At 63.2% G+C, this 93,632-nt stretch carries 84 protein-coding genes; 38 read left to right on the top strand and 46 right to left on the bottom strand.

The annotated features are described in order from the left end of the window. Both KVT37_RS26590 and KVT37_RS26595 read right to left on the bottom strand, forming a co-directional pair. A partial coding sequence (locus KVT37_RS26590) for a sigma factor (RefSeq protein ID WP_306797022.1) occupies positions 1-174 on the bottom strand: 174 nt, incomplete at its 3' end. 59 nt (positions 175-233) lie between these two features. After that, positions 234-722: a carboxymuconolactone decarboxylase family protein gene (locus tag KVT37_RS26595; RefSeq protein WP_217577985.1), complete on the bottom strand. Its 489-nt coding sequence runs from the start codon at positions 720-722 to the stop codon at positions 234-236. A gap of 208 nt (positions 723-930) precedes the next feature. On the opposite strand from KVT37_RS26595, the gene hutH reads away from it, so the two are divergent. Next, positions 931-2,427: a histidine ammonia-lyase gene (gene hutH / locus KVT37_RS26600; RefSeq protein WP_217577986.1), complete on the top strand. Its 1,497-nt coding sequence runs from the start codon at positions 931-933 to the stop codon at positions 2,425-2,427. Between the two features lie 27 nt (positions 2,428-2,454). Here hutH and KVT37_RS26605 read toward each other — a convergent pair whose 3' ends face one another. The 14 genes from KVT37_RS26605 to KVT37_RS26670 form a co-directional block, all read right to left on the bottom strand. Continuing rightward, on the bottom strand, positions 2,455-3,222 hold the full coding sequence (locus KVT37_RS26605; protein ID WP_217577987.1) for an SDR family NAD(P)-dependent oxidoreductase: 768 nt from the start codon (positions 3,220-3,222) through the stop codon (positions 2,455-2,457). Continuing rightward, positions 3,219-4,184: a carbohydrate kinase family protein gene (locus tag KVT37_RS26610; protein WP_217577988.1), complete on the bottom strand. Its 966-nt coding sequence runs from the start codon at positions 4,182-4,184 to the stop codon at positions 3,219-3,221. Before KVT37_RS26610 ends, KVT37_RS26605 begins: the two co-directional genes overlap by 4 nt. A 20-nt stretch (positions 4,185-4,204) precedes the next feature. After that, positions 4,205-5,188, bottom strand: a complete 984-nt coding sequence (locus tag KVT37_RS26615) for an ABC transporter permease (protein ID WP_217577989.1) — start codon at positions 5,186-5,188, stop codon at positions 4,205-4,207. Then, positions 5,185-6,216, bottom strand: a complete 1,032-nt coding sequence (locus KVT37_RS26620) for an ABC transporter permease (protein ID WP_217577990.1) — start codon at positions 6,214-6,216, stop codon at positions 5,185-5,187. Before KVT37_RS26620 ends, KVT37_RS26615 begins: the two co-directional genes overlap by 4 nt. After that, complete coding sequence (locus tag KVT37_RS26625) at positions 6,213-7,739, bottom strand: sugar ABC transporter ATP-binding protein (RefSeq protein WP_254634274.1); 1,527 nt, start codon at positions 7,737-7,739, stop codon at positions 6,213-6,215. Before KVT37_RS26625 ends, KVT37_RS26620 begins: the two co-directional genes overlap by 4 nt. Before the next feature lie 68 nt (positions 7,740-7,807). Then, the gene (locus KVT37_RS26630; protein ID WP_217577992.1) at positions 7,808-8,809 is read right to left on the bottom strand and encodes a sugar ABC transporter substrate-binding protein; all 1,002 of its coding nucleotides are present in this window, start codon (positions 8,807-8,809) and stop codon (positions 7,808-7,810) included. Positions 8,810-8,914: 105 nt separating this feature from the next. Next, positions 8,915-9,574: an L-fuculose-phosphate aldolase gene (locus KVT37_RS26635; protein WP_217577993.1), complete on the bottom strand. Its 660-nt coding sequence runs from the start codon at positions 9,572-9,574 to the stop codon at positions 8,915-8,917. A 27-nt stretch (positions 9,575-9,601) separates the two neighbouring features. Further along, positions 9,602-10,378, bottom strand: coding sequence for an SDR family NAD(P)-dependent oxidoreductase (locus KVT37_RS26640; protein ID WP_217577994.1), 777 nt, complete (start codon positions 10,376-10,378; stop codon positions 9,602-9,604). 200 nt (positions 10,379-10,578) lie between these two features. Next, the gene (locus KVT37_RS26645) at positions 10,579-11,436 is read right to left on the bottom strand and encodes a GntR family transcriptional regulator (RefSeq protein ID WP_254634275.1); all 858 of its coding nucleotides are present in this window, start codon (positions 11,434-11,436) and stop codon (positions 10,579-10,581) included. A 68-nt stretch (positions 11,437-11,504) separates the two neighbouring features. Next, positions 11,505-12,749, bottom strand: a complete 1,245-nt coding sequence (locus KVT37_RS26650) for a nitrate/nitrite transporter (RefSeq protein WP_217577995.1) — start codon at positions 12,747-12,749, stop codon at positions 11,505-11,507. Next, positions 12,746-13,198 carry a MaoC family dehydratase gene (locus KVT37_RS26655; RefSeq protein ID WP_217577996.1) on the bottom strand — a complete coding sequence of 151 codons (453 nt, stop codon included), beginning with the start codon at positions 13,196-13,198 and terminating at the stop codon, positions 12,746-12,748. The genes KVT37_RS26650 and KVT37_RS26655 overlap by 4 nt, the downstream gene beginning before the upstream one ends. 17 nt (positions 13,199-13,215) lie before the next feature. Continuing rightward, positions 13,216-13,635, bottom strand: coding sequence for a Zn-ribbon domain-containing OB-fold protein (locus tag KVT37_RS26660; protein WP_217577997.1), 420 nt, complete (start codon positions 13,633-13,635; stop codon positions 13,216-13,218). Further along, positions 13,635-14,786, bottom strand: a complete 1,152-nt coding sequence (locus KVT37_RS26665) for a thiolase family protein (RefSeq protein ID WP_217577998.1) — start codon at positions 14,784-14,786, stop codon at positions 13,635-13,637. Before KVT37_RS26665 ends, KVT37_RS26660 begins: the two co-directional genes overlap by 1 nt. Continuing rightward, on the bottom strand, positions 14,783-16,729 hold the full coding sequence (locus KVT37_RS26670) for an acetoacetate--CoA ligase (RefSeq protein WP_217577999.1): 1,947 nt from the start codon (positions 16,727-16,729) through the stop codon (positions 14,783-14,785). The genes KVT37_RS26665 and KVT37_RS26670 overlap by 4 nt, the downstream gene beginning before the upstream one ends. 131 nt (positions 16,730-16,860) lie before the next feature. On the opposite strand from KVT37_RS26670, the gene KVT37_RS26675 reads away from it, so the two are divergent. Further along, positions 16,861-18,036, top strand: coding sequence for an acetyl-CoA C-acetyltransferase (locus KVT37_RS26675; protein ID WP_217578000.1), 1,176 nt, complete (start codon positions 16,861-16,863; stop codon positions 18,034-18,036). 15 nt (positions 18,037-18,051) lie between these two features. On the opposite strand, the gene KVT37_RS26680 is transcribed toward KVT37_RS26675, so the two are convergent. Next, complete coding sequence (locus KVT37_RS26680) at positions 18,052-18,747, bottom strand: WbqC family protein (protein WP_217578001.1); 696 nt, start codon at positions 18,745-18,747, stop codon at positions 18,052-18,054. A gap of 49 nt (positions 18,748-18,796) precedes the next feature. Further along, entirely contained in the window at positions 18,797-19,945 is a 1,149-nt protein-coding gene (gene rffA / locus KVT37_RS26685) for a dTDP-4-amino-4,6-dideoxygalactose transaminase (protein ID WP_306797020.1), read from the bottom strand. Between the two features lie 272 nt (positions 19,946-20,217). Between rffA and KVT37_RS26690 the strand changes: the two genes are divergently transcribed. After that, the gene (locus KVT37_RS26690; protein ID WP_217578002.1) at positions 20,218-21,201 is read left to right on the top strand and encodes a glycosyltransferase family 2 protein; all 984 of its coding nucleotides are present in this window, start codon (positions 20,218-20,220) and stop codon (positions 21,199-21,201) included. Here KVT37_RS26690 and KVT37_RS26695 read toward each other — a convergent pair. Further along, positions 21,198-22,184 carry a methyltransferase domain-containing protein gene (locus KVT37_RS26695; RefSeq protein WP_217578003.1) on the bottom strand — a complete coding sequence of 329 codons (987 nt, stop codon included), beginning with the start codon at positions 22,182-22,184 and terminating at the stop codon, positions 21,198-21,200. The two genes, KVT37_RS26690 and KVT37_RS26695, sit on opposite strands and share 4 nt — an antisense overlap. Positions 22,185-22,257: 73 nt before the next feature. On the opposite strand from KVT37_RS26695, the gene KVT37_RS26700 reads away from it, so the two are divergent. The 5 genes from KVT37_RS26700 to KVT37_RS26720 all read left to right on the top strand — a co-directional run bounded on the left by KVT37_RS26700 (position 22,258) and on the right by KVT37_RS26720 (position 26,338). Then, on the top strand, positions 22,258-22,911 hold the full coding sequence (locus KVT37_RS26700; protein WP_217578004.1) for a trans-aconitate 2-methyltransferase: 654 nt from the start codon (positions 22,258-22,260) through the stop codon (positions 22,909-22,911). Continuing rightward, positions 22,908-23,573, top strand: a complete 666-nt coding sequence (locus KVT37_RS26705; RefSeq protein ID WP_217578005.1) for an acetyltransferase — start codon at positions 22,908-22,910, stop codon at positions 23,571-23,573. Before KVT37_RS26700 ends, KVT37_RS26705 begins: the two co-directional genes overlap by 4 nt. Further along, on the top strand, positions 23,570-24,496 hold the full coding sequence (locus KVT37_RS26710) for a hypothetical protein (protein WP_217578006.1): 927 nt from the start codon (positions 23,570-23,572) through the stop codon (positions 24,494-24,496). The genes KVT37_RS26705 and KVT37_RS26710 overlap by 4 nt, the downstream gene beginning before the upstream one ends. 60 nt (positions 24,497-24,556) lie before the next feature. Beyond that, on the top strand, positions 24,557-25,459 hold the full coding sequence (locus KVT37_RS26715) for a hypothetical protein (RefSeq protein WP_308642771.1): 903 nt from the start codon (positions 24,557-24,559) through the stop codon (positions 25,457-25,459). Positions 25,460-25,582: 123 nt separating this feature from the next. Continuing rightward, on the top strand, positions 25,583-26,338 hold the full coding sequence (locus tag KVT37_RS26720) for a trans-aconitate 2-methyltransferase (protein ID WP_254634276.1): 756 nt from the start codon (positions 25,583-25,585) through the stop codon (positions 26,336-26,338). 27 nt (positions 26,339-26,365) lie between these two features. On the opposite strand, the gene KVT37_RS33840 is transcribed toward KVT37_RS26720, so the two are convergent. Then, positions 26,366-27,010, bottom strand: coding sequence for an EamA family transporter (locus KVT37_RS33840; RefSeq protein WP_217578008.1), 645 nt, complete (start codon positions 27,008-27,010; stop codon positions 26,366-26,368). Positions 27,011-27,012: 2 nt separating this feature from the next. Here KVT37_RS33840 and KVT37_RS26730 point away from each other — a divergent pair, with 2 nt between their 5' ends. The 3 genes from KVT37_RS26730 (at position 27,013) to KVT37_RS26740 (ending at position 31,367) form a co-directional block, all read left to right on the top strand. Then, entirely contained in the window at positions 27,013-28,062 is a 1,050-nt protein-coding gene (locus KVT37_RS26730; protein ID WP_217578009.1) for a fatty acid desaturase, read from the top strand. Between the two features lie 5 nt (positions 28,063-28,067). Then, the gene (locus KVT37_RS26735) at positions 28,068-29,021 is read left to right on the top strand and encodes a bifunctional 2-polyprenyl-6-hydroxyphenol methylase/3-demethylubiquinol 3-O-methyltransferase UbiG (protein ID WP_217578010.1); all 954 of its coding nucleotides are present in this window, start codon (positions 28,068-28,070) and stop codon (positions 29,019-29,021) included. A 258-nt stretch (positions 29,022-29,279) separates the two neighbouring features. After that, the gene (locus tag KVT37_RS26740) at positions 29,280-31,367 is read left to right on the top strand and encodes a hypothetical protein (RefSeq protein ID WP_217578011.1); all 2,088 of its coding nucleotides are present in this window, start codon (positions 29,280-29,282) and stop codon (positions 31,365-31,367) included. Between the two features lie 164 nt (positions 31,368-31,531). On the opposite strand, the gene KVT37_RS26745 is transcribed toward KVT37_RS26740, so the two are convergent. Continuing rightward, a complete protein-coding gene (locus KVT37_RS26745) occupies positions 31,532-32,347 on the bottom strand; it encodes a phytanoyl-CoA dioxygenase family protein (RefSeq protein WP_308642772.1) in 816 nt (271 codons plus the stop codon). After that, positions 32,344-33,489, bottom strand: coding sequence for a class I SAM-dependent methyltransferase (locus KVT37_RS33540; protein WP_308642773.1), 1,146 nt, complete (start codon positions 33,487-33,489; stop codon positions 32,344-32,346). The genes KVT37_RS26745 and KVT37_RS33540 overlap by 4 nt, the downstream gene beginning before the upstream one ends. A 248-nt stretch (positions 33,490-33,737) precedes the next feature. On the opposite strand from KVT37_RS33540, the gene KVT37_RS26750 reads away from it, so the two are divergent. Both KVT37_RS26750 and KVT37_RS26755 read left to right on the top strand, forming a co-directional pair. Next, positions 33,738-33,980, top strand: a complete 243-nt coding sequence (locus KVT37_RS26750; protein WP_217578013.1) for a type II toxin-antitoxin system Phd/YefM family antitoxin — start codon at positions 33,738-33,740, stop codon at positions 33,978-33,980. A gap of 4 nt (positions 33,981-33,984) precedes the next feature. Continuing rightward, positions 33,985-34,410: a type II toxin-antitoxin system VapC family toxin gene (locus tag KVT37_RS26755; protein WP_217578014.1), complete on the top strand. Its 426-nt coding sequence runs from the start codon at positions 33,985-33,987 to the stop codon at positions 34,408-34,410. A gap of 205 nt (positions 34,411-34,615) precedes the next feature. Here KVT37_RS26755 and KVT37_RS26760 read toward each other — a convergent pair whose 3' ends face one another. The 3 genes from KVT37_RS26760 to KVT37_RS26770 all read right to left on the bottom strand — a co-directional run bounded on the left by KVT37_RS26760 (position 34,616) and on the right by KVT37_RS26770 (position 39,592). After that, positions 34,616-36,589 (bottom strand): DNA/RNA non-specific endonuclease, encoded by a 1,974-nt coding sequence (locus tag KVT37_RS26760; protein ID WP_217578015.1) that lies wholly within the window; start codon positions 36,587-36,589, stop codon positions 34,616-34,618. After that, positions 36,586-38,280 (bottom strand): serine protease, encoded by a 1,695-nt coding sequence (locus KVT37_RS26765; RefSeq protein WP_217578016.1) that lies wholly within the window; start codon positions 38,278-38,280, stop codon positions 36,586-36,588. Before KVT37_RS26765 ends, KVT37_RS26760 begins: the two co-directional genes overlap by 4 nt. A gap of 529 nt (positions 38,281-38,809) precedes the next feature. Beyond that, a complete protein-coding gene (locus tag KVT37_RS26770) occupies positions 38,810-39,592 on the bottom strand; it encodes a TIR domain-containing protein (protein ID WP_217578017.1) in 783 nt (260 codons plus the stop codon). 518 nt (positions 39,593-40,110) lie between these two features. Between KVT37_RS26770 and KVT37_RS26775 the strand changes: the two genes are divergently transcribed. Then, positions 40,111-41,133 (top strand): LacI family DNA-binding transcriptional regulator, encoded by a 1,023-nt coding sequence (locus KVT37_RS26775; RefSeq protein ID WP_217578018.1) that lies wholly within the window; start codon positions 40,111-40,113, stop codon positions 41,131-41,133. Between the two features lie 12 nt (positions 41,134-41,145). On the opposite strand, the gene KVT37_RS26780 is transcribed toward KVT37_RS26775, so the two are convergent. After that, entirely contained in the window at positions 41,146-42,093 is a 948-nt protein-coding gene (locus KVT37_RS26780) for an alpha/beta hydrolase (RefSeq protein WP_217578019.1), read from the bottom strand. Positions 42,094-42,102: 9 nt separating this feature from the next. Continuing rightward, positions 42,103-43,251, bottom strand: coding sequence for a Gfo/Idh/MocA family protein (locus tag KVT37_RS26785; RefSeq protein WP_217578020.1), 1,149 nt, complete (start codon positions 43,249-43,251; stop codon positions 42,103-42,105). On the opposite strand from KVT37_RS26785, the gene KVT37_RS26790 reads away from it, so the two are divergent. The 7 genes from KVT37_RS26790 to KVT37_RS26820 are packed head-to-tail and all read left to right on the top strand — an operon-like array spanning position 43,250 to position 48,765. Then, a complete protein-coding gene (locus tag KVT37_RS26790) occupies positions 43,250-43,483 on the top strand; it encodes a hypothetical protein (RefSeq protein ID WP_217578021.1) in 234 nt (77 codons plus the stop codon). The two genes, KVT37_RS26785 and KVT37_RS26790, sit on opposite strands and share 2 nt — an antisense overlap. Further along, positions 43,480-44,301 carry a sugar phosphate isomerase/epimerase gene (locus KVT37_RS26795; protein ID WP_217578022.1) on the top strand — a complete coding sequence of 274 codons (822 nt, stop codon included), beginning with the start codon at positions 43,480-43,482 and terminating at the stop codon, positions 44,299-44,301. The genes KVT37_RS26790 and KVT37_RS26795 overlap by 4 nt, the downstream gene beginning before the upstream one ends. Positions 44,302-44,305: 4 nt before the next feature. Continuing rightward, entirely contained in the window at positions 44,306-45,382 is a 1,077-nt protein-coding gene (locus KVT37_RS26800) for a Gfo/Idh/MocA family protein (RefSeq protein WP_217578023.1), read from the top strand. After that, the gene (locus KVT37_RS26805) at positions 45,382-46,200 is read left to right on the top strand and encodes a sugar phosphate isomerase/epimerase (RefSeq protein ID WP_217578024.1); all 819 of its coding nucleotides are present in this window, start codon (positions 45,382-45,384) and stop codon (positions 46,198-46,200) included. Before KVT37_RS26800 ends, KVT37_RS26805 begins: the two co-directional genes overlap by 1 nt. Then, on the top strand, positions 46,200-47,018 hold the full coding sequence (locus tag KVT37_RS26810) for an alpha/beta fold hydrolase (protein WP_217578025.1): 819 nt from the start codon (positions 46,200-46,202) through the stop codon (positions 47,016-47,018). Before KVT37_RS26805 ends, KVT37_RS26810 begins: the two co-directional genes overlap by 1 nt. Beyond that, complete coding sequence (locus KVT37_RS26815; protein ID WP_217578026.1) at positions 47,015-47,737, top strand: ribulose-phosphate 3-epimerase; 723 nt, start codon at positions 47,015-47,017, stop codon at positions 47,735-47,737. Before KVT37_RS26810 ends, KVT37_RS26815 begins: the two co-directional genes overlap by 4 nt. Beyond that, positions 47,737-48,765: an ROK family protein gene (locus KVT37_RS26820; protein WP_217578027.1), complete on the top strand. Its 1,029-nt coding sequence runs from the start codon at positions 47,737-47,739 to the stop codon at positions 48,763-48,765. The genes KVT37_RS26815 and KVT37_RS26820 overlap by 1 nt, the downstream gene beginning before the upstream one ends. Positions 48,766-48,831: 66 nt before the next feature. On the opposite strand, the gene KVT37_RS26825 is transcribed toward KVT37_RS26820, so the two are convergent. Next, positions 48,832-50,361 carry an MDR family MFS transporter gene (locus tag KVT37_RS26825; RefSeq protein WP_217578028.1) on the bottom strand — a complete coding sequence of 510 codons (1,530 nt, stop codon included), beginning with the start codon at positions 50,359-50,361 and terminating at the stop codon, positions 48,832-48,834. A gap of 117 nt (positions 50,362-50,478) precedes the next feature. Here KVT37_RS26825 and KVT37_RS26830 point away from each other — a divergent pair, with 117 nt between their 5' ends. The 5 genes from KVT37_RS26830 to KVT37_RS26850 all read left to right on the top strand — a co-directional run bounded on the left by KVT37_RS26830 (position 50,479) and on the right by KVT37_RS26850 (position 55,431). Then, positions 50,479-51,126 carry a MarR family winged helix-turn-helix transcriptional regulator gene (locus KVT37_RS26830; RefSeq protein ID WP_217578029.1) on the top strand — a complete coding sequence of 216 codons (648 nt, stop codon included), beginning with the start codon at positions 50,479-50,481 and terminating at the stop codon, positions 51,124-51,126. A gap of 384 nt (positions 51,127-51,510) precedes the next feature. Continuing rightward, positions 51,511-52,491 carry a substrate-binding domain-containing protein gene (locus KVT37_RS26835; protein ID WP_217578062.1) on the top strand — a complete coding sequence of 327 codons (981 nt, stop codon included), beginning with the start codon at positions 51,511-51,513 and terminating at the stop codon, positions 52,489-52,491. Next, on the top strand, positions 52,488-53,492 hold the full coding sequence (locus KVT37_RS26840) for an ABC transporter permease (RefSeq protein ID WP_217578030.1): 1,005 nt from the start codon (positions 52,488-52,490) through the stop codon (positions 53,490-53,492). The genes KVT37_RS26835 and KVT37_RS26840 overlap by 4 nt, the downstream gene beginning before the upstream one ends. After that, positions 53,489-54,253: an ATP-binding cassette domain-containing protein gene (locus KVT37_RS26845; protein ID WP_217578031.1), complete on the top strand. Its 765-nt coding sequence runs from the start codon at positions 53,489-53,491 to the stop codon at positions 54,251-54,253. The genes KVT37_RS26840 and KVT37_RS26845 overlap by 4 nt, the downstream gene beginning before the upstream one ends. A gap of 68 nt (positions 54,254-54,321) precedes the next feature. Further along, entirely contained in the window at positions 54,322-55,431 is a 1,110-nt protein-coding gene (locus KVT37_RS26850) for a Gfo/Idh/MocA family protein (protein ID WP_217578032.1), read from the top strand. Between the two features lie 44 nt (positions 55,432-55,475). Here the strand turns inward: KVT37_RS26850 and KVT37_RS26855 are convergent, their stop codons facing one another. Beyond that, complete coding sequence (locus KVT37_RS26855) at positions 55,476-56,237, bottom strand: DeoR/GlpR family DNA-binding transcription regulator (protein WP_217578033.1); 762 nt, start codon at positions 56,235-56,237, stop codon at positions 55,476-55,478. A gap of 163 nt (positions 56,238-56,400) precedes the next feature. Between KVT37_RS26855 and KVT37_RS26860 the strand changes: the two genes are divergently transcribed. The 6 genes from KVT37_RS26860 (at position 56,401) to KVT37_RS26885 (ending at position 62,629) form a co-directional block, all read left to right on the top strand. After that, entirely contained in the window at positions 56,401-57,201 is an 801-nt protein-coding gene (locus KVT37_RS26860; RefSeq protein WP_010914679.1) for a class I fructose-bisphosphate aldolase, read from the top strand. Positions 57,202-57,204: 3 nt separating this feature from the next. Further along, positions 57,205-58,155: a PfkB family carbohydrate kinase gene (locus KVT37_RS26865; protein WP_217578034.1), complete on the top strand. Its 951-nt coding sequence runs from the start codon at positions 57,205-57,207 to the stop codon at positions 58,153-58,155. An 87-nt stretch (positions 58,156-58,242) separates the two neighbouring features. Next, positions 58,243-59,388, top strand: coding sequence for an ABC transporter ATP-binding protein (locus tag KVT37_RS26870; RefSeq protein WP_217578035.1), 1,146 nt, complete (start codon positions 58,243-58,245; stop codon positions 59,386-59,388). Positions 59,389-59,500: 112 nt separating this feature from the next. Continuing rightward, positions 59,501-60,748 (top strand): sugar ABC transporter substrate-binding protein, encoded by a 1,248-nt coding sequence (locus tag KVT37_RS26875; protein WP_217578036.1) that lies wholly within the window; start codon positions 59,501-59,503, stop codon positions 60,746-60,748. A 136-nt stretch (positions 60,749-60,884) separates the two neighbouring features. Next, a complete protein-coding gene (locus KVT37_RS26880; RefSeq protein WP_217578037.1) occupies positions 60,885-61,781 on the top strand; it encodes a carbohydrate ABC transporter permease in 897 nt (298 codons plus the stop codon). 5 nt (positions 61,782-61,786) lie between these two features. Further along, on the top strand, positions 61,787-62,629 hold the full coding sequence (locus tag KVT37_RS26885; protein ID WP_217578038.1) for a carbohydrate ABC transporter permease: 843 nt from the start codon (positions 61,787-61,789) through the stop codon (positions 62,627-62,629). 34 nt (positions 62,630-62,663) lie between these two features. Here the strand turns inward: KVT37_RS26885 and KVT37_RS26890 are convergent, their stop codons facing one another. From KVT37_RS26890 to KVT37_RS26905, 4 genes are all read right to left on the bottom strand, one after another. After that, positions 62,664-65,870 (bottom strand): DUF4062 domain-containing protein, encoded by a 3,207-nt coding sequence (locus KVT37_RS26890; RefSeq protein ID WP_217578039.1) that lies wholly within the window; start codon positions 65,868-65,870, stop codon positions 62,664-62,666. Between the two features lie 320 nt (positions 65,871-66,190). Next, complete coding sequence (locus KVT37_RS26895; RefSeq protein ID WP_217578040.1) at positions 66,191-67,531, bottom strand: HlyD family type I secretion periplasmic adaptor subunit; 1,341 nt, start codon at positions 67,529-67,531, stop codon at positions 66,191-66,193. Continuing rightward, positions 67,528-69,222 carry a type I secretion system permease/ATPase gene (locus tag KVT37_RS26900; RefSeq protein ID WP_217578041.1) on the bottom strand — a complete coding sequence of 565 codons (1,695 nt, stop codon included), beginning with the start codon at positions 69,220-69,222 and terminating at the stop codon, positions 67,528-67,530. Before KVT37_RS26900 ends, KVT37_RS26895 begins: the two co-directional genes overlap by 4 nt. Before the next feature lie 75 nt (positions 69,223-69,297). Further along, the gene (locus KVT37_RS26905) at positions 69,298-72,684 is read right to left on the bottom strand and encodes a VCBS domain-containing protein (RefSeq protein WP_217578042.1); all 3,387 of its coding nucleotides are present in this window, start codon (positions 72,682-72,684) and stop codon (positions 69,298-69,300) included. Between the two features lie 641 nt (positions 72,685-73,325). Here KVT37_RS26905 and KVT37_RS26910 point away from each other — a divergent pair. Both KVT37_RS26910 and KVT37_RS26915 read left to right on the top strand, forming a co-directional pair. Then, a complete protein-coding gene (locus KVT37_RS26910) occupies positions 73,326-73,799 on the top strand; it encodes a hypothetical protein (protein WP_217578043.1) in 474 nt (157 codons plus the stop codon). 75 nt (positions 73,800-73,874) lie between these two features. Continuing rightward, complete coding sequence (locus KVT37_RS26915) at positions 73,875-75,950, top strand: sigma-54-dependent Fis family transcriptional regulator (protein WP_217578044.1); 2,076 nt, start codon at positions 73,875-73,877, stop codon at positions 75,948-75,950. 146 nt (positions 75,951-76,096) lie between these two features. On the opposite strand, the gene KVT37_RS26920 is transcribed toward KVT37_RS26915, so the two are convergent. The 9 genes from KVT37_RS26920 to KVT37_RS26960 all read right to left on the bottom strand — a co-directional run bounded on the left by KVT37_RS26920 (position 76,097) and on the right by KVT37_RS26960 (position 85,874). Then, positions 76,097-76,786 carry an aquaporin gene (locus tag KVT37_RS26920; protein ID WP_217578045.1) on the bottom strand — a complete coding sequence of 230 codons (690 nt, stop codon included), beginning with the start codon at positions 76,784-76,786 and terminating at the stop codon, positions 76,097-76,099. Positions 76,787-76,858: 72 nt separating this feature from the next. Beyond that, on the bottom strand, positions 76,859-77,902 hold the full coding sequence (locus KVT37_RS26925; RefSeq protein WP_217578046.1) for an NAD(P)-dependent alcohol dehydrogenase: 1,044 nt from the start codon (positions 77,900-77,902) through the stop codon (positions 76,859-76,861). A 30-nt stretch (positions 77,903-77,932) separates the two neighbouring features. Then, complete coding sequence (locus KVT37_RS26930) at positions 77,933-79,564, bottom strand: molecular chaperone GroEL (RefSeq protein ID WP_217578047.1); 1,632 nt, start codon at positions 79,562-79,564, stop codon at positions 77,933-77,935. 75 nt (positions 79,565-79,639) lie between these two features. Further along, positions 79,640-80,437 (bottom strand): iron-sulfur cluster assembly protein, encoded by a 798-nt coding sequence (locus KVT37_RS26935; protein ID WP_217578048.1) that lies wholly within the window; start codon positions 80,435-80,437, stop codon positions 79,640-79,642. A gap of 5 nt (positions 80,438-80,442) precedes the next feature. Beyond that, positions 80,443-81,465: an amidohydrolase family protein gene (locus KVT37_RS26940; RefSeq protein ID WP_217578049.1), complete on the bottom strand. Its 1,023-nt coding sequence runs from the start codon at positions 81,463-81,465 to the stop codon at positions 80,443-80,445. Between the two features lie 74 nt (positions 81,466-81,539). After that, complete coding sequence (locus tag KVT37_RS26945; RefSeq protein ID WP_217578050.1) at positions 81,540-81,908, bottom strand: MmoB/DmpM family protein; 369 nt, start codon at positions 81,906-81,908, stop codon at positions 81,540-81,542. Between the two features lie 16 nt (positions 81,909-81,924). Beyond that, complete coding sequence (locus KVT37_RS26950; RefSeq protein WP_217578051.1) at positions 81,925-82,983, bottom strand: aromatic/alkene monooxygenase hydroxylase subunit beta; 1,059 nt, start codon at positions 82,981-82,983, stop codon at positions 81,925-81,927. Positions 82,984-83,036: 53 nt separating this feature from the next. Continuing rightward, positions 83,037-84,095 (bottom strand): NADH:ubiquinone reductase (Na(+)-transporting) subunit F, encoded by a 1,059-nt coding sequence (locus KVT37_RS26955; protein WP_217578052.1) that lies wholly within the window; start codon positions 84,093-84,095, stop codon positions 83,037-83,039. 105 nt (positions 84,096-84,200) lie between these two features. After that, positions 84,201-85,874 (bottom strand): aromatic/alkene/methane monooxygenase hydroxylase/oxygenase subunit alpha, encoded by a 1,674-nt coding sequence (locus KVT37_RS26960; RefSeq protein ID WP_208648384.1) that lies wholly within the window; start codon positions 85,872-85,874, stop codon positions 84,201-84,203. Between the two features lie 552 nt (positions 85,875-86,426). Here KVT37_RS26960 and KVT37_RS26965 point away from each other — a divergent pair. The 4 genes from KVT37_RS26965 to KVT37_RS26980 are packed head-to-tail and all read left to right on the top strand — an operon-like array spanning position 86,427 to position 88,558. Continuing rightward, the gene (locus KVT37_RS26965; RefSeq protein WP_217578053.1) at positions 86,427-86,885 is read left to right on the top strand and encodes a hypothetical protein; all 459 of its coding nucleotides are present in this window, start codon (positions 86,427-86,429) and stop codon (positions 86,883-86,885) included. Then, on the top strand, positions 86,882-87,229 hold the full coding sequence (locus KVT37_RS26970) for a hypothetical protein (protein ID WP_217578054.1): 348 nt from the start codon (positions 86,882-86,884) through the stop codon (positions 87,227-87,229). Before KVT37_RS26965 ends, KVT37_RS26970 begins: the two co-directional genes overlap by 4 nt. Beyond that, positions 87,226-88,353 carry a WD40 repeat domain-containing protein gene (locus KVT37_RS33950; protein ID WP_217578055.1) on the top strand — a complete coding sequence of 376 codons (1,128 nt, stop codon included), beginning with the start codon at positions 87,226-87,228 and terminating at the stop codon, positions 88,351-88,353. The genes KVT37_RS26970 and KVT37_RS33950 overlap by 4 nt, the downstream gene beginning before the upstream one ends. 31 nt (positions 88,354-88,384) lie before the next feature. Continuing rightward, positions 88,385-88,558 carry a hypothetical protein gene (locus tag KVT37_RS26980; protein ID WP_217578056.1) on the top strand — a complete coding sequence of 58 codons (174 nt, stop codon included), beginning with the start codon at positions 88,385-88,387 and terminating at the stop codon, positions 88,556-88,558. Between the two features lie 56 nt (positions 88,559-88,614). On the opposite strand, the gene KVT37_RS26985 is transcribed toward KVT37_RS26980, so the two are convergent. The 4 genes from KVT37_RS26985 to KVT37_RS27000 all read right to left on the bottom strand — a co-directional run. Then, positions 88,615-89,322 carry a 4'-phosphopantetheinyl transferase superfamily protein gene (locus KVT37_RS26985; RefSeq protein ID WP_217578057.1) on the bottom strand — a complete coding sequence of 236 codons (708 nt, stop codon included), beginning with the start codon at positions 89,320-89,322 and terminating at the stop codon, positions 88,615-88,617. Positions 89,323-89,386: 64 nt separating this feature from the next. Further along, positions 89,387-90,412 (bottom strand): LLM class flavin-dependent oxidoreductase, encoded by a 1,026-nt coding sequence (locus KVT37_RS26990; RefSeq protein WP_217578058.1) that lies wholly within the window; start codon positions 90,410-90,412, stop codon positions 89,387-89,389. Between the two features lie 92 nt (positions 90,413-90,504). After that, positions 90,505-92,370, bottom strand: a complete 1,866-nt coding sequence (locus tag KVT37_RS26995) for an ABC transporter ATP-binding protein (RefSeq protein WP_254634278.1) — start codon at positions 92,368-92,370, stop codon at positions 90,505-90,507. 40 nt (positions 92,371-92,410) lie between these two features. Beyond that, positions 92,411-93,632, bottom strand: a 1,222-nt coding sequence (locus KVT37_RS27000) for an alpha/beta fold hydrolase (protein WP_254634279.1), incomplete at its 5' end; no start/stop codon positions are given.

Here is a 93,632-nt window from a genome sequence, read left to right on the forward strand (position 1 = left end):
CTGGTGCCGGGCGGACACCAGCTGGACGAGGCACCAGCGAATGTCCGTGCGGCGCCAGGACGCCACAGGCTGGCGCACCGCGGCGTGTTCGGTCCGCATCCAGCGGATGAAGGCTTCCTGCACCACGTCCTCGGCATCGGCGACCGAGCCGAGCATGCGGTAGGCAACCCGCATCAGTTTTGGGCGCAGCGGCTCGAATTCCGCCGCCGCGCCCGTCAGTGCCGGCTCCGTCGTCAAGCCGCGACCGCCTTGTTAGCTGCCGCCTTGTTGGAAGCCTTGATGGCCGCCGGATCGACAAAGCCGCCGAAGCCGACGGCGATGCGGTTCCAGCCATTGATTATGTTGATCATCAATGTGAGCTTCACGCGCTCCTCCTCGGAGAAATGCGGCTTCAGCGCCTCATAGGCCGCCTCATGCGTATGGCCTTCGCAAATCCTGGTCAGGGCTTCGGTCCAGCCGAGCGCGGCGCGCTCGCGGTCGGTATAGCACGGCGCCTCGCGCCAGGCCGACAACAGATAGATGCGCTGCTCGGTCTCGCCGCGCTCGCGGGCATAGGTCGAATGCATGTTGATGCAGTTGGCGCAGCCATTGATCTGGGACGAACGGATCTCGATGAGCTCGGCAAGCGCCGGATCGAGGCTTCCGGCGATCGCGAGCGAAGCGCGGTGCCACTCCTTCATCAGCGAAGGGGCGGCGGCAAGGGGGTCAAGTCTGACAGTCATGGTCGGTTCCTTTCGTTGCTTCCGACCACAAGACGAGCGAGGCGCGGCCAGTTGTGACATCGGCGGAGAATTTTTTCCCGCCGTGCCTCTACCTGAGGAAAATAACGGCAATTGCGACGGCGGATTTTCGACAATGGCCGGCGCCTGGGGCGGCTATTCTCCGCTCCTTCGATCCTGGCCAATCCGGGATGCAAAGGAATAGCGCCAGATGACAGTGAGAGTGATCGTCCTCGATGCCAAGCCGCTCGGCACCGCCGATGTCGCCGAGATCGCTCGGCGCAATGCACGGCTGGTGCTCGGCGAGGAAGCCATGCGCCGAATCCGCGCCAGCCGGGCGATGATCGAGCATCTCACGCAGCTCGGCAAGCCGCTCTATGGCGTCACCACCGGGCTCGGCGCCTGTGTCGACACGCCGCTCGCCGAAGCCGATCTGATCGCCTTCCAGCACAGCGTGCCGCTCAGCCACTCGATGGGCGCCGGCCCGTCGCTGCCGACCGAGGCCGTGCGGGCGCTGATGGTGGCGCGCATCTGCGGCATGGCGGCGGGCGGCACCGGCACATCGGAAGGCGTGGTGATGGGCCTGATCGTCGCGCTCAACGCCGGCGTCCATCCGGTGATCCCGTCCTGGGGATCGGTCGGCGCCGCGGACCTCGCGCCGCTCGGCCATCTGGCGCGGGCGCTGCGCGGCGACGGCGAGAGCGAATATCAGGGCAGGATCATGCCTTCGGCCGAGGCGCTCAAGCTCGCCGGGCTAGAACCGCTCGACCTGCGCGAGAAGGACGGCCACGCCATCATCGTCGCCAACAGCCTTTCGACCGGAACGGCGTGCCTGGCGCTTGAGGAAGTGGCCTGCCTGATAGACTGGTCGCTGGCGGCGGTCGCGCTGAACTACGAAGCATTCCGCGCCTCGCTGAAGGCGATCGACGAGGACGCGCTGGCGGCGCGGCCGGCCTTCGGCCAGCAAGAGATCGGCGCGCGGCTGCGGGCTGAGCTTTCGGGCAGCGGGCTGTGGCAGGAGAACGCCGCGCGGCGTCTGCAGGATCCGCTGAGTTTTCGGTGCGTGCCGCAAGTGTGGGGCGGGCTGCTGCATGCCTATGAACAGACCAAGCTGGCGACCGAGATCGAGCTTGGTCATTCCGGCGACAATCCGGTCATCCTGCCTGAGGCCGAGCGGGTCGTTTCCAACGGCAATTTCGACCTCACGGCCTTCACCCTGACCTGGGAAAATCTTGGACAGGCGCTGGCGCATTGCGCGGTCGGCACCGCCAACCGCTCGATGAAGCTGATGTCGCCGACGGTGGCGGAGCTGCCGCGCTTCCTGTCGGCCCGGGGCGGCAGCCGCCAGGGCTACGCCGAACTGCAGAAGCCGGTTGCCGCGCTGGAGGCCGAAATCCGGCACCTCGCCAATCCGATGTCGCTCAGCCCTTTGGCCATCTCCGACGGCGTCGAGGACCAGTCGTCGATGGCGCCGCGCGTGGTGGCCAAGACGGCAGGGATCATCGAGCGACTGCGCTATCTGGTGGCGATGGAGCTGATCTTCGCCGCGACCGGCGTGGAGCTGCGCGGTGTGCTGGACTCGATGGGCGAAGGACCGCGGCGAAGCTACGAAGCCGTGCGGGCGCTCGTCGCCCCGCTCGACGACGACCGCGAAATGAGCGCCGACATGGCGCGCGTCGCACGCATGGTGGCGGGGCCACGGTTCTAGAGCGGACCCAGAGGCCCGCCGCAATCGTCAGTGGTAGTAGATGCCGCCGTCTACGTTCAGCGCCTGCCCGGTGACGAAGGCCGACAGGTCTGAGGCGAAGAACAGCACCGGCCCGACGACATCCTCAGGCGCGCCGAGGCGCTTCAGCGCGGCGACATCTTCCCAATGGCGGATCGCGGCTTCGCTGCCGAGATTGTTCTTGCCCATCTCGGTCAGGATGATGCCGGGGCAAATCGCATTGACGGTGACGCCATCCATGCCGACTTCCTGCGCCAGCACGCGGGTCAACGTGATCACCACCGCCTTGGTCGCGGCGTAATGACCCTGCGTCGGCACGCCCTGCCGGCCGGCGATCGAGGCGATGTTGATCACCCTGCCTGATTTCCTGGCGCGCATGTGCGGCAGTACGGCCTGGCACATCATGAGCACGCCCTTGGCATTGACGTCGAAATGCGCGTCCCAATTGGCCTCGTCGAGATCCTGGAGCAGGCTGGGCTTGAGGATGCCGGCATTGTTGACCAGCACGTCGATGCTGCCGGCAGCCTTGAGCAACGCCTGCGCGGTGGCCTCGATGTCCTTTTTCTTGCTGACATCCATCGTGTAGACATAGGCCTTGCGGCCGGCCGCCTCGATCTCGCCTTTGGTCACGTCGAGCTCGGCCGCCTGCGACGGCAGATCTGTGATGGCGACATCGAAGCCTGCTTCGGCGAGCCCCTTGGCGAGCGCGCGGCCGATACCGCGGCTGGCGCCGGTGACGAGAGCCGTCTTGCCCTTGGCTTCAGGGAGAATGGTCATGCTGCTTCTACCTTTGATGTCTTGACCCGGAGCGAGTTCATCGCCGCGATCGTGTCGTCGAATGAAACAAGTTTGCCGTCGGAACCGAGCCCCATCGCCACCTTGGCGGCGACGGCGCTGGCAAAGCGCGCGGACTGTTTCAGGTCCCACCCCTTGACGATGCCGACGATGATGCCGGCGGTGAAGGAATCGCCGCAGCCGGTGGTGTCGAAGACTTCGACCTCGAAGGCCGGCAGATGGAAATCCTCGCCATGCTCAGGCGAGACATGGACGCCGTCAGCGCCGAGCGTGATGATGCAGTTCTTCACGCCCCTTGCCTTGAAGAAGGCGGCAACGCGGGCCGGGTCGCGGTCATGCGCCATCTCCCCGGCCTCATCGATGCTCGGCACGAAATAGTCGATGTAAGGCAGGCACGGCTCGACCAGCTTCCACGTCTGCGGCGTCGCCTGGATGAGATCGAAAGTGGTGATGCGGCCAAGCTCCTTGGCGCGCTTCAGGAGGCGCACTGTCGGCTCGCCGTCAAAGCGCTTCAACAGGCCGGTGCCGCCGACATGGACGACGGTGGCGTCCAGCGCGGCGTCGAGATCGGCATCGGCGACTTCGAACAAAGTCGCGGTGCCGGGGACATGGAGCGCGGGACGCTCGCCGTTCGGCCGCACGGGCAGGATGGTGGAGGAGGTCTGGACGCTGCCGTCGCGGCGCACGAGGCTCGTCTCCAACCCGTATTTCTGGAGCTTGGCCAAAAACCAGTCGCCCATGTCGTCGAGCCCAAGCGTCGTGACGGCGCGCGTCTTCAAACCGAGGATGGCGCAGCCCATGCCGGTGGCGCCCGCCGTGCCGGCGACGGTCATGCGGATCTCCTCGATATAGTCGGCGCGGCCGCCTTCGGGGATGCGCGAGACCGGCCGTCCGAGGATATCGAGGACATAGAACCCGATCGAGCTGACGTCGAATTTGGGCATGGTTGGCGGACCTTTCGAACTCAATGGGCGGCGCGGCGCAGGCCGAAGCTCGCGGCCAGCACCAGGAAGACGAGCACGCCGATGCCGACCTGCTGCCAGTAGAAATTCCAGCCGACGAGCAGCAGCCCGTTCTTGACGACGGCTAGCAGCAACACGCCGAGCAGCGTGCCGATGACCGAAGGCTTGCGCTCGCGGCTGAGCGTCGTGCCGATGAAGGTGGCGCCGATGGCGTCGAGCAGGAAGGCGTTGCCGGAGAGCGGCACGTAGGACTTCACCGTCGCCGACAGAAGGATACCGGTGACGCCGGCAAGCAGCGCGCACAGCACATGCACCATCGACAATTCGCGCGGCACGCGGATGCCGGAATACCAGGCCACGCCCGGCTGCGCGCCCATCGCCTGGACGTAGCGGCCGAAGACCGAGCGATGCAGCAGGAGATGGACGGCGACGGCCAGGACGATCAGCACGATGACCGGCGTCGGCACGCCGAACAGCGCGGTGCGGGCAATCGCGTTGAACTGGTCTGCTGCGTAACCGCTGGTGAGATAGATCGGCTGGCCGCCGCTGGTCGCGAGCTGCTGCGTGCTCTGGCCGATGAAGAGCACGCCGAGCGTCGCCAGGAACGGGCTGATGTTGAGCCTGGTGATGAGGATCGCGTTGAGGATGCCGACAATCAGCGCGGCGCCAAGTCCGCCGGCGACGCCGACCACGCCGCTATAGCCGGCGGCCAGAAGCATGACGAAGATCATGCTTGCCATATCGACCGAGACGCCGACCGAAAGATCGATGCCGCCGGACGAAATGACGATCGTGAGGCCGAGCGCCACGATCGCCAGCATGACGACGTTGTTGACCAGCACGTTGAAGAGGTTGGCCGGCGTGAGAAAGGTCGGGCTTGCCACCGCGAAGAAGATGACGATGGCGGCGAAGGCGATGAGCACGCTGTATTTGGCAAGGAAGGCGCGCAGGCTGACCTTCGGGTTTTCGTTGGCCGAGACGCTCATCGCGAACCCTCCGAACCGCGAGCAAAGGACGTGATCGCCACCACCAGCAGGATCAGCGCGCCCTGCACGCCGTTGACCCAGTAGCTGGAGACGTTGAGCAGCTGGAAGCCGTTGGCCAGAAGGCCGATGAACAGCACGCTGAGCAGCGTGCCCCCCATGGTCGGTACGAAACGGCGTGAAAACACGGTGCCGAGCAGAGCCGCCGCCAGCACCGACAGAAGCAGTTCGCCGGAGCCGGGCGTGCTGGCCGACAGGCGCGATACGGTGAGGATGCTCGCCACCGCCGCGCAGAAGCCGCTCAGCACGTAGGTGAAGGACACGTAGAAGGGAACGCTGAGGCCGGCCGCGCGGGCTGCTTCCGGATGGCCGCCGACCGCGTAGAGCCTGAGGCCGAACGCGGTGCCGTGAATGACCGCGATCGTGATCGCGGAGAAGACGATCAGCGCCCAGGCGAGCGCGGAGATGCCGAGGAAGCTGCCCGACACCAGCAGGCCGAGCAGCGGGGAGGATGCGCCGACGACCGTGTTCTGGGTGAGCGTGAGTTCCATGCCGGCGGCAACGTTGAGCACGGCAAGCGTTGCCAAGAGCGGCAGGATGCCGAGGCCGACCACGGCGATGGCGTTCAGCGCGCCGACCGCCATGCCGACTGCGATGGCGGCGAGCACCGAGAGGAAGTCGCCATAGCCCATCGACAGCAGCGTGGCGTAGACGGCGGCGCAAAGCCCCATATTGGCGGCGATCGAAAGGTCGATGCCGCCTTCGGTGACGTCGGAGCCGCCGCCGATGATGACGGCCGTCATGCCATAGGCGAGCACACCCAGGATCGCCGACTGCTCGACGACGTTGATCAGGTTGAAGGTCGAGGTGAAGCCCGGCGCGAAGATGACGAAATAAGCCATGATCGCGGCGAAGGCGGCGATCGCGCCAAGCCGCACGACCAGCGCGCCAAAGCGACGGCCGGCGCTCTTGGCGGCGGCCTGCTTCTCGTGGGAAACGCCGACCTCGGTGTGAAGAACAGTCGCGCTCATGCGGCCACTCCATCGGCGTTCGAGCGGGCGCCGGACGAAGCCGCGAGCAGCGCGTCGCTGTTCATCGACGGACCGGAGAAGCTACCGGCCAACCGGCCGCGATAGACGACCAGCACACGGTCGCAGACGCCGACCAGTTCGAGCAGGTCGGAAGACAGAAGCAGGATCGCCGCGCCCTCGCCCGCCAGGCGGTTCAGCAGATTGTAAATCTCGACCTTGGCGCCGACATCGACGGCCACAGTCGGCTCATCCAGCACATAGACACGCGACTGGCAGCTCAGCCATTTGGCTAAAGCCACTTTCTGCTGGTTGCCGCCGGAGAGCTCGCGCACCAGCGCGTCGCGATGCGGCGTCTTGATCGACAATTCCTTGATCAGGCCGTCCACCGCCTGGTTCTCGCTGCCGCGGCTGACCATGCCGCCGCGCGAATAGCGGTGCAGGCTGGCTAAAGAGATGTTCTCGCGCACCGACAGGCCGAGCGCCACGCCATGCGCGCGGCGGTCTTCCGGCAGCATGGCGATGCCGTCGCGTACCGCCTTGACCGGCGTCGACAGTGCAAGCTGCTTGCCCTCGACCTTGACCTGGCCGCCCTCGGCGGTCTTGAGGCCGAACAGACATTGCACGATCTCCTTGGCGCCCGAGCCGAGAAGGCCGGTGAGGCCGACGATCTCGCCGGCGCGCACATTGAAGCCGATATTCTCGAAGCTGCCGCCGAGGCGAAGATTGGTGACTTCCAGCACAGGCGCGCCCAGTGTGACCGCGCGCTTCGGAAACATCTCGCCGACATCGCGGGCAATCATCATCGCGATGATCTCGTCGATCGGCGTCTGGCGCGGATCGACCGTGCCGACATCGGTGCCGTTGCGCATCACGGTGACGCGGTCGCAGAGCTTTTCGATCTCCTGCATGTAATGCGAAATGAAGACCACCGCGATGCCGTCGTCGCGCAGTCGGCGCAGCACGTCGAACAGGCTGTCCACCTCGCGCTTGACCAGCGCCGCGGTCGGCTCGTCGAGCACCAGCACCGACGCCTTCTGCGCCAGCGCGCGGGTGATCTGCACCACCTTCTGCTGCGCGGTGGTCAGGTCCTTCACCAGCGTGCCCGGCGGCAGTTCCATGCCGAAGAAGCGTTGCAGCAGATCGGCGGCCTTGCGCTCCATGGCGCGGCGGCTGACGAACGGGCCGAGGCCGATCTCGTGGCCGAGGAACACGGCTTCGCCGACCGTCGCGGTCGGCACCAGCAGCCTGTCCTGATGGATGAAATGCACGCCGAGCCTTTCGACCGAGGCCGGCGTCAGCGAGGCGACGGTCTCGCCATTGATGACGATCGAGCCGCCGTCCGGCTTGATGATGCCGGCCAGCACCTTGATGATGGTCGACTTGCCGGCGCCGTTCTGGCCGACAAGACCGAGGATCGAGCCACGCGCGATCTCGAGGTTCGCGTTTTCCAAGGCGCGCACCGGACCGAACCGCTTCGATATGCCCGTCATCGATACAGCAATGTCACGCTTTGCTGTCTGCATGGCCGTCATTCCTGGTTGGATATGACGGGCAGCCACATAGGCATGGCTGCCCGTCGTTTCGTTCCGTCTTATTTAACGCCGGCCTTCTCGGCGGCGTCGAGGAACGGCTTTCCTTTTTCGGCGGCATTTTCCTTGTTGATCAGCACCGAAGGCACGAAAGTGAACGGCGGCACTTTCTGGCCGGCCAGATATTTCGCGGCGTTGTCGACCGAGGTCTTGCCGATCTCATAGGGCTGCTGCGCCGCGACCGCGCCGGCCGACGACTTCGGATCCATCACCATCTTGATGACTTCCGGGCTGCCGTCGATGCCGTAGGTCTTGACCTCGTTGCGGCCGGCGGCTTCGACCGCCTGCGTGGCGCCGATCTGCGGCACGTCCCAGCAGGCCCACACCGCGCCCACCGAACCCTTCTCGGGCGACTTGGTCAGCATGTCGGTGACGTTGGAATAGGCGCTCTGCACCGTGTTCGGGATCACGTCGCGCAGTTCCGGCTCGACGATCTTCACATCCGGGAACGAGGTCAGCACATATTTCAGCTGGTCGTAGCGGATCTTGCAGACCGGCACGCTGTAGAAGCCGTTGAAGACCAGCACATTGCCCTTGCCGCCCATGTCGGCGACCATCTGCAAAGCGATCTCGGCGCCGATATTGTAGTTGTTCGACGTGGTGTTGTTGATGGCGTGCGGCGTGGCGGTGTCGACGGTGAACAGCGGGATGCCGGCATCGCGGATCTTCTGCAGCCACGGATTCAGCACTTCGAGATTGCCGAGCTGCTCGATGATGGCGTCCGGCTTCTGCGCGATCAGCGTCTGCAACTGCGCGATCTGCTGCTGGTCCTTGCGGCCGGCATCGAGCGCAATGACCTCGCCGCCGAGCTCCTTGACGCGATCCTGGATGCCCCGGAACGCCATCAGGTCCCAATAGTGATCTGTGCCGATAGCGGAGACGCCGATGCGCTTGCCCTTGAGCGAGAGCTCCTCGGCGCTCGCGCCGGAGATGGCGGCCAGGCTGCAAGCCGCCGCCAGCCCCAGAGCGAGCGCCTTGACCAGACCTTTCACTGTATTTGTCATTTCATTTCCTCCCTTGTTGATCGCTCCGGGCCTTCCCGGAGGATATGCGAAACTCTCAACCTCCGCTCGGTCCCTAGCGTGGTCGCTTCGGGCAGAGCCCTCCGCTCAGGCTGCGGCGTCTTCGTCGCGCAGGCCGTAGCTGGCCATGCGCTTGATGACGTTTTCGATCTCCTCGTCGGACAGAACCGGCGGCTCGCCGATCTGCAGGGCGCCGTGATACTGGCGCGCCAAGGTCTCGACCTCGACGGCAAGCCACATCGCCTGGGCGAGGTTCGACCCGACGGCGATCATGCCGTGCTGGGCAAGCAGGCAGGCCTTGCGGTCGCGCAGCGCCTCCACCGCATGCGCCGAAAGCTCCGCCGTGCCGAAGGTGGCGTAGGGCGCGCAGCGAATGTCGCTGCCGCCGGCGACCGCGACCATGTAATGGATCGCCGGGATTTTCCTGCCCATGATGGCGATGGTCGTGCAGTAGGTCGGATGCGCATGGACGACCGCGTTGACCTCGGGCCGCGCCTTCATGATGTCGAGATGGAAGCGCCATTCGCTGGACGGCGGCAGGCGCCCGTCGACCTCGCCGTCCCAGCCCATGAAGACGATGTCCTCCGGCTCCAGCGTGTCGTAAGGCGTGCTGGTCGGCGAGATCAGCATGCCGTCGCCATGGCGACGGCTGATGTTGCCGGATGTGCCCTGGTTGATGCCCAGCGCGTTCATCTGGATACAGGCATCGATGATGGCCTGGCGCGCCTCTAGGTCCGAAAGGGTCATGCGATATTCCAATCCTGTTCCGGTCCGTTACCAGGCCGTGTAGCCGCCATCGATCGACAGGATCGCGCCAGTGACGTAGCTCGACGCCGGCGACGCCAGGAACAGGATCGCCGAGGCAATCTCCCGCGGCGTGCCCAGCCGGCCCATCGGCGTCATGTCGATCCAGGTGTTGAAGAGTTCGGGACGCTCACGCATCTTCAGCGTCATTTCGGTGCCGACGTAACCCGGCGCCAGTGCGTTGACACGCACGCCGGACTTTGCCCACTCGACCGCAAGCGCCTTGGTCATCATGTGCAGGGCGCCCTTGCTCACCATGTAGGAGGGCGCGGTCTGCGGACGGTTGATGATCAGGCCCGACATGGAACCCAGATTGACGATCGAGCCCTTCTTGCGGGCGACCATCGATCGGCCGAAGGCGCGCGAGGCCCAGTAGACGCCGTTGACGTTGACATCCATCACCAGGCGCCATTCCTCGTCCGGCGTGTCGAGTGCGGTGTTGAGGCGGGCGATGCCGGCGCTGTTGACCAGAATATCGACCTTGCCGAAGTCGGCGACGATCCCGGCGGCCATCGCCTCGACGGCTTGCGGGTCGGTGACGTCGAGCAAGCGGCCATCGACATTTGCGACACCTGCGACCCGCAGTTCATCCGCAGCAGCCTTCAGGCCATCAGCATTCATGTCGAGCAGGACGATGCGCGCGCCGCACGTGCCGAGCGCCCTGGCGGCCTCCAAGCCGATCCCGCTGGCGCCGCCGGTGACGACGGCAACCTCGCCTGCCAGATCGAATTGCGACCGGTAATCCATGCACGTCCTCCATCAGGACGGAGCCTATAGCGCGGGCAAAACTTCGCTCTCGCCGCCGAAGCAGCGCCGCAAGCTCACAGGTCCTGATAATGCCTCCGGGCCAGGCTCCTCCCGACCCCATGACAGGGACGTTACAGAAGCTTTTTTGACCCGTCAATCTGGTTATAACCAGAAAACGAATCTTTTTGGATGAGCGCGCCTCAGGTGCGATCGACGCCGTTCACGGTAGCCGAAGGCTGCTCGACCGCCATGTGGATGCGGGCGACTGAGGAGTTGTAGAAGGCCTCGTAATATTCGAGCGCCGCACCGTCGGCGTCATAGGCGATCGACTCGATCTCGATCAGCGGCGTGTTGGCGGCGACGCCCATCTCATCGGCCTCTTCCTTGGTCGGAAGTGCGGCGCGCAGCCAGCGGTCGGCGCGCTTCACCGTCAGGCCGAAGACGGCGCGGATGGTGCCGAAGATCGACTGGTTTTCCGACAGGATGTTCTCCAGCCCCGGCACACGATGCCCCGGCAGGCTGATGCGCGTCATGGTGATCGGCGTGCCGTCAGTCATGTAGACGCGGCTGATGCGGACGACGCTACCATTGGCGGGAATGCCGAAGACCTTCGATTCCTTCTCGCTCGGCGGGCAGCGGTAGATCTCCAGCGTGCGGGTCGAGACCTTGTGGCCCTTGGCGGTCAGGTCGTCGAAGACGCCGAGATTGGCGGTCATGAAGTCGACGTGTTCGCGCGGTGCCGCGACGAACATGCCCTTGCGCGGCATCTTGATGATGCGGCCTTCGTTGGACAGCGAGCCTATCGCCGCGCGCACGACAGGCCGCGACACTCCGAAGAAATCGCAAAGCGCCTGCTCGGAGGGAATGCGCGAATTGGCCGCCAGAAGTCCGGTGTTGATCGCTTCCTCGACCTGGTTGCGCAACTGCACCCAAAGCGGCGCCGCCTCGTCGCGGTTGAGCTGGACTTTCGAGCCGATCGAGCGGAAAGCCTCTGCCGCCTCGGCATCTTCCTGGTCGTAACGAGGACGCCCGCGCGTTCTGGTTGCTTGTTCCATCATCGGTCTTCAGGCTGCGGGCAAACCGCCCGGATCATCATTTGCCGCGACTCAAGTAGCGGCAGCGGCTCCTAACGGAGCCCGCCAGCCATTTTCTCGCTCTCCGGCAAGTTTCGCAACCATAGCATGGCGACCGCCCCCAGAACTGGTCCGGGCACCAGCAGCAGGAAGGTCCAGCGCCAGCCGCCGATGAATTCGGCGAAGCGCGGCGTCAGCCAGATGGCGAGCACGGTCAGCGCGAAACCGGCGCCCAACTGCACCGACAGGGCGGTGCCGACGAAACGGCGGTCGGCAAGCTCGGTGACGGCGGCGGAGAACTGCGCCGAATCGCCGACCACCGAAATGCCCCAGACGATGGCGACCAGCATGAACAGCCACGCGGGGCCGGTGAAGAGAAAGCCCATCAGCAGCGCGCAGCTTCCCGACACGATCATCATGCCGGAGGTGGTCGCGGTGCGGCCGATACGGTCCGACAGAAAGCCGCCGAGCAGGCACCCAAAAATGCCGGAGGCGACGACGAAGAAGGTCGAGAGCGAGGCGGTCGCGGCCGTGCCGACCGCCTGCGCCTCAAAGGCGGCGCGGGTGTAGGCGAGCAGCCAGGCCCACATGGCATAAAGCTCCCACATGTGACCAAGATAGCCTAGATTGGCGAGCAGCAGCGGCTTTTCGCGAAACACCTGGCCGATGCGCGAGGGCTCGAACACCGCCTTGCCGAAGGGATAAGGGCCTTCCTTTGCGAAGAGCAGGAAAAGCAGCGCGCCTGCCGCCGTCGCGACGCTGGCGGCGGCGACCACGGGCCGCCAGTCGAGCGCTGTCGAGACGGCACGGAAGAGATGTGGCAGCGCCGAGCCTATGGTGAGCGCGCCGATGACCGCGCCGAGCGCCAGGCCTCGGTCGCGCGTGAACCAGGTGGCGACCAGCTTCAGCGCCGGCGGATAGACGCCGGCCAGCGCGGCGCCGGTGACGATGCGCGCGGCGATCACGCCGGCCGGCCCGGGATGGAGCAGCAGCGTTGCGTTGGCCAAAGCGGCGATAAGGGCCGCAGCTGCCATTAGGCGGCTGAGCCGCACCAGGTCGGGAAGATTGACCAGGCTCGCCGCCAGCGCGCCGATGACGAAGCCGACCTGCACGCCATTGGTCAGCCAGGCTTCGGCGCTCGCGCCGAGCGCAAGCTCCTGCTTCAGTTCGGGCAGGATCGCGGTCGCGGAAAACCACGTCGTCAGCGACAGGACGACCGCCAGGCAAAGCAGCGACAGCACGCGCCAGCGTTCGGCGTCGGCCGCCATGCCGAGCCGGCCGTCACCCAGTGTGCTCATGCGCCTTGCAGCGGAACGGTGAACACCGTGGCCGTGCCGGTGAGGCAAAGCTCGCCCTGGCCGTTGCGCACGCTGGTTTCGATCTTGCAGATCGGCTTGTCGGGCCGCACTTCCTTGACCTCCACGCGTCCGGTGATCTCCTCATCTACGCCGACCGCCTTGATGAACTTCCAGGCCACTTCGAGGAATACGGTTCCGGGCCCGGGCAGATCTTCCGCGACCAGCGCATTCAGAATACCAGACGTGACGCCGCCCTGGACGATCAGTTTGCCGAACACCGATTTCTCGGCCAGCGCGCGGTCGTAATGCAGCGGATTGCGATCGCCGGTGATGTCGGTGAAGGCCTCGATGTCGCTGACGCGTGTGCGACGCGTGCGTTCGGCAAAGGCGCCGACGTGCGGACGGCCCTTGACCACACCTGCCCAACCATCTTTCGTCTCGGTGCTCATTGCGGCTTCTCCTCTGTTCAAGGTTCGACTGGTTTGAAGGCCGGCAGGATGCGGCCGCCGATGGCGGTTGGCGAAAGCAGCAGCATGGCCCCAATATGTAGCGACTGTGTGCCGGGCAGGATGAAGCTCAGCATCGTCGGGCCTTCGGCCAGTTCGACCAGGCCGACTACGTAAGGTGCCGCGGGCAGCCAGCCGGGATGGCCGGGCTTATGCACCTCTGAAAAGGATTTGAGCCGCCCCCTGCCCGATGCGTCCTTCCAGACCAGGCGCCTGCCCCAGCAATGCGGGCAGATCGGGCGCGGATAGAAGACGGCCTTGCCGCAATCCTCGCAGCGCTGGATCGTCAGTCGCCCTTCGGCGGCGGCGTCCCAGAACGGCGCGGTGAGCGCGGTGATGGTCGGGCCGGGGGTTTTCAGTGTATTGAGATCGACGGACATCAGGCGGCTCCCAGTACGAGCGCGGTGGCTTCGCTCATCGTCGCGCCATTGCCGGTGACCAGCGCCAGCCCGGCCTTGCCGATCTGGCGTTCGCCCGCCTCGCCGCGCAGTTGGCGCACCGCCTCGACGACATGGGTCATGCCGCCCGCAAGATCCGGCTGGCCGAAGCCGAGCTGGCCGCCATGCGTGTTGAGCGGCTTGTCGCCTTTGTGGGACAGGTCGTGGTCGTTGAGCCAGGCGCCGAACTGCCCCGGCGCGCAGAGGCCGGCATCCTTGATCGTCGTCGCGACCATGATCGTGTAGCAATCGTACAGCGACAGCAGGTCCATCTCGTCGGCATGTGTGCCGGACTGCCGGAAGGCTCGCGCCATGGCGCTCTTCAGCGGACCGGAGGTGAGGCTGGGCGCCTGGCTGACGGCGCGGTGCGTGACCTTCTCGCCGGCGCCGAGCAGATGCACGGGAGGCTTGCGCAATGAGCGTGCGCGCCCGGCCGAAGTGACGACGACCGCTTCGCCGCCAGCGACCGGCATGACGATTTCGAGAAGGTGCAGCGGCGAGGCGATCATCGGCGACGCCAGCACCGCCTCCACATCGGCCGGCTTGCCGAAGAAGATGGCGTCGGGATTGAGCTGCGCATTCGCACGCGCCGCCGCGGCGATCATGGCGAAATCCCGCGCGGTCGAGCCGTACTCAGCCATATGCGCCTGCATCAGCAGCGCATAGGAGATGTTGGCGCCCGAGGCGCCGAAGGGCACGTCGAACTCGCGGATCGGATTGCGGTTGGGTGAGCGGGGCGCCGCTTCCTCGCGGTTGTTGGCGAGCACGCACAGCACCGTCTCGCACATGCCGGCCTCGATCGCGGCCGCAGCGCGCCAGACCATGCCGGCGCCCGACGCGCCGCCGAGGTCGACGACATTGGCCATGGTCGGTGCCAAGCCCAGATATTCTGCGATCGTCGCCGGCACATGCTGCGGTGTCTCGCCGACCTGCGGTCCGACCAGCAGCCCGTCGATCGCCGCCGGCTCCAGTCCGGCATCGAGCACCGCCAGGCGCGAGACCTCGGCGATCATCTCCAGCGTCGTCACCCCTTGCGTCAGACGTTGCGGCTTCAGTTCGCCGATGCCGGCGATCGCTCCCTTCGACCGGCTCATGCCGCCTTGCTCCGGTCGAGCGCGCGGTATTCGTCGAGGCATGCCGGATTGGCGAGCGAGGCCATGTTCTTGACCGGCTTGCCTTCGAGCGTGGTGCGGGCGGCGCCCTCCACCCGCTTGCCGTTCAGCGTGTAGGGCACGGCCTGCACGGCATGGATGCGGTGCGGAACATGGCGTGGCGAAGCGCCTTCGCGGATTGCCATGCGGATTTGCGTGGCAAGCTCGGGAGTGAGCGCAAAGCCGTCATTGAGCTTGATGCAGAGCACGATCTCCTCGTCGCCCTCGACCGGTGCGCCGAAGACCAGGCAATCCTCGATCTCGGCGAAATTCTCGCAGGCCGCATAGATCTCCGCCGTGCCGATGCGCACGCCGCCGGGCTTCAGCGTGGTGTCCGAACGGCCGTGAATGATCCCCGAGCCGTAAGCGGTCATCTCGGCGACATCGCCATGCGTCCAGATCTCGTGGCGGGAAGCGAAATAGGTGGCGTGATAACGCTTGTCGCCGTCCTCGCCCCAAAAGGTCAGCGGCATGGACGGGAAGGGTTCGGTGCAGACGAGGTCGCCCTGGCGGCCGATGATCGGCGCGTTGCGCTCGTCCATGACGGCCACGGCAAGGCCCAGCCCTTTCACGGTCAGCTCGCCACGCCGCACGGGGTGGATCGGCGATCCCAGCAGGAAACAGCCGATGATCTCGGTGCCGCCGGAGATGGAAGCGAAGATCATGTCACGCTTCACATGCTCGTAGACCCAGTCGAATTGTCCCGGCGAAACCGGCGCGCCGGCCGAGAGCAGCGAACGCAGCGGCGAGAGGTCGTGCAGGCGTCCCGGCGCGTAGTTTTCAGCGGCAAGCGTCGCCAGATATTTCGGGCTGGTGCCGAAATGCGTGACACGAGCACGCTCGGCCATCGTCCAGAGTGGGCTGGGGTCAAGGCCATCGGCCGATTTCAAGATCGGCGCGCCGTCGTAAAGGACGACCGTGGCGCCGCAGGCGAGGCCGGAGATCAGCCAGTGATACATCATCCAGGCGGTGTTGGTGTACCAGCTGATGACGTCGCCCGAGCGAACGTCACCATGCAGCAGATGCTCCTTCAGATGCTGGAGCAGCACGCCGCCGGCGCGGTGGACGATTGCTTTCGGCGCGCCTGTCGTGCCCGAGGTGTAGAGCACATAGGCCGGATGGTCGAAGGGCACGCAGTCGAAGCGGAGCGGAGCGTCGCCGCCGAAATCGTCAAACGGAATACATGCCGCCGCGCAGTCCGGCTCGGCGCCCGGCTCGCCGGTCAGCACCAGTGTCGTCACCGACGGCATTGCCGCGACGATCTCGGCCAGCCTGTCGGAGATGTCGTGCTCCTTGCCCGCATAGCGGTAGCGCGGCGCGGCAAACAGCACCTTGACGCCGATCTGGCCGAGGCGGTCGACGATGGCGGCGGCGCCGAAATCCGGCGAGCAGGACGACCAGACGGCGCCTATCGATAGCGCCGCAAGCAGCGCCACCAGACCCTCGACGCGATTAGGCAGGACGCCGCCGACGCAATCGCCTTTGCCGACGCCGGCCGCGCGCAAGCCATGTGCTGTCCGGGCGACGAGCCGGCGCAATTCGCCGAGCGTTATGGTGCGGAAATGACCGCTCTCGTCGGCCTCGATGATCGCGGCTTTTGCCTCATCGCCGCGCAGCAGGTTTTCCGCGAGATTGAGCTTCGCTTCCGGCAAGAAGCGGCTTTTGGTCATCGGCGCATCGTCGTCGCGCAGGAAGGAGATGGCGCCTGGATCGCCGATGACCTCGGCAAAATCCCACACCGCGCGCCAGAACGCGCCGGGCTCGCCGATCGACCATCGATGCAGCGTCTCGTAGTCGTACGGGCCGAAGCCGTAGGTCTGCGCAAAGCGCGCAAGATTCGACGATTGGAACGCGGCCGGCGCCGGCGTCCAAAGCACGGATGACATGGATTTCCTCCCGCAATGCAGGTCGGGCTCGATGCCGCGACCTTGCTTGCCGATGCGATTCAGATTATTGGTTATAACCAGAATGTCAAGCGACGATCGCAGGTCGGCAATCGGCATTTGGGAGGACTGGAATGGACGCCATTTATATTGTTGCCGCCAAGCGCACGCCTATCGGCAAGCTGAACGGCGCGTTTGCCAGCCTGTCGGCGGCGGAGCTTGGCGGGCAGCTTATCCAGGCGATGCTTGCCGATATCCAACTCGCGCCCGATGCCGTCAGCGAAGTCATCATGGGCCAGGTGCTTACCGGCGGCGCCGGGCAGAACCCGGCAAGGCAGGCCGCGCTCAAGGCCGGCCTGCCGGTCAGCGTGCCCGCCATGACCGTCAACAAAGTGTGCGGCGCCGGTCAGAAGTCGATCCACCTTGCAGCGCAGGCCATTCGCTGCGGCGACGCCGATTGCGTGATCGCCGGCGGGCAGGACTCGATGACCTCGGCGCCGCATGTCATCTCCGGTGTCCGCGGCGGCATCCGCATGGGTGACCGTACCGTCAAGGATTCCATGATCACCGACGGGCTATGGGATGCCTTCCACCAGGTGCATATGGGTGTGACGGCGGAGTCGCTGGCGCAGCGCTACCAGATCACCCGCGAGGAACAGGACAGGTTCGCGTTGCGCTCGCAGGAGAAGGCGGACGCCGCCATTCGGGCCGGCAGGTTCGACGATGAGATCGCGCCTGTCTTGATCAAGACCAGGCAAGACGATGTCGTCATCGAGCGCGACGAACACCCCAATCCCTCGACCACGATCGAGGCCCTCGGCCGGCTGAGGCCGGTCTTCGATGCGGCGGGAACGATCACGGCCGGCAACTCGTCGGGCCTCAATGACGGCGCGGCGGCGGTGCTGGTGATGTCGGAGGCACGGATGAAGGAACTCGGCCTGACTCCCCTCGCCCGCGTCGCTTCCTATGCCTCCGCCGGCGTCGAGCCGATGGACATGGGCCTCGGCCCTGTCGCGGCCTCACGCCGCGCGCTCGACAAGGCCGGATGGCACCATGCCGATCTCGACGTGATGGAGGTCAACGAGGCCTTCGCCGCCCAGGCCATCGCGGTCAACCGCGAGATGGGCTGGAACGAGGACATCATCAACATGAGCGGCGGCGCCATCGCGCTTGGCCATCCGCTCGCCGGCTCCGGCTGCCGCATCGTGGTGACGCTGCTGCACGAGATGGTCCGCAGCGGGGCGAAGAAGGGGCTGGCCTCGCTCTGCATCGGCGGCGGCCAGGGCGTGGCGATCTGCCTGGAGCGGTGAGCCTGGGCACCGCGCTCACTTGGTAACGAACCTCATGAACTGCGCTGACTGCCTGCCGCAATTGAAGAGCAGGTCGACGATCGACACCTCGTGCACGAATCCGGTCCACAGCTGCGGATAGGTCGGATAGCCCGCATAGTCGAACCACTCGAGCTTAATGCCGGCGGTTTCGAAGACATCCTCGACAATGTAGTTTTTCGCCGACGGTCCGGAAACATAGACGGTCCCTCCCGCCTGGGCGCAAATGCTTGCCAGGCGCTCGGTCTTCTCGCCGTGAAGCTCGTAGGCGCTGGATGCGTTTATGGTCGTGCCGATGCCCAGATACCCGCAGATTGCCGTGAGAAAGCTGCGATTGAGCTCCGAAATATGCGTGTAGCGGCGGCTGTAGAGCGGCTCCAGCCATTCAGCGATTTCGGCAAAGCAGCCTGCCCGACGGTAGTTCGCCTGAAGCTGGCGCCAATGCGATTGCGCCCAGTCGGCGCCGTCGATCTCGGTCTCGCAAATCTTCTGGAAATACCGCCCCTTGGTCACCACCGGAACGGTCAGCCATTGCGGGCCGGTCGGGGTCTTGATCTTGTTGCGGTTGCGCCAGTCACGGCGGGGGCATTGCCTGTCGTCATAGAGAATGAACTCGTCGACCGATGCGATGAGATCGAAATAGCCCTTCCAGGGGAGGTAGTTGGACTGCAGGATCGCTACACGCTTCGTCATTGCAGCTTCAGCCTGGTTCCCGGTGCGGCCAATCGCGCGGCTCGCCTGGTCAGTGCGACCCAGCGCCAAGCACTGCGACGACACGCTCCTGGGCCGCCGCGGTGAGGCCGTGCCACAGAGGCAGCCTGATCAGGCGCTCGGCCGTCCGGGTGGTGACCCGCATGTCGCCATGGATCCGGCAGAAGCGTTGGCCCGCGGGTGATTCATGCAGCGGAACATAATGAAAAATGGCGTTGACGCCGTTATCGCGAAAACGCGCCAGCATGCCGGGACGATCCGCTGCCTTGGGGAGCAGCACATAGTAGAGATGGGCATTGTGCTCGCACGCGGCCGGAACGACCGGCCGACGAAGCCGGCCTGCCTGTTCGAGCGGCTCGAGCATGTCGTGATAGCGGTTCCAGATCCGCAGCCGTTCGGCGGTGATCGATTGGGCATCCTCGAGCTGGGCCAGCAGGAATGCCGCCAGCAGATCGCTGGGCAGGTAGGAGGAGCCGACATCCTGCCAGGTGTATTTGTCGACCTCGCCGCGGAAGAACCGGCTGCGGTCCGTGCCCTTTTCGCGGATGATCTCCGCGCGCTGGCCGAGGCCAGGGTCGTTGATCAGCAGCGCCCCGCCCTCGCCGGAAATCAAGTTCTTGGTCTCGTGGAAGCTCAGCGTGCCCAAATCGCCGATACTGCCGAGCGGCCTTCCCTTGTAGCGCGCCGTCGCGCCCTGGGCGGCATCCTCGACGACCTTCAGGCCGTGCCGGCGCGCGATATCGAGTATCGCGTCCATCTCGCAGCCGACGCCGGCATAGTGAACCACCACGATGGCGCGCGTCCTCGGAGTGATCGCGGCCTCGACCAGACGCTCGTCGAGATTGAGCGTATCCTCGCGAATATCGACGAATACCGGAACGCCGCCCCGCAGCACGAACGCATTTGCCGTCGAGGTGAAGGTGTAGGACGGCATGATGATTTCATCGCCGGGCGCGATATCCAGCAGGATGGCGGACATCTCCAGCGCCGCGGTGCATGAATGGGTGAGCAGCGCCTTGGCGCAGCCCACATTCTCCTCGAGCCAGGCATGGCAGCGTTTGGTGAAAGCCCCGTCACCGGAGAGATGCTGGGCGACCCGCGCTTCGGCGATGTAGCGCATCTCGCGGCCGGTCAAGTGAAGGCGGTTGAATGCGATCGACTGCGACTCCGCAGCCGCCAAAGGCCTGTTCAAGGAATTGGACAACCGTCACCCCCGTCAATCGGCGCTCTCGTATCGCCGAAAGAAAGTATCTCCTAAACCTCGTTGCGCACAGTTCCATCAATCGGCGGCTCAGGCAAGCCAATGTCGAAAACAAGGCGCGGGAATATCCGATTTGGCGTGGAAAGCGTCGAACGAAGCAAGTCCGGTTGACGACGTTGCTTTTACTGAGGCAACGATAGCCGGTATCGTCGGGCGCAAGCGCCTCGCGCAGCAACGGATCCGCCGCCTTCATGAAGCTTTCGATCGTCAGCACGCTCTACAGGTCCGAGTCCTATATCGATCAGTTCTGCGACCGGGCCGCTGCCGCCGCGCGCCGGCTGGTGGGCGACGATTTCGAGATCATCCTGGTGAATGACGGCTCTCCGGACCGCAGCCTCGAGCTTGCGGTCCAGCGCAGCGCGGCCGACCGGCATGTGACCGTCATCGACCTGTCGCGGAACTTCGGTCACCACAAGGCCATCATGACCGGGCTGGCCCATGCCACGGGCGATCGGGTCTTCCTCATCGACAGCGATCTCGAGGAAGAGCCGGAGTGGCTGCACTCCTTTGCCAGCCAGATGTCGGAGCGCAGGCTCGACGTGGTCTATGGGGTGCAGGAATCCCGGCGCGGCGGAGCCTTCGAGAGGTGGACCGGCGCGCTGTTCTTTTCGATCAACGATGCGCTGAGCGACTTCCGTCTGCCGCGGAATCTGGTGATTGCGCGGCTGATGACTCGCGCCTATGTCGCGGCCCTCGTCAGCCACCAGGATCACGAGTTCATCATCGCGCATCTGTTTCAGCTGACCGGCTTCCGGCAGGAGCAACAGGTGGTCGTCAAGCACTCGCTGTCGCCAACGACCTATTCGATCAGTCGCCGCATCCAGATGGCGGTTCGTTATTTGATGACGACGTCGACGAGAATCCTGTATCTGGTGCTGTATTTCGGACTTTCAGTTTCGATCGTGTCGGTCCTGGCGATTTTTTTCTATGTGCTCAGATATGTCTTCTATGGGATCGGCGTCAGCGGCTTCACCTCTATAATCGTCTCGATCTGGTTTTTCGGCGGCATGACCATGCTCGTGCTGGGCGTGCTCAGCGTCTACATCGCCAACATCCTGTCCGAAACCAAACGCCGCCCCTACACGATCATCCGGGATATTCATCGCGGCGGTCAGAGCATAGTCGGTACACCCCAAGACCGGTCATCCTCTCGGACGGAAGGCGTCAGCGACTAATCGTCAACGCCATCCTCATTCCGCGTCGCTCTGCCAAGCGTCTTTTCCAACCAGGCGGTCACGGACAGGCCTTCTGCCGCGGCCGCGTCCAGCACGCGGCCGCGCAACTCGGGCGAAACGCCTTCCAATTTGCCGAAATAGCGGGTCCGGTGCGACCCGCCCCGGCGTCCGGGGAATTCCACGTCGAGGTCGAGCGGCGGCTCTCCCTCACCCTTGATGAAGCTGATCAAATAGAATGATCCGCTGAGGATCCACCGGCAGGCAACCCGCCGCGCCGCGACCGGAAGACAATCCAGCGGCGGGCGATGGCGAAACAGCGGATTGGAATTTTCGAGGATCTTGGCGAATTGGCTGTTCGCCAGCCAAGGGGCGATGCCTTCGTCGCCGACAACCACCCGGCCGTTCGGCTTCACGACGCGGGTGACTTCTTCCAGAGCCTTCTTGTGATCTGGGAATAGATTAAGGCCGCCAAAATGATAGACGGCATCGAAGAACCCGTCCGCGAAGGGCAAATGCATAACGTCGGCGCAGAACAATTGCAGGCGCGAGGTGTCCTTGCCTGCGCGGCGCAGGCGATCCCGGCCTGTCAGCAGCATCTCGAGCGACAGGTCGCCGGCAAACAGATCGATGGGCATATCGAGCAGATGGATGGTGTCGCGGCAGGTCCCACAACCGATTTCAAGCACCCTGCTGTCCTGCCGAAGGCCGAGCTCGGCAAACATATCCCGGCGGGTTTGTTCCTCGTTGGCAAGGAGCATGGCAAACACTGCCTCGATGCCTCGATCGTACTCGCTTGCGCGGTCGCGATAGTAGGCCTGGCTCTCGGCGGAAGCCAGCGCTTGACCGGAGTGGATAAGCAGCTGCGGTATGCCCTCGATCAAGGGATAGCGTTCACCTGACCCGCCCAGCAAGGCTGAGCCGTCCGGCGCCTTCGCCAGCGGCTGTCCCGTGGAAGGGGAAACAAAGCTTGATTCCGGTATCATTCGCACAATCGTCCATTTAGTATCGGCTACGATACACGATTCCGCCCGTGACACCTCACCGATGGTTGTACCCATGACGTCTATCGGCGCCCCGGCAACGGACAAAAGCGGCGCGATCCTGCACGAGGTCGCCCGCTACTATGCCGACAAGGTGCAGGCGCATGGCGCCAGTCCGAAGGGCGTGGACTGGAATTCGGAAGAAGGTCAGATCCTTCGCTTCCGGCAATTGGCAAACCTGATCGACCTGCCTGGCGATTTCACGGTCAACGATCTCGGATGCGGCTATGGCGCCCTGCTGCCTTTCCTCGCCGACCGCTTTCCCGGCATTCGCTACCATGGCTGCGATGTGGCTGAAGAGATGATCGACGCAGCGGTGAGGCTTTTTGGCGATCGGCGCGACGCGCGGTTTACCGTCGGAGCGACACCTGCGCAGGTGGCCGACTTCGGCTTCGCGAGCGGCATCTTCAACGTCCGACAGACGCGTCCGGACGACCAATGGGCGGCCTATCTGGAAGCGACACTGGATGTGCTTGACGCCACCAGCCGGCGCGGCTTCGCCTTCAATTGCCTGACCTCCTACTCGGATATCGACAAGCGAAGAGCCGATCTGTTCTATGCTGACCCGAGGCACCTTTTCGACGTCTGCAAGAGAAAATATTCGCAGCGCGTGGCACTGCTGCACGATTACGGCCTCTATGAATTCACCATGCTGGTCAGGAAGACATGAAGCGGCCCATCGTCATATTCGGAGCAGGCGATATCGCCGAGCTTGCCCACTATTATTTCACCCGCGATTCCTCGTATGACGTCGCGGCGTTTACCGTTGACGGCGCCTTCCTGACCCAGGACAGGCTGGCGGGCCTTCCCGTCGTGCCATTCGAGACGCTGGCCGAGCAATTTCCCCCGGACGCCCATGCGGCATTCGTGGCGCTCAGCTACAGCAAGCTCAACGAGCTTCGCCGCCAGAAATATCTGGCGCTCAAGGCGCTGGGCTACGATCTCGTCAGCTATCTCAGTTCGAAGGCCACCCTGCTCAATGACGGCAGGATCGGTGAGAACTGCTTCATCCTCGAGCACAATGTCGTTCAGCCCTTTGCGTCCATCGGCAACAATGTGACGCTGTGGAGCGGCAATCATATCGGCCATCATTCCCGCATCGCCGATCACTGCTTTCTCGCCTCGCATATCGTGGTCTCGGGCGGCGTCGATATCGGCGAGGCCTGCTTCATCGGCGTCAACGCGACATTGCGCGATCATATCCGCATCGGCGAGAGATGCGTGATCGGCGCGGGAGCGCTGCTGCTGGCCGATGCGGCGCCCGAGGGCGTCTATCTCGGCGGCGAAACGGAGCGTTCGAAGGTGCCGAGTTCACGGCTGAGACGTATATGACGCGGTTGAGTTTCAAACGCACCGGATTGGTATGTCGTCCAGGCGGCTCGGCCTGGGAACGGTCGCATTGCCAGAACCCCTTTGCCCAAAGCCTGGGCAACGAAACATACCGCATCCATTTTGCCAGCCGCGACGAGAGCAATCGCTCGCGCGGCGGCTGGGTCGATGTCGCGGCCGCTGGCGGCGGCCTCACCCAGACCGCGCGTTCGGATGGTCCGTCCCTGGACCTGGGACGTCCAGGAACATTCGATGATTGCGGCGCCATGCCCGGTTGCCTCGTCGATCACGACGGCCGCCTGCTGCTCTACTACACCGGCTGGTCACTGACCCGCCCGGTGCCCTTCACCTTCGCCATCGGGCTCGCGGAATCGCGCGACGGGGGCCGCCATTTCGAGCGCGTATCGGAAGCGCCCGTGCTCGGCCGCAACCACTACGATCCCTTGCTCGCCGGCGCGCCCTGGGTGCTCGTCGAAGCTGGCATTTTCCGCATGTGGTACGTGTCGGGCTTACGGTGGGAGCTCGACCCGGAAGGCAAGGAGGCGCCGATCCACTACTACACGGTCAAGCATGCGACGAGCAGCGACGGCATGACGTGGAAGACCGACGAACACATCTGCCTTCCTTTTCTCGAGGGCGAACACGCCATCGCCCGACCGGTCGTCCGACGGACCGAGGCCGGCTACGAAATGCTCTATTGCGCCAGGCGCCTGGGTGAGACCTACCGTGTCTATCAGGCCACATCCGCCGACGGGATTCATTGGCGGCGCGACAGGGCGCCGCTGCTCGACACCAGCGCGAGTGGATGGGACTCGGAAATGGTCTGCTACGCCAGTCTGCTGCACACTGCCGAAGGCAACTTTCTGCTCTACAACGGAAATGGTTACGGGAAGGACGGGGTCGGCGCCGCGCTCCTGCAATCGTGACCATGCCGAAATCGGGAAATACCGCGAAAGAGGCTTTTGCCTTCGGAAGGATATAGTCCGGTGCGATGGGAAAAACTCGGCCGCCTGTTCTGCCCGACCGGCGACGTAGAGTGGATGCGCTCGCACGCGACCATGCCGATTGCCGAGCACGTCTCCGGCGATCTGTTCAGGATCTATTTCGGCTCCCGCGACGCATCGCAACGCTCCTACACCGGCTATGTCGTCATTGAGCTTTCGTCGCCGGAGCGCGTCCTCGACATAGCCCGCACGCCTGTCCTGGTGCCGGGCAGTCTCGGCGAATTCGATGACAGCGGCGCCCTGGCGAGCTGGCTGACAACAGAGGGGCCGAAGCGATATCTCTACTATGTCGGCTGGAACCTTGGCGTGACCGTCCCTTTCCGCAACGCCATCGGCCTCGCCACAGCTTCGCTCGACGGATCGTTTTCACGTTTCGCCGCGGGCCCGCTGATCGATCGCTCGATGACAGAACCGCATTTTGCCGGCAGTTGCTGCGTACTGAACGAGGCCGGGCTCTGGCACATGTGGTATACGTCCTGCGTCGGCTGGACCGCATCTGCGCAAGAGCCGATCCATCGCTACCACATCAAATATGCGAGCTCGGACGACGGCATCCATTGGCGCCGTGATGGGCATGTGGCCATCGATTTCGCGAACGAAGAGGAATATGCGATATCCCGCCCTGCGGTTAAGAGGGACGGCGAGCTGTGGCGCATGTGGTATTCCTATCGTGGCGACCGCTACCGGATCGGCTATGCCGAGTCGGCCGACGGCCTGAACTGGGTCCGCCTGGACCACGCCGCGGGCATCGCGCCCGCTCAGTCAGGCTGGGACAGCGAGATGATCGAGTATCCGTTCGTGTTCGATCATGAGGGGCGGCGCTATATGCTCTACAACGGCAATGGTTACGGGAAGACCGGCTTCGGCCTGGCCGTGCTGGTGTAGCAGGGCCGCCTAATGATCGTTTGCCCACGCTGCAATCTGGAACACGCGTCCGCGGATGCCGCTTGCCCGAACTGCGGCTTCGTACCCGGCAGCCTGAACGGCTTTCCCGTCTGGGCGCCCGAGATGGCGAATGAAGGCGGCGGGTTCCACGAGAGCTTCTTTGCCGAGTTGGCGCAGCGCGAGGTCGGCAATTTCTGGTTCGAGGCCCGCAACACCATCATCACGCGCACGCTGAGGCGGTTCTTTCCGCAACTCCGGTCGTTCCTCGAGATCGGCTGCGGCACAGGCTTTGTCCTGAGCGGCATCGCCCGCGCCTTTCCGAGCGCCCGGCTGGTGGGGACCGAAATCTTCATTGCCGGCTTGCCCTTCGCCGCCGCCCGCTTGCCGTCGGCAAGCTTTGCCCAGATGGACGCAAGACGATTGCCCTACGCCGCGGAATTCGATGTCGTGGGGGCTTTCGACGTGATCGAGCACATCAAGGAAGATGTCGAAGCGCTGGAGAACCTGAAGCGCGCCGTGAAGCCCGGGGGCGGCGTGATCGTTTCAGTGCCGCAGCACAGATGGCTCTGGAGCGAGCTCGACAATCAGTCGTTTCACTTCCGGCGCTACGAAAAGCGGGAACTGCATGAAAAGATCGAAAGCGTGGGACTGGAGGTCATCTACAGCACCTCGTTCGTGTCGCTTCTGTTGCCGTTGATGTTCCTGTCGCGGCGACGCAACAGCGAAAGCGGCGAATTCGATGCCAGTAGGGAATTCCGCATCGGGCCGGCCGTAAATGCCTCGTTGCGGACCATGATGGCGATCGAAGGCCTGATCCTCGGGACGGGCCTCACCCTTCCCGTCGGCGGCTCCCGACTGGTGGTGGCGAAACGTCCGTGACTTGCAGCGCTCCTCAAAGGACAGCCGTCAAGGCAATCGGGTCGCCGCCAGCATTACGCCGAGGACGATCAAGCAATTGCCGGCAAGGGACTGCCAGCTGAATCGTTCGTGCAGGAACAGGACCGAACCGGCGAAAATCAGAGGGTAAGACAGTGCGGCGAACGGGAAGGCCAGCGACAGCGGAATTCTCGATATCGCGGCATACCAAAGGACGCTGCAGATCACGAGTCCGAGGCCGCCTATCCAGACCTGCCAATCGGCAAGCAGGCCAAGCAGATAGGGCCAGCCCCCTTCGAGGCTGAACGGCACGGTTCCATGTTCGCTCAAGCGAGACTTGATGACGATCTGGGTCACGGTGAGCAGGAATACGGCGGCCAAAATGAGCGCGATGCCGATGCCACGGTTATCCAGATTGCTTCTCCATTCCTGCGAATCAGTCAGCGCCGCAACATTGGACCGTGCGGCGCCACCTGTCCATTTGGGCCGACGGCAACCAAGGCGGGCGGAAAAGAAGGCGACCGCGGAACCTGAGCGTGGCGACGCGCGCAAGGCCACCAAGGACCGGTGACACCCGCGATGAAAACCCGCATGCTGCTCCAGGCAGCCGGCGATAGATTCCGGATGCTCACGCCGCAGCGACGTGGCGAAGAGGGAACGATATGAGGCAGCCACGCATGACGGACCAGGATGCTGGCACGGAAGCCCTGCTGCGGGAACTGTCGGCCGTCTCGCATGACGACTATTCCAACAGCTTTGCAAAGCTGCGCGGGAGGCTGACCGATAGCCGAGGCATCCGGCTGCCGGACTTCGTGCGCGACCTGCAGCCGGCTTATCGCCGGGTGTATTTCGATATTGCCGTCGGTTACGCAGCGCTGGCGGCTGTCGTCGCGCTGGTATCGATCGGACAATGGGCGGGCATATGGCCGGTCGCGCTGGGTCTGCTCGGCGCGATCCTGATCGGCTACTGGGCACTCTATCTCACCTCGTTCATCCACGAGGGGGCGCACTGGAATCTTGCACCCGACAGAACCATCAATGACTGGCTGAGCAACCTCCTGCTGTCGTGGATCATCGCGTTGGAGATCGGCTTCTATCGCAAGGTGCATTTCGAGCATCACCGCTCGCTCGGTACCATCCATGACACCGAAATCTCCTATTTCTCGCCGCTCAACGCCAGGTTCCTCGTGCGCTCCCTGCTCGGCATCCGCGCGATCGAGACCTTGCTGTCCTATCACCGGAACGCGGCGGCTGGCCACAAGCCGATGGCGCGCGCGTCCGCCGGGACGGGTGGAACCGGCACCAAGCCATTCTTGTTGTTTGCAATTGCGATCACGGTGCATGGATCGATTGTGCTGGCCCTGTCGTGGTCCGGGCTTTGGCCTGCCGCGATCGCGTGGGTGCTCGGATTCGGCGCGGTGCTGCCTTTCTTCGGCAGCATTCGGCAGTTGCTGGAGCATCGAACCGAGGATGCGCGGCCCGATCAGGATTACACCGCGATCGACCAGGGCGCCTGCGCGCGAATCTTTGGACCCGGGTATTTCGCCAGCACTTTCGGGTCGGCCGGCTTCAACCGGCACCTGCTGCACCATTGGGAACCGCAGGTGTCCTACACGCGGCTTGCCGACCTCGAACGCTTCCTTGCCGATACCCCCATGCGGGTGGTGATGGACAGGCGCCGGGTCAGCTATGCCGAGACGTTTCGCCGCCATTTCTCGCTTTATTGAAACAGATGGCGAATTGCCCATTCTGCGGCGAGTCCGCGAATTTCCACGCGGCGGCGACCGATATTGAATATTTCACGACGCCAGAGCGCTTTGAATTCTGGCACTGCAAGGCCTGTGACATCCTGTTCATCTCGCCGATGCTGGCGGATCGGCTGGATGTCATCTACCCGTCGAACTATTACGCCTTCCAGGAGGTGGGCAGGAAGAGCTTTCCACTGCGCGTCAAGGAATGGATCGACCGCCGAACGCTTCGGCGCGTGCTCCGGGGTATCCAGGGCAGCACCTTGCGTGTGCTCGACGTCGGCGGTGGAACTGGATGGCTCGCGGGCATTGCCCGGGCCGCCGATTTGCGTGTCACCGAGACCTGGATCGTCGACCTCGACGACAAGGCGAAGAGCAGCGCGGAAGCCCATGGCCATTGTTTTTTTCACGGACGGATCGAAGATTTCGACGATCACGGAAAATTCGACCTCATTTTGATGCTCAATCTGGTGGAGCATCTGCCGCGGCCCGATCTGATACTGGCGCGGGCGGCGCAAATGCTAAGCCCGAACGGGCGCATCGTGATCAAGACGCCGAATTTCCGCTCGCTCGATGCCCTTGTCTTCCGGCACAGATCGTGGGGTGGCTATCACTGCCCTCGCCATTTCGTGCTGTTCAGCCGTGAGAGCCTGACCCGAACGCTGCGTGACGCAGGGCTTGCCGTCGATGGCTTCTCCTATACCCAGGGAGCACCGTTCTGGTGCGTCTCGATCATGAATCAGATGCGGCTGGCGGGATGGATATCGATCAGTGCGGCACGATCCTATGCCGACCATCCCCTGCTGCCGTTTCTCCAGATCGCTGCCGCCGGATTCGACTTTGCGCGACGCCCGTTTTCGCGACTGTCACAGATGGTGGTGATTGCGCGCCGCGACGACAGTGCAGCCGACGGTGATCGGCGCCACACCACGGTTTGACCTGGAGCAATTCCGGCAAAAAGCGTGAGCGGTTTTCCGTCCGGAATTGCGCCAAAACAACGACATAGAGCGGCTCGCCGTTTCCATGAAAGGGTGAACCGCTCTAGAGAACCTCCGGCAGTCGTTCTGTCATTGCCCCGTTCAATGGCCCGCGCAGGTTGACAAAGGCCAAGCCTGACGATCCATCTAGGCCAATTGCCGCGCCCGGCTGCACGTTTCGGGCGGCATGCGCGGCCAAGGGGGGAGTCCCATCGAACCATGGCAATCCAGGCGCCGCCCCTGAGAACCCCGCTTGCACGGGATGTGACAGCCAATCGATTGTCCAAGGCCAATCCCTACTGGTTTGTCGCGGCTGTATTCATCCTGGCGGTCAACGTTTGCTTCCTCGTGTTCTACGTTTTCGTGGAATACAGACATCTGTTTCATTCCGATAGCGCCGTTAAGGTATTGATCGCGAGAGAAATCGTGGTCAGCCATGATTTCTTTCCGCCGGACTGGTACTATGGAAACAACGACCTGATGGTTTTATTCGGCCATCTCTTTGCTCTCCCGGCGATGATTTTTCTTCCGGCCGGCTTTACGGTTCATGCGATCTCGGGCGTGGTTACGTCCATTCTCGTGCTGCACAGCATCTGGCTGGCCACCGGTCTGTCGCCGATCGGCAGAACACAGCGCACGCTGATAACCGCGTCGATGGCGGCGGGAATCTCCGGTCTGCTGGCGGAAAATCTCTACGGCCAGGCGTCATACGGGACAATTCTATACATATCTCTTTATTCGATATACTTCCTCATCAAATTGATGAGGGCGCGCTCGACGACGAAAGTCGTTTTGTGGACTGTGCTCCTTGGCGCGCTGATTGCGGCTTCCTTCTGGACCAATCCCCAGCGAGGGATCGTTACCATAGGCATGCCGCTCATCGCCGCGGCGCTGTGGTCTCTATACAGAACCGGAATCCATCAGGGAGGCGTGACAAGAGCATCCTGGTTGGGCGTGGTCATTTCGATCTGCACGGGGATGGGTGGCGGAACCCTATTGTACGGAGCGACCATCGCGCATGTAAACAATGTCTCGCGCGATACTTCCGCTGTTCAATGGTTGCCATACGACAAGATCGTCAGCAACCTCGCCGTCCTGGGCAAGGAGGCGCTGATAATCTTCGGAGGGCTGCCGCCGGGCGGCAGCGGACTGCTGTCGCTAGCTGGCCTCTACGGTGCGCTTCGGCTGATTGTTGCAGTCATGCTTTTGTCGTTGATCGTCCGGTCGGTGGCAACATCGGGGGGAAAGCCGGGCGATGAATTCAGACCGCTGGCCGTCTATGGGTCGGTGGCGCTTCTATCGGTCTGCCTTCTGCAACTGGCTACGACCATTCCGAACCTGACCGATCCGACCAACAGTTCGCGTTACCTGGTGCCGTCGTTTGTCATGATGGCCATTGTGGCGCTGGCCACACCTCTCGACACGCGACAGCGGCCCATCGGATCCATCGCGGTAGCGGTGATCTTTGCCGGATTGCTGACAAGTGCCTATCCGGCCTTTGTCAGATCAGATGTGCAATCGCGCGTGCACTGGGACCAGCAGGTTTCCCGCGCCACCGATTGGCCGAGCTTAGCGGCCTACCTGCAGGACAACGGCCTGCATTATGGTTACGCCACCTATTGGAACGCCGGCCTGCTGAGCGTGCTGTCCGACGAACATGTCCTGGTGCGGCAGGTTACCCTTGACGGCGAATTGCCGATGCCCATGCATTTCCTGTCATCAAACCGTTGGTACCGCCCCGATGCCTGGACAGGAGAGACCTTTCTTCTGCTGACCCAGGACGAGGCGAATGGGGTCGACTGGGGGCGGCTGACGGAACTCGGTTCCCCGGTCACGCGAAAACTTCAGTTCGGCAACCTTGGAATCTTTGTGTTCGGGGAAAACATTGCGGCCAAAGTGCCGGGTTGGGATCCTCAATTCAACCAGGCGGTAACATTTCATGCCAACGCGCACGCGCTTACCCAGGTCGGCTCGCTACAGGAGCGCGGCGACGGGAAAGCGCTTGTCGCGCCACCGCAATCGCAGGGTGCGCTGTACTATGGTCCTTATGTAAATGTCGCCCCTGGGGCATATCGCCTTACCTTCGACCTGGAAGCCAACGGCAAACCGGCCACGGTTGTCCGGATTGACGCGGCCTCGTCGCCGGGAGGGACGGTCCTGGCGGAGAAGGAACTGACGGAAAGCCACGGGCCGCAACAACTGCTCTTCTCGATCGACCGCACATCGACCATGGAATTTCGTGTCTGGGCCCTGGGGAATGGCGAGGTGGCGTTCAAATCGGTCACCATCCAGCGAGCAGAGCCGTAGTGGTGGGCACTAAAGCAATTCCAGGAAAAGTGTGATCGGTTTTCCGTCCGGAATTGCTTTAAATCAAAGAGATAGAGCGGTTCGCCGTTTCCGTGAAACGGTGAAACGCTCTAATGCTGGCGAAGCCTCGGCGCCAGGACCGATCTGCGGCACCTGCTGAGTTTCTACTTCTTCGCCCGCGCGCCGAACCACGCCTCCACCGAGCGATGCTCGTCCAGCCCGAAGCCGAGAATCTTCTTCTGATCCGCGCTCAGCCCCGGGAAATCGGACAAGACCGACGGAAGATGAAGCTGCTGCCGCAGCATCGGGATCGTGAAGACATGGTTCACGCCGCGCCGGTTGCGGTCGGTACGGTTGGTCGATCCGGCATGGTAGAGCATGCAGTCCAGGATGATGAATGTACCCCGCGGCACGGTTACCTGGACCTGACGCCGCCGCACCGTCTCGTCCGAAGGAAAATCCTCGCGATGATGGCTGGCGGGTATGACCCGGGTGGCGCCATTCTCGGCGGTGAAGTCGTCAAGCGCGAACAGGGCATTTATCGCCAGAGGCCTTGAACTGACGAAATGCTGGTAAGGAATGTCGCGATGGAACGCCGCCTGACCGTATTTGCTCTTGTTGGCGCGATTGATCAGCCCGTTGACCTGGTTGACGATGTAGTAGCCGCCGAGCATGCGCGAGAGCAGCCGCGCCAGCCGTTCATTGAAGACCAGGCTGATGAAGGCCGGGGCGTATTTGGGAAGGACGCGGATGGTGTCGCGCTCGCCGATCGCCGAAAGATCGTAGCCGGCGGCCGCGGCCTGGTCGGCGTAGGTCGCTTCGGCGACGTCGAAGTCGCTGGACAGCGCATCCAGTTGCTCGCCCGTCAGGCCGGCGTCGAGCGTCGTATAACCGGTGAGCCGAAGGTCCTCGATCAGAACGTCGATGTCGTCGCGCGCGACCGCGGCCTCCTTCACCCCGTAGCGATCTATCTCATTCACAGGCGCTCCTCGAGGCGGCTGGAGAAAAGATACGGATGGAAGACCTTCGTGCCGCTGCCCGGAAATTTCCTTGCCACAGCCGGCCAGCTGCGCGGATTGACCGCGGCCACTATAGCACTCCCGGGATGCCGGGAAATATACGCGTCGGCGCGCAGCCACGGCCGACCGTCGAGAATGGGCGCCAATGGCTCGTCCGTCAGGAACGCTTCGGCATCCTCGACCAGACGGGGCGCATAGGCCCGCAGCAGATTCTGGAATTCCCCGGCGCCGAAGATCGCATAAGGCTGATCGCCCCGCCATTTCAACGCGCCGTCGTCGATTTCCGACCAACCCATCAGGAAATCCGATCGCGCCGGCGCCAGCGACAGGTAGCGGAGGTCGGCGGGGTCCGGCGTCGCGGTCAGGTTGGGCTTGAGAACGGCCAGCCGAAAACCCTTCTGCTGCCCGGCAAGCGCGACGCTTCCGATGACCTGCAAACCGGCTGCGGCGGCGACCATCCGCAGCGATCGTGTGGAGAGGCTCGAAACGTGGTCGAGGAACAACAGCTCGGTATCGGCGACGTCACCATCCGGGCAGATCACCAGCACATAACCCTCCTCCGAGATGACGCGCCTGGACGCGGAAAGGAAGGCCCGCGGGTCAAGCGCGTGCTCGAGCACATTTACCGAAAGGCAGAGGTCATACCGTCCGGTGATTTCGGCTGGCGCTTGCTCGGCATAACCCTGGCGGATCATGGCCCACGCATCACCCCGCCGCTGCGCCGCGGCGACCAGCCGGGGAGCCGCCTCAAAGCCCAGCGCGTCGCTCAATTGCCAGCGCCGCGCGAGGTTTTCGAGCAGGGCGCCCGTCCCCGCTCCCAACTCGACGACGCTTCGGGGGCGAAGAGCGTGCCCCAGCAGCGCCGCGGCGGCTTCATCCAGGCACTCGGCATAGCCGTCGGCCCGGGCGGCGTCGGCGGCCGGATCGACAAGGCCTAGGTCGTACCCGTCACCATACAGGGTATCCCGTTCCTCAGGCTTCAGCGGGACAGCATGAAAGCCATGCCCGCAAGCTAGACACGAAGCCTTCCGAATCGGGCGGCCGACGATGGAACCGTCGCTCGTCATGGAACGTGACGGATGCGGCAGTGCCAGCTCCGTCACGGCGTTGGTTCCGCAAACAGGACAAACGGATCCAATCAACCGGCCCACCCTCCGCCTCCGCCCATATTCGGCTGAGAGCCGTCACGCGTAAATCCCAAAAGCCAACTGGTCGGTCAGCCAAGCAAACCGCGTCCGAGGATAACGGCGGCGTTCAGGACTCGTGGCAGAGAGTTCGCAAGAATGAAGGCTCGCTGGAATTCCTAAGCTCGATACGCTTTATGACTATCTACATGGTCAGGAGCGTGATTATGGACGCTGTTAAGCTGGCGGAGGCCAAAGCCCGTCTGAGCGAACTCGTCGACCGCGTCGAGGCGGGCGATTCGATCGACATTACGCGACGCGGCAAGCCGGTTGCACGGCTGACTGCCGTGGCTCAGCCCCGGAAGCCGATCGATCTCGCTATGCTGCGATCGCTGACGGCGACCATGCCACCGCAGACCCAGAACGCCCCCGATCTGGTGCGATCGATGCGGGACGGTGATCGCTACTGATGCCATGCCCTATCTCGACACGTCCTTGATCGTCGCGGCACTCTCCAATGAAGCGATGACGCCGCGCGTTCAGACTTGGCTGGCAACGCAGGATCCAGAGCAGCTTCTCATCAGCGATTGGACCATCACCGAGATGTCCTCGGCAATGGCGATCAAGTTGCGGACCGGACAGATCGACATAGAGCAGCGCGCATCGATGCTCGCTATGTTCAACAAGCTGGTCGCCGAGAGCTTCACCGTGGTCACAGTGACTGGCGCGCAGTTCCGGACGGCAGCGAGGTTTGCCGATCAGCGTACGCTTGGGCTTCGCGCCGGGGATGCGCTTCACCTCGCAATTGCTTCAGAGCATGGCGTTACGCTGCATACGCTCGACCAGCAACTTGCCGCGTCCGGTCCGTCGCTCGGCGTACCGACGCAGTTGCTGGCATGAAACAGGCTGCGGACAGGGCGTTGCCGGGGTTTTGATACCGTCAGGCCGCTCGATAGAGCGTTTCACCGTTTCACGGAAACGGTGAAACGCTCTATCTCCTTGTTTTTACGCAATTCCGGACGGAAAACCGCTCACACTTTTCCTGGAATTGCTCTAAAAAATGGCACTTCTTCCGTGATTGGCCTCACCTTCGCGAGACATCGCCTCAAACGACCAAGTCCGACGGGCCGTTGATGGAGCGGAAGGCGCCGCGGCTGCCCGCCAATCCCTCCGACTTGCGAACCTTGGCAAGCGGGTCATGCTTTGCCAGATGCGCGACATCGAGCCTGGCGAGCTGGCCGATCTGGTCAATTTCCACCTGGTAGGTCTTGTATGGCCCGTAGACGAACTCTCCGGTCAGTCCCTTGATCATGTCGCCCTGGCACAGAAGATATCCCGTTACGGACGGTTTTCCGGTCTCGTCGTTGATGATCGCAACGATCTTCCAGAACGATTCCGGCAGCTTTACAAGCCCCCTGTAGTCGGCGTCGCGGTCGCCGAAAACAGGCCCGGTGAAGACGCTGATCTTAAGCCCGCGCGTGCGCGCGTTCGAGAGCACATAGTCTTCCAGACCGACCCAGTCACGCTGGTTCAAATCCTCGTGCTGGGGAGCGGCGTTGGTGTAATGAAAGGTGTCGAGATTGGCTTCCGAGGCCAGATCGAGAGGCCCCCATACCGGGTCTTCACGGCGCACCATATGCCCGCGATCCAGCGGGTTCCTGGCATAGGCGGCATTATCGACCTGCAGGTCATCGCCGACCCTGCCGTCGATATACCATTTATCGACACGACCCATGCGCTTGGCCTGGCCGCCATCGATGTTGACGGCGGTCATCAGCGGCAGCTTTCGGCTCTTGCACATCCATACGGAAAAATGGCGGTATTTCAGCTCCTTCGTCGGCTGACCCGAGTCCGCGTCGGTGAGCCCGATGAGGTCGTCCTGCCATTGCGCTCCCGGCTTTGGCGGTTCGATCGGCTTGGACTTGCCGAGGAAACCCGTGTTGTAGCCATCGCGGTCGCGGAAATGTTCCGGCTTGTGGCGGCCGTCCCCTGCAGCTTCCGTACCGGCCTTTGAAGGCACGACGCTGACGCTGGTCAGCCCTTTCAGCGCGGCGTTGATCTCGGAGGCCGGAACGGCGTAGTTGGCGATCTTGTAGTCGCCCGCAAAATGCAGCCCGACGGCCTTGCCGCTGTCGCGGTCGATGACCACCGATCCCGAATTGCCGCCCAGCGTCGTCGCGTCATGCGTGAACTCGGGCGAAGCGTCGGAGACACCGGTCACGTCGCCGAAAGCAAAACGTTTCACATCGAAGATATCGCCAAAATACTCCGCCACATCCTCGGGATCGCTGCGGCTGTCATAGGCCGGATAGCCGATCACGCCGATCGGCGCGCCGACCTTCAATTGCGCGGTGGAGAGATCGATCTCATCCAGCTTGCGCAATTCCTCGCCCTCGACTTCCAGCAATGCGATGTCGGATGCGCCGCTGCCCGCCATGAAGACGACCTTGACGACCGGAGCCTGGCGCGCGCCCACGCCCTGTTGCTCCTCGAGGAAATCCACGTTCACCTGGTAGTCGCGGAAGTTCGGCAGTGTCATGAAATTATAGGCACCCCTGCCGTCGGCCCGTGCAAACTCCTCGGCGACATGACGGTTCGTCACCATGATCGCCTTGGTCTCCGACAGCTTTCTGACGATCCAGCCAGTTCCGACGAAGGGCCTGCCCGGGACGTTGCCGAGTTCGACGCGCGCGGTGCGCGCGATCGCCGGATCGATCTTGTCGCGCTTGAGGCCATCGACGATCAGCTTGACCTGCGGGACCATGTTTGCGGGGCGGACGAAGGTCCCTTTCTGCACCAGCAGCGGCGGGCGGATGATCTTGAGCACGATCGCTTCCAGCTGAGCGCGGCCCAGCGTCGGCGGCGACTCTGCGAACGCCATCGATTCGAGCATTGGCCCCCGCGCCCCACGCAGCGACGCCTCCGCCTTGATCGATTCCAGCTTCTCCTGGCCGATCGCCTCCGGCGTCAGGGCGTCGACGCCGAGCTTCTCGCGAACCTCGTCGAGCAGCTTGGGATTGAGCCGCTCGATCGAACGAAGCGAGGCACTTTCGAACGTGGCGTTGCGCGTCGGGCTCATGATTTTGTCTTTCCCTTGCCGGTTGCCTTGGAGCTACTTTGAGCGGGCGCCTTCTTGCCGCGCGCCTTAGGCGAAGACGACGCCGCCATAGCTCGCTTGATGGCGACAATCCACAGGCCTTCGTTAGCGTCGTAGACTTCGCGCTTGCCATTCAGCCTGGGTATCAGACGCCCACCGGCGTGATGCACGCCGATGACGCCCCATGCCGCATCGAAAACCGGACTGCCGGAGCTGCCATACTCGGTCGGGGCGCGATAATGGACGCGGCAGGGCGACTGACTGGCAGCGCTGCTGACGATCGCAAGCTCGTAGTCGAGCAGCACGTTGTCCTCGAAGGAAAAGCTGACCTCCCGGCCACTGGGGTGACCTATGATGTAGACCCGGGGTGTTTCGGGTTGAAGCGACGGCAAGCTGCTGGCGATGCGTAACGGCTGGACATCGCCCGGCAATTGCTCGTCGAGCCGCAACACACTGACATCGTGCTGATCGGGCGGCGATTGCCACACAATCTCGGACACGGCGTAGCGTCTCGTCTTGTCCTGACGGCCGAGTATTTCGAAGGTGACGGTTGCCTCGCGCGGGGTCGCCGCTTTCTCGAGAGGAGGATCGCTGACCACATGGGCGTTGGTGATGACCAGCAGCTCCTTGCCCAGATGCGGCGCCAGATCGCTGCCGCGTACCACGAAGCCGGTGCCGTGCGGCTCTCCGTTCTTATGGATCATGGCGACGGATTGCGCCATCTTGAACCCTTCTTGCAGCCAGCTGTAGGAGCGCGCGCCGACATTGCCAAGCACGTTCTGGTGCTGTGCCCTGGACACCGCCGCCAGATCACCCAGCGCCTCGGCCGGAACCGAGAATCCGCCGCCAGGCAGGTCGCCCAGCATGCCGATCAGCGGCGCCAGGATCAGGCGCCCCCATCCGTGTTCGCCCGCACGCCAGAGCTGGTTGAGCTGGCGCACGGAGCCTGCGAGCGCGAAGACATCAGGATTTCGTTGCGCGTAATAGCTGTACCATTTGAGGGCTTCATCGTGCCTGCCCAGGCCAACCAACGCTTCGCCGGCGGTCGCATAGTCCCACAACTCCGGTTTCGGCTTCGCCTCGATCAGGGCGAAGATTTCGCCGGCAGCGGCCTTGGCGCCTTTGAGCTCATCATCCGACAGAAACAAACCACCGTCCCACGCTGCGATCGCAACATGGTTCACGCCCTGATAGGTAAGATTGGGGTCTTTGACCCACGCATCACGATAGTGGCCGAACGAGGCGCGCGTGGCTTCCCGCGCCACATCATCTCGCTTTCCGCGTGCGCGAACCGCGCGATCCTTCCAGGCGCGGCCCAACGCGCCCTTGGCCTCGCCCCACTCATAATCGGAAATCGCCGGGTCGGCGATCAACGCTTCAAGAATACGGATGGCGGGGATGGTTTCGCCGCGCTCGATCAAAGCCTGCGCGAAGTGCCGGGTCACTTGGTGGTCACGGCAGCCGTCATCGAGGAAGGCCTGCGCCATGCGCCGCATGAACACGAAGCGACGATGCTTGCGCAGGCCATTGAGGGCGCGGCGCGCCTCTTCCGCGTCAATGGTGCCCTTCTCTATCGGCAGCTGGGCGATCAAGGCTTCACAGGCCTTGCGAAGAGCCTCGATGCTGGTGCCGCCAGCGGCCTGCACGACCGCGTCGACAAGCTCCTTGATCATTGCGGCGATTGCCTCCTCTTCATCAAGAGTTCACGTCTTGCCTGCTCGAGCATGTTGATGCGCGGCGGGTAGCACCTGGAAGAAGGAAAAATCTGTTGACCCGTGTTACCGGCCACCCAAGCCCCCGGCAGCAATTTTCAACCCCTGGCCTCGCCAGCGTTGAATTTGAGCTCCGCCCCCAACTTAGACAGTCAAGAATGAAAGCACGGCACCACGCACCGACGCCTACCCAATCAGCCGCCGGTCCAGTATGCTATCATTCTTTGTTTTCCTGTATTAGAAGCTTAGCGGAATTTATGCTTTCTGGCTATGGTGGAGTAAAGTATTTCTTCCGCCTCGCTGGCAAACCGAACGGCCGTCGATATTGGCCGGCGGCCATGGCCGTGCCCTCGCGTGCGCAGCCACAGCTTGGTCAAGGACCGGCGCAATGGGCCCAGCTATGCAGAGTGACGCCAGCGATCCGGCCTGCTGTCGCGGCTGTCATTGGTGGTATCCATCGTTATCCCCGGCCGAGCCTACTGCACACCGATCATTCAAGCTCCGCACGGTACTTATCGGAAGTCGTCCAGCCGTAAGTGGCGACGCCGCCATTCTCCCCGATTTTCCGGCGAGTTAGGAACCCTAGATAGCGAAGCGTTTCCAGACGATAGTAGATTTCCGACTGGCCGAAATTGAATGCCGTCTGTAACTCCCCCTGTGAAATGTCCCGATCAGAATGAGACGCGATATAGTCTAGAATCTTTCCTTGCCTTTCGCCCACGCGAGCGCGCTTGGCGCTGAAACTCGCCTTCGTTTCCCGATCAATTTCGTCAAGAAAAGACTTCTTGGTAACGTAAGCCGCGAGCTCCTCCAACTTGGCCAAAGCGGCAAGCTTGTTTCTCTCCAGCCAACCGGTTGTTTTGGCCAATTGGTCGAGAAACTGATAGAGGCTGGAAGCACTGTTGAGTAGACCTGCCGCCGCCCCCCGCATGGGACCCGGAACATCCTCGGGCCTCAATCCGGCGAGAAGCGGAATTGTCCGCTTCGCCTGTAACCATGCCGCGCCCAATTCAAACGCTACCCACTCCGAAGCAAGACTGTGGGGCGTAAGAATAGCGACGACACTTTCGGCGGATGCCAGTTCGCTACGCAAGATGTCAGGGGGCATCGATCCAAAATCGAGTTTGTAACCCGGTACCGACGTGCAACGCACCGAGCCGTCGGGAACACTCATTGCGAGTTCGAGCGCGGTTACCAGTTTTTCGGCAATATCCTCATCGCGGTGGGCGTGACTGATGAAGATTTTGATTTTACCCGCCATCGCGTTCGGCATCGCTTCCCCCTATGTCCCCCTCATTTCTTCAGTCAGAAGGGTATATGTCAGAATTTGTCAGCACGGCCTAAACAGATAGCCTCTCCCTGGCTCTTCACACAACCTGGATAATGATAGCGTATCCAAGCGGGGGCTGCGGACGGCGCGCCTGGGGAGACGAAATTGCGGAGCGTCTTCGCGCGCCAAATAGAGTTGCCCCGCGTCGAAGCAAGATCGTAGGATGATCCTGCCCCGCCACTGATCGACAATTCACGGTGGAGCCCCTTCGTGTTTCCGGCGCACAATTATGATGTTGCCCGGACGAGCCTCGGCAAGCGGCTGAGATTTATGAAAGGCGACAAAGGGCCGAGCTGCAATTTTATGTCAATTTACAAATTTTACGTGCGGAATAATTTCTCGCAACGCGTTAAAGCTTGTAGAGCATGTTGTAAAACTTTGAGGTCGCGCGCCGGCGCAGCGCATGGGATCACCGGACGGCGCGCGGACTTGCGGTCTGAAAATCCATCGCGAGGTTTCGAATGCCGATGACGCACAAGACGATGCAGGATTTCGCCCGCTCCTGTGGCGTCTCGCGGCCGACACTGTCGAAATATTTCGACGATCCGACCAGCGTCAAGCCGGCGACGCGAAAGCGGATCGAGGATGCGCTGCGCTCGTCCGACTACCAGCCCAATCTCTTCGCCCGCAATCTCAACCGCAAGCGCACCCGCAGCATCGGCATCGTCGTGCCGACGGTTGCCGATCCGTTCTATTCCGAAATGGTCAGCCGGATCGAGCTTCGGCTGCGCGACGAAGGCTATTGGCCGATCGTCATCTCCTCGCACGCCTCGACCGAGCTCGAGGCCGAGGCGGCACGAACCATCCTGTCGCTGAAAGTGTCCGGCGCGCTGATCGCGCCGCTCGGCCTACGCTCGGACCACCGTGCGCTGGAGAAGCTGACCCAGGCCATTCCAATCGTCTATTTCGACACTTATCTCGAAGGCGGCACGCCGTTCGTCGGCAACAACAACAGCCAGAGCGTCTCGACCATCGTCGACTATCTTTGCAGGTCCGGCGAACCTCCGGTCTATTTCGACATTCCGCATGTCAACCACAACTCGCCGGAACGGTTGGACAGCTATGTGACGTCGATGAAGCGGCTCGGACAGGAGCCGATCGTCATCGGCGATATCAAGGCTTACACCTGGGATTTCGAGCGGATCGGCTACGAGCAGATGGAGAAGATGCTGAGCCAGGGCGGGCTGCCGGGCAAGACGATCCTGTGCAACAACGACCGCCTCGCCTTCGGCGTGATGGCTGCAGCTTTCTCGAGAGGGCTGAAAGTCGGCCGCAAGGCCGACTGCGACCTGCGCGTCGCGGCCCATGACGACCACCCGCTCAGCCGCTACACCTGCCCCGCGCTCACCACGATGGCGCAGGATTTCGCGGCGATGGCCGGGCGCAGCGTCGAGACCCTGCTCGCGCTGCTCGACGAGGACGGCACTGCCGTCGCGCCGAAGGTCAGGCTCGACGCGACGCTGGTGATGCGCCAGTCGGCCTGATCTCGAGCGACCTTAGAATGCGGGATCGAATTTTCGCCACGCGGCCACGGCCGCCTCGACCGCCTGCCGCGATGCCGGGCCGTGGCGGCCCATCGATACGAAGCCGTGGATCTGGCCCGGCCAGCGCCTGAGCGCAATCGGCACACCGTCCGCCTCCAGCCGTTGCGCGTAGGCTTCGCCCTCGTCGGCGAGGATGTCGTGACCGGCGATTGCAATGAAGGCCGGCGCGGCGCCGGCAAGGCTCTCGGCCTTGAGCGGCGAGACGCGCCAATCGCCGATGTCCGCGACGTCTCGCACATAGTGGTCGCGGAACCACGCCATGGTCGATGCGGTCAGCCCAAAACCCTCGCCGAAGCGGCGATAGCTATCAGTGGTCTGTGCCGCATCGGTGTTCGGGTAGAACAGCAATTGCGCCGTCAGCCTATGCCTGTCGTCGCGCGCGAGCAGGGCGAGCACGGCGGCGAGATTGCCGCCGGCGCTGTCGCCGGCGACGGCGATGCGCCGCGCGTCGATGCCGAGACCGTCAGCCGCATCACGGATGTAGGAGAGAGCGGCCCGGCAGTCCTCGAGCGCCGCCGGGAATTTGTGTTCCGGCGCCAGCCGGTAATCGGGCGAGACGACCACGCAAGCCGCCAGGTTGGCGAACCAGCGGCAGATCTCGCCGTGCGAATCGAGATTGCCAATCACCCAGCCGCCGCCATGCAAATAGAGCAGCGCGGGGGCGCCAGCCGCAGGCGCGCCCTGCCCGCGATAGAGGCGGAGGGTCAATGATCCGCCTGGCCCGGCAATAGCGCGATCAGCGACCGAGACGACCGCTTCACGCTCGCCCTGCAATTCGGGAAAGCCGTTGTCATAGGCGCGCCGAGCCTGTTGCGGCGTGCCTGTCTCGAAAGGCGGCTCGCTCGCCTGCCGGCCGAGATCGAGAACTTTTTGGGCTTGCGGATCGAGCGACACCGTCACGGTCCATCCTCAGGCGAGCAGGCTCGCCGCCTCGTCCTCGCCGAGCAGCTGCGGCTGGTCGACGGTCCCCACCACGGCAACCGAGCCGCGGCTTTCACCCGAAGCCAGGATAGCCTCCATGATCTCCAGCACGTGCAACGCAAGCTCGCCGGAAGCGCGCGGCCTCCTGCCTTCCGACAGCGACCGCGCCAGGTCGGCGACGCCAAGCATGCGGTAGTTGGCGCGGTTGGGGGCGGCGTAGGGCCAGTTGCGCGCGCCGTAGAGTTCGCCCTCGCTCTCAAAATCCTTCCAGTCGGTCCCGCCCGCGGATAGCGAGACGGTGCCGCCAAAAGTGTCCGGGTCGGGGAGCCTGAGCGACCCTTCCGTGCCGTGCAATTCGATCGGGTGGTTGGAATGCTTGAAGACGTCCCACGAGGCGCCAAAGGTTACGGTGGCGCCGGAACGGAATTCGAGTAGCGACAGGATGTTGGTCGGCGTGCCGACCCTGAAGCTGGTGTTCTTGTATGGACCCTCGGCGGTGATCAGCCGCTCCTCCTGGCCGCGCGTCGCCATAGCCATGACGCGAGCGACTGGACCGAGCAGGTTGACCAGCATCGTCAGGTAGTACGGCCCCATGTCGAACACCGGACCGCCGCCAGGCTGATAGTAGAATTGCGGATTGGGATGCCAGTGCTCCATGCCGCGCCCCATCATGAAGGCGGTGCCGGTCACGGCGCGGCCGATGGCGCCCTCGTCCATCAGGCGGCGCGCCCGCCTGCCGGCCGCACCAAGGAAGGTGTCGGGAGCCGAACCGATCAGCAACCCGCGCCTGGCGGCCTCGGCGACAAGCTTGCGGCCGTCGCTGGCCGAGGTCGCGAGAGGCTTTTCGGTGAAGACATGTTTTCCGGCCGAAAGCGCTGAATGGGAAATGTCGAAATGCACCGACGGAATTGTGAGGTTGAGGACGAGATCGACCTCGGGATCGGCCAGCAGCGCGTCGACGCCGAGCGGGCGGATGCCATATTCCTTGGCCCGAAGCGCAGCCATATCGGCGGAAATGTCGGCGCAGGCGCGCAATTCCACGCCGGAAAAAAGTGCCGCGTTGCGCAGATAGGTCATCGAGATGTTGCCGCATCCGATGACCCCGATACCGAGCTTCGCGCCTGATTTTGCGTGCATGTTCGTTCCAGCCTCCCAATTCGGCAGCGTTCCGGTCTATCTTCCCGCAGGCGCGGCGGACCGGTTTCCAGATTCGCTATACAGCATTTTAAATATTGACGCGCGTAAAATTTTTCGAGAGCATATGAAAATGCCGACGCAGCGTTGGAGACCGCCGGTCGTCAGGCTGTTCGTCCAGCGCCGGATCATCGAGGGTCTGATGCAGGGCGGTATCAAGGACTTGAAAGGATGAACGTGGAAGACCTCAAAGTCGGCTGCCAGACCTTCACCTGGGAAATGCTCGGCGACCGGTTCACCGGCGGCCCAGACGATCTCCTCAAGGCGATCGCCGATGGAGGCTATGCCGGCATCGAGATCACCGACAGGATGATCGGCCGCTATGCCGGCAAGCCGGCCGAGTTTGCGGCGGCGTTGACGTCGTCCGGCCTGACGCTCGTCTCCTTCGCATTCGGCTCGAACAGCGGCTTCACGCTGAAGGACCAGATCGGCGAGGACCTCGAAGCCGCCAAGCGCTGGATCGACTTTGCCGCCGCCTTCCCCAGAGCGCTGGTCTCGATGGGCTCTGCGACCGTCGTCTCCGACGGGCCGCGCGACGACAAGTTCGCCATTGCCGCCGAGGTCTACAACAAGGCCGGCGAGATCGGCCGCAAGGCCGGCGTCCAGGTTGCGGTGCATCCGAGCTCGCATCACAACACGCTGCTCTTCGACCGTGCCGATTACGACCGCATCTTCGGGCTGCTGGACGCCTCGCTGGTCGGCTGGGTGCCCGACACCGGCCACATCTTGCGCGGCCACTGCGATATGGCCGACACGCTCACCACCTATCGCGACCGCATCCGCTACGTGCATCTGAAGGACGTCGATGCGAACGGCACCTGGGCGATGCTCGGCAAGGGCATCTGCGACACGGCGAAGGTGATCGAGATCGCCAGTGCGGCGCCAAACTTCAACGGCTGGCTGGTGCTCGAGGAAGAGTCCGAAACCGCCGCCGCCGATCCGGCGGGCGCTGTCAAGACCAACCGCCAGACCATGCGCGGCTACGGAGCCTGAGACGATGATCGTCAAGCAAGACCGTCGCCTTCGTGTCGGTGTGCTCGGCTGCGGGCCGATCGCGCAATTCGCGCATCTGGAATCCTGCGTGAAGGCCGCCAATGCCGACCTCTACGCGATCTGCGACGCGGCGCCCGACCTGCTGGCACGCATGGGCGCGACCTACGAGCCGCGGAAGATGTATGGCGACTATGACGAGATGCTCGCCGACACTGAGCTCGAAGCGGTGATCGTCGCCACCTCGGACGCCTATCACGTGCCGATGTCGATCAAGGCGCTGGAAGCCGGCAAGCATGTGCTGTGCGAAAAGCCGATCGGCGTTTCGGTCGAGGAAGGCGAGAAGCTCGCCGAGGCCGTAAGGCGCTCCGGCAAGGTGCTGCAGGTTGGCCACATGAAACGCTTCGACCCGGCGCTGGAAGCGGCGCGCGATTTCGTCCGCGACGAGATGGGCGATATCCTGGCGCTCAAGGCCTGGTATTGCGATTCCACCCATCGCTACACCAACACCGATGCGGTGCAGCCGCTGCCCGTCACCAGCAAGCTGGCAAGGAAGCCAAGTGGCAATCCGAAGGCCGATCTCAGGCAGTATTTCATGCTGGCGCATGGCTCGCATCTGGTCGACACGGCGCGTTTCCTGTGCGGCGAGATCACGGCGGTGCGCGCGCGCCTCAACGAGCGCTTCGGCGCCTATTGCTGGTTCGTCGAGACGGAATTCGCCAATGGCGCGCTCGGCCATCTCGACCTCACCGTCGCCGTGCGTATGGACTGGCACGAAGGTTTTCAGCTCTATGGCGAGAACGGCTCGGTGATCGCCAAGACCTTCAATCCCTGGTATTTCCGTGCCAGCGAGGTCGACATCTTCCACGAGAAGGATGCGACCTCGCGCAAGCCGCTTGGCGCCGACGGCCATTTCTTCCGCCGCCAGTTGGAAGGCCTCGCCGACACCGTGCTTAACGGCGCGTCACAGCGCGGCGCCACTGTCGAGGATGGCCTTGCCTCGATCCGCGCCATGGTGGCGATCGCGCGCTCCGTCGAAAGCGGCGAGCGCGTCGAACTCGCCAGCGTCAGCGGAGCGGTCTGATGCAAATCGGGGTGTTCGCCAAGACCTTCCCGGGCAGCGAGCCGGCCGGCGTGCTGGCCGCCGTGCGGGAGGCGGGCTTTGCCGTCACCCAGTTCAATCTGGCCTGCGCCGGCCTGCCGTCGATGCCGGACGCGGTTTCCGACGACGCGATCCGCGCCATCGATGCCGCAGCCAAGGCTACGAGTGTCAGCCTCGTCGCGCTTTCGGGCACCTACAACATGGCGCATCCGGACACCCGGGTGCGAGCCGACGGGCTCGGGCGGCTGGCGATCATCATCGACACGGCGGCCAGGCTTTCGATCCCGCTCGTCACGCTCTGCACCGGAACGCGCAATGCCGAGGATCAGTGGGCACGCCACCCCGACAATGCCGATCCATCGGCCTGGGCCGACATGGCGCGCGAGATGGAAAAGGCATTGCTGATCGCCGAGCGCCACGGCGTCGATCTCGGCATCGAGCCGGAGCAGGCCAACATCGTCACCTCGGTCGAGGACGCGATGCGGCTGTTCTCCGAGATGGGCTCGAAGCGCCTGCGCATCGTGCTCGATCCGGCCAATCTGTTCGAACAGGCGACCGCGCAGACAGCGCGCGCCATCGTTGCCGACGCGGTCGAACGCACGGCGGGCCATGTGGCGCTGGCGCATGCCAAGGACCGCTTCGCCGACGGCCGCTTCGCCACCGCCGGGCAAGGCGTGGTCGACTTTGCCGATTTCATCGTCCGGATGAAGGCCACCGGCTTCGACGGACCGCTGGTCACGCACGGGCTGTCGGCCGAAGAGGCACCCGGCGTCGCCCGCTTCCTGAAAGAGCTCGTGTGATGGCGACGCTGTTGCGCGACGGAGCCAGGCTGCGCATTACCGACACGGGCGCGGGTCGTTCGGTCGTCTTCCAGCACGGCCTGGGCGGCGGCGAAGCGCAGGCCGCGCAGACATGTCCCGATGGCTTCCGGCGCATCACGCTCGAATGCCGCGGGCATGGCGGCTCCGGGCTCGGCGAGCGGCGGCCGTTCTCGTTCGAAATGTTCGCCGATGACGTTATTGCCGCCGCCGATCAGCTCGGGCTCGACCGCTTCGTTGCCGGCGGCGTCTCGATGGGCGCGGCGATTGCGCTGCGTCTTGCATACCGTTACCCGCGGCGCGTCACCGGCCTCATCCTGGTGCGGCCTGCATGGACTTTTTCCGCCGCGCCACAGAACATGCAGCCGATCGCCGAAGTCGCCGAACTCATCCTCGAACATGGGACCGACAAGGGTCGGAGGATGTTCGCGCAATCCGAGACCGCAACGCGCCTCTATCGCGAGGCGCCGGACAATCTTTCCTCGCTGCTCGGCTATTTCGACCGGCCCGACGCCAGTGCATTCGCGCAAGTGCTGGCCAACATCGCCGGCGACGGTCCCGGCGTTGGCGAACGCGACGCGGCCGCGCTCGACATTCCTGCACTGGTCGTCGGCAACGCGATGGATGCCGTGCACCCGTTGTCTTCAGCCTACACGCTTGCCGCCGCGATGCCGGACGCGGTCTTTGCCGAAATCACGCCGAAAGCGCGCGACAGCGCGAAGCATTTCAGCGATCTGCACCAGCACATCACCTCCTTCCTGCAAACGCATTCAAGCCTCCGGAGTCCCATTCCGTCATGATCGCCAAGCCTCTCTCCGGTCCAGCCGCCATCGCTGCCCTGCCCCGCAACCGGCTGATCGGCGAATTCTCGCTGTGGTCGGCGGACCTCGCCAACATGGAGCGCGACCTGAAGCGGATCGAAGCCCATGCCGACCTGCATCACATCGACGTGGCCGATGCCCGCTTCACGCCCGGCTTCCTGTTCTTCCCGGACCTGGTGGCGCGCATCGCTAAACTCACGGCAAAGCCGATCCACGTGCACCTGATGGTCGAGGCGGAAATCGTCGAGGCCCAGACGCGCCAGTTCATCGAAGCCGGCGCCGACCTCGTCACCATCCATGCCGAAAATGGCGAGGCGGGCCGGCGCGCCGTGCGGCTGGCGCGTGAACTCGGCGCCGAGGCCGGCGTGGTGCTGCGGCTGGAGACGCCGGTTTCCGCCATCGTTCCCTTCCTGCCGGACGTGGCCTTCGTGACGCTTCTCGGCACCTCGATCGGCGTCAAGGGGCAGAGCCTGTCCGAGCAAGCCTGCCCGCGCCTGATCGAAGCGCGCACGCTGATGCGGCAGGCAGGCCGCGAGGCCGATATCATCCTCGCCGCCGATGGCGGCATCCGCCACGAGACGGTGCCGCTGCTGCGCGCAGCCGGCGCCGACACCGTGGTGCTGGGATCGCTCGCCTTCGGCGATCCGGATTTGGCGCAGCGCATGGCCTGGCTGCACGGGCTGAAGGCCGCCGCCTGATGAGCACGCTCGCGCTGGCCTTCGATCTCGGCGGCACGGAGTTGCGCGGCGCGCTGGTCGAGCGCGGCGGCGAGGTCGTGGCGCGCGTCTCGGAACCGACGATGGCTGAAGCGGGATCGGAGGCGGTGATCGGCCGGATCATCGCGCTCGCCAACAAACTGCTGGACGACCACCCGCAGGCCAAGGTGCTCGGCATCGGCGCCTGCGCGCCGGGCCCGCTCGATCCCAAGGCAGGCATCGTCATCGGACCGCCGACACTCTCCGGCTGGCACAACGTGCCGATGATCGACATTCTCAGCCGGCAGTTCGGGTTGCCGGTGCGGCTGGAGAATGACGCCAATGCGGCGGCGCTGGGCGAATGGCGCTACGGCGCCGGGCGTGGCTCGGAATCGCTCGTCTTCGTCACCGTGTCGACCGGCATCGGCGGCGGCGTCATCGCCGACGGCCATATCTATCACGGACGGCGGGGGCTGGCCGCCGAGATCGGCCACATGACGATCACCGGCGAGGGCGACCGCTGCTTCTGCGGCAATGTCGGCTGCTTCGAGGCGGTCGCCTCCGGCACCGCGCTTGGACGCCGGGCGACACGGCTGACCGCGCCAGGCGATGGATCGCAGCTCCGGCGGCTTTCCAGCAACGGCGATGTTTCGGCTCGCCATGTCGTCGAGGCGGCGCGGATGGGCGATGCAGTCGCGCGCGACCTGGTCGAGGCCGAGGCGCATTGGCTCGGCATCGGCTTCACCAATCTTTTGCATCTCTACTCGCCCGAGGTGATCGTCATGGGTGGCGGGCTCTCGAACGGCTTCGACCTTCTGGCGCCGGGGATCCGGGCCACGATCAACGAGCGCGCCATGCAGGCCTATCGCGACGTGCCGGTGGTGCCGGCCGAGCTCGGCGACCGCGCCGGGCTGGTGGGCGCCGCCAGCCTTATCCTGTGGGAGGGCGAGCCGGGCACGGCGCTGTCGATGGTGCAGGACCAGGAGACAGGCGACGGGGCCAGCGGACCGGCCGGCGCCAGAGCCGGGTGATTTCGATAGAAATCGGGAGGCGCCGGCACCACTTTAATCTGCCTGGGTCGCGTCCAGCTCGACAGCTCAGGTGCGCTTGGGGATTTCCCTGTTCTCGAGCAGCAGCGTCAGCCCCATGGCGACGAAGTAGAGGGCCGCTACCCAGATGAACATCACGTTGAACCCGCTGGAGTAATGATCGAGCACCGACTCGCGGATCGCGGCGGGCAGGCCGGAGGCGATGTGTGGCGTCAGCCCGTTCAAACCCTGCGGCAACAGAGCGGCGGCCTCAGTGGGAAGCCCGGCGGTCTGCCGGTTCAAGGCCCAGATCATCACCGCGCCGTTCAGCGCCAGACCCAGCGACGCGCCGAGCGTGCGCGCCTGCGTGATCAGCGAGGTCACCGCGCCGATATCCTGCAGGGGTGCGGCTGCCTGGATCGCCACGATCAGCACCTGGAACTGCAGGCCCATTGAAATGCCGAATGTGGCCATCATCGCCGCCAGCACCCAGATCGGCGTGTGCTGGTTGATGAAGACAAAGCCTATCATCAGCAGGCCGCCCATGCCCATCGCCACCACCGGCATCCATTTGTAGCGTCCGGTCGCCGCAATCACCCTCCCGGCGACGATCGAGATGACCATCGACGTCAGCGACGCCGGCAGGAACAGGAAGCCGACTTCCGCTGGGCTGAGACCCGTCAGTGTCTGCATATAGAGGGCGAAGTAGAAGAACATGCCCAGCGTCACCGTTCCGGCGACCAGCGACACGCCCGAGACGATGCTGACGGTCGAAATGGCAAACAGCCGCAAGGGCACGATCGGCTCCTCGGCCCGGCGTTCAACCACGATGAACAAGGTAATGGCGACCAGCGCGAGCAGCGGCAGCGCGAAGGTGAAGACGTCCGGCCCGGACGGGTCGAGCACATGATAGCCCCAATAGACGATGGCCGTCGTGCCGATGGCCAGCAGTGCGCCGCCGAGATAATCGACATGGTGCTTCTTCCCGTTGAAGCGGCTGCGCATGGCGAATGCCAGCACCGCCATCACGATAATGCCGATCGGCAGATTGACCAGGAAGACCCAGCGCCAGCCGAACAGGCTGGTGATGTAGCCGCCGGCCAGCGGGCCGAGCACCGAGGACAGAGCGAAAACCGCCGAACTGTAGCCCTGGTATTTGGCGCGGTCGCGCGGCGAGAACAATTCGCCGATCATGGCGAAGGCCGAGACCATCAGGCCGCCGCCGCCGATGCCCTGGAGCACGCGCGCCGCGATCAGGCTTTCCATCGACCATGCCATGCCGCAGACCAGCGATCCCAGCAGGAACAGGCCGATCGCCGTCAGGACGACGTTCTTGCGGCCATACATATCGCCGAGCTTGCCGTAGAAAGGCGAGACCGCGGCGGTCGAGAGCAGATAGGCGGCACCCACCCAGCCGAACAGATGCAGATTGCCGAGCTCACCCGCAATGGTGGGCAAGGCGGTGACGACGATCTGCATGTCGATGGTGGCCATGAACATGGCAACGAGCGCGCCGCAATAGACGATCAGCGTCGTAAGATCGGGCCTGGCTTCGGCCTCCGCGGGCGGCGCATCCGGAAGCGTTGAGTCAATGCTCATGGGTATCTCCGACGTTGGGGCGGGTTTATGTGCCCATGGCAGATATATGTCAACATCAAATATATGCTACCAGCATGCAATTGACATCGGCATACATTTTTGCTAGCGCGCTTTGGGATGAGCAGCAACGATGCCGAGCCGGGCAAGCCCGACCGACTTTCAACCCCGCGCCAGACGCATGGCGATCAGGATCTCGCCGATCTGGCACGCAGCAATGGCCTGTCCGAAGCGGCAGCCGAAGCCGTCGCGGCCATCGACGCAGTGATGGGCAAGGTGCGGCGTTCGGTCCAGCGCCGGGATTTTGGCCGCTTGATTCTGGCCCGCATCGACCCCTCGCTGGAAGTGAGCCATCTCGATGCGATCATCGCGCTCAGCACGGTCGTCAGTGACATCCCACAGGACGAGGTGACGGTCGGCGTCATCGCCGAGCGCATGGGCATAGACCCCTCCCGCGCCAGCCGCATCTCCGCCGATCTGGTCGAGCGTGGCTACGCTTTGCGCGTCGCGTCGCAACTCGATGCCCGCCGCATTTGCCTCAGGCTGACCGCCAAGGGCGAGCGCCTGGTGAAGGCGGTGCGCCAGACCAAATGGCGGATTTTCGCCGGCGCGCTGGCGCAGTGGGACGAGCAGGACCTGGTGACGTTCGCCGCCCTGCTGGAACGCCTCGCGGCTTGGGCTATCGATGAGGCAGGGATGAGCAGGGCTGCCGATGCCGTCAAGCAGATGATGGACGAGACGGAGCCCGGGGCGCCCGAGGCGAAATAGGCGGCGCATTTGGGGCCTTGCCTCTCTTGACGTGACATCGCCGTCGCTTTGGTGAAATCCGCTGTTGCCGTCGTCGCGTCCGCCAATCTCCTAAAGTTGCCTCCAATTCCTGTTGCATTGCAGCACATTAAATCCACTGCGCTCTATTTTAATTCTTGACGTACGTAAAATTTTTCTCAACCATGCGGAAACGCTGGCGAGACATCCGCCAGCGCTCTGGGAGGAGCAATGCCTGGCATGGAAGAGACCCGAACCGGGTGCGCCTTGCGCGCGCCAGCCGGTTTTTCCAACGCAAGCGCAGGGGTCGCTTGCGTGCCGTCAGCCATGCCGTTCGCAGGACAACGAGCCGACAATCAAAAATCCGGAGGAGGAAGACTTATGCGCATGCGCATGTTCAATTGCCTGGCGATCGGCGCCAGCCTGCTTGCCACGACGCTTGCCGCCCATGCCGATGACGCGAAGGTCGCGGCGATCGTCAAAGGTCTCGACAATCCGTTCTTCCAGACCATGCAGCAGGGCATCGAGGAGCAGGCCAAGGCCGACAGCGTTGCGGTCACCGTGCAGGCCGCCGCCAATATGGGCGACGCCACCGGCCAGGCCGACCGGCTGACCGCGATGGCGTTGCAGGACTTCGATTGCTACCTGGTCAACCCGATCAGCGTCTCCAACCTTGTCCAGGCGCTGGTGCCGGTGGCCCAGAAGAAGAAGCCGATCATCAACATCGACTCGACCATCGACGCCGGGCAGGCCAAGGCCGCCGGCTTCTCCGTCTCGACCTATATCGGCACCGACAACGTTGCGGCCGGAGCGCTCGCCGGCGAAGAGATGCTGAAGCTGGTGCCGAAGGGTTCGAAGGTCGCGCTGGTCGCCGGCATCGTCGGCGACGTCGGCTCCAACGCCCGCATCAAGGGGTTCAAGCAGGCCGTCGAGGGCAAGCTCGACGTGGTGGTGATGGTGAGCGCCGACTGGGATCGCGAGAAGGCGCTGACCGCGGCCACCGACATCCTGGCGGCGCATCCCGACCTCGCCGGCTTCTTCGCCGCCAACGACATCATGGCGCTCGGCGTCGAGCGCGCCGTGCAGACATCTGGCAAGAACGTCAAGGTGATCGGCCTCGACGGCATCGTCGACGCGCTGAAATCGGTGGCGGCCGGCGAGCTCACCGCCACCGTCGCCCAATATCCGTATGTCGTCGGCGCCATGGGCGTCGAGGCCTGCAAGGCGGCGGTCAAGGGCAAGGAACTGCCCGCCAACGTGCCGGCGCCCGTGCTCTTGATCAACAAGGACAATGCCGAGGCCTCGCTGAAGAACTTCCCGCGCCCCGGCGGCGACTATCCCGATCCGTTGCGCGAGTTGTTGAAGTGAGCAATTCCGCCAACAACGCGCCCGCCGCCCACTCGGCGGGCGCACCGGAGGAGAGCCGTTCCTCCCTTGCGGCTCTCCTCCTCGATCCCTCTTTCTGGGCCGACTGGGCGTCCGTCGTCGGCCTGGTCGGACTGGTCATCATCTTCGGCATCGCCCAACCGGTCTTCCTCAGCGTCGCCAACCTGCAGGCGTTGCTGTTGGCGGCAGCCATCCTGGTGGTGCTGTCGATCGGCCAAACCTTCGTCGTGGCGACATCGGGCATCGACCTGTCGCTGGCGGCGGCGGTCATGCTGGGCGCCGTCATACTTGGCCTCGTCAATGCCGCCGGCCACGGCATCTTCATCGCTTGCGTGCTTTGCGTGCTGGCCACCAGCGCGCTGGGCTTCTTCAACGGCCTCATCATCACCGCAGGCAAAATCCCCGATTTCGTGGTGACGCTCGGCACATTGTCCGGCATCACCGGGCTTGGCCTGATCCTGTCGGGCGGCGAGCCGACCATGGTCGGTTCGACCTTCCTGCTCAAGCTCGCTTCCGGCTCGTTCGGGCCGTTCGGCTACCCGGTCTGGGTGGCGATCGCGGCCGTCGTCGTGGCCCATGTCGCGCTCTACCACACGCGCTTCGGCGTGCACCTGCTCGCTACCGGCGGCCAGACCGAAAGCGCAAGCGCGCTCGGCATCCGCACCGGCCGTGTCAAGATTGCCGCCTACACCATTTCGGGCCTCTGCGCCGGCATCGCGGCCATTCTGCTGGTGGCGCGCATCGGCTCGGCCGAGCCGCTGATCAACACCAGCCTGCTGCTGAACTCGGTGGCCGCGGTGGTGCTGGGCGGCGTCAGCCTGTTCGGCGGCCGCGCCAGCATATTGGGTCCAGCGATCGGCGCGCTGATGCTCACCGCGCTGGTCAACGGGCTGACGCTGCTCAGCGTCTCGGCCTTCTATCAACCGCTTGCCGTGGGCGCCATCGTGGTGTTGGCGGCGCTGATCATGCGGTACCAGAAATGAGCGCCGTGCCGCCCTTCTCCGCCTCGGACGCGATCATCGCCTGCCAGGGCCTGAGCAAGCATTTCGGTGGCGTGCGCGCCTTCACCGATGTCGCCTTCCAGGCACGCCGCGGCGAGGTCACCGCCGTCATCGGCGACAATGGCGCCGGCAAGTCGACGCTGATCCGCTGCCTGGTCGGCGTGCATGTTCCCGATGGCGGCTCTATCGTCTTCGACGGCCACGAACACCCGTTCTCCAACCCGGACGGCGCGCGCAAGGCCGGCATCGAGACCGTGCACCAGAACCTGGCGCTGATCGACGAACTGACGGTGGCGCAGAATCTGTTCCTCAACCGCGAGATCGTGCGGCGCATCGGCCCTTTCACGCTTCTCGACCGCAAGGCGATGAGAACACAGGCGCGCGCGATGCTGTCACGGCTGTCGATCAATGTGCCGTCGATCAACCAGCGTGTGCGCCGCCTGTCGGGCGGCCAAAGGCAGGCCATATCGATCTGCCGCGCCGTCGGCTCCGGCGCCAAGCTGGTGGTCATGGACGAACCGACGGCGGCGCTCGGCGTGCAGGAAACGGCAAACGTCGAGGCGCTGATCCGACGTCTTCGCGAACAATCGGTCTCGGTCATCCTGGTCAGCCACAATTTCGATCAGGTGCGCCGCCTGTCGGACCAGATTTGGGTGATGCGCGCGGGCAGGATGGCCGCGACCGTTCGGGCATCCGAAACATCGGGCAACGAGCTCGTCGCGCTGGTCACCGGCGCGGCGTGATCCGCTTATGAGATCAATGGCTGGCCGCCGGCGCGGCCAGCATCGGGCATAATTCGAAGGAGTTCGCCGTGGCACCACTTCGTGTCGGTCTTGTCGGTCTTGGAGAGGTCGCGCAGTCGATCCATCTGCCTGTTCTGGCCGACCAGCGCGACCGCTGGACGATAGCGGGAGCCTATGATGTCTCGCCCAGCCTGGTGGCGCTCGTCACGTCGGAGTATGCGACGGCGAAAACCTTCGACAGCGCCGAGGCGCTGATCAATTCGCCCGACATCGACGTGGTGTTCGTGCTCTCGTCCGACGACACCCACGGCCGCTTCGTGCGCGCCGCAATCGAAGCCGACAAGCACATCCTCCTGGAAAAACCCGCCTGCCTCACGGTGCGCGAGATCGACGAATTGCTGGCGCTGATGCCGGCCTACAGGAAGACGCTGTTCGTCGGGTATATGCGCCGCTACGCGCCGGCCTATCTCAAGGCCAGGGACGAACTACCCGACCACGCCGACATCACCCATGTCCGCATCTTCGACCTGATCTCGGAGGGCCGGCATTTCCTGAAGAAGAGCCAGAACGTCCTCTATCCCCGGGATATCGACCCCGCCCTTCTGGCGCACGGCGCCAGGGAGCGGGACGCGCGGATCCGCGAGGTGGTGGGCGCCGACGCGCCCGCCGATCTGGTGCGCGCCTATCGCGGTCTGACCGCGCTCTCCTCGCACCACATCTCGGCCATGCGCGGGCTGATCGGCGAGCCGTCACGCGTGATCGCCGCGCACCGGACCAATGGCGGCGCCAACACATCCGTCACCTTCGACTACGGCCATTTCGCCTGTCTCTACGATGCAGTTGTCGACGATCTCGGCCTGTTCGACGCCATGATCGAGGTGCGCTCCAACACCAGGCGCGTGCGCATCATCTATGACACGCCCTATATCCGCAGCCTGCCGACCCGGCTGGAGGTGACCGATGCCGGCCCGCTCGGCCCGGTGACGAAGACGTTCGGGCCGCTCTATGGCGACGCCTTCTCCAACGAGCTCGAGACGTTCCATCGCCACATCGTCGAAGGCACCAAGCCGCTCACCGACCTGGCGGACTCGCGCCGCGACCTGGCGCTGATGGCCGAGATCGTCGAGCGGATGAGGCTGAGCGAAACCGCCGGCTTTAAAGCCGGATCGGCGATTTAGAGGAGCCACTCTCGATGCCGACAAGAGCGAGCGAGCGCAACGGGTCAGACATACATCACCCTGGCTCGCGTCTTCTCGAGCTGGCTCCGTATCGGGCCAGGCAGGCCATCGTCGGTGATCACCACATCGACGCTCGACAGCGAGAATGCCTTGGAAGTGCCGCTGACGCCCCATTTGCTCGAATCGGCGAGGAGGACGACGCGCCGGCCCATGCGCACGAGGTATCGCTTCGTTCGCGCCATGTCTTCGTTCACATCGACCACATCGAGCGAAGAGTCGATCGCATGCGCTCCAACAAAAACCTGATGCGCCACCATGCCGCTGAGTGCGGTGTCGGCATCGGTGATCAGCGTGCTCACCGTGTCGGGGAAGACCCGGCCACCGATCATATGCACGTCGAGCCCGGGACGATGCATCAGATGCTGCACGATGTTCATGCCCGTGGCCGCGACCACGACATTGCTGAGCGGCGGTAACTGCATGGCGACCTGCATCAGCGTCGAACCGCCGTCGAAGATGACCGATTGGTTGTCTTCGAACAGCTCGACCGCCGCTCGGGCGATGCGTTTCTTCGCCTCGAGGTTGGTTTGCATCCGCCGGGCGAAGGCGGCGGTGGTGGAATCGGTGGTCCGGGTCACCGCTCCGCCACGGGTCTTGGTCAGCAGTCCCTTGCGGTCCAGGATCTCGAGGTCGGAGCGCACCGTGACTTCCGACACGCCAAAACCGTCCGACAGGTCCTTCGTGCGAACCTGGCCGCTGCGTTGCACCTCGCTCAGGATCGATTGGCGTCTCTGCTCCGACAACATTGCCCTGCCCTTGCCTCCCTGCGCCAAAGCAACCGCTCTGGCCTCGGCTCACCTTACCAAAAATATGCAAATTCGAAAGCTTTCGAAAGATTGCTTTTCTTATTTCTTTCGCAAACACTGAGTTCAGGATTTCGAAGTCAAACGATTGGGAAATTTTGCACTCATGAGCCTAGGAACCAAAGTGCGTCTTGCGCGCCTCTTCTCGCATCCATCGGGGAATCTTTTTGGCGGCGCGGTCGACCACTTCGTCGGCTATGGCGACGTGCGCAAAGGCGGCCTCGCCGACCTGCCGGGCGCGCTGGCGCGAGTCATGGCGGGCAAACCCGATTACGTCAGCATCCAGCCCGGCACGGCGCGCCATCTGTGGCCGCAATATGCGGGCAAGGCTTCCCTGGTGATCCAGGCGGGCTGCTTCACGCCGGACGATCGCATCAGCGAGTTGATCGCAACGCCCGAGGACGCAGTGCGCGCCGGCGCCGATGCGCTGGCCGTGGCCATCCCGGTGCGCGGTGCGACCGAAGGCAAATACATTCGCTGGCTGACCGATTCAGTGAATGCGGCGGCCCGCTACGGCATGCCGGTGGTGGCGCATATCTATCCTCGCGATTTCACCGACGGTGCAAAGATCGTCTTCACCCCCGACGAGATCGCCTATGCGGCGCGCATCGGCTACGAGTCCGGCGTCGACGTGATCAAGATCGGCTACACTGGCGATTTCGAGTCGTTCCGGGAGACTGTGCGAACCTGCCCGGTGCCGGTCGTCATCGCGGGCGGGCCGAAGACCGATACGCTGCTCGGCGCGCTTCAGCAGACGGCGGACGCCATCCGTGCCGGCGCGCGCGGCGCCGTGGTGGGCCGCAATCTCTGGGGGCATGGCGATCCGCAGAAGGCGGCGCTTGCCTTTCGGGGCGTCATCCATGACGGCCTGTCGGCGCAAGACGCCCTGGCGAAGGCGGGTGCCTGACCGATGCCCACCGTCCCTTCAATCCTCGGCTTCGGCGCTATCGCGATAGACGACATCGTCTATGTCGATCAGCCGTTGTCGGCGGGCAAGGGGAAGGTTCTGCAAACTACGCGCGCTTTCGGCGGAAATGTCGCGACGGCGCTGGCCGCCGTGGCGCGGCTTGGCGGAAGCGCCGGGTTCATCGGATGGCTGGGCAATGCGGCGGACGACGCCGTGCTGTGCGATCTCATCGAGAGCGGTGTTGAAACCGCATTCGCGCCGCGCCACCCCGACGCGCGACCGGTGCGTTCGCGCATCACCGTCGGCGCGGACGGGGAGCGGTTCATCGCGTATGACGACGAAGCGATGCTGGGCACCGCGCCGGACTTTCCGGACGAGATCCTCAGCCGCGCGACTGTCCTGATCGTCGACAGCTACGCGATCCGCTCGCTGGATGTCGTGGCCCGGGCGCGCGATCTCGGCCTCGCGATCCTCGGCGACATCGAATGGAGCGCCGGGCCGGCCACCGATAGGCTGATCGAGCTCTGCGACCATCTCATTCTTCCGCTCGGCTTTGCACGGACGGCAACGGACCGCCGATCGCCCGCCGAGATCCTCGATGCATTGTGGTTGCCGTCGCGGACCGCCGTGGTTCTGACCGATGGCGGCAGGGGCGTCTACTATCGCGGCCGCGACGAGACGGGTCTCTGGCACTTGCCTCCGCAACAGGTTGCCGTCGTCGATTCGACCGGCGCCGGCGATTGCTTCCATGGGGCCTATGCGCACGCATTGACGCGCGGCACCGACATCGCCGGCCGGGTCGCATTCGCGGCCGCGGCCGCGGCTCTCTCGATCACCGGGCACGGCGGGCGCGAGGCGCTCCCGACCGACGACCAGGTCACGGAACTCCTGGCATCGGCGAACGCTCCGTCGGCGGCCGAACTCAAATATGCGCAGCGCGATACCGCAACATAGCCTGACACTATCCGAGGAATATTTCGCAGGTGACCATAAGCCGAGGAACTAAAAGAATCAGCGGCTTAGACCTGTGGAGGGAGGAAGATGGCAGAAGTCATTCTGGAGAATATCTGTAAGACCTACGGGAACAATTTCCACGCGATCGACCAATTGAACCTCTCGGTCGAGGACGGCGAGTTCCTCATTCTCGTCGGGCCGTCCGGCTGCGGCAAATCCACCGCTTTGCGGATGATCGCGGGCTTGGAGGACGTCACCAGCGGCAGCCTGCGGATCGGCGGCGTGGACGTCGTCGACATGCCGCCCAAGGACCGCGACATCGCGATGGTCTTCCAGAGCTACGCGCTCTACCCGCATATGACGGTGTTCGAGAACATCGCCTTTTCGATGCGGCTGGCGGGCAAGCCGAAGGCCGAGCGCAAGAAGCGCGTGGACGAGATCGCCAAAACCCTGCAACTGACGTCGCTGCTGGACAGCAAGCCGGCGAACCTTTCAGGCGGACAGCGTCAACGGGTCGCCATGGGCCGCGCCATGGTGCGCGAGCCGGCCGCCTTTCTCATGGACGAGCCGCTCTCCAATCTGGATGCGAAACTGCGCGTGCAGATGCGCGCCGAAATCACCAGCCTGCAAAAGCAGCTCGGTGTCACGACCATATACGTCACCCATGACCAGACCGAAGCGATGACCATGGGCGACAGGGTCGCGGTGCTGAAGGGCGGCGTGCTGCAGCAGGTCGACACGCCCAAGCGGCTCTACGAATCGCCGGTCAACGCCTTCGTTGCCGGCTTCATCGGCTCTCCTTCGATGAACCTTTTCGAGGCGGCCCTGACGGGCGACCAGCTTATGGCCGGCGCCTTCGCCATCCGGCTGCAGGATGCCGCCTTCGCGCGCAGGCCGGGCCTGAGGACGTATGCGGGGCGCAAGATCGTGTTCGGGATCCGGCCGGAGGATCTCTATGACAGCAGCCTCGAATCCGGCCGCAAGTATCAGACGATCCCGGCAAAGGTGACGTCGATCGAGGAGCTCGGGTCCGAGCATATCGTCCATCTCAGTATCGACGCGGCCCGCGTGGACTCCGGCGACCCGGACGCGGTGCAGGATTTCGGCATGGCGTCGAACGCGGTGGCGAAATTCGAACCGGTCAGCGAAGTCCGCGCCGGCTCGGAAATCCGGTTGGCCCTGGATGATAGCAAGCTGCATTTCTTCGATCCCGAGACCCATCTGGCGATCTGACGAATTGCGGCAAGGCCCGCGGGCGAGGGCGAGGCGCCTGCGAATGACGGCTTCTGAATAAACCAGAATGATCGCCCGCATTGTGCGGCCGATCCCAAAGAAGGAGGAGAAAATGACGTTTCGGATACGACCCGCGATGCTGAAAATGGCCGCGGCCGCATGGCTGCTTGGCGCGACCGGCGCCATGGCGGACACGACGCTGGAATTCACCCAATGGTGGGAGCCAGAGCTGCCCGCGGGCTCCTTGCGGAAAATCATGGATGATTTCGAGGCCGCGAACCCCGGCATCAAGGTGACGCTGGTCAGCGGCCCCTATGCGACCACGCGGGACCAGATTTCGGTCGGTGCCGCGACCGGGACGCTGAGCGACGTCGTCGGGCTCGACGGCGCCTGGGTGAACAATCTGAACGCGCAGAATGCGCTCGCCGACATGAACCCGATGATGGATGCGAGCAAGTTCGACAAAGCCCAAGTCGCGGATATCATCAAGGTGGACGGCAAGGCGGTGATGTTCCCCGTCGCTTCGTTCGTCTATCCCGTCTTCGTGAATTTGGACCTCGCCGCCCAGGCAGGCGTGACCAAGCTGCCCTCGACCCGCGCGGAGTTCCTCGAAGCCGCCAAGAAGATGACCCATGCCGACAAGAACCAGTATGGCTGGGTGCTGCCGCTCTCGCTGCAGACGCCATCCGGCGTCCAGAACGACATGATGTCTTGGGTCTGGGCCTCGGGCCAGTCGATGATGGCTGACGGCAAGCCCGCTCTCGAAGGCAAGCCGGTGGTGGATATGCTCACCTTCGTCAAATCGCTCAATGACGCCGGCACCATCTCGCCCGGTATCGCCACCAAGACCGAGCAGGAGAAGGTCGAGGAATTCGTCAACGACCGGGTGGGGATGATGGTCGACTCGCTCGCGCATGTGAACCTCATCCGCAAGCGCAATCCCAAGCTGAACTTCGACATCATCCCGGTCCCGGTCGTGGAGGGCTATACGGGCAAGCGCGGCCTTCCCTATGCCTCCTGGGGCATCGGCATCTCCGCCGGCTCGAAGCATCAGGAAGAGGCCTGGAAGCTCGTCCAGTACCTGATGAGCGAGAAGGTGAACGCCAAGCTGGTGTCGCTGGCCAACGCCTTCCCAGGTAACGTCAACGCCAAGCCCGACTTCGTGACCTCGGACAAGGCTTTCGGCAAGGCTTTCGAGATCTTCAAGAGCGGTTACCTCGCCAACGAGTTCACCGGCCTGCCGGTGGCGGAAGACCTGATGACCCAGTTCGACGTCGAAGCACAGAAGATGCTCACCGGCGAGCAGTCTCCGGAACAGGCGGCCGCTGCCGCCCAGAAGGGCTGGATGGCGAAATTCTGATCGGCCTGTTTCGTTGCGATCTTCGGCCGGGTGGCCTGATTTCGGTCGGGCCACCCGGCAACATCGGATCGGCAATTTGAAGATGGACCTGTTTTGAGGCTCCCCTTCCCTTGAAGGCGTATACCATGGTTGGCAGATGACCCAGCAGAAGCGCTCTCGCCACAGACTGAAACGAGCGGTAGCACCCTATCTCTATCTGTCGCCCTCGCTGGTGATCATCAGCCTGCTGATGTTGCTGCCGATGGCGACGGTGATCGGCTATTCGTTCCAGAACAGCGCGGTGCTGCGTCGTGACCCGTCCTTTGCCGGACTGAAGCATTATCAGGCGATCTTCGCCGATCCCGTGTTCTGGGCTTCGCTGTGGCACACGCTCTACTTCACCTGCATGAGCGTCGTCTTCCACATGACCATCGGCATGATCTTCGCGCTCATGCTGAACAGCGACCGCATCAATCCGACGCTGCGCAACATCCTACGCGTGCTCTACATATTGCCCTGGCTGTTCACCGCCGTGATCATCGCCGTGATCTGGCGCCTGCTGCTCGAGCCGAACGGCGTCGTGAACAGCATTCTCATGCAGATGGGCATCATCGGCTCCAAGATCGAGTGGTTTTCCTCGCCCGAGACCGCGCTGCACGCCGTCACCTTCGCAAACATCTGGGCGGGCTACCCGCTCTTCATGGTCAGCCTGCTCGCAGGCCTGCAGGGCATTCCCAAGGATTTCTACGAGGCCGCCGATATAGACGGGGCAAAGGCCTACCAGAAGCTGATCTTCATCACCATTCCGCAGCTGATGCCGATCATCATCAGCATCTCGCTGCTCGACTTCATCTGGACCATGCAGGTCTTCCCGCTGATCTGGATAACGACGGGCGGCGGCCCGATCTACTCGACCGAGGTGCTCAGCACCTACACCTACAAGCTGGCGTTCTCGAGCTACAACCTGTCCCAGGCGGCAGCGAGCGCCGTGGTCATCCTGCTGATCTCGCTCGGCCTGACGCTGTTCTACATCCGTTATCAGAAGGCCAGGTAGTCACCATGAGGAAAAGGCACACGACGAAGGACAGGCTGATCACCGTCGCGCTGCATGTCGCGCTTGCCGCGGGGCTGTTTTTCGCGGCCTTCCCGATCTACTGGATGCTGAGCAGCTCGTTCAAATCGAACACCGAAATCTTCGCCCTGCCACCGACCATCCTGCCCAAGGCCTTCACGCTGGAAGCGTACGAGGCCATCCTCGGCGATCCGGTCAAGCTGCGCTTCTTCTTCAACAGCTACTTCGTGGCCGGAGCGGTGACCGTACTGACGGTGCTGATCGCCTTGCTGGCGGCCTATGGGTTCAGCCGCTTCAACTTCCGCGGCAAGGGCAGCCTGAACACCCTCATCATCAGCACGCAGACGATCCCGCCGATCACGCTTTTGATCCCCTTCTTCGGGCTCGTCGTCTCCTATCGCATCTTCGACACCTATATCGCGCTGATCCTGACCTATCTGGTGTTCACCTTGCCCTACGCGATCCTTTTGATGACGGGATATCTGAACACCTTGCCGCGCGATCTCGACGAAGCCGTCGCCGTCGACGGCGGCAGCAGCTGGACGGCGCTGTGGCGGGTGATCGTGCCGATCTCGCTGCCCGGCATCGTGGCGACGTCGGTCTACACTTTCCTCTTGTGCTGGAACGAGTTCCTCTTCGCGCTGACGCTGACCAAGTCGACGTCGATGCGCACCGTCCCGATCGGCATCCAGCTCCTGATGGGGCAGCACGCCTTCGAGTGGAACCAGATGATGGCGATGAGCGTACTCGGCTCGCTGCCGCTCCTGGTCATCTACCTCGTGGCGCAGAGATTCTTCCTCGCGGGGATGACAGCGGGCTCCGTGAAGTAGGGCGTCCAGCCCGTTGGAGGGCTGACGGAGCGGGCTACTGCTTGACAGGCTTGGCTTTGGGTCGCCGTCTCGGTTTCGGCCGCTGCGCTCTTTCGGCATCCTTCCGCGCGGCCGCCTTTTCCTGCCTCAGTTCGCGGATCAAGATGCGGACATCCTTCTCCCAGTCGAAGGGCTTATGCATGGCGGGATCGCAAACCGGCACCTCCGGCAATGGCTGGCCAAGTTCCGCGAGCAGGCGCCGCGCCCAATTCAATTCCCAGCGGTAGACATAGGGTTCGCCGTCCTGCACGGCCCAGGCATGAGCGCGCAGGGCCGCCTGAATGGCGCGCTCACCTTCGCCAAGTTCGCGCCAAAGTTCGCTGAGGTAGAGCGACGCCGATCCGGAACACCCGTCCAGCCGCGCTGCCTCCTCGTGCGCGTTCGTCCCCTGTCCACAGCGCAGTCGTGTCAGAGCAAGAGCTGCTTCCGCGGTTTCATCCCCCAGCCCCACCTCGCGCGCCATTGTCACGGCGCGGGTCAAATGTCCCAAAGCGCCAACCTCATCTCCCGTTTCCAGTCGCCAAAGCCCACGCAGCTTTGACGTTTCCCGGATAGCACGCCGGTTGCGCCCACCCGTGGCCAGTGTTTCCGCCTTTGCGATCAGGTCTTCCGTCAGATCGCCATGTCGGAACTTGTGCCAAGCATACCCACATTCGGCGTCGCCGGGACGGTAGGTCGCTCTCGATGGCGGTTGCTGCAGCGCCGCATTCTCGCTCCACGCCAGATCCGCCTGTTCCACGTCCCCACGTATGGACGCATTTTTGAACTGTAACAAACGCGAGGCAAATTCTTGATCCTGATCTCCATCGGCTCGGGCTAGTTCAAGCGCCAACGTCAACACACGCCATTCTGCGGCGAGCCCTGAACCAGGCGCAAAATTTTGAAGGCCAGTCGCCAGCCAGGCCGCGTACCGTTCAGCGAGATCTGTCTTTATGACTATCTCAAGCAGACGCTGCGAAAGCTGTTTATCCAGCGTCGCAAGGCGCAACGCTGCGTTGTTGACAAGCCAGGATTGAAGCAACGCATCTTCAACCACCGGCTTTTCTTCCCACCCTTGTGGGAAGAATGAGCGTAAAATTTCCCGATCCTTGGCGTCCGCCTCGAGGTTAAATGCCAGCGCGGCGGACAAGGAGCCCATGTACACGGTCAATGCGTGGTCGTATCGGCCCATGCCGCAAAGCGTCATCACCAGTTGAATGCCATCCGCGACATCCTCCAATTTCTCAGCATCATCCCAATCGGCAGGTGCACGAGCCGAGAAATAGTCAACCACAACGCTACCTGACGATTTTCGTTCATCAACATTCATCCGCCCGGAGGCGACGCCGCGGACTACGGGGTGCAAATCATAGCGATGCGAACTGTGATCATATTGCAGCAGACCGCGCCGTTCGAGATTTCGCACTATGTCGCGCAGTTTCGCAGGGGCAGCGCGCACGAGCGGATCGGCACGCCATGCCGCCAACAAACCCGGATAGGCGGCGAAATCCGCCTTGGCCTTTTCATAGGCTTGTACCAGCTCTGTACGGTTCTCTTCGGTCAAATCATGCCAAGAGCCGATCACTCTTCTGGGATCCTCTGGTTCCTCCTTCTTCTCCGGCTTGGCTGGCAGATGAGGATTCAGCGCCTCCAACACCGCAAATTCAGCACCGCCGGACAGCAGGGCCAGCACATGCAGCAGCTTGCGCTCTTCCGGCGAAAGGGCCGCGACCGCGGCGTCCAATATGTGTTCTTTTCGCGTCTTGAGGTCGAGGTCAGCCAGGTTGAGCTTGCGGCCATAGTCGCGATCGCCCGCCCAGCGGTCGAAATTGCCGCGTTCCGGCAGGTAGTCGCCGACGAGCCCAGCCAAGGCGCCCACAACCAGAGGATGGCAGTCGCAATTGGCCTGCAGGAAAGCCTGGATTTTGGCGGACTCGCCATGGACGCCGGCTTGGCGGAACAGCGCTTCCGCATCGGACGGTCGGAGACCCTTGAGCAACTCGCGCCGTACGCCCGGGAGGGCAATACCCGACCGATTTGTCACTCCCGAAGGCAGAAGCCTCGTAGAAACTAGGAGTTTGGAGGGTTCCACAGTAGTCAGACGCCGCAACAGATCGTCGTCATCAGGATGGATTGCCGAGCAAGGGTCACGGCTGGCGATCAGGTCTTTGCCGTTATCCGCCTCGTCGTCGCGCATCTGTGCCGCATCGAGCCGGTTGTATTGGACCAGAACGCGCTCCAGGCCATCCAACACCAGCAGCCAGGGTCGCTTTTTCAATTCGGCAACCAGCCAATCGCCGAGCTCCGGCGTACGCATCCTGCGAAACTGTTCGACCGGGCTTCCGGTCATGTAGGAGAGCGCCTCACGGCAAAATTCGGCCATGGTGGCGCCGCGTTCATAGAACGAATACCAGAAGCGACCGGCCCATGGCCGAATCTGAGGGGCATGATGGTTGAGCCAGTGCCATGTCAGGATGGATTTGCCGGTGCCGCCCATCGCCTCGAACAACAGAACAGGATGAGGGTCGGCGGGCATGGCCCAGTCGGCAAGCGTCTGCAGTTCCGAATCGCGACCAAGGAAACTGTGCGAACCTATATAATCTGGCAAAGCGCGCAGGGCCGGAGCAGCGGCAGCAACTGGTTTGGCTGCCTGCACCGGGGCGGGTGCAATCGGCGATGGGGTGGCCGTGTCTGGCGAAGGTAGTTCTCTCGCCAGATTGCCAATGGCGATGGCGGCATTTTGTGCGAAGTCCCCGGGACTGGAGAACTCTTCCCAGACCCGGTGTATCTTCGAGCCCTGCCGCATCTGCTTGGCCTTTGCCTTGAATGCTTCGAGCTTCGAGAGTTTCCCAGGATCGGTTTCAAAATCGGCCTTGGTACCCGGGTGATTGTCACTCATGACAAACAGGAGGATCGGCCGGCCCAGCCTCATTGCCTCGTCGAACTCCAATTCGGTGATGGACAAGCCTTGGGGGTTGACTGCCGTATCTTCCGGCGTCTGACCGTAGCGATGGGTGAGCACACCGATATAGGCCGCGCAATCCCGGACCATGCCCAGGCTGGTCTCGACGATATTCCTGAACGCGTTGCTACCGCTGCTTTCCATCACGACGGCATGGAACCCCAGCTTTTCGATTGCTTCCTTCACCCTTTTCCGATGCTCGACGAGATCGGTGAAAGTGGATGACACCATAATGCCTGTGAAGTTTTTTGGCTGGCTCACAAATCACTCGCTGCGTCGGTGGGTCTTGTTGCGTATGGCCGTACAGAAGGCAGCAGCGTAATAGTTCCGAACTCTATATTGCAAGATGAGCCGTTCTGACTTCAATAGGATATCGGTCTCCGACAAGACCATACGGCCAAGTATCGAATGCAGTCGGTAGCGCGGTGGAAATCGCCGTCGCAAATACATTATTGCCGCCGTCAAATAGGATGTCCGGCCCACCAACAGCGGACGGGCACGCACCGACACTGCTCCATGCCGTACCGACAAAGTCGTGGCCGGCACAGCGTATACTGGGCCCGATCACAACGGCGCGTTGTCTATTTTTGCCGGAACGCCGTGTGCAAGGAGGTCGTCAGCGGCCCCAGGATGTAATCCAACGCGGTGCGTTCCTCGGTCACGATCATCACCGAGGCCGGCATGCCTGGATAGAGCTGGATCTGCGGCGCGGCGGCGAGTTCCTTTTGATCCACCGCTATGTCGGCGACATAATAGGGAAAGCCGGTCTTGGCGTCGGTCACACGGTCCGCCGAGATGCGGGTGACACGGCCGTGGATGACCGGCGTCGTGCGCTGCTTGTAGGAGGTAAAGCGAACCTCGGCCGTCATGTCGGCGCGAAGACTGGAAATGTCCTCGACCCGGACCTGGGCTTGCACGATCAGCGAATTCCTGGTCGGCACGATGTCGAGGATGGTCTGACCGGGGGAGACGACCGCGCCGGTTGAGAAGACGGTCAAGTCCATCACCTGGCCGTCGTAGGGCGCGCGCACTTCGGCGCGGTCCACGGTGGCCTGCGCGGCAAACATCTTCGGCACCAGGTCGGCAAGGCTCGACTGGGTGTCGATCAACATGGCCGACAGTTTCGCGCGGCGCTCGTTGGTAAGCTGCGCGATCTGGCTTTCGAATTCCGCCTTGTTTTGGCGGTTGCCGGCAATCTCGCCGAGCGCCTGGTCGATGAGGCCCTGCAGGTCAGAGGCGGAGCGGTCGAGTTCCAGGATGCGCGTGCGCGTCGTCAAGCCGGCCTTCAGCAGCTTGTTCAGGCCGGCCTTCTCGTCCACGGTCGACTTGAGCTGCGCGCGGTAGGATTCCACGCGCGCCTCCTTGCCTTCGATCTGCTCTTCGAGCTCGGCGATGCGCTTTTGCAGGATCTTCGTGGCGCCGGCCATCGAGGCGCGCTGGCTCTCGAGATCGGTGATCTGGTTGGCCATCGCATCCTGCAGGTAGCCCTGGTGCTCGGCGGAGATGTCCTTGGGAAAGGCGACCGCCGCGCTGCCGTCGAGCTCGGCGCGGATGCGGGCATCCGTGGCGCGCAGCAGCGCATATTGCTGGGAGTAGAGGTTGAACTCCGAACGGGAACGCGTGTCGTCGAGCACGACCAGCACATCGCCGGCCTTGACGACGTCGCCGTCCTTCACGCGGATTTCCTTGACCGTGCCGCCGTCGAAATGCTGAACGCTCTTGCGGTTGCCCTCGACCTTCACCATCGCGTCGGCAAGAACGGCCCCGTTGAGCGGCGCGATCGCCGCCCAGCCGCCGAACACGCCGAAGAACGCAACGATGATGAGCAAGCCGACCCAGACCGGACCCCGGATCGAGTCCGCGTCGCCGCCCGCGTCCTGGGCGCCGGATAGGGCGCGATAAGTGGCGGCGACATCGGTCATTGGGTTGCCACCGCAATCGGCGCGGCGCGCTGGTTGAGCAGCGCGACGATTTCGTTCCTCATGCCGAAGGCCTCGACCCCTCCGTCCCTCAACAACAGGATCTTGTCGACATTGGCCAAGGTCGAGGGCCTGTGCGAGACGATGATCACGGTGCAGCCGCGACGCTTGAGTTCCAGCGCGCATTCGGCCAGCGCGCGGTCGCCGTCGGCGTCGAGGTTGGAGCTCGGCTCATCGAGCACGATGAGGTTCGGCGTGCCGAAGACGGCGCGCGCAAGCGCGATGCGCTGGCGGTAACCGCCCGACAGCACCGCGCCGCCCTCGCCGATCTGCGTCTCATAGCCTTGCGGCAGGCGGATGATCATCTCATGCACGCCGGCAAGCCGGGCGGCCTCGATCACCTCGCGGTCAACGTCGGTTTTGAAGCGGCCGATATTGGCGGCCACGCTGTCGGAAAACAGCTCGATGTCCTGCGGCAGGTAGCCGATATGGTCGCCGAGCGCCTCCCTGCCCCATTGCGTCATGTCGGCGCCATCCAGCCTGACCGTGCCGCGGCTCGGCTGCATGATGCCGGCGAGGTGGCGGGCGAGCGTCGACTTGCCGGCGCCGGAGGGACCGACGATGCCGAGCGCCTCGCCGGCCTCGAGCTTGAACGAGACATCGCGCAACAGCACCTTCTGCAGGTTCGGAATAGCGAAGGTCAGCTGTTCGACGGCGATCTTGCCGGTAGGCTTGGGAAGGTTGAACGAACGTTCGCCTTGGGCGCCGCCGTCAAGCAGCTTCTCGACCCTTCCGAGCGCGGCCCGCGCGAGGATAAGGCTGCGCCACAATCCGACGATCTGCTCGACCGGCTGCAGCCCCCTGCCCAGAAGCAGGCTCGCCGCGAACATCGAGCCGCCGGTGATCTGCCGCTCGATGACCAGATAGGCGCCAAGGCCGAGGATCAGCGACTGCATGGTTAGGCGCAGGAAGCGGATCATCCCGGACATCAGCGCCGCCCGGTCGCTGGCCTGTCCCTGCCGGCGCAGCGCCATGCCGCGGTCGCGCCCCCAGCGGCGGACGAGGCCGTCGATCATGCCCATGGCGCGCACGACTTCCGCGTTCCTCAGGCTCATCTCGGTGAAATTGTAGTTCGCGGTGGCGAGGTCGTTGGCCTGCTTCAGCGGCGCCCTGACCATGTATTCGTTGAGCACAGCCATGGCGATGAGGATCAGCGACGAGCCGAGCGCGAAGAAACCCAGCCAGGGGTGCAGAAGGAAGATGACGCCGATATAGATGGGCGACCACGGCAGGTCGAACAGGGCATGGATGCCGCTGCCGGTGATGACCTGTCGGAACGTGTCGAAATCGCGGATCGGCTGGCTTTGCGCGGCGCCCAGCGACGGTGTCTCGACCGAGGCCGCCAGGATCCTGGCCGAAAGCAGCCGGTCGAGCCGGGCGCTGGCACGCGTCAGGATCGCGGCGCGCACGAGGTCGAGGCCGGCCATTGCCAGGAAGGCTGCAAGCAGCACCAGCGTCAACATCACCAGCGTCGTCTCGCTGCCGCTGGTGACGACACGGTCGTAGATCTGCAGCATGTAGAGCGGGGATGCTAGGTAAAGCAGATTGATCGCCAGGCTGAACACCGCCGCGAACAGGAAATAGCGGCGGCAGGCGAGAAGCGCTTCCCTCACGATTTTAGGCTTGCCGTTCAATTCCAAACCCCACTCGATACGCGTCAGGTTCAATATTTACAGGGGAGCCGCCTTAGCCTGCGGCTCATCCTTCGTTTACACAAGCTCGCTCGTGCCGCCGGCCACGCCCGTCAGCGTGAATTCCGGATTGTAGGTGACGACGGTATGGCCCTCGCCATCGTCGGCCAGCTTGAAGCTGTTGGCGTCATAGGTGCCGAGCAGATGCAGCGTGGCATTGTGGGCGCCGTCGGAAACGCTCAAGATGCCGCCGCTGCCATCCTGGCTCGCCTGATAGGCGACCGTCGTGCCAGTGCCGAACAGGATGTCGTTCAGGTCGAGCTTATCGTCGTTGGTGATGCCGCCGATATGCCCGCTGTAGTCGAAGGAGTCGTCGAGCTCCAGCGTGCCTGCAGCATCATGCGCGAAGGTGACGTCCGTCGACGATGCGCCGCCGAATTCCAGCTTCGACAGATTGCCGATGGTGGCATCGCCCACTCCGGTGACCGCGCCGTGGATGACGATATCGCCGCCATTGGCCCAGAGCGTGCCTGAGTTCGCCAGCCCGCCGGCGACGATCAGCCCTCCCGAACCGGTCGCTTCGAGCATGCCCGAGTTGACGACGACGCTGCCGCCGGTGTCGATCACCAGGGCATTGGTCCCGGTGGCGACGATGGTGCCCCTGTTGTCGAGGCTGAGCATGCCATCGCCCAGCTGACCGGCGCCCGAGATCGTGTTGTCGACATTGGTCAGCGTGACGTCCGGACCGGTGCCGGAAATCAGGTTGGCGGCATTGTCGGACAGGACGATTTGCCCGCCGCCCTGCAGGGTGACGCCGTGCTGGATGACCTGCAGCAACGTGTCGTCGCCGGTCGAATTCAGCGAGATGAGCCCGCTGTTGTTGACCGTGCCGCTCAGCGGCAGCAGAGCGCCGTCGCCGAGCGTCATCGTGCCAGCATTGTTGACCACCGGCGTCTGGTCGAAGACGAAATTGCCGGCGCCAAGCGCTGACGAATGCACGCCCTCCAGCGTGATCGACTGCCCGTCGCCGAGTGTGATCACGGCGTTGCCGTGCGCATCGTCGGCGATGTGCGTTTGCAGGTCGCCAAAGGTCGCCAGCCCATTGTAGCCGATCAGGTCGATCTGGTCGGCCGCAGCATCGAAGCTGTGCACCGTATCGTTGCCGATCGGCTGCGAGAAGACGAAGAGATCGTGGCCGCTTGAACCGGTGAGCACGTCGTCGCCCGACCAGGCGAAGATCGGCGAGCCCTGAGCATAGGCCTCGACATTGTCGGCGATCGAAACGCTGCCTGTCGTGCCGTCGGCATTGGTCCAGGTCAGATGGACATCCAGTACCGCCGCGCCGACGAAATCGGCCGGCGTGGTGACCGTCAGCTCGTGAACCGCATTGGACTGCACCGTCCAGGAGCCGTCGGCATTCTGTGTCGCGCCATCGATGATCCAGCCGGACGGCAGGTCCTTGACCGTGACGGTGACGGTCTGGCCGTCCGACGGGTCGATGAGCGCGAGGTTGATCGGCTCGCCGGCGACGCCGGCGGGTAGATTGAATGCTGGGGTACCCACTCCGGGATTCCCGGCTAAGTCGGTCCAAGAAGAGGTTCCCGTGCCGCTGGACACGACCTGCACAGTGTGTGCGCCTCCGCCCACCGGCTTTGTAACATCCAACGTGTAGACGTCCTGTCCGGAGGCATTGATGCCAACATGCAAGAAGGTCCCAGCCGTCGCAGTGGCCCCCACCAACGAGATATCGTTAAGGTCGAATCCCGTGACCGCCTCGCTGAAGGTAAAGGTAATCGTCTGCTTGGCACCGTTGTTGTCATGCGAAATGACCACTGTGGGGGCCGTGGTATCACCACCCGTCACATTGATCGTCGCGGTGGCGGTGCCGGTGTCAGTGCCGCCGTTGGCGGTGCCGTCTCCATCCACCAACGTATAGCTCACCGTCTTGGCAATGGTTGGGCTGGTCGCATTCGAGTAGAGGATGTGGTCAGCCAACGCTGCCGCGGCTGCCTGCGTGGCGTTAGCGTTGAACGTGACGACGAGGTTCGACCCGTTCGTGCCGCCGGTAAAGGTTCCGATGATCGTACCGCCATAGGTGACATTGCTGCCGCTCACGCCAACCTGCCCGGCGCCCGCGCCCTGGTTCTGGATGGTCAGTTGGTCGGCCGATGTGCCGTTGGCGGTGAATGCGACCGTGAGAGACCCGCCGTTGAAATCGGTCGAGTCGATATCCGTGACCGTGGCCGAGGGCGCGATGGCCGTGGCGGCGGATCCAGCAGTGTATGCCAGGCTGGTGGATGTACCTGCGGCGGCGCCGTTCAAATCTGCGGTCGGTGCATCATTCGTACCCAGAATGTTGATGGCGACTGAAGTGTGGGTGCCGTCGGCGCTGACGACGTCGAAGTTCTCGGTGTAGTGCTGGCCGGCCACGAACTCGTTGTGGGCGGAGCTTGCCGTATAGGTCCACGCGCCCGCTGCATTGATGGCGAAGGTGCCGTAGTTGCCGACCGTCGCGGCCTGGGCGACGAAGGTCGCCGGGCTGTCGACATCGGAGATGGTCAGGTTGCCCGATGTCGAGATCGCCGCCGCCGTGTTGCCCTCGGTCAGGTTGACCGACGCGGACGACAGCACAGCCGCATCGTTGGTACCAGTAATATTGACCACGATGTTGTAGCTCGCCGTTCCGTCAGCTGACTTCACGGTCAAGGTATCGGTTACGTGCTGGCCCTGCGTCAGCGGATCAGCGAGTGCCTGATTCAGCGCGTAGGTCCAAACGCCCGACGTCGCGTCGAAGGTAAAGGTTCCGTAGGCGCCCTGTAGGCTGGGCGGCATCTGGAAATGATTCTGGCCGGCATCCGGATCCGTGATCAGCAGTTGCCCGTGCGCGCTGGGGTCGCCTGGTATGTTGTTGGCGACGCCCCCCGCCTCAACCACGGTCGTGTCCGCACCCGGGACCGCCGTGATGATAGCACCGTCATTCGTGCCTTGGATATTGACCGAGACGCTCGCCCAGCTCAGCGTGCCGCCACCTAACTTTATCGCATAGGTGAAGACGTCGCTGATTTGGTCGCCGGCGCCTAGGGCTTGCAGGTTCGAGTAGCCGTGGGCCGCGAGATAGCCGGTGAGGTCCATCTCGATCTTGCCGTTATTGATGCGGATGGAAACGCCGTTTCCGATGCTTTCCCAGGCCGATACACCATTCGCCTGCACATCCTGGGTCGTCAGGTCGATGGGGGCGTACACTTTGGTTGCGGTGGACGCCGACACTCCGTCATCGACAGAAAACAGCGACTTTGCGTTGCCGCCCGAATCGTTTGCCATCACGTCGAGTACGATGATGGTCTGAGATCCCGAAGCGAGGACGGCCGTATCTTCCGTCAGATTGAAAACGTCGTCCTTGGCCTGCGGCGTATTGGAAAAGGAAACAGTCGTACCGCCTGCGTCGGCGATCTGCTGAGTTGCCATTTTTATCCCCCCGCCGGCGCGCCCAGCGCCCGCTCATTTGCCGTCCGCAAGACGGCAGACCACCCATTGCCGAAAAAGATCGGCGCCCAGTTTTGGGGAGAAGAAACGATCAGAGTGCCATTCAACCAGGCACAACTCAACAGTCATCCGCGAACTGCCACCGCGGACGTGCGGTTACCATACGGTCATGGCTACGGCGGCTTTCGCAGCCGCGGCTTCCCCTACCCCAGTAGCGCCGTAACTCGTTGTTGCCGGTCGGGAGATAATTCGCGCTACCCTTATATTAGGATATTATTAACCTCGCCGTTGCGTGCGTCAACGGGCAATTCGATGAAGAGTTAATGGCGGTAGACGTACTTGTACGGATGTGGATAAACTGGCAGCCATTCGAATGCAGTGCGCCAAGGGTCACTTTGGGCATTCACAAAGCGCATAGTGCAGCCACATGGATTTTAGCCGGACAATCGGCGAACGTGAACCGTGACTCGCGGACTTTGAGCAATCTGTAGCAGCCGCCTGCTACCAGCCGCGCTGTTTTTCGTGCTAGCCAACGAAGGAATGGTGAACCTCACCGAGGCCGTGCAGGGTCAGAAAAGAAGATACGACCCGGCACGAAACGGCGAGTGAATCTGGGAGGATTCATGGTCGAAATCATCTCCAAGCGGGATGGCCCGCGGCGCGAGGATGTTCAGGTCAAACGAATGATCGAACAGAATCGTTCGACGATTGTTCGCCTTGCCGACCAGATCAGCGGCGGGGGCTATTCGGCGTCCAGGAAACCGCGCCAGAAACCGCAAGCCGAGGGACTGATCATCCATGTTGGCGGTGGCTCGCCAGTCGCTGCCGAGGCGGATCCGTCAATTCGCGTCAGCATCAATGGCCGGGTGGTCTCGGTGGATCGGAATACGGGCCGCCAACTCCACCATATCGGCGATATCCGCAACCGTGATGGCGAACAGGTCTTTGTCCTGGCGACGAAGCAGAACGGCTTCTTTTCGCCCGTCGATGAGGCTGTCGCACAAGAGCTTGCCGACCTGGACGGATCCCGGCTCGGGGCCACCTACACCGAAGAACAGCTTGCCGCCGACATCGGAGCGAAACTCGGCATATCGTGAACGAACCGTACAGGGCTCGCTTGCAGCCCGACAGCATACAGAAATAGCATGCCCCAAAGGTTCTGTGATGGCTGAATGAAACGCGGGATCGATACCAACCAGATGAAGACCGGTGCTCTCCCGGCGCGTGCGCCGATGGCTACTGGACTGGTCTTGGACTCCATCGACTATGACGAGCGCGCCACCATGCGCGCCTGGGAAAGCTTTCTGTCCGATGCGCCGAAGTGCGCGCGCGATCCGGTCCAGGTCCGCTCGCTGATCCACGATTCCTGGTACCGCAGCGCCACCGGCGGGATCAATGCGCAGGGCGTCGAGGCGCCCCTCAACAGCAACCGCGACGAGATCGAGTATCTGACCCGTGCCAACGCCGAGCTGCTTTCGGCGGCACGGCGGCCGTTCGCCTCTCTCGGTCCGCTGCTGGAAGGGACGGGAGCGATGCTGGTGCTGGCCGACAGCGACGGCGTGCTGATCGAAGCCATCGGCGACAAGAAGACCCTGCATGACGGCATGGACATCCATCTCGCCATCGGTGGCAAATGGAATGAGGGCGCTGTCGGGACCAACGGCATCGGCACCGCGCTCTGGACCGGCGAACCGATCTTCGTCCACGCGGCCGAGCATTTCTGCGCCGGCATCAAAGGCTGGACCTGCGCCGGCGCGCCGATCCGCGACCCGCTGGATGGAAAGATCATCGGTGTCGTCGATCTGTCAGGCTATTCGCCGATCTTCCGCCCCCACAACACCGCCCTTGTCGCGGCTACGGCCAGGCAGATCGAAAAGGCGCTGGCGGAGCAGCAGCAGGAACAGCGCACCCGCCTGCTCGAAGCCTTCATTTCCTCGGCACCCGGTTATCGCGGCAAGGACGGCCTGGTGATCGTCGACCACCGTGGCCGGGCGATCTTCTGCAACAACGTGCCCAATGGCGACACGACAGAGATGACGGACGGCCCGATCGAGCCGGGCCGCGGTCGTTGGCTCATGAACCTGCCGGCGTCCGGCTCCGACAGCGATCTCGCCAAGGCGCTGCCGGCGCATCTGCGGTCCTGCCATGTCACGCCGCTGAAGCTGGACGGCAATCTCAGCGGCGCGGCTCTGGTGTTCCCGGCCGCGCCGGTCGTGTCAGCTGTCGCGGTGATCAGCCAGGCGGCGGACAAGCAGTTGCAGGCAGCGACGTCGATGATCGTCGGCGAAAGCGAGAAATTGCTGGCCGCCATCGATGTCGCCTGCCGCGTGGCTCGGTCGAGCGGCGTGACATCGCTGCTGATAGAGGGCGAAACCGGCGTCGGCAAGGAGCTGTTCGCCCGGCTTGTCCATGCCGGCAGCCGGCGCACGGACAATGACCCTTTCATCGCGCTGAATTGCGGCGCCATCACCAGGGAGCTGTTCGGGAGCGAGTTGTTCGGCCATGTGGCCGGCGCCTTTACCGGCGCCTCGCGTGAAGGCAAGGCGGGCGTTTTCGAGCAGGCCAATGGCGGCGTGCTCAGCCTCGACGAAATCGGTGAGTTGCCGCTCGAGATCCAGCCGTTCCTGTTGCGCGTCCTGGAAGAGCGTGTCGTCCACCGCATCGGCGACAGCCGGGGGCGCCCGGTGGACGTCCGCCTGGTCGCCTCGACCAATCGCGATCTCAAGCAGGAAGTTGCGGCCGGGCGCTTCCGCAGCGACCTCTATTACCGCATCGGCGCCGTCTCGATCCGCGTTCCCGCGCTGCGCGAGCGCGGCGAGGACGCGCTGTTGCTGGTCGAGCATTTCAACCGCCGGATCGCGGACAAGGCCGGCAGCGCTCCGCTGCGGTTTTCAAGCCGCGCGCTCGACGCGCTGTTGGCCTATCGCTGGCCGGGCAATGTGCGCGAGCTGAAGAACCTGATGGAGCGCCTGCACATCCTGGCGCGCGACAACACCATCGACCTCCAGGATCTCCCGTGGGAAATCACCGTCGGCAATCGCAATGGCGCGACCATGCACGGCGACAGCCCCGCCGCCATGCTCGAGGCGCCGGTGTGCACGTTCGAGGATGCCGAACGCCAGGCGATCAGGAATGCTCTTGCCGCGGAGAACGGCAATTTGAGCAAAGTCGCCCAGAGACTGGGTATTTCGAGGCCGACGCTCTACCGCAAGCTCGACCAGTACGGCATTCGGCGCGGTTTCGTCTAAGCAATTCCAGGAAAAGTGTGTAACGGTTTTCCGTCCGGAATTGCGTAGAAACAAACACTTAGAGCGGCAAAAAGAAACCCATGGCATTCGCGCCACGGGGTTCGGGGAACTCAGTCGCCTGAGAGAGCGGCGGATCGACCCGTCGGTCAGGCGGGTTGCGGAGCCGGCTCGCCCGCGCCGATCACGCCAACGCGCAGCGCAAGTCCGGCCGCGGCGGCACCGAGGCAAGGCGCGACGATATACAGCCAGAGCTGTGACAGCGCCGCCCCGCCGGCGAACAGGGCCGGACCCAGCGAACGGGCCGGATTGACGGACGACCCGGACACAGCAATGCCGGCAAGGTGGATCATGACCAGCGTCAGCCCGATCGCCAGGCCGGCCAGAGGTCCGGCACCGCCTTCGGCGGTCGCGCGAAGGATGACGACCAGAAACAGGAACGTGGCGACTGCCTCGAACAGGAAGGCCGAAGTCGCCGAATAGGCCGACCAGCCATTCTGGGCAAAGCCGTTCGCGGCGACGTCGTAGCCACCACCCTTCCCCTCCACGATCACATAAAGGACGGCCGATGCGACGATCGCCCCCAGACACTGTGCGACGACATAGCCGATCAGATCGCCGGATTTCATCCGGCCGGAAACAAAGACGCCCAGGCTCACCGCCGGATTGAGATGGGCGCCGGAAATCGGCCCGATCGAATAGGCCATCGCCACCACCGACAGGCCGAAGGCCATGGCGACACCGAGCAGGCCGACCTCCGAGCGCATGAACAGAACCGTCGCGCAGCCGAAGAAGACCAGCGCGAAGGTGCCGACGAATTCACAGATGTATTTGTTCATATGTTGTCTCCCTCTGGATGATGATGGGGACCGGGCGCCGCACCGGTCGGCGCGGTGTTCGGTCCAGGCATTTCACGGCACGATGACGCCGCGGCCGGTGAACCGCCGGTTCTTGAAATCGTCGAGCGCGGTATTGATGCTTGCGAGGTTGTATTCGGTGTAGTGCATCTTCACCTTGCCGTCGGCGTTGAGCTCCATCAGTTCGACGAGCTCGGTGAAATTGCCGACCAGGCTGCCGCCGATGTTGATCTCCTCGATCACCAGATGCGCGGTCGGCACGTTGACCGAGCCGCCATAGCCGACGACGAACAGCTGGCCGCCCTTGCGCACCATCTTCCAGCAGATGTTCTCGACGCCGAGCTCGCCGACGAAGTCGATGACCACATGGGCGCCGCCGCCGGTGATCGCCTTCACCTCCTCGACGACATTCGGCCCGCCGTCGAGGACGAAATCGGCGCCAAGGTCCTTGGCCAGCACGCGCGCCGCCGGCTCGCGGTCGACGGCGATGATGCGGCAGCCGGAAATCGCGTGAAGCGACTGCAGCGCGATGTGGCCAAGCCCGCCGATGCCGAGCAGGACGCAGTAGCTGCCAGGTCGCAAAAGCTTCGCCGCGCGTTTGGCCGCGCGATACGCGGTGATGCCGGCATCGGCCAGCGGCGCCACCTCGATCGGCGTGACATTGGCGTTCAGCTTGATCAGCGAGCGTTCGCTGGTGATGAAATACTCAGCGAAGCCGCCATTCATGCCAAGGCCGGGGAATTGGCCATTGTCGCAATACATGTCTTCGCCATGCCGGCAGTTGAGGCAGATGCCGCAGGAGCGGAAGGGATGGCAGATCACCGCGTCGCCGCGCTTGACCGATCTGACGCCGCTGCCGACCTCCTCGACCCAGCCGGCATTCTCATGGCCCATGATATAGGGCAGCAGCGTGCCCTCGGGGTCCATCGTCGGCTTCCACACGCCTTCGATGATGTGCAGGTCGGTGCGGCAGAGACCGGCGGCGCCGACCCGCACGATCACCTCGTCAGGAGCCGTGATCGTCGGCGCCTTGACCTCCTCGATCTTGAGCTTCACGTTCATATGCGGGTCGTATTCGTAAAGTCTGGCAGCTTTCATCGTCTTATCCTCTCAGGTCCGGAAATTGGGTCAGGCGCGGCCGAGCTTTTCGGAGCCGCCGCCGCGTGCCGGTCCCACCGTCGGGTCCTCGTCCTCGGCGAGATCGCCGATCAAGGTTTCAGTGGTCAGGATCAGCGTCGCGACGGACGCCGCATTGGCGAGCGCCGTATAGGTGACGCGGACGGGGTCGATGATCCCGGCTTCGAACATGTTCTGGTAGTTGCCGGCGGACGCGTTGTAGCCGTAGCCGCCGTTGATGCGCGTCACCTCTGTGACCACGGCCTCGGGATCGGCGCCGGCATTGGCGGCGATGCGCCACAGTGGTCGTGTCAGCACTGAACGCACCAGGCGTACGCCTTCGGCGATGTCCCCCTCGGCTTCGGCCGCCACCTTGTCGAGCAGCGGCGCGATCTGGGCCAGCGCCGAGCCGCCGCCGGCGACCACGCCCTCCTCGGACGCCGCGCGCACCGCATTCAGCGAATCCTCGATCAGCTGGATGGTCCGCTTCTGCTCGACCGGCGTGACGCCGCCGGCATAGAGGATCGCCGTGCCGCCCGAGAGCTTGGCCAGGCGCTCGCGCAGCTTGTCCTGCTCGATGTTCGGCGGCGCGACCTCATATTGGCGCTGCACCTGGGCGCGCCGGGAGGCGATCACGTCATGGTCGCCGCCGCCGCGGATGATCGAGGTGTAGGACGAGCTGGTCTTTACCCGGTCGGCCGTCCCGAGGTCTTCGGCGGTGACGTCTTCAAGCCGGCCGCCGAGATCGCGGGCGATCACCTTGCCGCCGGTGATGATCGCCAGATCCTCCATCATTGCCTTCCGCCAATGGCCATATTCCGGCGGATGGACGACGAGGTATTTGCCAGGCCCCTGCTTGCCGAGCAGCGTGACCACGACCTCCGGCGACACTTCCTCGGACACGATCAACAGCGGCCGCCCGGCTTCGTCGGCGATGCGGCGCACGGTCTCGAGCGCCTTGGGCTCCTTGATCTTGAGATCGGTCATCAGGATGTAGGGCCGCTCCAGGACGGCCTCCATCTTCTCCTGGTCGGTGACCATATGATGCGAGAGGTAGCCGCGGTCGAAGGACATGCCCTCGACCACGTCGAGCGTGGTCTCGGTGGTGACGCTGAAGTCGGTGGTGATGACGCCTTCCGCCCCGACGCGCTGATGCGCTTCCGCCACCAGCGCGCCAAGCCTGGCGTCGGTCGCGGCGATGTTGGCGACCGAGGCGAGTATCCCGTTGCCCTTGGCCGGCTTGGCGGAAGCCTTGAGAGCAGCCACCACCGCCGTCACGGCGAGCTCGATGCCCTTGCACAGATCGACCGATTTGGCTCCGCGCTCATTCGCCTCGATGCCGCCCTGGATCAGCGCGTTGGCGAGCACGATGGCAGTCGTCGTGCCATCTCCCGCCACTTCGTTCGTCTGCATCGACACTTCGCGGACGACTTGCGCGCCCATATTCTCGAAGCGATCGTGGAGTTCGATCTCCGACGCGATGCTGACGCCGTCGCGCGTCACCATCGGCGTCCCGATCGGCCGGTCGATCATGGCGTTCATGCCTTTGGGCCCGAGCGTCGGCTCGACGGCCGTCGCCAGCCTGAAGACGCCTCGGGCAAGAGCGCGACGGGCCTCTGAATTGTGCAGCATGATTTTGGGCATGATTCCTCCTTCCGCCTTACGGGCGGGTTGTTGGTTAGGGGCCTCGTGCGAGGGAGGCCGTTGCTTTCGATTCTGTTAGACGGCCGGCGCGCTTCGCGCCGGCACGCGGTCCATGATGAAATCGACCAGCGTCGGTTCGCCGTCGATCACGTCCAGTTCCTTGTACCGGGTCTGCTTGAGCCCACGGCAAAGCGCGCCGTTGAACTCCATGTTGACGCGCACGCCGCGCAGTTCGGCGAGATAGGCGCTGAGCGCATCGGCCGGTATGTGCTGCCCTTCCCAGGTCACGAAGACGGGACCATCCGCCTGACGACCGGGAAAGCGCTCGAGCACAGCTGCCCTGTACCTGGGCTTCTGTTTGGTCGCTTCGCCCGGTTCGAACCGTGCGACGTCGTATGCCGGCAGGTCCATGCCGACGATTTCCCGGTCCGTCAGGCCGTGTTGCCGCAGGCCGCGCAAGACCGCCTCCTGGCGCCGTTTGAATGCCTTCATGCTGAAGGTTTCGCGCACGGCGCCGAGATCCGCGTCCGCGGCCAGCTCGGCGAATATGTCGCCGAATGTCTTGCCGGCCTCGATGCCGCGATTGACCTCGTCGGCGAACATGTGGTCGTGCAGCTTGACGCTATACGCCGGCGACCAGGAGAGCCGGTCGAGCGCACAACGGACGCCGTCGAGCATGAGGAATGCGAAGTTGGGCGAGCACCAGTAGGTGGGCAGGCGGAAATCGACCTCCACGCTGCCGTCACCCTTCACCTCGGCCCGCTCGACGAAGCCCATCTCGTTAATGGGTTCGTCGAGTTCCGGGTCGTTGACCTCACCAAGGCGCCGCCAGAGTTCCTTCTCGCGGCTGTTGGAAACACTGGCGCTTGCCATGGCTCCTACTCCGCCGCGATGCTGAAGGGCGAGCTTGCGAGCGCCTTCTTCTTGGCCTCGATGTCGATGTTGTAGAGGCGCGCGGCGTTGAGGCCGAGGATCTTCTCCTTGATCTCGTCGGTCAGTTGCACACCATGTTCCGCGGCGATGTCTTCCGGTATCTGATAGGCCCAGAATTTCTCGACGAGCCAGCGGGGCGTCCAGATCGCGTAGTCGGAGCCGAACAGGATTTTTTCCGGCCCTATCCAGAACAGCAATTCAGCGATGACCTCGCCGAAATAGCGCGGGCGCGAATGGATGAAGGGCAATGCCACGGCCAGCCCGCCATAGACGTTGGTTTCCTGCGTCGCGATCCAGCAGAAATCGTCGAGGCGCGGCAGGCCGCAATGCTCGATGATCCAGTTGAGGCCCTGGAAATCCGTCGCCGCATGGTCGACGTCGTGCACGTCGAACGCGTCCTTGCTGAGCGGGATGATGGTGGGTCCCTTGTGGACGTGTATGTTCCTGATGCCGAGCTTGTCGCAGAGCTCGAAGCATTTGTAGGCATCGGGGTCGGTCAGCTTCCAGCCCTTGGAGGCGCCGTTCCATTCGGCCGTGTACAACTTCACGCCCTTGACGTCGTAGGTCTCCTTGAGGAAGTGGATGTACTCGAGCGCCTTCTCGCCGTCGCGAGGATCGAAAGCACCGTTGACGATGAAGCGCTCCGGATAGCGCTTGGCCACCTCGGCGTTGCGCTCGATCGTGTTGAAGCCGTTCTTGTAGAAATCCTTCAGATAGGTCGACTGGACGATCGCCACGTCGTCGGGACCGTCGATGAACAGGTCGCGATAGAGATCGTCGGCGCTGTATTTCTCGAACTTGCCCTTTTCCCAGAGCTGGTCCTTCGGGCTCAGCCCGGTGTGATAGGCGTAGAAGCAATCGATGAACTGCTTGCCGTGAATATTCTTCTGGTTGTCCGGGCTGCCATCCCAGAAATGGGTGTGGCCATCGACCACGAAAATGTCCTTGCCTTCCGGTGTTCTGTACATTTTTGCCTCCGCAATCTTCGCGCTGATGAGACCGGCGTGCCGCGTCCACGCAGCACGCCGGGTTGTGGCTTTCCTCAGATGTATTCGAAGACCTCGTCCATGTTCCCGAACAGGATCACGGTGTTGTCGTCGATGCGCACCATGCGGCCGTAGTGGGTGGAGGTGTTGACCTCGAAAATCTCGGCGGTCATGTCGCGGCCGAGATATTCTGAGATCTCGTCCATCTTGAAGATCAGCTTGCCGTTGCCGTCGATACGGATCATGGCCGGCTGATAGGTGACGGTGACCCCCGGTTTCTTGCCCATGAATTCGGCGATGGCGCGGGCCTCGACCGAGTCGTTCATGGTGACGCCGCACTGGTGCGAAATCGTCTGCTCGAAGGTGATGTCCTTCATCGACTTGAAGATGTTGGACTGCGAGGCGTCGCGTGCTGCTACTGACATGATCTTCTCTCCCTGTTCAGCGCTTGAGGCCGAGTTCGCCGAGGATCCGGCCGATCCGTTCCTCGGATTGGGCGCGAACGTCGGTGAAGGAAATCGGCTTGGAATGCGGCATCGACCAGATCGGCTGCAGGCCGGTGGCTGCCTTGTCGGCGAGCGCGCCGTGCTTGTTCACCCAGCCCTGGAAGAGCTTCCTGTTCGCCGCGCCGTGCTTCTCGTCGTTGGCGAGCAGGTAGATCAGGTCGATGGTGTTGGCGAGGTTGCGCTCGTAGTCGGCCTCGGCCGCCGAGATCACCGGCGGCGTGATGAAATCGTGGTTGGCCGCCGCCGCCTGCATCAGGAAGCCGGAGCGGAACAACTCGCCGACCAGCGGCTCGAACACGATGTTGATGGCGAAGTATTGCTCGAGATAGTCGCTCGTGCCCATGATGGTCTCGACCGCCTCGCGGGTGCCCTGCCACACGCCGTCCTCGAGCCAGTGCTTCTTGCCGAGCTCGTCGTCCCAGCCGGCGATGTCCATGCCGATCTCGGCGAGATAGAGCGTGATGTCCTGGGCGAGCCGCAGCTTGTAGGAGGAGTTGGTCAGCGTCGCATTGTTGATCATCTGCGTGTAGCCGTAGCGCTGCGCCTGCATGAGCGACGTGCCCAGGCCGAACTCGGCATGCTTCCATGCTCCCAGATGCGCCTGCAGGAGCTTGGCCCAGACCTTGTCGAACGTCTTCGGCGCGCCGGCCCGGCGGGCGTTGGTGATGACGCTCTGCACCATCGTCTCGATCTTCGACTGGCGCTGGTAGTGCGTGCGCTCCCATTCCTGGTCGGGAGCGCGGAAGGCATGCCAGTTCGAGCTCTTGGCGGCCGTGTTGTCCTTGACATAGGCGCCTTTGCCGTCCGGGAAGTTGATGATCCAGTCCTGGATCAGGTAGCGCTCCGGGTCGGGCTGCACGTCGACCGTGACATCCTCGTAATGGGTGGCGCGCTGACCTTTCGGATCGAAGTACCGATATTTGCGGCTGTCCGAATCGGCGAAGATCGCGGCGCCCGCGGCTCCCGATCCTACTGAACTCGACGTTGCTACCATTGTTTTCACTCCCTTTGTTGCAGTTGCTCTAAAGTCACCGGCTCCGGCACACCTCAATGGGCCGGGGTGGCACTGGACGATGTGGTGAACCTGTCGAAGAAGATGCGTTCCGCCTCGAAGCCGTTCATGAACAGAACGGGCTGCAGCGCATCGATCATTGGCGGCGGGCCGCAGGCGTAGACGTCGCCCTGCCCGTCGACCGCGAGTTGCTTGAGCTTGGCGTCGACGCTCTGGTGCACGAAGCCGCGCTCGCCGTCCCATGCCTCTCCGTTCACATGCGAGAGAACGGGGATGAAGTTCAGCTCCGGGTGGCGACCGGCGAGCTCGGCGATCCTGTCGAGATAGAACAGGTCGTTAGGCGTCCGCGCGCCGTAGAAGAAATAGACGTCCCGCTTCTCGCCGCTCTTCAGGTGATCGTTGAGGATCGACCAGACCGGCGACATGCCGGAACCGGCGCCGACCAGGATCAGGGGGCCTTGCCGTTCTTCCCGCCGGAAGCAGGTTCCATAGGGTCCGACGACGGTGACCTCGGCTCCGACGCGAATTCCTCCGGAATCGAGTTCTCCGGAGAATTTTCCTTCGGGATACTTCTTGATGATGAAGGAGAGCTTTTGGGTTTGGTCCGGCGTATTTGCCATGGAGAACGAGCGCGTAATCGTCTCCCCTTTTTGCGTGGTGACCGTGATGTCGACATATTGCCCAGCCCAGAATTTTATCGGCGAGCCCAGTTCGATCTCGATGCCGCGGATGTCGTGGGTCAGATGCTCGAATTTCGAGATGCGGCCCTTGAACGTCTTCACCGCGATTGATTTCGCCAGAACCTCCTCGTCGTAGTTGAGGAGCTCGACCTGCATGTCGGAATAGGCGATCGACCGGCACAACAGGACGTGGCCGCTCTCCTTCTCCATGTCGTTGAGCGCGAAGGTCGAATATTTCAGCATGTCGACTTCGCCTTCGAGCAGCACGCATTTGCAGGCCGAGCATTGCCCTTCCTTGCAGCCATGCGGCAGCGCGATGCCCTGGCGGAATGCCGCGTTCAGCACCGTCTCGCCGTGTTCGACCTCGAATTCGACGCCGACCGGCTCCAGGCGCACCGTGTGAGCACCAGTCATCGATAACCTCCCAATTCCTCTCCGTTCCCCGGCCTTTCGGGCGGGAAGTGGCCTTCCTCTGGATGGAGCGGGGGGTCGGGGACCCGACCCCCAGCGCACGGATGGTCAGTTGAACGGCGTGATGGTGAAGCCTGCCCGATACTCGGCAAGGTGCTTCTCGCGGTCCGCCGGCGACATGCCGCGAAGCGCCTTGAGCGGCGATCCGAGGACGTTGCCGCGCACGTCGTCGAGCGTCCACTGCTCGTCGGCGCCGAAGCGCAGATGCGGCTGCGGGATCAGCGTCTTGCCGTCGGAACGGACGAAGTTGAGGTCCTTGATCGCGTCGGCGAGATCCCAGCCGTCATAGAGCGTCTCCCATTCGCGCTTGCCGCTGAAGCGGCCCATCGCGGGCGTCGGGCGGCCCTGATACTCGTCGGCGAAGGCTTCGACGGCGGTCCAGCGGTCGAGCTCGTGGGCGAAGGTGTGCAGCTGCCCGTCGATCTCGTCGACCACCATGTCCTCGCGGATCAGGCAGGGCACCAGGCAGGACCAGCAGCGGTGCGGATAGACGTAACCGACATCGCTGTTGAACAGCAGCACCTTCTCGCCCTTGTGGCTGAGCTTGGCGTACCATTTCCAGAAATCGCCGAACTCGGCGTACCAGCCCGGATATTTGTGCTCGAACCACTCGAAGTCCTTGTCGGTCTGCGCCTCGATGCGCCAGAAGTTGACCGGCCAGCCGACGGCGAAGAACTGGCCGACCTTGTGGACGTAGTTCTTCTTGGTGATGCGCTCCCACGCGGCCTGGACGTCGTCGTGATGGACCTTGATGCCGTACTTCTCGAGCGGCAGCATGTAGGTGCGATAATAGTCCTCGTAGATCCAGCGGTGCCACATCTCCGCGTAGGACTCCTTGTTCTTGTCGCGGTTGGTGGTGCCGTATTCGATGAAGGTGCCGATGGCGGCGTCGACGATGGCGTGGTTCTGCCAGAAGGCGTAGCGCAGGTCGCGCTCGAGGAGCAGGTGGTTCTCCGGCTCCTTCAGCGCGGCCATCAGCAGCGAGTGGCCGTTGCCGATGTGACGGCTCTCGTCGGACTGCACCGACAGGAACACGGTCGGCAGCGCATAGTCACCGTTGCGGGCGGCTTCCGAGGGCATGGCGACGAAAAGCGTGTTGGTGAACGCGGTCTCGGCGACGACGGTCAGGTACATGCAGGCAGCCGTCATCGTATCGCCGGTGATGAAGCCTTCGCCGAACTGGCGGCCGATCGTGGTCGCGTAGCACTTGCCGAAGGCTTCCTCGGTGATGTCGAAGCCGGCCGGGTCGATGTAGTTCTCCATGTACCACTTCTTCAGATTCATCTGGATGGTGGAGTGGCGGAACTCGTCGACCATCTGCATGGTGAAGCCGGTCCTGAGGTCCTCGCCGGGCGCCAGCCGCGCCACCATCGCCATCGAGCGGGCGGCGGAAATTTCCGGGAAGGGAATGATGGCGAGGAAGAGCTTCATCCACTCCACCCAGCGCGGCTCGACATTGCGGAACATGTCGCCGCGCAGCGCCGCGTCGAGCGCGCCGTAGACGCGATTGTCCTTTTCCTCCTGCATGGGGAAATAGGAGCGCAGCACCTGCTTCATCGGATCGCGCGGCGCCTTGGCGATCTTGTAGTCGGTTGGAAACGTCATCGCTTCCTGGACATAGGTCGGGTTCCAACCGAGGTCGGAAATCTTCTTGGTCGCCTCGCCCACGGAAATACCGCGCTGCGAGGTAATCTTGTTAAGTGTCAACGACGACATCGTCATAAGCCTCCACCAGGTTGAGCCGTGGATCCCTCGATCCAGGCATGGGACGGCACACAAATGCCGCCAGTGAGTTGGCGAACGGCACGACAAAGGGTTGCGCCTTCAGGCGCGACACAGGGTCCGGCCATTCAAGTGGATCGCGGCAAAGGTGTTCGGGGGCCTGCGGGACTGCGACACGCCACTCGCATTCCGCGATGGGCGTATCGAAGCGTATCCTGCTGCTTCCTCCGGTCCTTCGTTCTTTTGGCACCGCGTCAGAGCGCGATGGGCTTCTTATGCCAATGGTGAAGCAAGCGCCGTGCCAAGTTGAAATTGGTGGCTGCGATCAGCGTCTGGGCCGAGACCGTAACCAGATCCGTCCGGCGAAACCCGAGTAACTGTAACGATATTTTACAGTTGTATATTACATATGTAATATTTGAGCATATTCTTGTGCATTGCGATATATTGTTAGCAATTGCAATATAAATAAAACACATGACCTCTATTCATTTCGGTCATTTCATACATTATTTGAGGACGGATCGCAGGCAGGAGGCAGTGCCGAGAAATATGATGCCGAGCGACAATGACACCCCGGACCTTCCCCAGCCCAACCAGCCGGACGACGTGAGCGCCGAACTCGTCAGGCTGATGCCGCGCGATCTGGTTTTTGTCATGCGTTTCATGGGCGAGAGCCAGCACCGCCTGCAGGGCCACTTCCAGAATTTCATTCGGGCCGAACTTGCCGCCCGCGGCGTGACCGCCGAAACGCATCCGATGATCCATCTGTTCATCGAGAGCCACGCGATCCTGTTGCGCGACTTCGTGTTTTCCGGCGTTTCGCTGTCGCGCCAGTTTCGCGTTGAAGAGATCGAGCGCCTCACCGGCGACACGACATCCATGATCCGCGTCGACATCTGGGACCAGTTGAAGAGCCACATCGAGACAGCCGAAAAGCAGTTCCACGCGCAGGCCGGCGGTCTCTCAGGCTTGCTGTCGGCATTCGAAAAGCCCGTGGAGGGACAGTGATGGGCGGCTCGGGAAAAGGACAAGTCGCTGCTTTCGCCGCGCTGGCCAGTCGCCGGTTAGCCCTTGTCGCCGACGTCTCGGCGCACACGGCCGAAGCACTGCGGCTCAATCAGAAGCTTGCCGGCATCGAAATGGAAGTGCTGCGCCTGCAGCTCGAAATCGGCAGAACCGGCGCCGGCATCCAACTGGTGCAGGATTTGCATGACGCTGAACAGAGCGCCGCGGCCGCGAGGGATGCATGCAAGAAGAGCGAGGAACGCATCATGGCAATCGAGGGTGAGATCGCAGATGTCGACCGCGCGCTTTCGAAGGCAACCAGCGGCAGTGAGGGAGAGGCGCCGTGAACCAGCAAGCAACACAGAACCTGAGCCCGTTCGAGCTGCTGGCGCGAAGCTGGCAGCGACCGGCGACGGTCGCTGCCGCCTGTTTCAGCGCCGATGGCTCTGCCGTCGCGTTCACCTCTATCGATGGAGCCGTCGCCATCGCGCCGGTTAATGATCAGGAGCCGCCGGAATCGAGGATCAGGGTCAGTGGCGACCTCGGACAAACGACGATCCGACCGCGCCAGAAGCCCCCGGCTCCGCTGGTCGCCACCTCAACTCTGGGAGATGGTGACGTGCCGATCACGAGCTATCTTGGCTCCGGCTTCCTTGTCGGTATGGCGACCGGCCAGGCGATGCGCCTGGCGGCGGACGGTGAAGTCACCGAGACAGGTATCAACATTGAGGGACCGGTCGTCGCTATCGATCATCACGCCGCGACAGCCAAGACCGCCATCAGCAATGGACATGATGTCTTCATATCCCGTGCCCATGAGGATGTGGCGAAGCTGCAGCAGGCAGCGTCCTCATCGACGCATGCCATTGCTTTCTCGCGGGATGGGAAACGACTTGCCTTCGATTCCGGCAAGGGAGTGTCGATCTGGACGGTCGATGGCGATCTCGCGCCGATACGCGAATTTTCGACGCCGGCAGGCCCGACGTCGCTCCACTGGAACAGCGACGGTTCATGGCTGGCATGCGGACTCGAGACCGGAGGCTTTGTCCTTGCCAGCCTGGCAGATGGTCAATCGGGTGTCGTCGGAGGATTCCCTTCGCCGGTCCGGACGGTGTGCTGGAGCCAGCCAGTGAATGCGCTGTTTGCATCGGGCGCTTTCCGCATCGCCGGCTGGTCGATGGCTGCTCCGCCGCTTCGTGATGCGGCTGCCGGCGCGCTGGAGACAGGTCGCTCCGGGCTGGTTCCAGTCGAGACAGTGGCTGCGCACCCGAAGAGGAAAATCATTGCCGCCGGCTACGCCAACGGCCGTATCACCGTTGCCCATATCGGATCGCGGGACGAACTGGTCGTGAAGCTCTCCGGCAGCACGATCACCGCGCTGGCCTGGTCCGGCGACGGGCAGCATCTGGCTGCGGGCATGGCTGACGGTACCGCCGCGATCATCACCTTCCCGGCGCTGCTTTTCAAATAGCAGCGGCGATCCGCATCAACAGGAGGATGGAATGCAAACCGAACTTACAGCCGAGGAAAAGAGCAAGGACGAATTTTTCGAGCGCCTCGCCAAATTGTCGGAAGAGATGGTGGCCAGGCACGGCAAGGACTTCAGCATGGGAGCGTTGGTGTTGGCTGCACGGTGGATTGCCGAAAACCGAGCGGGTTCTCTGAAGACGAATTGAATGCCGAGGCTTTCCGCGCCGGACCAGGGATTGCCGGTCCATTTCCGACTTAACCACTATCCGGCAACAATAATATTTAGTGTAGAGCATGGAACCTCGCCGGCATGTGCGAGGTGCGTTCCGTCATCCAATATCCAATGACTGGCGTGCCATGTCCTACAATCGTAGAACCCACGATATGTATTGCCTTTATCCGGCTCCAGGCGGACTTCGTTGAAGGGTATGCCTAAGCCTCTCCCGTCGCATTTGGATATCGCTTCCTTGAGCGTCCAGGCCGTGAAGAATCGAGAAATGTCCGTCCCGGCAGCTGCGGGATGGAATCGATCGTTCGGGTGAGCGTACAGATCGGGGGAAATTTGTGCCTTGCCCGGCAAGGCCTGCTCAACATCGATACCCACCGGTCCGTCTAGCGAGACAATTATGGCAACCCAATCGCCGCTATGGGATAAGTTAAAGTGGCAAGACCCATCTGACAGAAGCGGCTTGTTTCCTTCGCCGTCCACGAACGTAATATCTCTGGCGCACCTGCCGAGTATCTGCCCCAGGATCACCCTGAGCAGGCTGTGAGCGGTTAGATAACGATCGAAATCTTCTTTTCTACGAAATCTGCAAAGTCGTTCTTGCTCGCCCCGGCTAAGTATTTGCCGATCGAGCTGCTTTGCGAGCGAACACGGAGCGACAATGCAACATTGCCGACCAGGCGGCAGATTTTTTAGATGCATTTCCTCCAAGGGCAAAACAATCGAGGGCGACATGGATGTCATATCCGTTCACCCCAAGGCTGGCGCCGAGCCTGGAACCATCGACCCATCCGCATCTGCCGGCAGGTCATCGAGTGCCGCGAACAAACGCTTCCTCGGCGATAGTGAAGACGCTCTGGATTTCAAAAGCGTCCTCGTCGGTGGGCGGATCATCCACAAGAAATGTGCGCAGGCCCATTTTGAAGTAACCGATCAGCTCGCGCGCGATATCCTCCCGTGCGCCAACCAGGAACGGGCAAGACGCCTGGCCATTCTTGTAGGGCCCCAACCAATAGGGATGGCCCTCGGGAACGCTCACCTCCGATCCCAATTCCTTGACCCAGACGGAATCGGATACCCGGGTGTAATATTCCCGCATTTCCCTCCCCAGCTCATCATCGGGATACCTGCTGCGCGCGACGGCCCAGGCGTCTTCGGCCGTGCCGCGCGAGACGATGCCAAGTCGCGTCCCGTATTGAATCCCTTCCGGACGTGTCACCCTGTCATAGTGCTGCGCCGGGCGAAGATACTCGATCGCGCGCGCGCCCAAGCGCTTGGCAACAGCCATGCCTGCTGGTGACGACCCGGAGACGGTAAAGATAGGGGCGCATTCGGGCCCCACCCCAGCGGCAAGCCTCAGATGAAGCCCGCTGACCTGATAGTGCGCACCATGATATGTGAGCGGCCGACCCGTGCTCAGCAGCTTGCGAACAATCTCTCCGTACTCCCCGACGCGCTCGTATCGCTGATCATGACTTTTTGAATCGCAGAACGCCTCCAGGTCATGCGGAAAGCCTCCCGAGATGAAATTCAGGTGCACCGGACGATCGTAGGTCAGCGAGAGAGACGTCACCAACTTCGCGACCGTGAACGGGTGCGTATACAGAGGCTGGACGGCGACGAGCGGCGATATTTTCTTCGTAAAACTCATAAGGTGGTTGGCCGCCAACCAGGGATCGAACTGTTGATGATCCGAATATACCAGCATGGCCGAGAAACCATGGCGCTCGGATCGCATGGCGGACGTCTTTATGCTTTCCATATATTCTTGACCAGGCATGCCATCGTCGAAGGCTGGACAGGCACCGATTATCGTGAGTTCGGATAGCGCCATTGCATCTTCTTTCATAAGTGACCGGTGTGATTTCTAATTTCCGCGGGTCAACAACTACGATCTCGGTTTGATCTATATCGCTTCCATATTCGTCATAGAGCCTGTCTCTCGAACAGCTGCCGGTATACGCCATGATCGCGCATGATCAGCTGGTCGTGCGTGCCTTCCTCGACGATCTTTCCTTTATCGAAGACAAGAAGACGGTCGAGCGCTTGAACGGTCGATAGCCTATGCGCGATTATGAAGGTGGTGCGGCCGATCATTAAGCGGTCCATTGCCGTTCGGATCATCAGCTCCGAATTGGAATCGAGGCTCGACGTTGCCTCGTCCATGATCAAAATCGAGGCATTTGCCAGAAACGCACGGGCGATCGCGACGCGCTGGCGCTCTCCACCGGACAGCTTTACGCCCCGCTCTCCGACCACCATGCTGTAGCCCTTCGGAAGGTTCGCGATAAAGTCGTGCGCATTGGCAAGGCGTGCCGCCTGCTCGATCTCCGACATCGTCGCGTTGGGCCGGGCATAGGCGATATTTTCCGCGATCGAGCGATGAAACAGGATCGGCTCCTGCGGAACGATGGCAATCTGTTGCCGCAGCGAAACCTGGGTCGCCTTGGCAATGTCCTGGCCGTCGATGAGGATCGCTCCTGCGTCCACATCGTAGAGCCGCTGCAGCAGCTTGATGAATGTCGTCTTGCCTGCCCCGGATGGTCCGACCAAGCCAATGCGCTCGTTCGAACGGATCGACACCGAGAAGTCGCTGAAAAGAGGCTCGTGGTGGCTGGTATACTGAAACGTCACACGATCAAAAATGACCGAAGGGTTTGCGATCCTGATTTCGGCGGCGTCGCGATGGTCGGAAATGCCGAGCGGCTTGCTGGCGATTTCGGCAAGCTCCTCCATGTCGTTGACCGTGCGCTGCAGATTGTGCAATTCGCGGCTGACCTGTCGAAGGTAGCCCTCCAACAGGAAGAACGCCGTCAGGACAAATGTGAGATCACCGGCCGTCGCCTGCCCGTAGATCCATAGCCCCAGCGCCAACACCAGGACCGATATTTTCAACAAAAGCAGGGCCGTGCCCTGGGTGACGCCGGCAATGGCGACCCGCATCCAGGTACGAAACGTGCGTTTGCGCCACTTCTTCAGGACCGCGCCCAGCCGTTCGTCCTCGCGCAACTCGGCGGCAAAGCTTTTTACGATGGCATTGCAGCTTACGGTGTCGGCCAGCGCGCCCCCGAGTTTCGAATCCCACGCATTCGAAAGGCTGGCCGCTGGTGCGACAAACGCGAGCGAGAACCATCCGGCGAGAACAATAAACAAGGCTGAACCCAAGGCGATGGCGATGCCCAGCACCGGCCACAGGACGCCGAACACCAGCGTCGTGCCGACCAGCACCACCAGTGTCGGAAACAGAGAAATCAGGACCGTGTCGCCGAATGCGTCGAGGGCCCACACGGCGCGCGTAATCTTGCGCACGGTGGAGCCGACGAAATTGGTGTCATGCCAGTCCGTCGAGAGACGCTGAACTTTGTAGATCGCGTCGGAGGCCATGGCCGTCATCGTCTTCAGCGAAAGCAGCGATATACCGGCAAACGCTATTTGCCTGAGTAACAAGCTCGAAAGTCCAAGAGCCGCGAAAATAACCAACGCGCTTATTGCGCGGCCCTGTGAGAGGGAGCCGTTTTGCGCGCCGGCAGACATCGCATCCACCAGCCGGCCGGCAAACAACGGCATCAACACATCAGCGACAGATGCCAGTGTCGTCACGACGAAAATGAACGTCACGTGCCATATTTGCTTGCGCCAATAAATGCCGACGAAGGAGAATACCTTCGCAAAAGTATTGCGGTGCACATCGAAACGAAACCCGGTCACGGCCTGCATGGGCGCGATGCGCCCATCCCCCAGACTGGTTGCGCCGCAGAACACGGCGGGCTCCAGCCGTGGATCAAATGCCATCGGATGCGCGGCCGGATCGCCGTTCGGTCTTCGAACACTCTCACGCCTCCTGCAAATTATCGGATGGCGTGGATTTTTGCGTTTGCAGCGTTCTCGAGATCTGCCGGCCGAGAACAGCTCTGTTGGCTGGCTCCGTGATCATCGTCCAGTGATCGCCGGGAACGGTGTGCGTGTGCAAAAGAGATGACGAGAGCACGTCACGCCAGCGTGCCATCGACCACCCGAACGCACCCTCGGTGATACCGGTCGTGCGCGCATTGAACTGGTGAACGACCACGCGCAGCCGAGGGATCGTGTAGGAACGGACAAGCTTCTCGAAGTATCCGCGCTGCTCGTGCAGCATGGCCCTGGCGGAAGCATCAAGATCGGCGTCGGCGACATTCGGCCTTTGTCCTTCCTCGATCATTGGCGAGGCAGAGGGATCCGCGGCGTATTCACGAAACAATGTGGGATCTCCAGGGTGTTGCGGCACATCGGCCGTATCGAGCCGAGCAAGAAGCATGTCGTCCGTTGATTTCGGTCCAGGGTGCCTCTGCGACGGCAGATGGACGTCGATCAGACCCAGGAACGAGACGGCCTCGCCAGATGCGAGGATATCGTGCGCCATCGCATAGGCGAGTATGCCGCCGGACGAATATCCCGCCAGGCGGTAAGGGCCCTGCGGCTGGACGCTGCGCATCATCGACAGCGCGCGCGCCGCCATTGCCTCCAGCGTGTAGGTGAGCGGTTCATCCGCCGCAGGCCACGGCAAGGCATAGACGGGCAGGTTGGAATCAAGCTCTCGAGCCAGTTCAAAAACATACGAATGATCGCCCAGGCCTGAAGGCAGGAAGAAGATGGGAGGCTCGCTTCCGGTTCGCTGGACCGGAACGGGTTTCGAACGATCCTCCCGGCTCGAGAGATCCTTGCTTGTGCGAGCAAGATCCTTCAGCACCGGGTTCTGGAAGAGGTTATTGACGGTAAAGTTGAATCCAGCTTCCGGCGCACGGCTCACCAGCTTCACCGCCAGTAGCGAATGGCCGCCGAGCTCGAAGAAGCTATCCTGCCGCCCGACCTGCTCGACACCCAGCAGCTCCTGCCAGATGCCGGCCAGGATGGTCTCAGCCTCGCCCTGCGGCGGCTCGTAGAGGCCACGCGCATAGGCTCCCTCGTCAGGCGCCGGCAGTGCGGGACGATCGAGCTTGCCATACGCGGTGAGAGGCAAGGCGACCAGCACCACATAGGCCGCCCGCACCATGGATTCCGGCAAGAGGCCACTCAGA

Source organism: Mesorhizobium sp. GbtcB19 (assembly GCF_019091085.1).
Taxonomy (GTDB): Bacteria; Pseudomonadota; Alphaproteobacteria; order Rhizobiales; family Rhizobiaceae; genus Mesorhizobium.

What these genes read in the sequence shown, in the direction of transcription:
- KVT37_RS26595 (WP_217577985.1), bottom strand. Translation starts at nt 722, where the DNA reads ATGACTGTCAGACTTGACCCCCTTGCCGCCGCCCCTTCGCTGATGAAG.
- hutH (WP_217577986.1), top strand. Translation starts at nt 931, where the DNA reads ATGACAGTGAGAGTGATCGTCCTCGATGCCAAGCCGCTCGGCACCGCC.
- KVT37_RS26605 (WP_217577987.1), bottom strand. Translation starts at nt 3,222, where the DNA reads ATGACCATTCTCCCTGAAGCCAAGGGCAAGACGGCTCTCGTCACCGGC.
- KVT37_RS26610 (WP_217577988.1), bottom strand. Translation starts at nt 4,184, where the DNA reads ATGCCCAAATTCGACGTCAGCTCGATCGGGTTCTATGTCCTCGATATC.
- KVT37_RS26615 (WP_217577989.1), bottom strand. Translation starts at nt 5,188, where the DNA reads ATGAGCGTCTCGGCCAACGAAAACCCGAAGGTCAGCCTGCGCGCCTTC.
- KVT37_RS26620 (WP_217577990.1), bottom strand. Translation starts at nt 6,216, where the DNA reads ATGAGCGCGACTGTTCTTCACACCGAGGTCGGCGTTTCCCACGAGAAG.
- KVT37_RS26625 (WP_254634274.1), bottom strand. Translation starts at nt 7,739, where the DNA reads ATGCAGACAGCAAAGCGTGACATTGCTGTATCGATGACGGGCATATCG.
- KVT37_RS26630 (WP_217577992.1), bottom strand. Translation starts at nt 8,809, where the DNA reads ATGACAAATACAGTGAAAGGTCTGGTCAAGGCGCTCGCTCTGGGGCTG.
- KVT37_RS26635 (WP_217577993.1), bottom strand. Translation starts at nt 9,574, where the DNA reads ATGACCCTTTCGGACCTAGAGGCGCGCCAGGCCATCATCGATGCCTGT.
- KVT37_RS26640 (WP_217577994.1), bottom strand. Translation starts at nt 10,378, where the DNA reads ATGGATTACCGGTCGCAATTCGATCTGGCAGGCGAGGTTGCCGTCGTC.
- KVT37_RS26645 (WP_254634275.1), bottom strand. Translation starts at nt 11,436, where the DNA reads ATGATGGAACAAGCAACCAGAACGCGCGGGCGTCCTCGTTACGACCAG.
- KVT37_RS26650 (WP_217577995.1), bottom strand. Translation starts at nt 12,749, where the DNA reads ATGAGCACACTGGGTGACGGCCGGCTCGGCATGGCGGCCGACGCCGAA.
- KVT37_RS26655 (WP_217577996.1), bottom strand. Translation starts at nt 13,198, where the DNA reads ATGAGCACCGAGACGAAAGATGGTTGGGCAGGTGTGGTCAAGGGCCGT.
- KVT37_RS26660 (WP_217577997.1), bottom strand. Translation starts at nt 13,635, where the DNA reads ATGTCCGTCGATCTCAATACACTGAAAACCCCCGGCCCGACCATCACC.
- KVT37_RS26665 (WP_217577998.1), bottom strand. Translation starts at nt 14,786, where the DNA reads ATGAGCCGGTCGAAGGGAGCGATCGCCGGCATCGGCGAACTGAAGCCG.
- KVT37_RS26670 (WP_217577999.1), bottom strand. Translation starts at nt 16,729, where the DNA reads ATGTCATCCGTGCTTTGGACGCCGGCGCCGGCCGCGTTCCAATCGTCG.
- KVT37_RS26675 (WP_217578000.1), top strand. Translation starts at nt 16,861, where the DNA reads ATGGACGCCATTTATATTGTTGCCGCCAAGCGCACGCCTATCGGCAAG.
- KVT37_RS26680 (WP_217578001.1), bottom strand. Translation starts at nt 18,747, where the DNA reads ATGACGAAGCGTGTAGCGATCCTGCAGTCCAACTACCTCCCCTGGAAG.
- KVT37_RS26690 (WP_217578002.1), top strand. Translation starts at nt 20,218, where the DNA reads ATGAAGCTTTCGATCGTCAGCACGCTCTACAGGTCCGAGTCCTATATC.
- KVT37_RS26695 (WP_217578003.1), bottom strand. Translation starts at nt 22,184, where the DNA reads ATGATACCGGAATCAAGCTTTGTTTCCCCTTCCACGGGACAGCCGCTG.
- KVT37_RS26700 (WP_217578004.1), top strand. Translation starts at nt 22,258, where the DNA reads ATGACGTCTATCGGCGCCCCGGCAACGGACAAAAGCGGCGCGATCCTG.
- KVT37_RS26705 (WP_217578005.1), top strand. Translation starts at nt 22,908, where the DNA reads ATGAAGCGGCCCATCGTCATATTCGGAGCAGGCGATATCGCCGAGCTT.
- KVT37_RS26710 (WP_217578006.1), top strand. Translation starts at nt 23,570, where the DNA reads ATGACGCGGTTGAGTTTCAAACGCACCGGATTGGTATGTCGTCCAGGC.
- KVT37_RS26720 (WP_254634276.1), top strand. Translation starts at nt 25,583, where the DNA reads ATGGCGAATGAAGGCGGCGGGTTCCACGAGAGCTTCTTTGCCGAGTTG.
- KVT37_RS26730 (WP_217578009.1), top strand. Translation starts at nt 27,013, where the DNA reads ATGACGGACCAGGATGCTGGCACGGAAGCCCTGCTGCGGGAACTGTCG.
- KVT37_RS26735 (WP_217578010.1), top strand. Translation starts at nt 28,068, where the DNA reads ATGGCGAATTGCCCATTCTGCGGCGAGTCCGCGAATTTCCACGCGGCG.
- KVT37_RS26740 (WP_217578011.1), top strand. Translation starts at nt 29,280, where the DNA reads ATGGCAATCCAGGCGCCGCCCCTGAGAACCCCGCTTGCACGGGATGTG.
- KVT37_RS26750 (WP_217578013.1), top strand. Translation starts at nt 33,738, where the DNA reads ATGGACGCTGTTAAGCTGGCGGAGGCCAAAGCCCGTCTGAGCGAACTC.
- KVT37_RS26755 (WP_217578014.1), top strand. Translation starts at nt 33,985, where the DNA reads ATGCCCTATCTCGACACGTCCTTGATCGTCGCGGCACTCTCCAATGAA.
- KVT37_RS26760 (WP_217578015.1), bottom strand. Translation starts at nt 36,589, where the DNA reads ATGAGCCCGACGCGCAACGCCACGTTCGAAAGTGCCTCGCTTCGTTCG.
- KVT37_RS26765 (WP_217578016.1), bottom strand. Translation starts at nt 38,280, where the DNA reads ATGATCAAGGAGCTTGTCGACGCGGTCGTGCAGGCCGCTGGCGGCACC.
- KVT37_RS26770 (WP_217578017.1), bottom strand. Translation starts at nt 39,592, where the DNA reads ATGCCGAACGCGATGGCGGGTAAAATCAAAATCTTCATCAGTCACGCC.
- KVT37_RS26775 (WP_217578018.1), top strand. Translation starts at nt 40,111, where the DNA reads ATGCCGATGACGCACAAGACGATGCAGGATTTCGCCCGCTCCTGTGGC.
- KVT37_RS26790 (WP_217578021.1), top strand. Translation starts at nt 43,250, where the DNA reads ATGTTCGTTCCAGCCTCCCAATTCGGCAGCGTTCCGGTCTATCTTCCC.
- KVT37_RS26785 (WP_217578020.1), bottom strand. Translation starts at nt 43,251, where the DNA reads ATGCACGCAAAATCAGGCGCGAAGCTCGGTATCGGGGTCATCGGATGC.
- KVT37_RS26795 (WP_217578022.1), top strand. Translation starts at nt 43,480, where the DNA reads ATGAACGTGGAAGACCTCAAAGTCGGCTGCCAGACCTTCACCTGGGAA.
- KVT37_RS26800 (WP_217578023.1), top strand. Translation starts at nt 44,306, where the DNA reads ATGATCGTCAAGCAAGACCGTCGCCTTCGTGTCGGTGTGCTCGGCTGC.
- KVT37_RS26805 (WP_217578024.1), top strand. Translation starts at nt 45,382, where the DNA reads ATGCAAATCGGGGTGTTCGCCAAGACCTTCCCGGGCAGCGAGCCGGCC.
- KVT37_RS26810 (WP_217578025.1), top strand. Translation starts at nt 46,200, where the DNA reads ATGGCGACGCTGTTGCGCGACGGAGCCAGGCTGCGCATTACCGACACG.
- KVT37_RS26815 (WP_217578026.1), top strand. Translation starts at nt 47,015, where the DNA reads ATGATCGCCAAGCCTCTCTCCGGTCCAGCCGCCATCGCTGCCCTGCCC.
- KVT37_RS26820 (WP_217578027.1), top strand. Translation starts at nt 47,737, where the DNA reads ATGAGCACGCTCGCGCTGGCCTTCGATCTCGGCGGCACGGAGTTGCGC.
- KVT37_RS26825 (WP_217578028.1), bottom strand. Translation starts at nt 50,361, where the DNA reads ATGAGCATTGACTCAACGCTTCCGGATGCGCCGCCCGCGGAGGCCGAA.
- KVT37_RS26830 (WP_217578029.1), top strand. Translation starts at nt 50,479, where the DNA reads ATGAGCAGCAACGATGCCGAGCCGGGCAAGCCCGACCGACTTTCAACC.
- KVT37_RS26835 (WP_217578062.1), top strand. Translation starts at nt 51,511, where the DNA reads ATGCGCATGTTCAATTGCCTGGCGATCGGCGCCAGCCTGCTTGCCACG.
- KVT37_RS26845 (WP_217578031.1), top strand. Translation starts at nt 53,489, where the DNA reads ATGAGCGCCGTGCCGCCCTTCTCCGCCTCGGACGCGATCATCGCCTGC.
- KVT37_RS26855 (WP_217578033.1), bottom strand. Translation starts at nt 56,237, where the DNA reads ATGTTGTCGGAGCAGAGACGCCAATCGATCCTGAGCGAGGTGCAACGC.
- KVT37_RS26860 (WP_010914679.1), top strand. Translation starts at nt 56,401, where the DNA reads ATGAGCCTAGGAACCAAAGTGCGTCTTGCGCGCCTCTTCTCGCATCCA.
- KVT37_RS26865 (WP_217578034.1), top strand. Translation starts at nt 57,205, where the DNA reads ATGCCCACCGTCCCTTCAATCCTCGGCTTCGGCGCTATCGCGATAGAC.
- KVT37_RS26870 (WP_217578035.1), top strand. Translation starts at nt 58,243, where the DNA reads ATGGCAGAAGTCATTCTGGAGAATATCTGTAAGACCTACGGGAACAAT.
- KVT37_RS26875 (WP_217578036.1), top strand. Translation starts at nt 59,501, where the DNA reads ATGACGTTTCGGATACGACCCGCGATGCTGAAAATGGCCGCGGCCGCA.
- KVT37_RS26880 (WP_217578037.1), top strand. Translation starts at nt 60,885, where the DNA reads ATGACCCAGCAGAAGCGCTCTCGCCACAGACTGAAACGAGCGGTAGCA.
- KVT37_RS26885 (WP_217578038.1), top strand. Translation starts at nt 61,787, where the DNA reads ATGAGGAAAAGGCACACGACGAAGGACAGGCTGATCACCGTCGCGCTG.
- KVT37_RS26895 (WP_217578040.1), bottom strand. Translation starts at nt 67,531, where the DNA reads ATGACCGATGTCGCCGCCACTTATCGCGCCCTATCCGGCGCCCAGGAC.
- KVT37_RS26905 (WP_217578042.1), bottom strand. Translation starts at nt 72,684, where the DNA reads ATGGCAACTCAGCAGATCGCCGACGCAGGCGGTACGACTGTTTCCTTT.
- KVT37_RS26910 (WP_217578043.1), top strand. Translation starts at nt 73,326, where the DNA reads ATGGTCGAAATCATCTCCAAGCGGGATGGCCCGCGGCGCGAGGATGTT.
- KVT37_RS26915 (WP_217578044.1), top strand. Translation starts at nt 73,875, where the DNA reads ATGAAACGCGGGATCGATACCAACCAGATGAAGACCGGTGCTCTCCCG.
- KVT37_RS26920 (WP_217578045.1), bottom strand. Translation starts at nt 76,786, where the DNA reads ATGAACAAATACATCTGTGAATTCGTCGGCACCTTCGCGCTGGTCTTC.
- KVT37_RS26925 (WP_217578046.1), bottom strand. Translation starts at nt 77,902, where the DNA reads ATGAAAGCTGCCAGACTTTACGAATACGACCCGCATATGAACGTGAAG.
- KVT37_RS26930 (WP_217578047.1), bottom strand. Translation starts at nt 79,564, where the DNA reads ATGCCCAAAATCATGCTGCACAATTCAGAGGCCCGTCGCGCTCTTGCC.
- KVT37_RS26935 (WP_217578048.1), bottom strand. Translation starts at nt 80,437, where the DNA reads ATGGCAAGCGCCAGTGTTTCCAACAGCCGCGAGAAGGAACTCTGGCGG.
- KVT37_RS26940 (WP_217578049.1), bottom strand. Translation starts at nt 81,465, where the DNA reads ATGTACAGAACACCGGAAGGCAAGGACATTTTCGTGGTCGATGGCCAC.
- KVT37_RS26945 (WP_217578050.1), bottom strand. Translation starts at nt 81,908, where the DNA reads ATGTCAGTAGCAGCACGCGACGCCTCGCAGTCCAACATCTTCAAGTCG.
- KVT37_RS26950 (WP_217578051.1), bottom strand. Translation starts at nt 82,983, where the DNA reads ATGGTAGCAACGTCGAGTTCAGTAGGATCGGGAGCCGCGGGCGCCGCG.
- KVT37_RS26955 (WP_217578052.1), bottom strand. Translation starts at nt 84,095, where the DNA reads ATGACTGGTGCTCACACGGTGCGCCTGGAGCCGGTCGGCGTCGAATTC.
- KVT37_RS26960 (WP_208648384.1), bottom strand. Translation starts at nt 85,874, where the DNA reads ATGACGATGTCGTCGTTGACACTTAACAAGATTACCTCGCAGCGCGGT.
- KVT37_RS26965 (WP_217578053.1), top strand. Translation starts at nt 86,427, where the DNA reads ATGATGCCGAGCGACAATGACACCCCGGACCTTCCCCAGCCCAACCAG.
- KVT37_RS26980 (WP_217578056.1), top strand. Translation starts at nt 88,385, where the DNA reads ATGCAAACCGAACTTACAGCCGAGGAAAAGAGCAAGGACGAATTTTTC.
- KVT37_RS26985 (WP_217578057.1), bottom strand. Translation starts at nt 89,322, where the DNA reads ATGACATCCATGTCGCCCTCGATTGTTTTGCCCTTGGAGGAAATGCAT.
- KVT37_RS26990 (WP_217578058.1), bottom strand. Translation starts at nt 90,412, where the DNA reads ATGGCGCTATCCGAACTCACGATAATCGGTGCCTGTCCAGCCTTCGAC.
- KVT37_RS26995 (WP_254634278.1), bottom strand. Translation starts at nt 92,370, where the DNA reads ATGGCATTTGATCCACGGCTGGAGCCCGCCGTGTTCTGCGGCGCAACC.